This window comes from Sulfitobacter sp. (assembly GCF_039977885.1).
Classification (GTDB): domain Bacteria; phylum Pseudomonadota; class Alphaproteobacteria; order Rhodobacterales; family Rhodobacteraceae; genus Sulfitobacter.
This window is the reverse complement of the sequence record NZ_JBDWCI010000012.1, coordinates 115343-229827: the sequence shown is the minus strand read 5'-3', so window position 1 is coordinate 229827 and position 114485 is coordinate 115343. Positions and strand designations below refer to the sequence as shown.

The 114485-nt window shown below is 58.1% G+C and carries 108 protein-coding genes and 5 tRNA genes (2 of these 113 running past the window's edge); 47 read left to right on the top strand and 66 right to left on the bottom strand.

Annotated elements, in window-relative coordinates; all coding sequences use genetic code 11:
- From ftsA to ABJM03_RS09445, 11 genes are all read right to left on the bottom strand, one after another.
- Nucleotides 1-555 carry the start of a cell division protein FtsA gene (ftsA, locus tag ABJM03_RS09495; RefSeq protein WP_348417145.1) on the bottom strand. Its footprint begins 780 nt before the window's first position, so the window shows 555 of its 1335 coding nt (coding positions 1-555); its start codon is at nucleotides 553-555; its stop codon lies beyond the left edge, outside the window.
- Nucleotides 552-1442, bottom strand: coding sequence for a cell division protein FtsQ/DivIB (locus ABJM03_RS09490; RefSeq protein ID WP_348417144.1), 891 nt, complete (start codon nucleotides 1440-1442; stop codon nucleotides 552-554). The genes ftsA and ABJM03_RS09490 overlap by 4 nt, the downstream gene beginning before the upstream one ends.
- On the bottom strand, nucleotides 1430-2311 hold the full coding sequence (locus ABJM03_RS09485) for a D-alanine--D-alanine ligase (RefSeq protein WP_348417585.1): 882 nt from the start codon (nucleotides 2309-2311) through the stop codon (nucleotides 1430-1432). Before ABJM03_RS09485 ends, ABJM03_RS09490 begins: the two co-directional genes overlap by 13 nt.
- A gap of 156 nt (nucleotides 2312-2467) precedes the next feature.
- A complete protein-coding gene (gene murB / locus ABJM03_RS09480) occupies nucleotides 2468-3385 on the bottom strand; it encodes a UDP-N-acetylmuramate dehydrogenase (protein WP_348417143.1) in 918 nt (305 codons plus the stop codon).
- On the bottom strand, nucleotides 3382-3660 hold the full coding sequence (locus ABJM03_RS09475) for a hypothetical protein (protein WP_348417142.1): 279 nt from the start codon (nucleotides 3658-3660) through the stop codon (nucleotides 3382-3384). The genes murB and ABJM03_RS09475 overlap by 4 nt, the downstream gene beginning before the upstream one ends.
- A gap of 5 nt (nucleotides 3661-3665) precedes the next feature.
- Complete coding sequence (locus ABJM03_RS09470) at nucleotides 3666-3926, bottom strand: DUF2484 family protein (protein WP_348417583.1); 261 nt, start codon at nucleotides 3924-3926, stop codon at nucleotides 3666-3668.
- Nucleotides 3926-4177, bottom strand: coding sequence for a DUF2484 family protein (locus tag ABJM03_RS09465; protein WP_348417141.1), 252 nt, complete (start codon nucleotides 4175-4177; stop codon nucleotides 3926-3928). Before ABJM03_RS09465 ends, ABJM03_RS09470 begins: the two co-directional genes overlap by 1 nt.
- Entirely contained in the window at nucleotides 4174-5589 is a 1416-nt protein-coding gene (gene murC, locus ABJM03_RS09460) for a UDP-N-acetylmuramate--L-alanine ligase (RefSeq protein WP_348417140.1), read from the bottom strand. Before murC ends, ABJM03_RS09465 begins: the two co-directional genes overlap by 4 nt.
- A complete protein-coding gene (locus tag ABJM03_RS09455; RefSeq protein ID WP_348417139.1) occupies nucleotides 5586-6689 on the bottom strand; it encodes a UDP-N-acetylglucosamine--N-acetylmuramyl-(pentapeptide) pyrophosphoryl-undecaprenol N-acetylglucosamine transferase in 1104 nt (367 codons plus the stop codon). The genes murC and ABJM03_RS09455 overlap by 4 nt, the downstream gene beginning before the upstream one ends.
- The gene (locus tag ABJM03_RS09450) at nucleotides 6686-7852 is read right to left on the bottom strand and encodes a putative peptidoglycan glycosyltransferase FtsW (RefSeq protein ID WP_348417138.1); all 1167 of its coding nucleotides are present in this window, start codon (nucleotides 7850-7852) and stop codon (nucleotides 6686-6688) included. The genes ABJM03_RS09455 and ABJM03_RS09450 overlap by 4 nt, the downstream gene beginning before the upstream one ends.
- A gap of 124 nt (nucleotides 7853-7976) precedes the next feature.
- Entirely contained in the window at nucleotides 7977-8501 is a 525-nt protein-coding gene (locus tag ABJM03_RS09445) for a peroxiredoxin-like family protein (RefSeq protein ID WP_348417137.1), read from the bottom strand.
- Between the two features lie 111 nt (nucleotides 8502-8612).
- Here ABJM03_RS09445 and ABJM03_RS09440 point away from each other — a divergent pair, with 111 nt between their 5' ends.
- Nucleotides 8613-9788 carry an NAD(P)/FAD-dependent oxidoreductase gene (locus ABJM03_RS09440; RefSeq protein WP_348417136.1) on the top strand — a complete coding sequence of 392 codons (1176 nt, stop codon included), beginning with the start codon at nucleotides 8613-8615 and terminating at the stop codon, nucleotides 9786-9788.
- Here ABJM03_RS09440 and murD read toward each other — a convergent pair.
- The 9 genes from murD to mraZ form a co-directional block, all read right to left on the bottom strand.
- Complete coding sequence (gene murD, locus ABJM03_RS09435; RefSeq protein ID WP_348417135.1) at nucleotides 9785-11182, bottom strand: UDP-N-acetylmuramoyl-L-alanine--D-glutamate ligase; 1398 nt, start codon at nucleotides 11180-11182, stop codon at nucleotides 9785-9787. The two genes, ABJM03_RS09440 and murD, sit on opposite strands and share 4 nt — an antisense overlap.
- A 30-nt stretch (nucleotides 11183-11212) precedes the next feature.
- Nucleotides 11213-11605 carry an ACT domain-containing protein gene (locus ABJM03_RS09430; protein ID WP_348417134.1) on the bottom strand — a complete coding sequence of 131 codons (393 nt, stop codon included), beginning with the start codon at nucleotides 11603-11605 and terminating at the stop codon, nucleotides 11213-11215.
- The gene (gene mraY / locus ABJM03_RS09425; protein ID WP_348417133.1) at nucleotides 11605-12687 is read right to left on the bottom strand and encodes a phospho-N-acetylmuramoyl-pentapeptide-transferase; all 1083 of its coding nucleotides are present in this window, start codon (nucleotides 12685-12687) and stop codon (nucleotides 11605-11607) included. The genes ABJM03_RS09430 and mraY overlap by 1 nt, the downstream gene beginning before the upstream one ends.
- Nucleotides 12688-12763: 76 nt before the next feature.
- Complete coding sequence (gene murF, locus ABJM03_RS09420) at nucleotides 12764-14191, bottom strand: UDP-N-acetylmuramoyl-tripeptide--D-alanyl-D-alanine ligase (protein WP_348417132.1); 1428 nt, start codon at nucleotides 14189-14191, stop codon at nucleotides 12764-12766.
- On the bottom strand, nucleotides 14188-15672 hold the full coding sequence (locus tag ABJM03_RS09415) for a UDP-N-acetylmuramoyl-L-alanyl-D-glutamate--2,6-diaminopimelate ligase (RefSeq protein ID WP_348417131.1): 1485 nt from the start codon (nucleotides 15670-15672) through the stop codon (nucleotides 14188-14190). The genes murF and ABJM03_RS09415 overlap by 4 nt, the downstream gene beginning before the upstream one ends.
- 14 nt (nucleotides 15673-15686) lie before the next feature.
- On the bottom strand, nucleotides 15687-17480 hold the full coding sequence (locus ABJM03_RS09410; protein ID WP_348417130.1) for a penicillin-binding protein 2: 1794 nt from the start codon (nucleotides 17478-17480) through the stop codon (nucleotides 15687-15689).
- Entirely contained in the window at nucleotides 17477-17827 is a 351-nt protein-coding gene (locus ABJM03_RS09405) for a cell division protein FtsL (RefSeq protein ID WP_348417129.1), read from the bottom strand. The genes ABJM03_RS09410 and ABJM03_RS09405 overlap by 4 nt, the downstream gene beginning before the upstream one ends.
- 1 nt (nucleotide 17828) lies before the next feature.
- A complete protein-coding gene (rsmH, locus tag ABJM03_RS09400; RefSeq protein ID WP_348417128.1) occupies nucleotides 17829-18806 on the bottom strand; it encodes a 16S rRNA (cytosine(1402)-N(4))-methyltransferase RsmH in 978 nt (325 codons plus the stop codon).
- A 6-nt stretch (nucleotides 18807-18812) separates the two neighbouring features.
- The gene (gene mraZ, locus ABJM03_RS09395; RefSeq protein ID WP_348417127.1) at nucleotides 18813-19316 is read right to left on the bottom strand and encodes a division/cell wall cluster transcriptional repressor MraZ; all 504 of its coding nucleotides are present in this window, start codon (nucleotides 19314-19316) and stop codon (nucleotides 18813-18815) included.
- A 727-nt stretch (nucleotides 19317-20043) separates the two neighbouring features.
- Here mraZ and ABJM03_RS09390 point away from each other — a divergent pair.
- A complete protein-coding gene (locus ABJM03_RS09390) occupies nucleotides 20044-20859 on the top strand; it encodes a hypothetical protein (protein ID WP_348417126.1) in 816 nt (271 codons plus the stop codon).
- 6 nt (nucleotides 20860-20865) lie between these two features.
- Here ABJM03_RS09390 and ABJM03_RS09385 read toward each other — a convergent pair whose 3' ends face one another.
- On the bottom strand, nucleotides 20866-21939 hold the full coding sequence (locus tag ABJM03_RS09385) for an Mrp/NBP35 family ATP-binding protein (protein ID WP_348417125.1): 1074 nt from the start codon (nucleotides 21937-21939) through the stop codon (nucleotides 20866-20868).
- A gap of 510 nt (nucleotides 21940-22449) precedes the next feature.
- On the opposite strand from ABJM03_RS09385, the gene ABJM03_RS09380 reads away from it, so the two are divergent.
- Nucleotides 22450-22662, top strand: coding sequence for a DUF1127 domain-containing protein (locus tag ABJM03_RS09380; protein ID WP_348417124.1), 213 nt, complete (start codon nucleotides 22450-22452; stop codon nucleotides 22660-22662).
- 222 nt (nucleotides 22663-22884) lie between these two features.
- On the opposite strand, the gene ABJM03_RS09375 is transcribed toward ABJM03_RS09380, so the two are convergent.
- Nucleotides 22885-25299, bottom strand: a complete 2415-nt coding sequence (locus tag ABJM03_RS09375) for a UvrD-helicase domain-containing protein (protein WP_348417123.1) — start codon at nucleotides 25297-25299, stop codon at nucleotides 22885-22887.
- Nucleotides 25300-25482: 183 nt separating this feature from the next.
- On the opposite strand from ABJM03_RS09375, the gene ABJM03_RS09370 reads away from it, so the two are divergent.
- The 5 genes from ABJM03_RS09370 to ABJM03_RS09350 all read left to right on the top strand — a co-directional run bounded on the left by ABJM03_RS09370 (nucleotide 25483) and on the right by ABJM03_RS09350 (nucleotide 31162).
- A complete protein-coding gene (locus tag ABJM03_RS09370; protein WP_348417122.1) occupies nucleotides 25483-26628 on the top strand; it encodes an alpha-hydroxy acid oxidase in 1146 nt (381 codons plus the stop codon).
- Between the two features lie 205 nt (nucleotides 26629-26833).
- Nucleotides 26834-30277, top strand: a complete 3444-nt coding sequence (locus tag ABJM03_RS09365) for a pyruvate carboxylase (RefSeq protein WP_348417121.1) — start codon at nucleotides 26834-26836, stop codon at nucleotides 30275-30277.
- Nucleotides 30274-30663 (top strand): MAPEG family protein, encoded by a 390-nt coding sequence (locus ABJM03_RS09360; protein ID WP_348417120.1) that lies wholly within the window; start codon nucleotides 30274-30276, stop codon nucleotides 30661-30663. The genes ABJM03_RS09365 and ABJM03_RS09360 overlap by 4 nt, the downstream gene beginning before the upstream one ends.
- A 78-nt stretch (nucleotides 30664-30741) precedes the next feature.
- Nucleotides 30742-30816: transfer RNA gene (locus ABJM03_RS09355), tRNA-Gly, on the top strand.
- Between the two features lie 271 nt (nucleotides 30817-31087).
- Nucleotides 31088-31162, top strand: a tRNA-Gly gene (locus tag ABJM03_RS09350).
- Between the two features lie 213 nt (nucleotides 31163-31375).
- On the opposite strand, the gene comE is transcribed toward ABJM03_RS09350, so the two are convergent.
- From comE to hisD, 4 genes are all read right to left on the bottom strand, one after another.
- Nucleotides 31376-31930 (bottom strand): sulfopyruvate decarboxylase subunit beta, encoded by a 555-nt coding sequence (gene comE, locus ABJM03_RS09345; RefSeq protein ID WP_348417119.1) that lies wholly within the window; start codon nucleotides 31928-31930, stop codon nucleotides 31376-31378.
- Nucleotides 31927-32433: a sulfopyruvate decarboxylase subunit alpha gene (locus ABJM03_RS09340; RefSeq protein ID WP_348417118.1), complete on the bottom strand. Its 507-nt coding sequence runs from the start codon at nucleotides 32431-32433 to the stop codon at nucleotides 31927-31929. The genes comE and ABJM03_RS09340 overlap by 4 nt, the downstream gene beginning before the upstream one ends.
- Nucleotides 32434-32534: 101 nt before the next feature.
- Nucleotides 32535-33290, bottom strand: coding sequence for an SDR family oxidoreductase (locus tag ABJM03_RS09335; RefSeq protein WP_348417117.1), 756 nt, complete (start codon nucleotides 33288-33290; stop codon nucleotides 32535-32537).
- Nucleotides 33283-34590, bottom strand: a complete 1308-nt coding sequence (gene hisD / locus ABJM03_RS09330; protein ID WP_348417116.1) for a histidinol dehydrogenase — start codon at nucleotides 34588-34590, stop codon at nucleotides 33283-33285. Before hisD ends, ABJM03_RS09335 begins: the two co-directional genes overlap by 8 nt.
- 236 nt (nucleotides 34591-34826) lie before the next feature.
- On the opposite strand from hisD, the gene ABJM03_RS09325 reads away from it, so the two are divergent.
- Nucleotides 34827-35861: a LacI family DNA-binding transcriptional regulator gene (locus tag ABJM03_RS09325; RefSeq protein WP_348417115.1), complete on the top strand. Its 1035-nt coding sequence runs from the start codon at nucleotides 34827-34829 to the stop codon at nucleotides 35859-35861.
- Between the two features lie 19 nt (nucleotides 35862-35880).
- A complete protein-coding gene (locus ABJM03_RS09320) occupies nucleotides 35881-37131 on the top strand; it encodes an FAD-dependent oxidoreductase (protein ID WP_348417114.1) in 1251 nt (416 codons plus the stop codon).
- A gap of 40 nt (nucleotides 37132-37171) precedes the next feature.
- Here the strand turns inward: ABJM03_RS09320 and ABJM03_RS09315 are convergent, their stop codons facing one another.
- Complete coding sequence (locus tag ABJM03_RS09315) at nucleotides 37172-37504, bottom strand: hypothetical protein (protein WP_348417113.1); 333 nt, start codon at nucleotides 37502-37504, stop codon at nucleotides 37172-37174.
- Nucleotides 37504-37743: an Lrp/AsnC ligand binding domain-containing protein gene (locus ABJM03_RS09310; protein ID WP_348417112.1), complete on the bottom strand. Its 240-nt coding sequence runs from the start codon at nucleotides 37741-37743 to the stop codon at nucleotides 37504-37506. Before ABJM03_RS09310 ends, ABJM03_RS09315 begins: the two co-directional genes overlap by 1 nt.
- A 128-nt stretch (nucleotides 37744-37871) precedes the next feature.
- Between ABJM03_RS09310 and hisB the strand changes: the two genes are divergently transcribed.
- Nucleotides 37872-38459, top strand: coding sequence for an imidazoleglycerol-phosphate dehydratase HisB (gene hisB, locus ABJM03_RS09305; protein ID WP_348417111.1), 588 nt, complete (start codon nucleotides 37872-37874; stop codon nucleotides 38457-38459).
- A 2-nt stretch (nucleotides 38460-38461) separates the two neighbouring features.
- Complete coding sequence (hisH, locus tag ABJM03_RS09300) at nucleotides 38462-39100, top strand: imidazole glycerol phosphate synthase subunit HisH (protein ID WP_348417110.1); 639 nt, start codon at nucleotides 38462-38464, stop codon at nucleotides 39098-39100.
- A gap of 39 nt (nucleotides 39101-39139) precedes the next feature.
- On the opposite strand, the gene ABJM03_RS09295 is transcribed toward hisH, so the two are convergent.
- Complete coding sequence (locus ABJM03_RS09295) at nucleotides 39140-39523, bottom strand: DUF2147 domain-containing protein (RefSeq protein ID WP_348417109.1); 384 nt, start codon at nucleotides 39521-39523, stop codon at nucleotides 39140-39142.
- A 135-nt stretch (nucleotides 39524-39658) separates the two neighbouring features.
- Between ABJM03_RS09295 and hisA the strand changes: the two genes are divergently transcribed.
- The 3 genes from hisA to ABJM03_RS09280 are packed head-to-tail and all read left to right on the top strand — an operon-like array spanning nucleotide 39659 to nucleotide 41494.
- Complete coding sequence (hisA, locus tag ABJM03_RS09290; RefSeq protein WP_348417108.1) at nucleotides 39659-40378, top strand: 1-(5-phosphoribosyl)-5-[(5-phosphoribosylamino)methylideneamino]imidazole-4-carboxamide isomerase; 720 nt, start codon at nucleotides 39659-39661, stop codon at nucleotides 40376-40378.
- Between the two features lie 46 nt (nucleotides 40379-40424).
- Complete coding sequence (gene hisF / locus ABJM03_RS09285) at nucleotides 40425-41186, top strand: imidazole glycerol phosphate synthase subunit HisF (RefSeq protein ID WP_348417107.1); 762 nt, start codon at nucleotides 40425-40427, stop codon at nucleotides 41184-41186.
- Nucleotides 41183-41494, top strand: a complete 312-nt coding sequence (locus ABJM03_RS09280; RefSeq protein ID WP_348417106.1) for a phosphoribosyl-ATP diphosphatase — start codon at nucleotides 41183-41185, stop codon at nucleotides 41492-41494. Before hisF ends, ABJM03_RS09280 begins: the two co-directional genes overlap by 4 nt.
- 255 nt (nucleotides 41495-41749) lie before the next feature.
- Here ABJM03_RS09280 and ABJM03_RS09275 read toward each other — a convergent pair whose 3' ends face one another.
- Complete coding sequence (locus tag ABJM03_RS09275; RefSeq protein WP_348417105.1) at nucleotides 41750-41944, bottom strand: hypothetical protein; 195 nt, start codon at nucleotides 41942-41944, stop codon at nucleotides 41750-41752.
- Between the two features lie 120 nt (nucleotides 41945-42064).
- Entirely contained in the window at nucleotides 42065-42841 is a 777-nt protein-coding gene (rlmB, locus tag ABJM03_RS09270) for a 23S rRNA (guanosine(2251)-2'-O)-methyltransferase RlmB (RefSeq protein ID WP_348417104.1), read from the bottom strand.
- A gap of 174 nt (nucleotides 42842-43015) precedes the next feature.
- On the opposite strand from rlmB, the gene ABJM03_RS09265 reads away from it, so the two are divergent.
- Nucleotides 43016-43099, top strand: a tRNA-Tyr gene (locus ABJM03_RS09265).
- A gap of 134 nt (nucleotides 43100-43233) precedes the next feature.
- Here ABJM03_RS09265 and ABJM03_RS09260 read toward each other — a convergent pair.
- Together ABJM03_RS09260 and ABJM03_RS09255 are read right to left on the bottom strand one after the other, a co-directional pair.
- A complete protein-coding gene (locus ABJM03_RS09260; protein WP_348417103.1) occupies nucleotides 43234-43800 on the bottom strand; it encodes a hypothetical protein in 567 nt (188 codons plus the stop codon).
- A gap of 162 nt (nucleotides 43801-43962) precedes the next feature.
- Nucleotides 43963-46113 (bottom strand): hypothetical protein, encoded by a 2151-nt coding sequence (locus ABJM03_RS09255; RefSeq protein WP_348417102.1) that lies wholly within the window; start codon nucleotides 46111-46113, stop codon nucleotides 43963-43965.
- A 490-nt stretch (nucleotides 46114-46603) separates the two neighbouring features.
- Between ABJM03_RS09255 and ABJM03_RS09250 the strand changes: the two genes are divergently transcribed.
- Complete coding sequence (locus tag ABJM03_RS09250; RefSeq protein WP_348417101.1) at nucleotides 46604-47608, top strand: hypothetical protein; 1005 nt, start codon at nucleotides 46604-46606, stop codon at nucleotides 47606-47608.
- A 97-nt stretch (nucleotides 47609-47705) separates the two neighbouring features.
- Here ABJM03_RS09250 and ABJM03_RS09245 read toward each other — a convergent pair whose 3' ends face one another.
- Nucleotides 47706-48299 (bottom strand): hypothetical protein, encoded by a 594-nt coding sequence (locus ABJM03_RS09245; protein WP_348417100.1) that lies wholly within the window; start codon nucleotides 48297-48299, stop codon nucleotides 47706-47708.
- Nucleotides 48300-48512: 213 nt separating this feature from the next.
- On the opposite strand from ABJM03_RS09245, the gene ABJM03_RS09240 reads away from it, so the two are divergent.
- The 3 genes from ABJM03_RS09240 (at nucleotide 48513) to ABJM03_RS09230 (ending at nucleotide 55093) form a co-directional block, all read left to right on the top strand.
- The gene (locus ABJM03_RS09240) at nucleotides 48513-49793 is read left to right on the top strand and encodes an O-acetylhomoserine aminocarboxypropyltransferase/cysteine synthase family protein (protein WP_348417099.1); all 1281 of its coding nucleotides are present in this window, start codon (nucleotides 48513-48515) and stop codon (nucleotides 49791-49793) included.
- 147 nt (nucleotides 49794-49940) lie between these two features.
- Entirely contained in the window at nucleotides 49941-52832 is a 2892-nt protein-coding gene (locus ABJM03_RS09235) for a hypothetical protein (protein ID WP_348417098.1), read from the top strand.
- 350 nt (nucleotides 52833-53182) lie between these two features.
- Nucleotides 53183-55093 (top strand): cation:proton antiporter, encoded by a 1911-nt coding sequence (locus tag ABJM03_RS09230; protein WP_348417097.1) that lies wholly within the window; start codon nucleotides 53183-53185, stop codon nucleotides 55091-55093.
- Here ABJM03_RS09230 and cobT read toward each other — a convergent pair.
- Nucleotides 55090-56064 (bottom strand): nicotinate-nucleotide--dimethylbenzimidazole phosphoribosyltransferase, encoded by a 975-nt coding sequence (gene cobT, locus ABJM03_RS09225; RefSeq protein WP_348417582.1) that lies wholly within the window; start codon nucleotides 56062-56064, stop codon nucleotides 55090-55092. The two genes, ABJM03_RS09230 and cobT, sit on opposite strands and share 4 nt — an antisense overlap.
- A gap of 117 nt (nucleotides 56065-56181) precedes the next feature.
- Here cobT and cobS point away from each other — a divergent pair, with 117 nt between their 5' ends.
- A complete protein-coding gene (gene cobS, locus ABJM03_RS09220) occupies nucleotides 56182-56937 on the top strand; it encodes an adenosylcobinamide-GDP ribazoletransferase (protein ID WP_348417096.1) in 756 nt (251 codons plus the stop codon).
- A gap of 57 nt (nucleotides 56938-56994) precedes the next feature.
- Here the strand turns inward: cobS and ABJM03_RS09215 are convergent, their stop codons facing one another.
- From ABJM03_RS09215 to ABJM03_RS09195, 5 genes are all read right to left on the bottom strand, one after another.
- Nucleotides 56995-57507, bottom strand: coding sequence for a CarD family transcriptional regulator (locus ABJM03_RS09215; RefSeq protein ID WP_348417095.1), 513 nt, complete (start codon nucleotides 57505-57507; stop codon nucleotides 56995-56997).
- A 263-nt stretch (nucleotides 57508-57770) separates the two neighbouring features.
- Entirely contained in the window at nucleotides 57771-58106 is a 336-nt protein-coding gene (fdxA, locus tag ABJM03_RS09210) for a ferredoxin FdxA (RefSeq protein ID WP_348417094.1), read from the bottom strand.
- Nucleotides 58107-58160: 54 nt separating this feature from the next.
- A complete protein-coding gene (locus ABJM03_RS09205) occupies nucleotides 58161-58547 on the bottom strand; it encodes an RNA-binding S4 domain-containing protein (RefSeq protein ID WP_348417093.1) in 387 nt (128 codons plus the stop codon).
- Nucleotides 58544-61438 (bottom strand): helicase-related protein, encoded by a 2895-nt coding sequence (locus tag ABJM03_RS09200; protein ID WP_348417092.1) that lies wholly within the window; start codon nucleotides 61436-61438, stop codon nucleotides 58544-58546. The genes ABJM03_RS09205 and ABJM03_RS09200 overlap by 4 nt, the downstream gene beginning before the upstream one ends.
- Nucleotides 61439-61456: 18 nt before the next feature.
- Entirely contained in the window at nucleotides 61457-62020 is a 564-nt protein-coding gene (locus ABJM03_RS09195) for a tetratricopeptide repeat protein (RefSeq protein ID WP_348417091.1), read from the bottom strand.
- 75 nt (nucleotides 62021-62095) lie between these two features.
- On the opposite strand from ABJM03_RS09195, the gene ABJM03_RS09190 reads away from it, so the two are divergent.
- From ABJM03_RS09190 to ABJM03_RS09170, 5 genes are read left to right on the top strand one after another with little or no spacing between them, the layout of a single operon-like run.
- A complete protein-coding gene (locus ABJM03_RS09190) occupies nucleotides 62096-62386 on the top strand; it encodes an SCP2 sterol-binding domain-containing protein (protein ID WP_348417090.1) in 291 nt (96 codons plus the stop codon).
- A 13-nt stretch (nucleotides 62387-62399) separates the two neighbouring features.
- Nucleotides 62400-63347 (top strand): alpha/beta hydrolase, encoded by a 948-nt coding sequence (locus tag ABJM03_RS09185; protein WP_348417089.1) that lies wholly within the window; start codon nucleotides 62400-62402, stop codon nucleotides 63345-63347.
- A 48-nt stretch (nucleotides 63348-63395) separates the two neighbouring features.
- Entirely contained in the window at nucleotides 63396-64421 is a 1026-nt protein-coding gene (locus ABJM03_RS09180; RefSeq protein WP_348417088.1) for a ligase-associated DNA damage response exonuclease, read from the top strand.
- Nucleotides 64418-66016, top strand: coding sequence for an ATP-dependent DNA ligase (locus ABJM03_RS09175; RefSeq protein WP_348417087.1), 1599 nt, complete (start codon nucleotides 64418-64420; stop codon nucleotides 66014-66016). The genes ABJM03_RS09180 and ABJM03_RS09175 overlap by 4 nt, the downstream gene beginning before the upstream one ends.
- A 58-nt stretch (nucleotides 66017-66074) precedes the next feature.
- Nucleotides 66075-67913, top strand: coding sequence for a M3 family oligoendopeptidase (locus tag ABJM03_RS09170; protein ID WP_348417086.1), 1839 nt, complete (start codon nucleotides 66075-66077; stop codon nucleotides 67911-67913).
- A gap of 208 nt (nucleotides 67914-68121) precedes the next feature.
- Here the strand turns inward: ABJM03_RS09170 and rpoH are convergent, their stop codons facing one another.
- Together rpoH and ABJM03_RS09160 are read right to left on the bottom strand one after the other, a co-directional pair.
- The gene (rpoH, locus tag ABJM03_RS09165; protein WP_348417085.1) at nucleotides 68122-69015 is read right to left on the bottom strand and encodes an RNA polymerase sigma factor RpoH; all 894 of its coding nucleotides are present in this window, start codon (nucleotides 69013-69015) and stop codon (nucleotides 68122-68124) included.
- Between the two features lie 138 nt (nucleotides 69016-69153).
- Nucleotides 69154-70188, bottom strand: a complete 1035-nt coding sequence (locus ABJM03_RS09160; protein WP_348417084.1) for an RluA family pseudouridine synthase — start codon at nucleotides 70186-70188, stop codon at nucleotides 69154-69156.
- On the opposite strand from ABJM03_RS09160, the gene ABJM03_RS09155 reads away from it, so the two are divergent.
- On the top strand, nucleotides 70187-70489 hold the full coding sequence (locus ABJM03_RS09155) for a DUF6476 family protein (RefSeq protein ID WP_348417083.1): 303 nt from the start codon (nucleotides 70187-70189) through the stop codon (nucleotides 70487-70489). The genes ABJM03_RS09160 and ABJM03_RS09155 overlap by 2 nt on opposite strands.
- A gap of 101 nt (nucleotides 70490-70590) precedes the next feature.
- Here the strand turns inward: ABJM03_RS09155 and ABJM03_RS09150 are convergent.
- A tRNA-His gene (locus ABJM03_RS09150) sits at nucleotides 70591-70667 on the bottom strand.
- A 191-nt stretch (nucleotides 70668-70858) separates the two neighbouring features.
- Between ABJM03_RS09150 and ABJM03_RS09145 the strand changes: the two genes are divergently transcribed.
- Nucleotides 70859-71059 carry a DUF6324 family protein gene (locus ABJM03_RS09145; protein WP_348417082.1) on the top strand — a complete coding sequence of 67 codons (201 nt, stop codon included), beginning with the start codon at nucleotides 70859-70861 and terminating at the stop codon, nucleotides 71057-71059.
- Here ABJM03_RS09145 and ABJM03_RS09140 read toward each other — a convergent pair.
- Complete coding sequence (locus tag ABJM03_RS09140; RefSeq protein ID WP_348417081.1) at nucleotides 71056-71517, bottom strand: MmcB family DNA repair protein; 462 nt, start codon at nucleotides 71515-71517, stop codon at nucleotides 71056-71058. The genes ABJM03_RS09145 and ABJM03_RS09140 overlap by 4 nt on opposite strands.
- A 106-nt stretch (nucleotides 71518-71623) precedes the next feature.
- Here ABJM03_RS09140 and ABJM03_RS09135 point away from each other — a divergent pair, with 106 nt between their 5' ends.
- Nucleotides 71624-72907: a hypothetical protein gene (locus tag ABJM03_RS09135; RefSeq protein WP_348417080.1), complete on the top strand. Its 1284-nt coding sequence runs from the start codon at nucleotides 71624-71626 to the stop codon at nucleotides 72905-72907.
- Nucleotides 72904-73653, top strand: coding sequence for a hypothetical protein (locus ABJM03_RS09130; protein ID WP_348417079.1), 750 nt, complete (start codon nucleotides 72904-72906; stop codon nucleotides 73651-73653). Before ABJM03_RS09135 ends, ABJM03_RS09130 begins: the two co-directional genes overlap by 4 nt.
- A gap of 237 nt (nucleotides 73654-73890) precedes the next feature.
- Here the strand turns inward: ABJM03_RS09130 and ABJM03_RS09125 are convergent, their stop codons facing one another.
- The 5 genes from ABJM03_RS09125 to ABJM03_RS09105 form a co-directional block, all read right to left on the bottom strand.
- The gene (locus ABJM03_RS09125) at nucleotides 73891-74070 is read right to left on the bottom strand and encodes a hypothetical protein (RefSeq protein ID WP_348417078.1); all 180 of its coding nucleotides are present in this window, start codon (nucleotides 74068-74070) and stop codon (nucleotides 73891-73893) included.
- A 685-nt stretch (nucleotides 74071-74755) separates the two neighbouring features.
- Nucleotides 74756-75241 carry a transcription antitermination factor NusB gene (gene nusB, locus ABJM03_RS09120; protein WP_348417077.1) on the bottom strand — a complete coding sequence of 162 codons (486 nt, stop codon included), beginning with the start codon at nucleotides 75239-75241 and terminating at the stop codon, nucleotides 74756-74758.
- Nucleotides 75238-75789, bottom strand: a complete 552-nt coding sequence (locus tag ABJM03_RS09115; RefSeq protein ID WP_348417076.1) for a 6,7-dimethyl-8-ribityllumazine synthase — start codon at nucleotides 75787-75789, stop codon at nucleotides 75238-75240. Before ABJM03_RS09115 ends, nusB begins: the two co-directional genes overlap by 4 nt.
- 4 nt (nucleotides 75790-75793) lie before the next feature.
- On the bottom strand, nucleotides 75794-76915 hold the full coding sequence (gene ribB, locus ABJM03_RS09110; protein WP_348417075.1) for a 3,4-dihydroxy-2-butanone-4-phosphate synthase: 1122 nt from the start codon (nucleotides 76913-76915) through the stop codon (nucleotides 75794-75796).
- A gap of 75 nt (nucleotides 76916-76990) precedes the next feature.
- On the bottom strand, nucleotides 76991-77581 hold the full coding sequence (locus ABJM03_RS09105) for a riboflavin synthase (RefSeq protein ID WP_348417074.1): 591 nt from the start codon (nucleotides 77579-77581) through the stop codon (nucleotides 76991-76993).
- A gap of 100 nt (nucleotides 77582-77681) precedes the next feature.
- Between ABJM03_RS09105 and ABJM03_RS09100 the strand changes: the two genes are divergently transcribed.
- From ABJM03_RS09100 to ABJM03_RS09090, 3 genes are all read left to right on the top strand, one after another.
- The gene (locus ABJM03_RS09100; RefSeq protein WP_348417073.1) at nucleotides 77682-78974 is read left to right on the top strand and encodes a capsular biosynthesis protein; all 1293 of its coding nucleotides are present in this window, start codon (nucleotides 77682-77684) and stop codon (nucleotides 78972-78974) included.
- Between the two features lie 191 nt (nucleotides 78975-79165).
- The gene (locus ABJM03_RS09095) at nucleotides 79166-80302 is read left to right on the top strand and encodes a polysaccharide biosynthesis/export family protein (protein WP_348417072.1); all 1137 of its coding nucleotides are present in this window, start codon (nucleotides 79166-79168) and stop codon (nucleotides 80300-80302) included.
- Nucleotides 80303-80308: 6 nt separating this feature from the next.
- Nucleotides 80309-82330: a capsular polysaccharide biosynthesis protein gene (locus ABJM03_RS09090; RefSeq protein ID WP_348417071.1), complete on the top strand. Its 2022-nt coding sequence runs from the start codon at nucleotides 80309-80311 to the stop codon at nucleotides 82328-82330.
- 1 nt (nucleotide 82331) lies between these two features.
- On the opposite strand, the gene ribD is transcribed toward ABJM03_RS09090, so the two are convergent.
- The 8 genes from ribD to ABJM03_RS09050 form a co-directional block, all read right to left on the bottom strand.
- Nucleotides 82332-83402, bottom strand: coding sequence for a bifunctional diaminohydroxyphosphoribosylaminopyrimidine deaminase/5-amino-6-(5-phosphoribosylamino)uracil reductase RibD (gene ribD / locus ABJM03_RS09085; RefSeq protein ID WP_348417580.1), 1071 nt, complete (start codon nucleotides 83400-83402; stop codon nucleotides 82332-82334).
- Between the two features lie 14 nt (nucleotides 83403-83416).
- Entirely contained in the window at nucleotides 83417-83884 is a 468-nt protein-coding gene (gene nrdR / locus ABJM03_RS09080) for a transcriptional regulator NrdR (protein ID WP_348417070.1), read from the bottom strand.
- 155 nt (nucleotides 83885-84039) lie between these two features.
- On the bottom strand, nucleotides 84040-84453 hold the full coding sequence (locus tag ABJM03_RS09075; protein ID WP_348417069.1) for a secondary thiamine-phosphate synthase enzyme YjbQ: 414 nt from the start codon (nucleotides 84451-84453) through the stop codon (nucleotides 84040-84042).
- 18 nt (nucleotides 84454-84471) lie between these two features.
- On the bottom strand, nucleotides 84472-84861 hold the full coding sequence (locus ABJM03_RS09070; RefSeq protein ID WP_348417068.1) for a hypothetical protein: 390 nt from the start codon (nucleotides 84859-84861) through the stop codon (nucleotides 84472-84474).
- A 142-nt stretch (nucleotides 84862-85003) separates the two neighbouring features.
- A complete protein-coding gene (rpoD, locus tag ABJM03_RS09065; protein WP_348417067.1) occupies nucleotides 85004-86989 on the bottom strand; it encodes an RNA polymerase sigma factor RpoD in 1986 nt (661 codons plus the stop codon).
- 170 nt (nucleotides 86990-87159) lie between these two features.
- Entirely contained in the window at nucleotides 87160-89169 is a 2010-nt protein-coding gene (gene dnaG / locus ABJM03_RS09060; RefSeq protein ID WP_348417066.1) for a DNA primase, read from the bottom strand.
- Between the two features lie 51 nt (nucleotides 89170-89220).
- Nucleotides 89221-89529 carry a hypothetical protein gene (locus ABJM03_RS09055; protein WP_348417065.1) on the bottom strand — a complete coding sequence of 103 codons (309 nt, stop codon included), beginning with the start codon at nucleotides 89527-89529 and terminating at the stop codon, nucleotides 89221-89223.
- Nucleotides 89530-89718: 189 nt separating this feature from the next.
- The gene (locus tag ABJM03_RS09050; RefSeq protein WP_348417064.1) at nucleotides 89719-90663 is read right to left on the bottom strand and encodes a response regulator; all 945 of its coding nucleotides are present in this window, start codon (nucleotides 90661-90663) and stop codon (nucleotides 89719-89721) included.
- 511 nt (nucleotides 90664-91174) lie between these two features.
- On the opposite strand from ABJM03_RS09050, the gene ABJM03_RS09045 reads away from it, so the two are divergent.
- Nucleotides 91175-92053, top strand: a complete 879-nt coding sequence (locus ABJM03_RS09045; protein WP_348417063.1) for an SGNH/GDSL hydrolase family protein — start codon at nucleotides 91175-91177, stop codon at nucleotides 92051-92053.
- Nucleotides 92054-92064: 11 nt separating this feature from the next.
- Nucleotides 92065-92958, top strand: coding sequence for an SGNH/GDSL hydrolase family protein (locus tag ABJM03_RS09040; RefSeq protein WP_348417062.1), 894 nt, complete (start codon nucleotides 92065-92067; stop codon nucleotides 92956-92958).
- A gap of 103 nt (nucleotides 92959-93061) precedes the next feature.
- On the opposite strand, the gene ABJM03_RS09035 is transcribed toward ABJM03_RS09040, so the two are convergent.
- On the bottom strand, nucleotides 93062-94495 hold the full coding sequence (locus ABJM03_RS09035; protein WP_348417061.1) for a Glu/Leu/Phe/Val dehydrogenase: 1434 nt from the start codon (nucleotides 94493-94495) through the stop codon (nucleotides 93062-93064).
- A 217-nt stretch (nucleotides 94496-94712) separates the two neighbouring features.
- On the opposite strand from ABJM03_RS09035, the gene ABJM03_RS09030 reads away from it, so the two are divergent.
- The 4 genes from ABJM03_RS09030 to ABJM03_RS09015 all read left to right on the top strand — a co-directional run bounded on the left by ABJM03_RS09030 (nucleotide 94713) and on the right by ABJM03_RS09015 (nucleotide 97978).
- The gene (locus ABJM03_RS09030) at nucleotides 94713-95180 is read left to right on the top strand and encodes a YbaK/EbsC family protein (RefSeq protein WP_348417060.1); all 468 of its coding nucleotides are present in this window, start codon (nucleotides 94713-94715) and stop codon (nucleotides 95178-95180) included.
- A gap of 262 nt (nucleotides 95181-95442) precedes the next feature.
- Entirely contained in the window at nucleotides 95443-96864 is a 1422-nt protein-coding gene (locus tag ABJM03_RS09025) for a TadE/TadG family type IV pilus assembly protein (protein ID WP_348417059.1), read from the top strand.
- An 8-nt stretch (nucleotides 96865-96872) separates the two neighbouring features.
- A complete protein-coding gene (locus ABJM03_RS09020) occupies nucleotides 96873-97400 on the top strand; it encodes a pilus assembly protein (RefSeq protein ID WP_348417058.1) in 528 nt (175 codons plus the stop codon).
- A complete protein-coding gene (locus ABJM03_RS09015; RefSeq protein ID WP_348417057.1) occupies nucleotides 97400-97978 on the top strand; it encodes a hypothetical protein in 579 nt (192 codons plus the stop codon). The genes ABJM03_RS09020 and ABJM03_RS09015 overlap by 1 nt, the downstream gene beginning before the upstream one ends.
- 60 nt (nucleotides 97979-98038) lie before the next feature.
- Here ABJM03_RS09015 and ABJM03_RS09010 read toward each other — a convergent pair whose 3' ends face one another.
- The gene (locus ABJM03_RS09010; protein ID WP_348417056.1) at nucleotides 98039-98563 is read right to left on the bottom strand and encodes a hypothetical protein; all 525 of its coding nucleotides are present in this window, start codon (nucleotides 98561-98563) and stop codon (nucleotides 98039-98041) included.
- A gap of 280 nt (nucleotides 98564-98843) precedes the next feature.
- Nucleotides 98844-99425 carry a TetR/AcrR family transcriptional regulator gene (locus tag ABJM03_RS09005; protein ID WP_348417578.1) on the bottom strand — a complete coding sequence of 194 codons (582 nt, stop codon included), beginning with the start codon at nucleotides 99423-99425 and terminating at the stop codon, nucleotides 98844-98846.
- A gap of 98 nt (nucleotides 99426-99523) precedes the next feature.
- Here ABJM03_RS09005 and ABJM03_RS09000 point away from each other — a divergent pair, with 98 nt between their 5' ends.
- The 7 genes from ABJM03_RS09000 (at nucleotide 99524) to ABJM03_RS08970 (ending at nucleotide 106620) form a co-directional block, all read left to right on the top strand.
- On the top strand, nucleotides 99524-99820 hold the full coding sequence (locus tag ABJM03_RS09000; RefSeq protein ID WP_348417055.1) for a hypothetical protein: 297 nt from the start codon (nucleotides 99524-99526) through the stop codon (nucleotides 99818-99820).
- Nucleotides 99821-99898: 78 nt separating this feature from the next.
- A complete protein-coding gene (locus ABJM03_RS08995) occupies nucleotides 99899-101185 on the top strand; it encodes a homoserine dehydrogenase (protein WP_348417054.1) in 1287 nt (428 codons plus the stop codon).
- The gene (gene recJ, locus ABJM03_RS08990; protein WP_348417053.1) at nucleotides 101182-102933 is read left to right on the top strand and encodes a single-stranded-DNA-specific exonuclease RecJ; all 1752 of its coding nucleotides are present in this window, start codon (nucleotides 101182-101184) and stop codon (nucleotides 102931-102933) included. The genes ABJM03_RS08995 and recJ overlap by 4 nt, the downstream gene beginning before the upstream one ends.
- An 80-nt stretch (nucleotides 102934-103013) precedes the next feature.
- A tRNA-Glu gene (locus tag ABJM03_RS08985) sits at nucleotides 103014-103088 on the top strand.
- Nucleotides 103089-103444: 356 nt separating this feature from the next.
- The gene (locus tag ABJM03_RS08980) at nucleotides 103445-104200 is read left to right on the top strand and encodes a sugar transferase (protein ID WP_348417052.1); all 756 of its coding nucleotides are present in this window, start codon (nucleotides 103445-103447) and stop codon (nucleotides 104198-104200) included.
- A gap of 47 nt (nucleotides 104201-104247) precedes the next feature.
- Nucleotides 104248-105180, top strand: a complete 933-nt coding sequence (locus ABJM03_RS08975) for an exopolysaccharide biosynthesis protein (RefSeq protein ID WP_348417051.1) — start codon at nucleotides 104248-104250, stop codon at nucleotides 105178-105180.
- Nucleotides 105181-105324: 144 nt separating this feature from the next.
- Nucleotides 105325-106620 carry a DUF874 domain-containing protein gene (locus ABJM03_RS08970; protein WP_348417050.1) on the top strand — a complete coding sequence of 432 codons (1296 nt, stop codon included), beginning with the start codon at nucleotides 105325-105327 and terminating at the stop codon, nucleotides 106618-106620.
- Here the strand turns inward: ABJM03_RS08970 and ABJM03_RS08965 are convergent.
- Complete coding sequence (locus tag ABJM03_RS08965) at nucleotides 106617-107963, bottom strand: oligosaccharide flippase family protein (RefSeq protein WP_348417049.1); 1347 nt, start codon at nucleotides 107961-107963, stop codon at nucleotides 106617-106619. The two genes, ABJM03_RS08970 and ABJM03_RS08965, sit on opposite strands and share 4 nt — an antisense overlap.
- Nucleotides 107964-108074: 111 nt before the next feature.
- Between ABJM03_RS08965 and ABJM03_RS08960 the strand changes: the two genes are divergently transcribed.
- The gene (locus ABJM03_RS08960) at nucleotides 108075-109271 is read left to right on the top strand and encodes a glycosyltransferase family 4 protein (RefSeq protein WP_348417048.1); all 1197 of its coding nucleotides are present in this window, start codon (nucleotides 108075-108077) and stop codon (nucleotides 109269-109271) included.
- Here ABJM03_RS08960 and ABJM03_RS08955 read toward each other — a convergent pair.
- The 5 genes in view from ABJM03_RS08955 to ABJM03_RS08935 are tightly spaced (each overlapping or abutting the next) and all read right to left on the bottom strand, a layout consistent with a single transcriptional unit that may run on beyond the window.
- Nucleotides 109268-110104 (bottom strand): glycosyltransferase family A protein, encoded by an 837-nt coding sequence (locus ABJM03_RS08955; protein ID WP_348417047.1) that lies wholly within the window; start codon nucleotides 110102-110104, stop codon nucleotides 109268-109270. The two genes, ABJM03_RS08960 and ABJM03_RS08955, sit on opposite strands and share 4 nt — an antisense overlap.
- Nucleotides 110101-112647 (bottom strand): hypothetical protein, encoded by a 2547-nt coding sequence (locus tag ABJM03_RS08950; protein ID WP_348417046.1) that lies wholly within the window; start codon nucleotides 112645-112647, stop codon nucleotides 110101-110103. The genes ABJM03_RS08955 and ABJM03_RS08950 overlap by 4 nt, the downstream gene beginning before the upstream one ends.
- On the bottom strand, nucleotides 112644-113594 hold the full coding sequence (locus tag ABJM03_RS08945) for a hypothetical protein (protein WP_348417045.1): 951 nt from the start codon (nucleotides 113592-113594) through the stop codon (nucleotides 112644-112646). The genes ABJM03_RS08950 and ABJM03_RS08945 overlap by 4 nt, the downstream gene beginning before the upstream one ends.
- Nucleotides 113591-114313 carry a 4'-phosphopantetheinyl transferase superfamily protein gene (locus ABJM03_RS08940; RefSeq protein WP_348417044.1) on the bottom strand — a complete coding sequence of 241 codons (723 nt, stop codon included), beginning with the start codon at nucleotides 114311-114313 and terminating at the stop codon, nucleotides 113591-113593. The genes ABJM03_RS08945 and ABJM03_RS08940 overlap by 4 nt, the downstream gene beginning before the upstream one ends.
- On the bottom strand, nucleotides 114310-114485 hold the final stretch of the coding sequence (locus ABJM03_RS08935) for a MupA/Atu3671 family FMN-dependent luciferase-like monooxygenase (protein WP_348417043.1). It continues 4261 nt past the right edge of the window; only the last 176 of its 4437 coding nucleotides appear in the window; its start codon lies beyond the right edge, outside the window — the gene reads right to left on this strand; its stop codon occupies nucleotides 114310-114312. Before ABJM03_RS08935 ends, ABJM03_RS08940 begins: the two co-directional genes overlap by 4 nt.

Here is a 114485-nt window from a genome sequence, read left to right as displayed (position 1 = left end):
AACACTTAGATCATTGCCAATCTGGCCGCGCGGATCAATCAGGCCACTGCGATGGTCCAGCGCGAAATTCACAGGTTGTGCGTGCAGGACTTCGCGACCCTCACCATATTCCGGCACATCACAGCTACTCAGAACACGGGCAACGTCATCTTCCGAGACAACCTGATCCTCAAGCGATATCTGCGCATCAAGTCCGTAGCTACGCGGATCACCGCCCGCAAAACAGGCGATTACATGGTCAACGCGGATGCCGGCCATTTTCTGCGCGGCCTGCAATGCGGTGCGAATGGCGCGCTCGGTCTCGCCCATGGCGGTGATTTCACCGAAACGAACCCCACGCGAACGGGTCGTGGCCGCGCCGATCACGCGAAAGCCCGATTGCCCCGCCAGCGATCCGATCTCGCCCTCTTCTTCCAGTCGGGCCGTACCATCAAACCGCAGCACAAGCGCTGCAATCTTGGAACTGCCCACATCCAAAATCGCCACCACACCGCGCTGCATCGCCAGCTTGCGCATCTGCCGCATTGTGCGTTGGCTGTTATATAGATCATTCATTTGTTTTGTGCCCTAAACGCTGCCTGTCGGGCCATCCGTTCTTCGGCGGCCTCATTTGTCATTTGCACTGTTGGTCGGCGTGCCAGCCGCATATCGACCCGCGCCACGTCGCGGGTCAGAATATCTTGTGCCCCTTCCAGAGCGATCACGCGTTCAAGCGCGCGCCGCGGTTCTGTTTCGGGCAGTAAAATGCGCTGATCACGGTCCAGAACCACATCCCAGCGCCGCTCTCCGATACGGACCAATCCACGCAAGCGCGACCCAAGCGGGCCTGCTGCATCGATCAGGTCAAGTGCCTCGGCGACATGTTTATCCGCCCCCTTGCCCGCGATCATCGGCAGATCGGGGCGCGCAAAGCGGCTGGTCGCGGCGGCGACATAGATGCCATCCGCATCCACCAGCGCCAGTCCGTCCTCGTTACGCCACAGCGCGACAGCGGTGCGTTGGGTGACATCGATCTGCAGTTTGCCACCCGGACGGATGCGCACAGCCGCTTTTTCCACTGCCGGAATCTCACTGACCAAGCCGCGCATCGCATCCAGATCCAGATCAAAACTGGAGACAGGAAAATCAAGTGGCAGCGCTTCGCGGATATAACTGGCAAGCTCGTCACCCGCCCCGTCGATCGCCATCAGATTGACCATGAATTCGGGGCGTTGCTCGATGCTTGCACGGGCTTCCGACACGGTTTGTGCAATCGCATCGCGGCGTGCATCATCAGCCAGATAAATAGTTCCCGCCGTCAAGGTGATGCAGAATGGAATGCCTGCGCGCAACGCCAACCTGATACCCGGGGTCAGCATCATGCGCTGCATGCGCCATGCCCAACGCGAAGGCGCCGGATCCGCGCGGCCTGTGGTCTGTTTTTTGCGGATCAACGTGCGCATGACGCGTCCTCCACCATCCAATGGCACAACTCGGCAAAGCTCATCCCTGTCGCCTGCGCCTGCTCGGGCGTCAGTGAGGTGCTGGTCATGCCGGGTTGTGTGTTGGTCTCGAGCAGGATCAACCCGTCCGCACCGCGCGCCTCATCCCAGCGGAAATCGGTCCGGCTGACACCGCGGCAGCCCAGAGCCTCATGTGCGCGCACAGCATAAGCCATGCACAGATCGAAAATCTCTTGCGGGACATCTGCGGGCACCACATGGGAGGAGCCGCCCTCTTTGTATTTGGCATCGTAATCATACCATCCGGTCGTGATGATATCGGTCACGGTCAACGCACGGTCGCCGATCACGGATGTCGTAAGCTCACGGCCCGGCGCGAAGGTCTCGACCATCACAGTCTGCGGCATATCCGCGTCCAGCTGCGGCGGGCCGTTGTTTTCATCCGAAACCAGATACACCCCAACAGAGGAGCCTTCGTTGTTGGGTTTGACCACATAGGGTGGTGCCATCACGTGACCGCTGCGCACATCATCTGCTGCGACGAGCACGCTCTCGACCACGGGCAAACCGGCGGCGCGGAAGATGTCTTTGCTGCGCTGTTTGTCCATTGCCACAGCCGAAGCCAGAACGCCCGAATGGGTGTAGGGAATTTGCAGCCACTCAAGCATGCCCTGCACACAACCGTCCTCGCCCCAACGACCGTGCAGGCAATTCAACACAACATCCGGTTTTGCATCCGTCAAAACAGCATAAAGATCGGGGCCTGCATCGACCTCGATCACAGAAGTATATCCGTATTCCCGCAGTGCAGCGGCGCATGCACGCCCCGTATCAAGCGACACCTCACGCTCGGCCGAGGGTCCGCCCATTAATACCGCCACTGTCGGGTGTGTCCTGCTCGACATAACCCAGTGCCTCAATGTCCCAGAGCGTAACGCTCCATTATTATTGTTTTATCAGGGCCTTTTGGCCCATTTTGTCGTTTACAGCCGCTTTTTGCGGTCTGAGCCTCTGCGAAATGGCGATTATGGTTCGCCTATTCGCATAATTTCCCATTCTAGCGTGATACCACTGGAATCGTAAACCTTTTTTCTCACTTCTTCGCCCAATCCTTCAAGATCGGCTGCCGAAGCATCGCCTGTATTGATCAGAAAGTTGGCATGTTTCAGCGACATCTGCGCACCGCCGCGCATGGCCCCCTTCATGCCCGCATCCTCGATGACCTTCCACGCCTTGAGGTCATGCACGTCATCCGCTTTACCGGTCGAGCTGAACCCGGCCGGATTGCGAAAGGTCGACCCTGCGCTGCGGTCCTTGGTGGGTTGGGTTGCGTCGCGTTTTGCCAGTTGATCCTGCATCCGCGCGTGCAGCGCCTCTGCCTCCCCCTTGGGTGGGGTGAAGGTCGCGCTGATGATTACGGTGCCTTCTGGCAGGTCGCTTTGTCGATACCTGAAATTCAGATCTTGCGGTGTGAGGGTGATCAGCTCCCCTGCCCGCGTGACGGCCTGTGCGCTGACAAAATAATCCGCCGTGTATGTGCCATAGCAGCCTGCATTCATGCGCACCGCGCCACCGACACTGCCCGGAATTGTGCGTAAAAAAGTAAGATCAAGCCCCGCATCCGCGGCCTTGCGCGCGACATGCGCATCAAGTGCAGCAGCCCCTGCGATGACGCTATCGCCTGCGACCTCGATCCCGTTGAACCCACGCCCCAAACGGATCACCACAGCGCGCAGCCCGCCATCACGTACGATCAGGTTCGAACCGACCCCCATGGCAAAAACGTTCACGTCAGCAGGCAGATCACGCAAGAAGCTTTGCAAATCCTCAAGGTCAGCGGGCTGGAACAGATAATCAGCCGGACCACCCACACGCAGCCATGTCAGATCGGATAAATCACGCTGCGCCGTTAATTTCCCGCGCGGTACTGGCAATGCGGTCATAGCTTTTCAACCTTACTGTCACGAAAACGGCGTGCGGTACGCCCGATAATCCAGCCTATGCCAAGCGCGCAAACAGCATAAAGCAACGCGGCTGCATGGGCCGTCATCGCCGGCGGTGAAAAGGGCCGCGCCTGAAGCCCCAGCACCATCCAAAGCGTGTTAAGCCCCATGCCGATCACCAGGATCACCAAAAACAGGCGAAAACGCTGGTGAAAGCCAGCATAGCCACAGCCCAGAACCCAGACGGCCAAGCCGACCACCAAAAGATATATCATAGGATTTACTCCGCCGAAGTACTGCGGCCAATCCGGCGCAGCCAACGACCAAAATAGATAACAGGCCAACGCAGCACCGAACATCCTGCTGCAAGGACCAGCAAGCCGATCCAAGGACCGTGCTGGACCACCACATAGCCCACAATCGGAATACCGACAGCGATCAGAATATAGGCGTTCCGCCAATGGTGGTCTTTGCTAGGCGTCATCGCCAGCACATTCGCGGCCACAGCCCAAATGCAAGAAAGAAGCAAAGACAGGCTGATCATTCCGGCACCTCGGGGTATTGGCCGCGCAGGCGCGCCGCGAAATAACGCAACGGGTTGCGGAACATGGACACAAAAGCCGCCAACCCCGCCAAAGCGAACAACCAGCCATGCTGCATCCCGATCATCACCAATAGCACAGGCGCTGCGACCAAAAGCGCGACGCCCGGAACATATTGTTTACGCACAGGCAACACCGCTACCCCCGCAGAGGCAAAGACCCAAGCAAGAGATAGCCAGATCAATGTCACGCAGCCGCCCCTTTCAGGGCCTGCAATGCATCGGGAAGCGCGTTGGCCCAGTTCGAAATTGTGCCCGCGCCAAGGCAGACAACCATATCACCCGGGCGGGCCTGCTCGGACACCAGACGCGCAAGATCATCAGCATTTTCCACACGGCGCGCGTGGCGGTGACCGTGCTGGATCAAGCCTGCAACAAGGCTATCGCGGTCTGCCCCTTCGATCGGGTCTTCGCCAGCGGCATAAACATCGGTGATACCCACAACGTCACAATCGTTAAAACAGGCACAGAATTCATCAAAATGGTGGCTCAGGCGGGAATAGCGGTGCGGTTGATGCACAGCTATCACCCGCCCTTCAGTCGCCTCACGCGCTGCCTTGAGCACGGCGGCAATCTCGACCGGATGGTGGCCATAATCGTCAATGATCGTCACGCCGTCGACTTCGCCTACCTTTGTAAAGCGGCGGTTAACGCCACCAAAGCTGGCCAGTGCCTCACGGATTTCTTCGCCCTTCATGCCCAGATGGCGCGCAACGGCAATCCCGCTTAGCGCGTTGGACACGTTATGGTCGCCCGGCATAGGAAGCTGGCAATCCTTGATCACGATGTCTTCGTTTTGCAGATGCACATCGAAATGCGCAACACCCGCTTTGTAATGCAGCCCGACAGCCCGCACATCAGCCTGCGCATTGAAACCATAGGTAATCACGCGGCGATCGGTAATCTTGCCCACCAATGCCTGCACCTCGGCACTGTCGGTACAGCAGACCGCCACACCGTAAAACGGGATGTTCGACGTGAATTCCAAAAACCCCTGCCGCAGATTTTCAATGGTACCCCAGTGGTCCATATGCTCGGGGTCGATATTGGTCACAACGGCAATCGTGGCCGGAAGGCGGTTGAATGTGCCGTCGCTCTCGTCAGCTTCGACAACCATCCATTCGCCCTCGCCCTTGCGCGCATTCGAGCCGTAAGCGTGGATGATGCCGCCGTTGACAACAGTGGGATCAAACCCGCCCCCATCCAGCAATGCCGCGACCATGGTCGTGGTGGTGGTTTTGCCATGCGTCCCTGCAATGGCCACATTCGATTTCAGGCGCATCAGCTCGGCCAGCATTTCGGCGCGGCGCACGATGGGCACACCGGCAAGGCGCGCAGCATCAAGTTCGGGATTGCCCGGCTTAATCGCAGAGGAGATCACGATGACCTGCGCCCCTTCGATATTTTCGGCGCGCTGCCCTTCGAAAACCTTGGCACCCAGTTCGGAAAGGCGCTCCGTTATAGGGGTGGATTTAAGGTCCGAGCCTTGCACCTGATAGCCGTGGTTCAGCAGCACTTCGGCGATACCGGACATGCCAATGCCACCAATCCCGACGAAATGGATCGCACCGACATCGCCGGGCAGTTTTGTCGCAGCATTCATGCTAATGCCTCCTTATTCGCAATTTCTACAACTAGATCGGCCAATGCCTCGGCCGCCTCGGGTTTGCCAAGCGCCAGCGCACTATTGGCCATTTTCAATGCCGCATCACTATCGGACAGAACCATCTGGATATATTCGGTGAGCGTTTCAATTGTTGCCGCACCTTCGGTGATCAACACCGCCGATTGTGCTTCGACCATGCCGCGTGCATTTGCGGATTGGTGATCGCCTGCCGCTGCCGCAAAGGGGATCAGGATCGCAGGCCGGCCAATGACGGTCAGATCCGCAATTGAAGATGCGCCCGAACGGCTAATGACCAGCTGCGCCTCGGACATGCGGCGCGGCACATCATGGAAAAACGGCTGCACATCCGCGTTGATGCCATGCTCTGCGTAATACTCCGACACGCGCGTGCCGTCCTCATCCCGCGCTTGATGGCTGACGCGGATATTGCGCAACATGTCCATCGGCAGCGCCGCTATGGCGGGCGGGATCACATCGCTGAGGATACGCGCGCCCTGAGAGCCACCCATCACCAGCAAATCCATCGGGTAATCACCCGGCGCGATATAGCCCGCACCTGCCCGTTCAAGCACCGAAGCGCGCACAGGATTGCCCACATGCAACCCTTCCACATCATCGGGCAATGTCGTGGGCCATGTACCACAAGCGACGGCATCGACCCGCGTGGCAAAAACCTCGTTCACGCGACCCAGCACGCCGTTTTGCTCGTGGATCATGCGCGGCAGACGCAACATGCACGCAGCACCAAGCGCCGGAATAGAAGGATAACCGCCAAACCCCACCACAACAGCAGGTTTATCACGCATCATGCCAAATGCCGCCCGCAGGGTGCCCCCCAGAATGCGGAAAGGGACCAACGCTTTGGCCAACAGGCCACCACGGGCGAAGGTCGCGCTGGAGATCTCTTCGATCTCGACTGCCTCGGGAAAACCCGAAGTATAGCGCGCGCCGCGGGCATCTGTGCTGAGCTTAACACGCCAGCCGCGGGACAACATGACTTCGGCCAATGCCTGAGCGGGGAACATATGCCCGCCGGTGCCGCCAGCCGCGATCACCAGAAGCGGTGGGCGGCTCATTGGCGGCCTCGCGCCAGCAGTGCGCTGATCTCACCTTGAGGGCGTGACCGTGTGAAGGCCAATAACATGCCAAGGGCAATACCCGAGGCGATTACGGAAGAGCCACCGTAGCTCACGAAGGGCAGTGTCATGCCTTTGGCTGGCAGCAGACGCACGGCGACGCCCATGTTGATCATCGCCTGTACGCCGAACATGCAGGCAAGGCCGGTTCCGGCCAGACGGATGAACGGATCGCGTTCGCGCACCAACCGCGTGAGCGAACGCACAACGATACAAGCGTAAAGCGCGATAATGCACAACACCAACACCAGCCCGTATTCTTCGGCGGCAACAGCGATAATGAAATCCGTATGCGCATCGGGCAGCGACCATTTCACTTCCCCCTCGCCCACACCCACGCCAAACAACCCGCCCTCACGGATCGCATTGGCCGCATAGCCAAGCTGGGTTGTCGGGTCGATATCCACGCTCATGAAACCATCGATGCGACGGGCGAAATGCTCGGAACTGGAATAGGCGACCGACCCTGCCACTGCGACCATGACCGCCATACCCACCAGTAAAATCATCGGCGCGCCTGCTACGAAATACATCACGCCCCAGCCGAACAACACCAGACAGGCCTGACCGAAGTCGGGCTGCAATGCCAGCATCAGCACAATCGTCAGACACAGCCCAAAGGACCACGCCTTGCCGGGAGGGCCGTTGATCTCAAGGTTGGCGGCCATCATCCATGCCGCGACAACAACAAAACCCGGCTTGAGGAACTCGGACGGCTGCACAGAGGCAAACCCCATCGAGTACCAGCGCACAGCGCCTTTGCCGAAATCGGTACCAAAAAACGGCAACATCATCAGCGAAAAGAAGGAAATCGAAAATCCGACAACTGCCAGACGGCGCACCACAGTGGGTGTCATCATCGATGTCAGCATCATCGCAATCATGGCCAAACCGCCAAAAAACGCTTGACGCTGAACATAATGGAAAGGCTGAAAGCCGTTCTTTTCCGCAAGCGGCGGAGAGGCCGCAAGACCCAGAAGCAATCCCATGCCAAAGAGCATCAGGATGCAGGAGAGCGCCCATTTATCGAGCGTCCGCCACCATTTGGGGAGAATAGGTTCGCCTTCCCGCATCGGGACTGCGCCATAAACCATTTCTGTCATGGGTATGTGCCTTACACTGCCTGTCATGCCCCCTTTGCGGAGGTCTGTTGGTAGTATAACGGCAAATTACCCGCGCGGCTAGAGTCTTTGCACCCTTTTGCGCCGCGCGGGGTTTAATCTCCTATCAGGAGCTGTGCGTACCCCGGATGGGGTAGTCGTTCGAGCGGATGAATTTGATACCTCCTGCAACCCCGTCAAGTTCGGGCCGTGCAAAGGGCGCGTTCGAGACATCAATGATCTGAATCTTGCCATCGCCGTTCACCACAAACATTGCGGGTTCGGCAAAGGGCCGGTCGGTTTCCTCGGGGCTGCGCGGATCCGAAATATAGACGCCGAGTGTTTTCATCTGCGCAGGCGTCAGACCATAACCAATGGTGATGTCCAGATTTTTCTCATCGGCCATTTTCTGCGCTTTTTCCTTTGGATCACCCGACACGGCCACCACGTCGACGCCCTGCTCGTTAAAGGCGGCCTCGACCTCTTGCAGCTTGGACAGGTAGGTTTTGCAAATAGGACAATGCAATCCGCGATAGACAACGACCAGTTGCCAATCATAATCGCCGCGCGGTGCGCCAAGGGTGATTGTGCTGCCGTCCAGCGCCTCAACATTTGTTTTCGGGAATGTGCTCGCTGCTGCTAGTGCAGTCATGATCGTCTCCTTTTTTATCGTTTCAATGTGTCAACACAGCGCCCCGCGTGTTTGTTCCAGAGACGGAGCAATGACTTGACCTGTGCGGCCCCATCGGGCACCTGCACAGGCATGCAATTTGATACCCTCATCATCGGCGCAGGGGCCGCAGGCCTGATGTGCGCAGCCCATGCAGAGGGCCGGACCCTATTGGTGGATCACGCAAAAGCACCGGGCGAAAAAATTCGCATCTCTGGTGGAGGGCGGTGCAATTTCACCAACCTCTATACAGATGCGCAGGCCTTTATCTGCAACAATCCCCATTTCGCCAAATCGGCACTGGCGCGCTATACGCAATGGGATTTCATCGCGTTGGTCGAAGCCCACGGCATCGCATGGCATGAAAAAACGCTGGGCCAGCTGTTTTGTGACAATAGCGCCAAAGACATCGTTGCCATGCTGGTCGGCATGCTAAAATCGCAGGACGTGGATTTGCGATTGCAAAGCAACATCAGCGACATTGCCTATGACGGCAATGGCTACACCGCCACCCTTCACAGTGGCGGGCAAAGCCATCCACTGCGCGCCCGCCGCCTCGTTGTGGCCACCGGCGGCAAATCCATTCCCAAAATGGGGGCCACCGGCTTTGCCTATGATGTAGCCGCGCAATTTGGCGTGCCCGTCACCGAAATCCGGCCCGCCTTGGTGCCCTTTACATTTGAAGGGGGGCGTTTTGCCGAAATCTCGGGCGTGGCTGTCCCCGCGCGGGTGCAGGCAGACGGGCCAGCCTTCGAAGAGGCGCTGTTGTTCACCCACCGCGGGCTGTCGGGGCCTGCCATCTTGCAAGCCTCCTCTTATTGGCGCGAGGGCATGCCGATCACTGTGGACATTGCCCCTGCGGGGATGCTCGACGCTTTGCGCCAGCAGCGCCAAGAAGCAGGCCGCCGCAATTTCACCACCGAACTGGCCCGCCATATGCCCGCGCGTCTGGTTGAGCATCTGGCAGGGGTCTTTGATCTGTCAGGCAACCTTGCGGATTGGTCCGACAAGCGACTGCAAGCCTTTATCGACAACCTCGCGGCTTGGGAGCTCACCCCCGGCGGCACAGAAGGCTACCGCACCGCCGAGGTCACGCGCGGCGGCATTGACACCGATGCGCTGAGCGCGCGCAGCATGGCCGTCAAGGCACAGCCCTCGCTCTATTTCATCGGAGAAGCGGTAGATGTGACCGGCTGGCTGGGCGGCTATAATTTTCAGTGGGCGTGGTCCTCTGCCATGGCTGCGGCGCAGGATTTGAACGCGGGTTAGTCCAAATGCGCGCGCACCAATGATACGAAATCATCGCCACGTTTCTCAAAACTGTCATATTGATCAAAGCTGGCCGCCGCAGGGGCAAGCAGAACCACATCACCGGCTTCCGCTTCGGCAATCGCACGGCTGACGGCCGTGGCCATCGTGGTGCAAACCTCGGACTCGACATTCAACTGCATGGCAAAATTGGCAGCCTCACGCCCGATAACATAGGCTTTGCGCACGGTGTCACCTGCACTGGCAAGCCCGTCCAACCCGCCTTCTTTTTCCAGACCACCACAAATCCAGCGGATGTTCTTAAAGGCCGCAAGCGCCTTGGCGGCGGAATCCACATTGGTGGCTTTACTGTCGTTCACAAAACGCACGCCGTCTTTCTCACCGATGGTCTGGCTGCGGTGCGGCAGGCCGCCAAAACTGTGAAACGCGGCTTCGATCACGCGGGGCGGGATGCCAAGCGCACGGCACGCGGCATAAGCGCTGCACGCGTTTTGATGGTTATGCGCTCCCGGCAGGCCCGCCACGTCACGCAGATCAATGGAGGCCGCCTGTTTGCCATTGCGGTACTCGCTCAGGAACCCTTTGCGCGCAAAGACGTTCCAGCCCGGGCCACCCAGCTTGCCTGCGACACTCACGCGGATCACGCGGTCATCCACGGGGCCTTCGCTCAACTGCCCCGCAAGGAACAGACCTTCGGCTTCATCCACGCCAATCACTGCGCGGTCTGGCCCACCCTCGGAAAACAGCCGCCGCTTGGCCGCGAAATAGCCTCCCATGCCCGCGTGGCGGTCCAGATGGTCGGGGCTAAGGTTGGTGAAAACGGCCACATCCGGTGTCAGGTTGCGCGCAAGATCGGTTTGGTAGCTCGACAGCTCCAACACAACAACGCCGCCGTTGCAGGCAGCCTCGATATCCAGCACGCCGCGCCCGATGTTGCCCGCCAGCTGGCTATTGCGGCCTGCGTGCTCAAGAATGTGGTGGATCAATGCCGAAGTCGTGGATTTGCCGTTGGATCCTGTGACGGCCACCACACGTGGCGCGATCTCGAAACCGTTCCATTCAGAGGTGGCAAAGCTTTGGAAGAACAGGCCGATGTCATTGTCCACCGGCACGCCTGCGCGCAGAGCCGCTGCGACGACGGGGTTCGGGGTCGGATAGAGATGCGGAATACCCGGGCTGACGATCAGCCGCGCGATGTCTTCAAACGCTCCCTGTTTGCCCAGCTCGATGCAGTCGAAATCCTCCATCTCGGCTGCCGCACGCGCAACAGGGTTATCATCCCAGCAGATGGGCACTGCCCCCCCTGCCCGCAAAGCACGCGCCGCCGACAGGCCAGAACGGCCCAATCCCAAAACCGCGACCCGCAGCCCCTTCATGCCCTGAACTGGTATCATCTCTTTATCCTAACTTTAGGTGTCTCGACGTTAAGTGTCACTGGCCAAGGCCAGCAAAGCCTCAACCGCCCGCGCTGCATCATCTGCGGGTACAAAGGCGTGATCGTGGTGAAGCCCTGCAACCATGTTACACGCGATGCCCACCTGTGCGAGAGCCGCGGCAACAGCGGCCGTGAGCCCTACGCCATCCAATGCGGAATGCACCGTCAGTGTGATCCGCTGCATCGGCATATCGCTTCGCAAACCATGGGCCAGCGCCACCGCATCACTGAGGATCAGCGACAGGCCTTCCTCTTCGCGAAAGCTGGCGATTGCGTCGGGCAACAACCCCGCCGGTCCGGTGCAGAAATGGTAGATCACAGGGTCCAGCACGGGGGCCATCCCTGCAATCATCGCGCGCGTCTCTTTGACCGGCGCACCCATTAGCGCACCTTCAGCGTGGCCAGACCGATCAGTGCAAGGATGAGCGAGATAATCCAGAAGCGGATCACGATCTGCGGCTCGGCCCAGCCTTTTTTCTCATAGTGGTGGTGGATTGGTGCCATCAGAAACACACGTTTGCCGGTGCGTTTGAAATAGAGCACCTGAATGATCACGCTGAGCGCCTCAACCACAAACAGACCGCCAACAATGCCCAGCACCAGCTCGTGTTTGGTCGCAACGGCAATCGCCCCCAAAGCACCACCCAAGGCAAGTGAACCGGTGTCGCCCATAAACACAGCTGCTGGGGGTGCGTTATACCACAAAAAGCCAAGGCCCCCGCCAAAGATACCGGCGGTAAAGATCAACAATTCGCCCGTGCCGGGAACATAATGCACATCTAGATATTCGGTGAAATCCACGCGGCCTACCGCATAGGCAATCACGCCCAAGGTGCCTGCCGCAATCATCACCGGCATAATCGCCAAGCCGTCAAGCCCATCGGTAAGGTTCACAGCATTGGCTGCGCCCACAATTACGATCATCGCGAAGGGGACAAACAGAAAACCCAAATTGATCAGCACATCTTTGAAAACCGGCAGCGCCAATTGGTTTTGCAGGCTCTCGGGATGGTATTGCGCGGCCCAAAACCCTGCGATTCCCGCAATCAAAAAGCCCAGCAGAAGCCGGATCTTTGACGAAACACCCGCCACGTTCTGCTTGCTCACCTTGGCGTAATCATCCGCAAAACCGATGGCAGCAAAGCTCATCGTGACAAAAAGCACCATCCAGATGAACGCGTTATCCAGACGCGCCCAAAGCAGCGTCGAAGTGAGCAGCGCGCCCACAATCAGCAAACCACCCATCGTAGGTGTGCCCGCCTTGGCAAAATGCCCTTCGGGGCCATCGTCACGGATTGGTTGGCCTTTGCCTTGGGTGCGGCGCAGCATATTGATCAGCGGCTTGCCAAACAGGAACCCGAAAATCAGCGCCGTCAGGAACGCGCCCCCCGCCCTGAAGGTAATGTAGCGGAAAAGGTTAAAGAAATCGCCGCCATCAGACAGGAGGGTCAACCAATAGAGCATACATCGTCCTTACAATCTTAATCGCGACAGCCCCACATCTTGTAGCTTGGCTTGCCGCAGCCCCCTCATCGGGGTGTCACATATCTGTTACCGGATGGCCCATTTTGCGGATGGCGTCAACGACCGTGCCTAATTTCATGCTCAACGAGCCCTTTGCCAGCACCACATCGCCTGCATCAATACGCCCGCGCAGGCCTTCGCACATTTCCTCGGCGCTTTCACACCAGTCGCCGCGCTGTTGGTCGGGCAGCAGGTCATAAAGCGCCCGCATCATCGGGCCCACGCAATGGATCACATCAAGCTGTTTGGTCGCCTCCAGATGAGCAATGCCTGCGTGCAGGGCGATCGCATCCGCCCCGAGCTCTTTCATATCACCCAAAAATGCAATGCGGCGACCTTTGCGGATACTGCCCACGCCATCTGTGGGCTGCGCACCCGCCAAGACTTCCAGCGCCGCAGCGACCGACGTCGGGTTGGCATTATAGCTGTCATCAATCAACGACAAACGCTGCTGCGCCTCAACCGGGTCTAGCTGGATCACTTCGCGCAGGCCGCGCCCCTTATAAGGTGTCCAACTGCCCAGAACCGTTACCGCCTGCCCCAGATCGGCCCCAATGGCTTTGACAATCGCCAAAGCCCCCAGCGCGTTCATGGCAAAATGCCGCCCCGGCGTGGCAAGTTTGAACAGCAAAGGTTCATCATCGACCTCGGCCTGCACCACGGTTGTATCGCCCTGAATGCTCAGTTCCTTGAGCTTCCAGTCAAAGCCATGTTCGCCAAAGGCGATGCCATGTAGACGCTTGTCATGGGTTTTCGCTGCAAGAATAGCAGAGGTTTCCACATCCGCGTTATAGACCGCAGGCGCGCCGATCGGCAGGCTGTCAAAGATGTTCGCCTTCTCCAAAGCGATGCCTGTGATATCCTTGAACGCCTCCAGATGCGCGGCGGCCACGGTGGTGATCATCGCCGCATCCGGTTTTGCCAGCATCGTCAGCGGCAGGATTTCTCCGGGGTGGTTCATGCCCATCTCGATGATGGCATACTCCGTATCCGCAGGCATGCGCGCCAAGGTCAGCGGCACACCCCAGTGGTTGTTATAGCTGGCCACGGAGGCATGGGTGCGCCCTTGGGGGGACAGCATCGCCAGCAGCATTTCCTTGGTCGAGGTCTTACCGACAGAGCCGGTGATGCCGATCACTTTGGCCTGTGTGCGTGCGCGCGCAGCTGCCCCCAGAGCCTCTAACCCTTTGAGCACATCCTCCACAATCAACAGCGGCGCATCTTCGGCCACACCCTCGGGCACGCGCGAGACAAGCGCGGCCCCGGCGCCAGCGGCCAAAGCATTTGCGACAAAATCATGCCCGTCACGGGCGGCTTGCAGCGCGACAAACAGATCGCCCTGCGCAATCGTGCGCGTGTCGATCGAGACACCGTTCACAGACCAATCGCCCTGCGCGCGCCCTCCTGTGGCCTTTGCGGCCTCGCTTGCTGTCCAAAGCGTCATGTCAGCCTCCCGTCCAAGGCAGCCACGGCCACGCTTGCTTGTTCTACATCATCAAAGGGCAGCACATCGTCGCCGATGGTCTGGCCGGTCTCATGTCCCTTGCCCGCGATCAACAGCGCATCACCGGGGCCAAGCACGTCCACCCCGCGCAAGATCGCCTCGGCGCGGTCGCCGACCTCGGTGGCCCCTGTGCAGCCCTCCAGAACCGCCGCACGAATGCTTGCCGGATCCTCAGAGCGCGGATTGTCATCGGTGACAAACACCACATCGGCATTGGCGCTGGCCGCCTTGCCCATCAAAGGGCGTTTGGCGCGGTCGCGATCTCCGCCTGCGCCAATAATGGCCACCAGACGCCCCATTACATGCGGCCGCATTGCCGCCAAGGCAGTGGCAACAGCATCCGGCGTATGGGCATAATCAACAAACACTGCCGCGCCGTTATCGCGCGTTGCGGCCAGCTGCATGCGGCCACGCACCGTGCCCAAATGAGGCAGCGTGTCAAAGACATCCGCAGGCTCTGCTCCGCAGGCAATCACAAGGCCTGCCGCAAGCATGACGTTATCGGCCTGAAACCCGCCAATAAGCTCAAGCCGCTTCTGATAGGCTTTGCCCTGCCATTCAAAACGCAAATCCTGCCCCGTCGCGTCAAAGCGCTGACCGATGAGATGGAGATCCCCGCCATCCCGGCCCACCGTAATCACCTTGCACCCGCGCGCGCGGGCTATCGCGGCCATATCAACGCCTTTGGGATCATCAATATTGATAACGGCAGTGCCCTCTTCGGGCAGCACACGGGCAAATAAGCCCGCCTTGGCGTCAAAATAGGCATCAAATGTTTCGTGATAGTCCAAGTGGTCTTGGGTGAAATTGGTGAACCCCGCCGCGCGCAGCGTCACCCCATCAAGGCGGCGCTGATCGAGCCCGTGGCTAGAGGCTTCCATGGCGGCGTGGGTTATGCCGTTTGCAGCCGCCTCTGACAGTGTTCGGTGCAGGGTAATGGGCTCAGGCGTGGTGTGGGCCAGTGGGGCTGCCCATGCGCCTTCAACCCCAGTGGTGCCAAGGTTCACGGCAGAGAGCCCCATCTCGATCCAGATTTGGCGTACAAAGGTGCTTACCGAGGTTTTGCCATTGGTGCCGGTCACGGCAATCATGGTCTCGGGCTGTGCGCCGAACCACAATGCGGCTGTGCGCGCCAATGCCTCACGCGGAGCGTCTGTGATGATCAGAGCGGCCCCTGCCTGGCGGATCGCATCGCCCGCAATCTGCGCGCCTTGAGCATCCGTCAGCACCGCAATCGCGCCTTTCTCAAGCGCCATGGGCACGAATTCTGCGCCATGCACCGCGCTGCCGGGCATCGCGGCAAACAAGGTGCCGTTGCGCACGCGGCGGCTATCTACCTCGAGACCCGAGATTTCGGCATTTTCATTCCCGACGGCCATGAGCCCCAGTGAATTAAGTGAGGTGCTCTTTGACACGGACATCAGGGACCCTAAAGCTAGTTGCTGCTGGTGAGCGTTATACCAGCGACCTGAGCGGGTTCAATGGCCGGACGCATTCCCAACAACGGTGCCACCCGACGTACCATTTCTGCTGCAATCGGCACTGCCGTCCAGCCCGCTGTGCGCCGCGGTTTACCGCTGGAGGTTTCGATTGGTTCATCCAGTGTCACCACCAGAACGTAGCGCGGATTGTCGGCCGGAAACATCGAGGCAAAGGTCGTGATTGTTTTGTCTTTGTAATAACCGCCACGCGGCTTTGGCTTATCGGCTGTGCCGGTCTTGCCTGCCACGAAATACCCCGGGACCTCTGCAAAGCTGGCAGTGCCGTCTTCACCCACAACCACATCGCGCAACATGCGCCGTGAAGCGGCCGCTACATCCTCACGCATGACGCGTGTGCCCTCCTGAGGGCCCGATTGCTTTAGCAATGTCGGTTTGATCGCGCGGCCGCCATTGGCGATGGCCGAGTAAGCTGCCGCCAGATGCATTGCAGTGGTCGAAATACCGTGACCGTATGAGATCGTAACAGCCGACAAATCCGTATAACGCGATGGCACCAACGGCGTGCTGCCCGAAGCTTCAATGATTTCAAATGGCGATTTGTCGAACAACCCCAATGAACGCAGGAACTCTTGCTGGCGTTCTTTCCCGATCATCAGCGCAAGACGGCCGGTGCCACGGTTCGAGGATTTCTCGATGATCTGGCTCACTGAAATCGTGCCGTAGTTGTGGTTTTTGAATTCACCAATGCGGTGCCCGCCGACTTTCATCGGGCCTGCGGTGTCGATCATCGTGTTGGGATTGACCAATCCAAGCTCCATTGCCTGAGCGGCGGCGAAAATCTTGAACGTCGAGCCAAGCTCATAGACGCCTTGCACAGAACGGTTAAACAGCGGGCTGTCAGAAGCATCGCCCTCGATCGCGGGGCGCGGGCGGTTGTTGGGATCAAAACTGGGCAAAGAGGCCACGCTGACGATCTCGCCGGTATGCACATCCATCAGGATCGAGGTCGCGCCCTTGGCGTTCATCAGCTTCATGCCGCCCTCAAGCACCCGCTCGGCAGCGGCCTGCACGCTCAAATCAAGACTTAGCTCAAGCGGCTTTCCGGCATTGGCAGGGTCGCGCAAATAGTCGTCAAAGTATTTCTCGGCACCGGCCACGCCGATCACTTCGGCTGCGCGCACGCCTTCACGGCCAAAACTGGCACCGCCCATGATATGCGCGGCCAGTTTTCCGTTGGGATACAAACGCATATCACGTGGTGCAAACAACAGCCCCGGATCGCCGATGTCATGCACGGCCTGCACTTGTTCGGGGCTGATTTTCTTTTTCACCCACAAGAATTTGCGCTTGCCGGTAAAGTCTTTGATCAGCCGCTCTTCGTCCAGATCGGGGAAAATCTTGGCCAGCTCGCGTGCGGCCCCTTCCCGGTCGATCATATGCGGTGGCTGGGCATATAGCGCATGTGTATCCAGATTGGTCGCCAGAATACGACCTTCACGATCGACAATATCGGCACGGGTGTTGGCGATGATCGAACCGGGTGCATGGGCGCGCGGCTCAACAGGGTCGGAAACCGCCAGCAGCCCCATACGCGCCCCGACAACCGCAAAAGCACAGAAAAAGAACACGCCCAGCACCAACAGTCGGCCCTCGGCACGATTGCGATCCTGGTCGCGCATCTGTTCGTGACGGATGCGGCGGTTCTGGTTCTCGATCGCGTCAGGGTTTTCACCCTTTGCGCGGGCCTCAAGGATGCGCGCCAGGGGGCGCAGGGGCGTGCGGATCATAACCCTTCCTTTGCTTTAAAGGTCGAAACATCGACAGGATTGGTAATGGGCAGGATGTCGGGCAGCGGATATTGGACTTCATCCACCTGACCGAATTGATCAGGGTGCAACGGCAAAAGCTGCAGACGCTCGAAATTCAGCTCGGCCAGATCGCGCAAGCGGTCAGGGCGGTTCTGATAGGCCCACTCTGCGCGCAAAATCGCCAAACGCCCGTGGGCCTCACGGATTTCCGCGTGCAATTTGTCAGTCTGTCCAAGGGCGGCCTGGGTCGCATAGTTTTCGCGGTAAGCCCAAAAAGCCAGACCGATCACACCCAAAGCAGTCAATACATAAATCACTGATTTCATGTTACTTCCCCCTCATCATCGGCATCCCGATGGCCTTTGCCTCAATCGCGCCCGCCGGTGCGTCCGTGCGCGTGGCCACGCGCAGCTTGGCGCTGCGGCTGCGCGGGTTTTCTTCCAGCTCTTGTTCGTCCGGCCCGAGGGCCTTGCGCGATTTCATGGTAAATTGCGGCGCGGCCTGTACCATCTCGGGCGCAAAGCGGTTGGCATTGCCCCCTGCCCCTGCGCGGGCTGTCAGAAAGCGTTTGACCATACGGTCCTCGACAGAGTGAAACGTCACCACCGCAAGCTGACCACCGGGTTTCAGCGCGCGCTCGGCCGCCATCAAACCGCCCCACAACTCTCCGTATTCGTCGTTCACCGCGATGCGCAGCGCCTGAAAGGTGCGGGTGGCAGGGTGGCTTTGGTTCGGCTTGGGGCGCGGCAGGCAGCTTTCCACCAGCTTTGCCAATTCAAGCGTGCGGGTGATTGGCGCATCAGCGCGGGCCAGCACAATCTTTTTGGCGATACGGCGGCTGGCGCGCTCCTCCCCGTACAGAAAGATGATATTGGCCAGTTCCTCTTCGGAGGCCTCATTCACCAGATCAGCGGCAGACGGGCCATCTTGCGACATGCGCATATCAAGCGGCCCGTCCCGCATGAACGAAAAGCCACGTTCAGCCAAATCCAGCTGCATGGAAGAGACACCAAGATCAAGCACGACCCCGTCAAGGCCGGTGGCATACTCATCCATTTTCGAGAACACACCGTGCTGCATCACAATCCGGTCGCCGTACTCCCCGGCCCAAGGCTGTGCCATCTCATGGGCCAGTGGATCACGGTCAACGGCGATAACCTGTGCCGCCCCCGCATCCAGCAACCCGCGCGTATAGCCGCCTGCCCCGAATGTCCCGTCCAGCCAGACACCTTCAACAGGGTCTACAGCCTTGAGAATGGCACGCAGCAGGACAGGAATGTGGGGGGAAGTCTCGGTGGCAGCCATGACGTGTTAGCCTCCCAGTGGTCCATCAAGGAATTGCATCGGATCAAAATCCTCTGGCAACTCGTCAAGCCATGCTTCCTGCTTGGCGCGCTCCTGCGTGTCGTAAGTTTCAGGCTGCCAAATCTGGAAGGTATCGCCCATCCCGATAAAGAAGGCCTCTTTGTCCAGATCAATCTTCTTGCGCAGCTTGGCAGGCAGAACCAGACGCCCGGTTTCATCGACAGTCGTGGGAAACGACTGCCCGTGAAACAGGGCTTGCAACATCTTACGCTCCATCGAGCCGCGTGGCAGCGCGTCGATCTTGTCGTCTACTTCTTCAATGGCGGTCATTGTATAGCATTCAAGAAAGCTGCGGCGGTGATCACCGTATACGATCACCAACTCGGGCGTTTCGCCGGACTTCCAGTTCGGGTCACCCGCCTCCAACACACGCCGAAAAGAGGCTGGTATGGATACCCGCCCCTTCGTGTCGACCTTGTTGTGGCTTTCGCCTCTGAACCTGCGGCTCACTACGTTTGTCCCTTTTGCGGTGCCGACATCCCTGCCGAACCCCTGAAATTAAAAAGGGCGGATTGATCTGCTGCCACTGATCAACCCGCCGCTTTAGTCCCGCCTTGCGGGAAAGTCCGACTGCGCGCGCCACCTGGGGGGATGTCTGCTCGCCCGCGCGCCGGATCTCATTGTCTGATGAAAATCGAGGCCTGTATGAAACCTGCTAGAGTTTTTATTATTTGGGGTCGTTTGGTGCCCCTGTGTCTCGCTCTCATCCGATAAAGAAGGGATGCCATGGGAATTCATGGGCGTCTACATTTTTTTTCAAAAAAACTCACCGAAGATGGTTTTGAACAGGTGTGAAAAACAGAAGATATCCGGAAATTCATCGAAATATTAGCACAAATAGGCACCGCTTAAATCTCCAGCACAACATATAGTTAGAAAATCGGAATGCGCAAATTTCCCACAATTTCCCATAAAAATTAGCCCACAGATTTATCCACAGGCCGTATTCATGTTTCGTTCCGAGATAAACAAGCGATTCTGCAGAAACGCTCTCCGAATCCCGACGCGAACCCGCAAGATTCGCCCGCGATTTCCATATGCGCCCATCTATTCCCACGGAACGTCCCATGGTTTCCCATGGGATAACAGACCACCGCATGTGACCCATTTTGAGCACACCCGCCTAGCAACTGCACCAATGGCTTGATTAGCAACAGCCTCAAAAGCTATTAACTCTATGCAGCTCCAATTGCCCCAAGAAGAAAACAGGTCATCAGTGATTACAGCGCGCAACCTCTTACAAACCGCGGTCGGCCTTTTGACAAAAAGCCCGCTGACCACAGTTACAGTCGTCGCGCCCGCGCTTGTCCTTATGTGCGGGGTGAGCCTGATAACCGCGACAATCGCACCCGGTCTTTTGCAGATCGGACCGGGAAGCACCAACATTACGACATTCTCCGAAGGCGTTACCCCGCTGGCTTTGGTGCTTGGATTTGCGCTCAGCTATGCGCTCATGGCGATCTTGTGGCACAGACATACCCTGTGCGGGCGCTGCACCACGAAACCTCTCGGGTTGCGCATTATTGCCGGCTATCTTTGGCGCGTGGTGGCACTGGCCCTGATCCAGCTTGCGGCGAGCCTTACCATGGTCATACCGCTGATGATCCTGCACGAGGCAGGAAATTCCCATGCGACCCCGCCCTCCACTGCCTCGATGCTACTGACGACATTCATATCGCAGACAGTGATATTGTGGCTTTTGCTACGGCTGAGCCTAATCCTGCCCGCGGCAGCCCTTGGGGCGTCAATGCCAATGACGACCAGCTGGAAGCACACCAAACAGATCGCCCGCGCCCTTTGGGGAGTGGCGGCCGCACTGGCGCTGCTCAACACCTGCTTTACCGCGCTGGCCACGATGCTTACTCTCGGGCCCTCGGCTCAGGCAATGGTATTTGAGCTGCCCGTCTATGTGATCGAAGGGCTGCTGATCTTTAGCGTTTTGACAACGCTGTATTCCCGCCTTGTCCCGAGCGACATAGCCGAGACGGCCTAGACGCCCCTAGGCCATCCCGCCTTTAATCAGACCTTCCGCGATCCGCGCATAAGCCTGTGCCATAGGGCCATCACCCGCTGCAATAGGCGTACCGCCATCTCCGGCCAGTCGAGTTTCGAGATCAATAGGCAATGCGCCAAGCAGCGGCACATCCAACTTCGCCGCCTCCGCCGCAACGCCGCCTTGGCCGAATATCTGGTGCTCTGCCCCGCAATCAGGACAAACAAAGAGGGACATATTCTCGATCAACCCTAAAACGGGTGTCTTGAGCGTTGCAAACATATCCAACGCCTTGCGCGCATCAATCAAGGCAACATCCTGCGGCGTGCTGACCACAATCGTGCCGGTCAGTTCGGACTTAGTGCAGAGGGTCAGCTGTACATCCCCTGTGCCAGGTGGCAAATCGACCAACAGCACGTCAAGCTCACCCCACTCCACCTGCCCCAGCATCTGCTGCAGCGCGCCCATCAGCATGGGACCACGCCAGACAACTGCCTTACCTTCTTCCATCATGAACCCGATAGACATCAACGTGACGCCGTGCGCTTGCAGCGGGATGATCGTCTTACCATCAGGGCTGGCGGGTTTTTTGTTTACGCCCATCATCCGGGGAATACTGGGACCGTAAATATCAGCATCCAACAACCCGACCTTGCGGCCCTGTTTGGCCAGTGCCACGGCGAGATTGGTGCTAACTGTGGATTTCCCCACCCCGCCTTTGCCCGAACCGATCGCGATGATACGTTTGACGCCGCTCGGCTTTGTCGGGCCATCTTGCGGTTTGGGGTGTCCACCTATCTTGAGGCTCGGTGGTGCCGCAGGCTTGGCCGCCGGACCGTGCGCAGTAAGCGCAACTGTGGCCTGCGTTACCCCGTCAATCTCCATAACTACTTTTTCAGCTGCATCCCGCAACGGAGCCATGGCATGGGCCACCTCCGCCGACGGCGCTTCGATCACGAAACGGACAACCGCCCCCTCAATCGTGAGCGCCCGCATCAGATCGTGCGCAATAAGCGAACGCCCGTCCGGCAGTTTTACCCGCTCCAGCGCAGCAATTACATCATGTTTAGTTACGGACATAACACTCTCCCTCGTTATCCCTGACATCGCAGATTGCACAGAAACCGCAAGCCATCGGCCCAAACCAATACCATCCACCGCATTCAGGGGTGTCTGCATAAAAATTATGCAAACAGCCACATATGCGAATGCTGCATGGCAGCAATGCATAGAAAGTAATTGTGCATCCGCAGTATGACAGCGTAAACACATTCTTATGAAAGCAATCCTCCCGATGGTTTTCTTGAATAACTAAGGCGCTCCATCCTCCTCCCGGAGTAGTCTTTATTTTAGGCGGCGACATCTTCCTCCTCCCTGATGTCGTCGCCCTTTTTTTATCCAACACACCTCTGAATAATGCGGCCTGCGAATGCGGCAACGCAAATTACGATTTGCGAACATCAGCTTACGCAACTCCTCGCATATGCAGAAAATGCATAGCCGCATTGCAGCATTCAGACTTGTGCCACGGGCCAAACCGCTTAAATATCATTCACAACAAGACGCAAATGAATATGAGAAGAGAGCAAAATGGCTTTTTACACAGATACCGCAACAGCCGCACAACCACGCCGCACCGCAGCATTTTTTGATGCAATCGCTCTGAAGCTGCGCAAGAACAAAGTGTACCGCACAACCCTCAACGAGCTGTACACACTGACAGCACGCGACATGAACGATCTCGGCATCAGCCGCGCAGATTTCCGTCGCCTGTCCCGTGAAGCGGCCGATCAGGTTACATAATTCCGAATTGTTTGCGGGGATGTCCTCCCACAGAACCGCAGACAAATCAGCGTACAGGCAGAGTCTCACCTCCCTGATGACCCCTTACGCTAAAAGCTGCATCTTTCCCTCCTCCCATTCGGAAGGGTGCACTTAAAAGAGCGGCGGTCCCCTCCTCCCAGGGTGCCGCCGTTTCCTTTTCCGGTGTAAATTCAGACAAACAGCAAGCTGCCTGATTGAACCCTAGAAGGGCACGTCATCTGCTGCGGTCAAAAACCGCGCGACGACTTTCTTATCGCCCGCCTTTTCAAAAGCAACTTCCAGCTTGTCACCCTCAATCCCGATGATGGCACCGTAGCCGAATTTTTGATGAAACACCCGCTCCCCCATGGCAAAGCTGCTGGTGGCAGTCATGTCGATGGTCATGTTTTTGGATTCGGCAGGTTGGCTCATCCCGCGAGTGCCACTGCGCGCCTGTAGGCGCCGCCAGCCAGGTGAGTTATAGACATTCGCCTCTGCCGCGGCTTCATGCAGCGTGCTTTTCGGCATCGCGGCCCCGAATGTCCCGCCATAAAGCCCAGGTGCCGTGAGCACATCCACATGAGCCTCAGGCAGCTCATCAATAAACCGGGATGGCATGGCGTTCTGCCATTGGCCAAACACCTGCCGGTTGGCGACAAAAGAGATCGTGCAAATCTGTTCGGCCCGCGTGATCCCCACATATGCAAGCCGGCGTTCTTCTTCGAGCCCCTTGAGCCCACTTTCATCCATAGAGCGCTGTGAGGGAAACAACCCGTCCTCCCAGCCCGGCAAGAACACAACGGGGAATTCCAGCCCCTTGGCCGCGTGCAGGGTCATAACGCTGACCTTTTCGCCCTCGCCCTCTTGCTCGTTGTCCATAATCAGACTGACGTGCTCAAGAAACCCTTGAAGGTTTTCGAACTGGTTCAAAGCCTTAACCAGCTCCTTGATATTCTCCAGCCGCCCTGCCGCTTCGGGCGTTTTGTCGTTTTGCCAATGGCCGGTATAGCCGCTTTCGTCCAGAATGATCTCGGCCAGCTCAACATGGCTCATCTCTGGCGGCTCAAACTCCATGGCAATGGGGCCGCCATCGTCGAGCACACTGTCATCCGCCACTTTTTCAATGCGGGGGCCGTGCAACTTGGAGCTCCAGCGCTCAAGCCCGTCCACAAGCAGCCGCAGCTGGGTAGCACCCTTGCCACCGATCCCGCCCTCGGCCAGCAAAATGCGTGCGCCCTCGACCAGATTGGTGCCGTGTTGCTGTGCCGTTGCGCGGATTTTGCGCTGCGCCACATCGCCAAGGCCACGTTTTGGCGTGTTCACGATGCGCTCGAACGCCAGATCATCGTCAGGCGATGTTACGACCCGGAAATACGCCATGGCATCGCGAATCTCGAGCCGCTCGTAAAAGCGCGGTCCGCCGATGACGCGGTATGGCAGACCAATGGTCAAAAAGCGGTCCTCGAACGCGCGCATCTGGTGGCTTGCCCGCACAAGAATCGCCATCTGGTCCAGCCCGAATGGAGCAAGACCGCGCGTGCCGCGCTGCATGGATTCGATTTCATCTCCGATCCAGCGCGCCTCTTCCTCGCCATCCCAATGGCCGATCAGACGCAGCTTCTCGCCCTCTTTCGCATCCGTCCAAAGCGTCTTCCCCAGTCGCCCTTCGTTTGCGGCAATCACCCCGCCTGCTGCTGCCAAAATATGTGGCGTCGAGCGATAATTCTGCTCAAGCCGGACAACGTGGCTACCCGGGAAATCCTTCTCGAACCGCAGGATATTGCCCACTTCGGCACCCCGCCAGCCATAAATCGACTGATCATCATCCCCCACACAGCAGATATTCTTATGCCCCGCCGCCAGCAGGCGCAGCCACATGTATTGGGCAACGTTGGTATCCTGATATTCGTCTACAAGGATATATTTGAACCAGCGCTGGTACTGCGTCAGCACGTCTTCATGGGTCTGAAAGATCGTGACCATATGCAGCAGCAGATCGCCAAAATCAGTCGCATTCAGTTCTTTGAGACGCTTTTGATATGCGGCGTAGATCTCTACACCTTTATGATTATAGGCCCCTGCATCCGCTGCCGGTATCTTGTCGGGCGTCAACGCACGGTTCTTCCAATCATCAATGATTCCCGCCAGCATCCGTGCGGGCCAACGTTTGTCATCAACGCCTTCAGCAACAATCAATTGCTTAAGCAGGCGTAGCTGATCATCGGTATCCAGAATCGTAAAGTTCGATTTTAACCCGACCAGCTCTGCATGGCGGCGCAGCAGTTTTACGCAAATCGCGTGAAAGGTCCCCAGCCAACGCATGCCGTCCGCAGAATGCCCCAGCATACTTCCCACACGATTTTTCATCTCGCGCGCGGCCTTGTTGGTAAAGGTCACGGCCAGCACTTCGTTCGGACGGGCGCGCCCCGTATTGAGCAGATGCACAATCCGCGCGGTCAGTGCGCGGGTCTTGCCCGTGCCAGCCCCGGCAAGCATCAGCACAGGGCCATCCAATGTCTCAACCGCTTCGCGCTGTGCGGGGTTCAGCCCGTCCAGATAGGGCTGCGGGCGCGCTGCCATGGCACGGGCGGAAAGCGATGCGCCCTCAAAGGCGGCATTTTCGTCAAAATCATTCATGGCAGAAAAATTAGCGCAATCCACAGAGAAACAAAAGGGACGTTCGCACAATGTTCCCACCAACGGCGTATTTTATCGTCCTCCGGTGCTGCATGTTCTTCACTCGCGCTGCACTGCGCCCCATTCGCACCGGCAAAGACGAACCTATCTTTACTTTGCCAGCCCATTTGATAGCCGTTTTTCATGGATTTACATGCAAAATACCCCGCCCTGTCCGACCTGCGCCGCCGTGCCGCGCGGCGCATTCCGAAATTCGTTTGGGAATATCTGGACAGTGGCACGGGCGGGGAAGCAACCAAAGCACGCAACCGTGCAGCGCTTGACCGTGTCGGCATGATGCCCTCGGTCCTGCATGGCGAATTCGAGCCTGATCTTTCCACGGTGTTTTTGGGACAAAAAATGCCCCTGCCCTTCGGAATCGCCCCGATCGGCATGTCAGGGCTGATGTGGCCCGACGCCGAAGGCCATTTGGCCCGTGCCGGTACCCGCCTCGACATCCCCTACTCTATATCTACTGTCGCCACCCAAAGCCCCGAAGACATCGCGCCCCATCTGGGCCCCCACGCATGGTTCCAGATGTACCCGCCCCGCGATCTGGATATCCGCCGCGATATGCTGGACCGTGCAAGGGCCGCCGGGTTTCGAACACTGGTCCTGACTGTGGATGTCCCCGTAGCAAGCAGGCGCGAGCGGCAAGTGCGTTCAGGGCTGACCAACCCGCCAAAACTGACTCCGCGCCTGATGGCGCAGGTGGCGCTATGTCCGTCTTGGGCCATGGGCATGGCAAAACGCGGCATGCCGCATATGCGCGGCCTTGATAAATACGCCAATGTAGCCACAGACGGGCTCTCGCCCACGGCGCATGTGGGCTATCTGCTACGCACAGCCCCCGATTGGGACTATGTCAGCTGGCTGCGGGACGAATGGAAAGGCAATTTCATCGTAAAGGGCGTGATGCGCAGCGCCGACGCCACGCGGTTGGAGCAGCTGGGCGTAGATGCGATCTGGGTATCCAATCACGCAGGGCGCCAATTTGACGGCGCACCGGCCACGATCGAAGTACTACCCGAACTGCGCACCGCCACCAAGCTGCCGCTGATTTTCGACAGCGGGATCGAAGGCGGGTTGGACATCTTGCGGGCGCTCGCGCTGGGGGCTGATTTTATCATGTTGGGCCGTGCATTTCATTATGCTTTGGGCGCGCTGGGGCCAAAGGGCATCGACCATCTGGTTGACATTCTGGCCAAAGATATGACGTCCAACATGGGGCAAATCGGTGCGCGCGATCTGGCGGATTTACCTGCTACACTCCAGCTAAGCCCCCATTGATGCCTGTGCCGCTTCGCACGCACCCCAATTCGCCAATCGCTGCGAAAGACAGCAGCGGCTGCTCGGGCCCTACAGAACGCCAATAAAACGCCGCGTAATTGGGCTTTTGCACAAAATTTGCGCACCTACCCAATAACCCGCATTGCAGGATAACCCCGCTACGCTTACAAAACGGCAGTCCTGCCAAATTGCAAAGGCCCAAACTATGACTGACTTCAAGAAGATCCTTATTGCCAACCGCGGCGAAATCGCCATCCGCATCATGCGCGCCGCGAATGAAATGGGCAAAAAGACGGTTGCCGTCTTTGCTGAGGAGGACAAGCTGGGCCTGCACCGTTTCAAGGCTGATGAAGCCTATCGCATTGGCAAAGACCTTGGACCCGTTGCCGCCTATCTGAGCATTGACGAGATGATCCGCGTGGCCAAAGCCAGCGGCGCGGATGCCATCCACCCGGGCTATGGTCTGCTGTCGGAAAACCCCGATTTTGTGGACGCTTGCGCGCAGAACGGCATTACCTTTATCGGCCCCAAAGCCGAAACCATGCGCGCCCTCGGTGACAAGGCCAGCGCGCGCCGCGTCGCAGTTGAAGCAGGCGTGCCCGTCATCCCCGCCACCGGCGTGCTGGGCGATGACATGGAGGCGATCAAGAAAGAGGCCGCCGAGGTCGGCTATCCTTTCATGCTCAAGGCGTCATGGGGCGGCGGCGGGCGCGGGATGCGCCCGATCTACTCCGAGGACGAGCTGGAAGAGAAAATTCGCGAAGGCCGCCGCGAGGCAGAAGCCGCCTTTGGCAACGGCGAAGGCTATCTGGAAAAGATGATCCTCAAGGCGCGCCACGTCGAGGTGCAAATTCTGGGCGACAACCACGGCGACATCTATCACCTGTACGAGCGCGACTGCTCGGTCCAGCGCCGCAACCAGAAAGTGGTCGAGCGCGCACCAGCACCTTACCTGACCGAAGAGCAACGCGCCCATGTGTGTGAACTGGGTCGCAAGATCTGCTCCCACGTAAACTATGAATGTGCCGGTACGGTCGAATTCCTGATGGATATGGAATCCGAGGAGTTCTACTTTATCGAGGTAAACCCCCGCGTTCAGGTTGAGCATACCGTGACCGAAGAGGTCACAGGCATCGACATCGTGCGTGCGCAAATCCTGATCGCCGAAGGCAAAACCATCGCCGAGGCCACAGGCAAAGCCCGTCAGGAAGACATCGTGCTCACCGGTCACGCGCTGCAAACGCGGATCACCACAGAAGATCCGCAAAACAACTTCATCCCCGACTATGGCCGCCTGACCGCCTATCGCTCTGCCACAGGCATGGGCATTCGTTTGGACGGTGGCACGGCCTATGCGGGCGGTGTGATCACCCGCTATTACGACAGCCTGCTGACCAAAGTGACAGCAAAGGCCCCAACCCCGGAGATGGCGATTGCACGGATGGACCGTGCATTGCGCGAATTCCGTATTCGCGGCGTGTCCACCAACATCGCCTTTGTTGAGAACCTGCTCAAGCACCCGACGTTCCTCGATAATACTTACCACACGAAATTTATCGACGAGACGCCCGAGCTGTTCACCTTCAAGGCGCGTAAGGACCGCGGCACCAAGGTGCTGACCTATATTGCGGACATCTCTGTCAACGGTCACCCTGAGACAAAAGACAAGCCCCTGCCCGCCCATGCCACCCGTGCCCCCCGCGCGCCAGAGTGCCGCGCAGAGCCGATGATGGGCACGCGCAATCTGCTGGAGCAAAAAGGCCCGCAAGCCGTTGCCGATTGGATGGGACAGCAGCGCCAGCTGTTGATCACCGACACCACCATGCGCGATGGCCACCAGAGCCTGTTGGCCACACGTATGCGCAGCCATGACATGATCAAAGTGGCCCCTGCCTATGCCGCCAACCTGCCCAGCCTGTTCTCGGTTGAATGCTGGGGCGGTGCGACATTTGATGTGGCTTACCGCTTCTTGCAGGAATGCCCGTGGCAGCGCCTGCGCGACATCCGTGAGAAGATGCCAAATGTCATGACGCAAATGCTGCTGCGCGCGTCCAATGGCGTGGGTTACACCAACTACCCTGACAATGTGGTGCAGCATTTTGTGAAAACCGCTGCCAGCTCGGGCGTGGATGTGTTCCGCGTCTTCGACAGCCTGAACTGGGTCGAAAACATGCGCGTCGCCATGGACGCTGTGATCGAATCCGGCAAAGTCTGTGAAGGCACAATCTGCTACACCGGCGATATCTTTGACCCTGACCGCGCGAAATACGATCTCAAGTATTATGTCGCCATGGGTAAAGAGCTGAAGGCCGCCGGTGCCCATGTACTGGGTCTCAAGGATATGGCCGGCCTGCTGAAACCCGCGCAAGCGCGTCAACTGGTACGGACGCTGAAGTCCGAAGTTGGCCTGCCGATCCATTTCCACACCCATGACACCGCTGGCATCGCCACGGCGACAATCCTTGCCGCCTCTGAGGCGGGCGTGGATGCGGTTGATTGCGCTATGGATGCGTTTTCGGGCAACACATCGCAGGCCACGCTTGGCTCGGTCGTAGAGGCACTGCGCCACACAGATCGCGACACAGGTCTGGATATGAGCGCTGTGCGCGAAATCTCCGACTATTGGGAAGAGGTCCGCCACCAATACGCCGCGTTTGAGACGGGCATGCAGGCCCCCTCCTCCGAGGTTTACCTGCATGAAATGCCCGGTGGGCAATTCACCAACCTCAAGGCCCAAGCCTCCAGCCTTGGTCTGGATGACCGTTGGCCCGAGGTTGCGCGCACCTATAGCGATGTGAACAAGATGTTCGGCGATATCGTCAAAGTGACGCCATCCTCCAAAGTAGTCGGTGACATGGCGCTGATGATGGTTTCCCAAGGGCTGACACGGGCACAGGTCGAAGACCCCGGAACGGATGTCTCCTTCCCTGACAGTGTCGTGGACATGATGCGCGGCAATTTGGGCCAGCCTCCCGGTGGCTTCCCTGCAGGTATCGTCGACAAAGTCCTGAAAGGTGAAAAACCCAACACAGAGCGCCCCGGTGCCCACCTTGAGCCTGTCGATCTTGAAGCGGTACGCGCCGAGCTGGCGACAAAATTCGACACTGAGATCGACGATGAGGACCTCTGCGGTTATCTGATGTACCCAAAAGTCTACACCGACTATATGGACCGTCACGAGACCTACGGCCCTGTGCGCACCCTGCCCACGCCGACGTTCTTTTACGGGATGGAGCCCAGCGACGAGATCTCTGCCGAAATCGACCCCGGCAAGACGTTGGAAATCCGCCTGCAAGCCATCGGTGAGACCACGGAAGACGGCGACGTCAAAGTGTTCTTTGAGCTGAACGGCCAACCGCGTGTGATCCGCGTGCCAAACCGTCTGGTCAAAGCCACCACCGCACAGCGCCCCAAAGCCGAAGCTGGCAATGCTAATCACATCGGTGCGCCAATGCCTGGTGTTGTGGCCTCTGTGGGGGCCGTCGTGGGACAAGCCGTGAAATCCGGTGATCTGCTGCTGACCATCGAGGCGATGAAGATGGAAACCGGCCTGCACGCCGAACGTGACGCGGTGGTTAAAGCCGTGCATGTGATCCCCGGCGGCCAGATCGACGCCAAAGATCTGCTGGTAGAACTGGAAGACGAATGATGCTTTCCATCACGCCTATTTATGCGGGCGTGATGGCCCTCATCCTGATCACGTTGAGCGCGCTTGTCGTGCGCCAGCGTGTGATTGCCCACAAAGCCGGCGACCTTGCTGATGAGGTCGCCTTAAACAAATCCATACGCGTTCAGGCCAATTTCATCGAATATGTCCCACTGGCTTTGATCCTGATGCTCTGCGCAGAGCTTCAGGGCGCGCCAGCGGCTGCGGTCCATGCCATGGGGGTCACTTTGGTGGTTGCCCGCCTCGCCCATGCCGTTGGCATGTCCCGCACACCCCAGGTGAGCCTCTTGCGGGGTGCCGGCTTTTTACTGACTTCCGCGCTGCTGGTTTTCTCTGCGCTGGCCGTCATTGGCCACGCTCTGAGCTGATTTAACTTTTTTCGAAATAGGGCATTTTAACTCTTGCGGCGACAAGCCCAGAGAGCTAAATCACCCCTACTAACGGATGCGGGCGTAGCTCAGGGGTAGAGCATAACCTTGCCAAGGTTAGGGTCGGGCGTTCGAATCGCCTCGCCCGCTCCAGTTAGCCCTTCCAATACCCCGGAGGGAAATCGATCAAGGGTCACCTTCGGGTGGCCCTTTCGTCGTTTTGGGAATGTCGCAAGATTACACATACTTCCAAGAAAAAGCTCAACCGCGACCAACCTCTCTCCAAACAGATACCTACCATCAGAATAGCCGCTGATGATCGCAGCAAGGGCCGTTTCCCAAAGAGTAACTTTCTGCAGCTGCCCTGCCGAAAAGCGCTTGCAGCCATCCGCGCAGAGGGCTAAATCCTCCCTTACTAACGGATGCGGGCGTAGCTCAGGGGTAGAGCATAACCTTGCCAAGGTTAGGGTCGGGCGTTCGAATCGCCTCGCCCGCTCCAGTTGGACCTTCCAATACCCCGGAAGGAAACGATCAAGGGTCACCTTCGGGTGGCCCTTTCGTCGTTTTGGCCCGTCGCACTAATTCCCCAATGCGCGCTGCGAGACATATCAAACTCCTCCCCCTGCACGCAGCACCAAACGAAACCGCCGCGCAGCTCTTGCAAGAGATACGCGGCGGATCATGTAGCACAGGCCAACTGCTTATATCCGGATCAGGAGGCAACGGCTTTCATAAACCGGTCGCGGATCACCACGGGGTCCATCGTAATAACCGGCAGCTTGATTTTGCCGCTGTCGCATTTCGCTACAATCACGGTCATCTTTTTGCTGGCAATCGCCTGCTCAAGAACCTCGCGCGTCTCCTCTCCACGGCAGACCAGCACATTCTCACAGCCACAGGCCTCAGCCACTTTTTCAAGCTTGGTCTTCTTGCCCGCATAGGTCGGTTGATCGCCCGTAGAGCCATAAGAGCCGTTGTCGATGATCAGTAGAATGTAGTTATCCGCGACATTGTTGGCGATGGTCGGCAGCGTGCCAAGGTTGGTCAAAACCGAGCCATCCCCATCAATGGAAATGACCGTCTTGGGCTGAGACAGCGCAAGGCCAAGCCCAATAGAAGAGGACAGCCCCATGGTGCCAAGCATATAGAAATTCGTCGGTTGATCGTCGATCATATGCAGCTCTTGGCTTGGCAGACCAATATTACAGACAACCAGTTGGTCACGAAGAACAGGCGCGATGTCGCGTAGGATTTCTGAACGTATCATTGGTCTCCGTAGCCTCCCCAGAAGTTGGCATCGGTCAGGATTGCGACCGGTTTATTGCACATAAAGGTGTATTTCAGGATCGCATCCAGCTCTTGCACATCCGACTGGTGGTGAAAGTGGTAGGTCGGCACGTTCATCTCGGCCAGCAGCGCCTTTGTGTGGATCGCCATCTCGACCTGACAGGCTACAGGCTCGCGCAGCTCACCACGGTAGCTAATCAGCATAGGCAGCGGCATCCGGTAGTATTGGATCAGCGTCGCCAAGGTGTTGATTGTAACGCCAATGGCCGTGTTCTGCATGATGATCGCAGGGCGCTTGCCCCCCATAAACGCCCCTGCGCACAGGCCCATACCCTCATCTTCCTTATTGGAAGGGATGTGAAAAATCTCGTCGCGCGCGTCGATTTCGTCGATCACACCGGCCAGCTGCTTGCAGGGCACGGTGGTGACAAAAGAAATATCGTTGGCGACAAGATCATCGGTGATCTTCTTGTCGATGTTCATTTTATGAAACCTTTCTTTAGGAGATTACTTTGAACGGGATTGCTGCGGATCAGGTCCCTTGGGGCCGCTACGCCCCTCATAGCCAAGATGGGCCAAAGCACTCATTTCGCGCTAAACCCGCCGTCGACCATCAGCACCTGCCCCGTGACATAGGCGCTTGCCTGCGAGCATAAAAACAGCAACGGGCCGTCCAGGTCCTCGGCCCTGCCATTGCGCCCGATGCAGGTTTGGGCAGCATTTTGCGCGACGCGGGCAGAATCGTCAAAAACTGAGGCAGTCAGCTCAGTGGAGAAAAAACCCGGACCGATGGCATTTGCTGTGATCCCGTCTTTGGACCAGGCTTCAGCCATCGCGCGGGTTAGCTGGGCGATGGCTCCTTTGCTCGCGCCGTAAGCGATCCCCTCCGGGAAGGCCCGTGCGGTTTGCAACGAGGCGAAATTCACAATCCGGCCCCATCCCTTGGCGCGCATGGCAGGCACCAACGCCTGTGATAAAAAGAAAGGGGCCGACAGGTTGAGTGCAAACGTCTGGTCCCATGCATCTGTCGTGACATCGTCGGCTGCTTGCCGCGTGTTTATACCGGCACAATGCACAATTATATCGGGCGCACCAAAGGGCGCATTTATCCGCCCCACCAAATCCGCCATGCTTTCACGGTCGGCCACATCGCCCACCACCCCGGCGCCACCTGTCTGTTCGCAAAGCGTATCGAGCAGCGCGCGACGCCGCGCCACGCCGACAACCTGTGCCCCCGCCGCCGCCAAGGTGACTGCACCACGACGGCCCAGCCCACTACTTGCCCCTGTCACACAAGCCACGCGCCCCGTCAGATCAAACATGGCAGAGGGATCAGCCATGTGAAGACAGGTCGAATTCTTCATCTGGGAAATATTTGGCCAGCCGCACATCGGCCGATCGGGCGTGCCCCTCCATCCCTTCAAGGCGGCTGATGCGCGCGGTCGCTTCGGCCACATCTTTTGAGCCTTCGCGGGTAGAGCGCTGCCATGTAACGATTTTCATATATTTATGTACCGATAGGCCACCGGTATATCCCGCAGCCCCCGAAGTTGGCAGCACGTGGTTGGTCCCCGTCGCCTTATCGCCATAAGAAACCGTGGTCTCTTCGCCCAAGAAAAGCGAGCCATAACAGGTCAACCGGTCCAGCCACCATTCCAGATCATCAGCCTGCACTGTCAGATGCTCTGGCGCATAGTCATCCGAACAGGCCGCCATTTCTTCGCGGTCCGCACACAGGATGACTTCGGCATAATCGCGCCACGCCGCATGGGCGTTGTCGCGGTTGGCTTGTGGCAAGTCCTCGATCAAGGCCGGAACCATTTCCATCACCTTTTCTGCCAGTGAGCGGTCATCTGTTATCAACCATACAGGTGAATTATAGCCATGCTCAGCCTGCGAAACCAGATCAACAGCCACAATATGCGCATCCGCCGTATTATCCGCAATAATCAGGCTGTCTGTCGGGCCGGCGATCATATCAATGCCCACACGACCAAACAGGATACGCTTGGCCTCGGCCACGAACTGATTACCCGGCCCCACAAGGATATTCGCCTTGGGCAGGCCGAACAGGCCAAATGTCATGGCCGCAATGCCCTGCACACCGCCCATCGCCATAATTTTATCTGCGCCACATAAATGCGCCGCATAGACAATCGCAGGGGCCACCCCCACACCCGCACGCGGCGGGGAGCATGCGGTGATGTGCCCACAGCCCGCCACTTTGGCGGTGGTGACGGTCATAATCGCACTGGCCACGTGGCTGTAGCGCCCTCCGGGCACGTAACACCCCGCCGCATCCACAGGGATCGCTTTTTGACCGGCAATAAACCCCGGCACGACCTCGATCTCGACATCGGAAACTGTCGTTTTCTGCGCCTCGGCAAAGCGCTTCACGTTCGCATGGGCAAACCGGATATCCGCCTTGAGCTTGTCGGGAACCTGCGCGCAGGCCGCCTGAATTTCAGCGTCGCTTAGCAGGACACTTCCCTCATAGCCGTCAAATTTCGCGGCGTATTCGAGAGCTTTGGCATCCCCGCCCTCTTCGATTTCCGCCAAAATGGCCTGCACAATTTCATGAGTTTCGTTCGCATCCGATGATGCGGTAAGACGCGCCTTTTTGAGGTATTCCATTGTCATACTCGGATCCTAATCTGATGCCGCAGGAGCACCGCCCCACATAAGATAACACAGCTATACGCTGCCCATCCGCGATCAGGCGCAGCGAAGCCAAAGCAATTGCCTGATGGATATGTAAGCGCTTACACAAATCAAATGCAAGCGCTTACACAAATTGCGACAAAGCACTCGCCCAAGCCCATAGTTTCGGGTAGTTTTTTATCAACGTGCAGATCAACCAAAGGTGGCCCCCAGCCATGCGCAGCAGCAGATCCACTCCCACTCTTGATGATGTCGCAAAGAAGGCGGGTGTTTCCACTGCGACAGTATCGCGCTGCATCAACACACCCGAACGCGTGGTCGAGGCCACGCGAAAACGCGTAAACCGCGCCATTGACAGCCTTGGCTATACCCCCAATTTCGGGGCCCGCGTCATGGCAGCCAAACGCACATTCACCATCGGTGCCATTATCCCGACAATGGAAAACGCTATTTTCGCCCGCGGCCTTCAAGCCTTTCAGGAAGAGCTGCACAACAGTGGTTACACGCTTTTGGTTTCCAGCTCGGCCTACGACCCCAAGATCGAGGAAGAACAGATAAAGGCGCTGATTTCACGCGGTGCCGATGGGCTGTTGCTGATCGGGTATGACCGCGCGCCCGCGATCTACCGATATCTGGAACGGCAGGCGGCCCCTGCGTTGATTGCCTGGGCCTATGCCCCGAACAACCCGCTGCCTGCCATCGGCTTTGACAACCGCGCGGCCATGATCCGGTTATTTGATAAAGTATGGGAAATGGGCCATCGCCGTATCGCTGTGATCTCGGCCAATGTGCTGGGCAATGACCGTGCCGCCGAACGACTGGAAGGCATCCGTGACGCCCTGCTGGCACGTGGGCTCCCGCCGGAGACCATTCGCGTGATCGAAACGCCATACGGCTTTGACACCGGCGAGACCGCCATGCGTGAGCTGATGTCAACAGATGTTACGCCCACGCTGGTCATGTGCGGCAATGATGTACTGGCTGCCGGCGCGATGCGTGGCGCGCGTGCGCTGGGGCTGGATGTGCCACGGGATGTCTCGATCACGGGTTTTGACGATATCGAACTGGCCCAAGTCCTGCACCCGCCGCTGACGACAATGCATGTCCCCCACCGCGAAATGGGCCGGCGCGCTGCCGCCATGCTGATCGCGCTGGTAGAAGGCACTGCTCCGCAACCTGCTGTAGACCTGCCTGTCACTCTGCAAATGCGCGATTCATTAGCGCCACCGCGTGCGAACTGCCCCCCCTAGCCCTGCCTGAGGAGTACAAATGCATATATTGGTCGCCGGTGCAGGCATCGTAGGAATATCAACCGCAATCTGGTTGCAACGCGCAGGGCATAGCGTGACCGTAGTGGACCGCGCAGGGCCCGCCGCCGGGACCAGTTACGGCAACGCGGGGGTGCTGGCCTCAGGTGCCGTTTTGCCGGTCACCACGCCCGGCATTTTAGCGAAAGCCCCTGCGATGCTGTTGGACCGCGACGCGCCACTGTTTTTGCGTTGGTCCTACCTGCCGCGACTGCTCCCCTTTCTGCGCCGCTATTTGTCACATGCTACAGACGCCCAAGTGGATCATTATGCCGGTGCCATGTCTGCGCTGCTGTACGATAGTGTCGCGCAGCATCAGGCGCTCGCCGCCGACACGCCCGCGGCCCGCTTCATCAGCACCGAAGATTATTGTTTCGGCTACGCCACCCCCGCCGATTTCAAGGCAGACGCCTATGGCTGGGAAAAGCGGGAGGCGCATAATGTGAAATTCGAAGTGGTAAGCGGTAGCGACTTCGCCGCCTATGATCCGATCTTTGGCGAGGCTTTTTCAACCGTTGTGCGCTGCAAGAACCACGGCCGGATCAATGATCCGGGGGCCTATGTGCGCGCCTTGGCCGATCACTTTGTCTCTGAGGGCGGGACGCTGCAAATCACGCCGATCACCGACATTGAAATGCAAGACGGCGTAATTCGCGCGCTGATTACCCCAGACGGAGCCTTGCGGGCAGATAAAATCGTTCTGGCTATGGGCCCATGGTCAAAGAAGATTGCCCACAAACTGGGTATCAAAGTCCCGTTTGAAAGCGAGCGTGGCTATCATATCGAACTGGTTGCGCCCAGCGCGATGCCACGCGCGCCGATGATGGTCGCCTCAGGAAAATTTGTGCTGACCCCGATGGAAGGCCGCCTGCGCGCCGCCGGCTTGGTCGAATTTGGCGGGCTTAAGGCGCCTGCCTCTCGTGCACCGCTGTATATGCTGCGCCGACAATTGCACAGGCTGCTGCCGGATCTGGAATATGATCGAATGGATGAATGGATGGGCCACCGCCCTGCCCCTGCGGACAGTCTTCCGCTTATCGGGGCCAATGATCCGCAAGGGCGCAGTTACAGCGCGTTCGGCCATCAGCATATCGGATTAACCGGCGGCCCCAAGACAGGCCGGTTGTTGGCCGAAACAATTTCGGGGCACGCACCGAATATGGACCTCAGCCCCTTTGATCCGGCAAGATATACCCGAACCGTAAAACCCTGAGATGGAGTGGGCATGATGCCCCTCATCACCCCGCAAAATTTCAGTTGATCGGAAACCGCCGCAGGCAAAGCGGCGCATGGCGCTGGTAATCCATCAGTGTCTCGTCGACATCGCGGCGATCACGCATCGCCAACATGGCGCGCTTTTTCTCGGTCCAGCTGCCGCCTACATGGCGCTCGAGAATCAGGATCGAAATGCCAAGCAGCACATCCTTTTCATCGTCCCCCATCAATCCCGCACCATTCAGCGTCACGCCCGTATAGGCCATCATATTGGCACAGCGGAGCGCGGATGCTTCCTCGCCCTCATAGACACGCTGGGCCGCAGAAACAGGCGTTGCCGCCAACAAAGCAATCAATAAAAGCCCGCGCATCAAAACACCTTGAATGTCATAGTGGTCAAAGAACGCTCGATGCCGTCGATATCAAGCAGGTTGTCATTGATATAGACGCCCACATCCGCACCTTCGGGCACATAGACCTTCATCATCAGGTCAAAATCGCCTGAGGTGGAATAAAGCTCCGAGTGTATCTCACGCAGCGCAATTGCCTCGGCAACACGGTAAGCGGTGCCGGGACGGCAGCGGATTTGGATAAAGACACAGGTGCTCATGGCGCAGCTCCAGATAACAGGTTGCCCTACGGTCGCACGAAGCCTGCCTTGCCACAATCCCTGATCCCCTCTTGGCCTGCGGCACGGCGCTGCTATAAGGACACAACTTCGTCAACGGAAGGCTCCCCATGCGCCGCGCCCAAATTACACGCACAACCGCCGAAACCGATATCAACGTCGAGATCAATCTCGACGGTACCGGCATCTATGACAACAAAACCGGCGTGGGGTTCTTTGACCACATGCTAGACCAGCTATCGCGCCATGCGCTGATTGACATGACCGTGCGCTGCACCGGTGACCTGCACATTGATGACCACCACACCGTCGAAGATGTGGGCATCGCGCTGGGTCAGGCATTGACCCAAGCGATGGGCGATAAACGCGGTATCGTGCGTTATGGCGCGTGCCTGTTGCCGATGGATGACGCGCTGGTGCGTGCCGCACTTGACCTGTCCGCGCGACCCTATCTTGTGTGGAATGTCGAACTGCCGACCGCGCAGATCGGCACTTTTGACACCGAGTTGGTGCGCGAGTTCTTTCAGGCATTTGCGACCCACGGCGGCATCACCTTGCACGTGGACCAACTGCACGGCCTCAACAGCCACCACATTGCCGAAGCGGCATTCAAAGCCGTGGCACGCGCCCTGCGCGACGCGCTGGAACAGGACCCGCGCAAAAGCGACGCGATCCCTTCGACCAAAGGCATGCTTTGACAATGCTTACAGCGATTATTGATTACGAAAGCGGCAATCTACACTCGGCACATAAGGCGTTCGAGCGTATGGCCCGTGAAAGCAACGCTGGCGAGGTCATCGTGACCGCCGATGCCGATGTTGTGGCCCGTGCAGACCGCATTGTGCTGCCCGGTGACGGCGCGTTTCCCGCCTGTATGGCTGCCCTTAAGGGCACAGGTGGTCTGTTTGATGCGATGGTCGAGGCCGTCGAGGTCAAAGGCCGCCCCTTCCTTGGCATTTGTGTGGGCATGCAGTTGATGGCCACATGGGGCCGTGAATATGAAGACACCCGAGGCCTTGATTGGGTTGGTGGCGAAGTGACCCGCATTATCCCTGCGGATCCTGCGCTTAAGGTGCCGCACATGGGCTGGAACAATCTGGTGATTGATACGCCCCACGCCTTATTCGACGGTATTACGACCGGCGATCACACATATTTCGTGCACAGCTATCACATGGCCGTCACCGATCCCGCGCAACGTCTGGCCCATGTGGATTACGCAGGCGACGTCACGGCCATCATCGGGCGCGACAATATGATCGGCATGCAATTCCACCCCGAGAAAAGCCAGACAACGGGCCTGCGCATGATCTCGAACTTCCTCAACTGGAAACCATAACGCACCTGCGCCCCTCCCCGGGCGCAGATGCAATCGGCTTTAGTTCACGCGGCTCCACGTCTGCTTTTTGCAGATCGGGCCGACACAGCCTGACACTTGCAACGAATTGCCGGACAGCGCCATTTTCGACTTGAAGGTCTTGCCCGTGGACGGCTGCCAGATTTTGCCGGATTTATATGCGCCGCCCCCTGCGGGCGTCATATCCCAAACGATCTTTTTGCCGATGTTTTCGGATTTATATTCGCCCGACCCGTTAAAGGTGCGCGCGATAGTACCACACAGCTTCGCGCCGCAGGTGGTCATCTTTACATGGGCATAGGCGCCATCATCCACTTGGGTCTTCCACGTCCCTGCAACCGGATCGGCCCATACCGCCCCCGCAAAGGCAATCGCAGCAACCGCTGCTGTAAAAATCATTTTCATATTGGTTCCTCCCTAGAACTGCGTCCCAGCATGGCGCAGCGCAACGCCTTGTGGCAAGCATTCCGTAGGGTCGCGTTGCACCCTGCGCATATCCGTGTAAAACCGCGCCTAAGCACATGCAAAGGACAGCACACCATGATCCTCTACCCCGCGATTGACCTTAAAGACGGACAGGCCGTGCGCCTTGTACATGGCGACATGGAGCGCTCAACGGTCTTCAACGACAACCCCGCCGCCCAAGCGCAGGAATTTGTGGATGCGGGCTGCACATGGCTGCATCTGGTTGATCTGAATGGCGCATTTGCAGGTGAGCCGGTGAACGCCGCCCCTGTTGAAGCGATCCTCAAACAGTGCAAAGTCCCCGCGCAGCTTGGCGGTGGCATCCGCGACATGGCCACGATCGAGGCATGGCTGGACAAAGGCCTCGCCCGCGTGATCCTTGGCACCGTTGCCGTGGAAAACCCCGATCTGGTGCGCGAAGCCGCGCGCTCCTTCCCGAACCAAGTGGCCGTCGGCATCGATGCCCGCAATGGCCGCGTGGCCACAAAAGGCTGGGCCGAGGAAACCGACGTGATGGTTACCGACCTTGCCAAATCCTTTGAAGACGCAGGCGTTGCCGCGATCATCTACACCGACATCATGCGCGATGGCGCGATGGGTGGGCCCAACATCGACGCCACCGCCGATCTGGCCCGCGCCGTGAGCATCCCCGTAATTGCCTCGGGTGGTGTGTCCTCACTGGCCGATCTGCAAGCCCTCAAAGCCACAGGCGTGATTGAGGGCGCAATCTCGGGCCGCGCGCTCTATGATGGCGCGATTGATCTGGCGCAAGCCCTGGATGCGCTGCGCGACTGATCCTGCTTTGCTTGTCCCACCTTCCTCACCACGATAGAGAACTCCCATGCTCAAAACCCGCATCATCCCCTGCTTAGATGTCGCCGATGGCCGCGTGGTCAAAGGCGTGAATTTCGTTGGTCTGCGTGACGCGGGCGACCCTGTGGATGCGGCCATCGCCTATGATGCTGCCGGCGCGGACGAGCTGTGCTTTCTGGATATCCACGCCACCCATGAAAACCGCGGCACCATGTTTGATCTGGTGCGCCGCACAGCCGAGCATTGCTACATCCCGCTCACCGTGGGGGGCGGCGTACGGACCGTCGCGGATGTGCGCGCCCTGCTGCTGGCGGGGGCGGATAAGGTCAGCTTCAACTCGGCGGCTGTGGCCAACCCCGATGTGGTGGCCGAAGCCGCCGATCACTTTGGCAGCCAATGCATCGTTGCCGCGATCGACGCCAAAACAGTCGCCCCGGGAAAGTGGGAGATTTTCACCCATGGCGGGCGCAAACCCACAGGCATTGATGCGGTCGAATTTGCCATCACCATGATGGAAAAAGGCGCAGGTGAAATTCTGCTCACCTCCATGGACCGTGACGGCACCAAACAAGGGTTCAACCTGCCCCTGACCCGTGCCATATCTGACGCGGTGAGCATGCCTGTCATCGCTTCGGGCGGTGTGGGCAATCTGGACCACCTCGTGGACGGCGTGACCAAAGGCGGTGCATCCGCCGTGCTGGCCGCCTCCATCTTCCATTTTGGCGAATATACGGTGCAACAAGCCAAACAATATATGGCAGACGCCGGCATCCCGATGAGGCTCACATGACGACCACGCTTGACGATCTTTACGCCACGATTCTCACCCGTAAATCCGCCGATCCAACCTCAAGCTGGACTGCGCAGCTCTTGGCCAAAGGGCCCGAGAAATGCGCAGAGAAATTCGGTGAAGAGGCCGTCGAGGCCATCATTGAAGCCGTGCGCGATGACAAAGCGGCGCTGACGTCAGAGGCAGCAGACGTGCTCTATCACCTGCTGGTCATGCTGGCTGCGCGCGATGTGCCATTGGAAGATGTGATGGCAACGCTCCAGGCGCGGCAGTCCCAATCCGGCATTGCCGAAAAGAGCAGCCGCTAACCCCACGATAGCGCCCTGAAGCCCAAGTTGTTTCGGGCATACGCCCGAGCCCCCGCCCCACATTGCAGACAGAAAAAAACCTTCCGGACCAGCCGGAAGGTTATAAAGTGGGGAACAGGGACAAAATGCGGGGCGGTTGTTCCAAACCATCCCCTCTGTTTAACGAGATAGGTATGATTGCCGCCCGTTAAAGGCCCCATGCGAAATCAACCGCCACGCCGCCTATGCTACGGCGAAAACACGCGCAAAGTCGGTTCAGTCAAAGATATCCTCAACCAGATCAAAGGCTTCTTCGGCGAATTTACGAAACAGGCTTTTGCGTTTTTTACCGCGCTTTTTAGGCTTTGGCGGGGCTGCTTTGGGCAGTTTGCGTATTTGTGCACCGGCTTGGTGACTGACTGCGGGGTTGCGCGGTGCAGGATCGACTGGCAGCGCCTTGAGGCTGCTCAACGGCGCGCCGCATGCCCCACAGGTTAACGTGTGGTGACCTGCCCCCATAGACAGCACAGCGCGCGTTCCGCAGTGACAACAAGTGGCAATTTTATTCGGCGTGGCGATGGCGTGTCCCCCTTATGCGTGGTCCTTTGTAGCATATAGGGCGATTGCGGCCGCATTTGAGACGTTAAGCGATCCAAATGCACCGCCCGCGTCAATCCGTACCAGCGCATCCACTGTTTCGCGGGTTTTCTCACGCAGGCCTGGCCCCTCGGCCCCCAGCACCAGCGCCACAGCACGGTCCTTTTTGCCAGCAACCGCTGTTTCAATGGTCATCTCGGCCTCGCCATCCAGACCCAACACAAGATAGCCCATGCCTTGTAGCTCGCGGATACCGTCCGCCAGATTGCGGATGCGCAGATACGGCTGCCGCTCCAGCGCACCGGAGGCCGTCTTGGCCAATGCCCCTGTCTCGGGCGCGGAGTGATGGCGCGTGCCAATGACCGCCGAGGCGCCCAGCACCTCGGCCGAGCGCAGGATCGCGCCCACGTTATGCGGGTCCGTCACACGGTCGAGCATGATCACACGTGGTGCCGCATCGCCAATGCATACATCCGCCATACGGCCCCAATCCAGCGGCTTGACCTCTAGCACGGCACCCTGATGCACCGACCCCTGATCAATTGGCGGGCGGAATTTGCGCGGATCGACAACCTCGGGCGTGATGCCAGCAGCACTTACCGCATCTTCGAGCTTGGCCAGCGCGTTCGGCGTGACCATCAGCGTCAGCTTCACCCGCGTAGGGTTCATCAGCGCATCGCGGACCGCATGCAGACCGAACAACCAAAGCGTTTCTCGCGCCTCGGCTTTTTTGCCCTGCTCTTTTTCGACAACCCACTTAGGTTTCTTCATAACGGCCCCCTGAAATCGCGCGCATGTCCCCCTCTATCCCTTTGTCACGGGTAGGCCAAGCCTCCCCTGTAATGCCCCATTGGTCCCACAGGAAAGAAGCACATAGAAAACATCACACTTCCGCCAATTTTATGGTTGACCCCCCCCAGACCCACAGGTAATCACCGCGTCAGTGGGCGACAGGCCGCAAGGTGTGGCAGGGGACTGTAACTCCCTCGCGGAGACGCACGCCTGGTTCGATTCCAGGGTCGCCCACCACTTACCACCATAAAATCACAGCTGCCCCAGCCGTATGAAACAGGCGCAGATCGCCTGTGAATTTGGTGGAGCCATACAGGCAACCGACCTTCCCCTCCCACCTTGCCGAGCAGGGCAGCCAGCGCCTGTAATCGTCAGAGTTTCACAAGCTGATCACCGGCATTCACCGTCCCGTCCTGCACGATTTTGCACAGCACTCCGCGCAAGCGGTAGGGGCGGTTCTCGCGTTTGTTGATCCAACGCAGGCTGTCATTCCCGTACCTGTCGCGCCACTTTACGCAAGCCGTGTTGAATTTATCGCTCACTTCGATCACCGCCGACCCTGCCCGCAATTGCGTCCCAACAGGCAGGTTCTCGGCGCTCAAATCCATGTCCACAACAAAGGGATCACCGGGATGAGGCGTATGAGACCGATCACGCCAGCACAGGTCCATAATCCGCTTTTGCAGGATCGAGATCTGTATCCTTGGGTCCGGCGCGCCATCGGGCAAAATGAGCCATGGCTTTTTCGTCCATCGCTCCCCTATGATTCCCTGCGCGACAGTCAGCTCCAATGTATCAGGAAATTCCCGCAGCCCGTAATCAGGTCGAAAACACAGCTGTTCGATCACCGCGTTGGTTTTGGGGGCCGCGAGGATTGCCTCTAATGCGGCCTCACATTCGGCCAAGGACGCATGGTTCGGGTTTTCGTGCTGTGACATCGGCTTTTGCCCCTGAATTCAAAACGGCGGATTCTGTCGTGTTCGACGATCCATAACACGATAGCATCGATAGAAAAGACACCACATTATCAACACCCGAAAACGAAAAAGGCCCCTGCCCCTTTTTGAGGGGCAGGGGCCGTTAGATGGAAGAAGGTACGGTTAAACGACCAGTTCTTCCTCTTCTTCGTCTACTACGTTGATTTCCGCTTTGAGCTGGTCATCGGCGACCGGCTGCAAGACCGGGATGCCTTCGATGTATTGAACATCGTATTGGCCGCCTTTGCCATCATCCTCGAACTCTTCATCACCGGGAGTGACATAGGTCAGATCATCAACAGCGCCGGAACCTACGAGGTTCACCTGCAGGGTAGAAACGTTGTCCACGTCGATGCCAACTTCTTCCTGGCTGTTGTCACCCGAGGCAGGAATAGCAACCGAGGAAATCAGACCACCGTCGACGTCAAACAGGTCGATCGTGCCGCCCTCTTCTTCGATATCGAGCAGGTTCAGGCTGACCACAGTGGAAGGTGTGTCAAAGGCGAAGGTCAATGTGCCGCCATGAGCTTCGTCATCCGGATCCGAGCTGTCGTTGTCTTCCGAGATAATCAGCGCGTTGCCGCGATCATCAAAGCCCAGATCGTGGTCGCCGCCCGTCGGGTTATCGGTGTCAAAGATCATCGCATCGTTTTCCGTGCTGTCATCTTCGCCCGAGCGCTGAGCCGAGATTGTCACGCCGTCAAACTGATCGCTGACCACATCGCCCGCGTTCAATTCTTCAAAGTCGACAACAACGGTTTCGCCAGCGCCTGTGGACGCACCTTCGGTGGTTTGGGTCACAGACAGGTTGTCAAAAGAGACCTGCTCATCTGATGCCGTGAGGTCAGACACGATGCGAAACTGCACATCGCCGTTCACGTCATCCAGAACACCGCCCGAGTAGGTCAGCGTGCTGCTGTCTGATGTGATCTCGTTACCGGTTTCAGAACCAACCAACGCAGTCTTGTCTGCATTGACGACAAAGCTGTCCAGCGTCTGCCACTCACCGTCATCGGTGCGCACCTGCAGGGTCAGCTCATCCGCGTTACTGCCTGATGCCTCGAATTTGCTGGCGTCTGCTACACGGGCGTCGATGCTGAATGTCACATCGCCCTCCGCCTCAACAGCCGAGGTTTTCAGCGTGCCTTCATTGCGGCTGTTTGTGAACAGCTGGTCGTCATGCACCTTCCAGCCGCCGTCTCTCTCGATTGCATCGCTATCATCCGCAGCACTGACATCATCAAAATCCTCAACAAGCAGCGTTGTTTCGACCGCTGTCTCTGCCGCGACTTCTTCCGAAGCTGTTACAGAAACGTTGTCCAGTTTGATATATTCGTTCGACGCCGTCAGATCCGACACAAAGCGGAATTGCACGGTTTCCTCTGCAGTATCCAGAATACCACCCTCATAAGTGATATTGCTGGCAGAGTTACCAAAAGTCTGACCTGTTTCAGAGCCGACGATCGCGGTGCCCGCATCATTGACCTGAAATTCGTCCAGCAGAACCCAGCCCTGACCGTCAATGCTCACTTCGACGCGCAGGCTGTCTGCGGCGTTGCCTGAGTTCTCGAACAGGCGCGTGTCATGCACATTGGCATCAAAGTTCAGCGTAACAGGACCATCTGTGGCAACAGATTTCAACAAAAGCTCACCTTCGTTGTGGCTGTTGGTAACCAGCTTGTTCCAGTCGGCCCGCCAACCGGTATCACCTTCCACGATGGAGGACTCTTCGGCGCGTTCAATATCGTTGAAGTTGTCAAACAGCACTTCTTTGGACACCAGCACCGGATCGGCATCAGGTGTATCATGCGCCGTCAGAACCTGACCGTTCTCGCCATCGCTGTTTACCACGGTGGTAAAGCTCGAGATGTCCAGATCGGAGATCTTCAGCGGACCGTTGTCAGAGAAAAGTGTAAAGTTGGCTTGCACGACTTCACCTTGCGTGGAGCTTGCTTCGGTGCCGAACTGGATACCCACATCGAACTGGTCGGACACCTGCGCGCCGTTTGCCAATGTATCGACGCCGTTAACAGCCGCCTGCACGCCAGTCACAGGCGAGAAGATCGAGCCGGTGTTGGCTTCGGGGAAGAAATTCAGGCTGTCGAGCGTGCTGTCGTCTGACAGGTTGAAGAACACCCCATCCAGATCAACTGGCATCGTCGGATCGGCAGATGCGACAATGATAAACAATGTGCCGGTGTCTGTTTCGGAGACGGTGACAATGGTTTGCGGTTCGCAGCCCAAAGTGACCGAAGTGGAGATCGTGCCAGTCATATCTGTGAATTCCCAATCATTTCAGAAGTGATGCAAGGTTCTACACATAAATCGATTAACGCGCCGAGGGGAATTCCCAACTATGCCACACCATAGCCACAATCGCCTTATTTTAGCCTTATTATATCAGATATTGATCCAGTTTTGTTTCCAGAGACAAAACAGTTAACCTGATATTAACCAATTGTTTCAGCGCTTTTTGACGAAATCAGGCCAAATTTCGAATCGTTACCGCATGAATGCGCCGCCGGATGAATTCCATCACAGGTCGAAATGATGGCAAATTAATCCCCCTGTACGGGAATTTCTATCAGAGGGTATTCACCTCCCAGCCGATCCTGGCAGCCAAGATGCCGTCATCATGGTTCAGATGCCACGCCCCCCATCGCATCAGGGTCTATCCCAAATGGTTTCTTTCAAAACGGCACCTGCGGATTATACTGCGGTCAAATGGCGATCTGTGCGAAACAGGCGCTGATGAGGATACAGTATGGCAGCCACTCCCGAACAACCGCAAAATTTCAACGTCGTCATTGTCGGGCAGCAAGGACGTCTGTCCTTTGAGGCCGTAATCTTTGTCGCCTCATTGCGTGCCATGAGCCCGAATTTCAAAGGTCGTATTTTTGTAGCCGAACCTCAGGCCGGCCCCTTATGGGACAAAGACCCCGCCATCCGCAGCCAGCCCATTCGCGATGTATTAGAAGAAATGGGCGCGGAAATCCTGCCCTTCGAAAGCCGCCACTTTGGCCAGACCTATCCCCACGGCAACAAGATCGAACTGCTGCACGCCCTCCCCAAAGGAGAGCCCTTTGTTTTCTTTGACACCGATACGCTTATCACCGGCGATCTGGCCTCGGTTCCATTCGACTTTGACCGCCCCACCGCATCGCTGCGCCGCGAAGGGACATGGCCCCAGCCCCAGCTTTATGGTCCCGGCTACGCAGGACTGTGGAAGTCGCTCTATGACAAATTCGGGCTGGAGTTTGAAAGCTCGCTCGATCTGAGCCAGCCTGATGAGTATTGGCAGCGGTATCTATATTTTAACGCAGGTTTTTTCTTTTACAAATGCCCCCATGCGTTCGGCGATCTGTTCCTGGAGTATGCGCTGGCCATTCGCGACACCCCGCCGGTCGAACTTTGCGCGCAAGTGTTTGACCCATGGCTTGATCAAGTGGCGCTGCCGCTGGTCATTCATGCCTTGGGCGGCGGGCGCAACACCCTGCCCGACGGGTTGCTGGACGGCGCGATTAGTTGCCACTACCGTTTTTTACCCCTGCTGTACGCCCGCGAAAGCGATCACGCCGTGGCCGTGTTGGAACAGGTCACAACCCCCAATAAGATCAAGAAAGTACTCAAAGCCTACGACCCGATCAAGCGCATGATCTATCAAGGGCGCGGTGCCAAAGCCCGCGCGCTGTTTGACCGCAACAACCTGCCCCGCAAAGAACAGGCCCTGCGCAACCAGCTCAAGAAAAACGGGTATTGGATGCGTTAACCCCACCCTACAAAGACAAAAAAGGCCAGCGTAATGCTGGCCTTCTTCGTTTCAGATCAAAGACAAGGCCGGATAACGCCCCTGCCTTGCCTGTGACTTATGCTTCCGGCTTTTCAAGCAGCGTGTAGGTCGCCACAAAGGCATCCGCCGCCTGCCCGCGGGCGATGTGGCCCTGCGCGTTCCGCTTGGAGCGTGCACCGACCGACTTTTTGATCACGCGGCCGATTTGCTGGTTCAGCGACACACGCGCGCGTTTTACTTTTGCTTCACCTTCGCTGGCCTCGACACCTAAAGCGGCTTCGTACTGCTCTTTGAATTTCTTATCCTTGCCGGCTTCAGAAACCACGGTAAGGATAAAGTTTTCATCAAATTTACCGGCTTTATCCAGTTTGATCGCCAATGCGACAACCTGATCAATCACCTGGCGTTTCGCGGCCAGACGCAGGGCCAAAGGCTCATCCGCGCCGCCGGTTTCGATCACATGGGTCTCGACCAGCTTTTGCATGTAATGGGTCATGTTCATGCCGGCGGCTTTCGCCTGTGCATCCATGAATTTACGGACCGGCAGCTCCAGTGTGAATGTCACTGTGGAGGCTTTCTCGATTTTTTCGAGCTTGCGGGCGCGGCCGTTTTCTTTTTTCCCTGCCTTTACGGCTTTGGTTTGGTTTTTTGTTTTTTCAATCTGTGCCATTTCTGGACTCCTGCTTGACGACATACTTGTTGTGTATGCGATACCGCCCCACATGTCAACATACATTGCATGTATGTGCAGCCCGTGACCAACAGGCAACACCCTCACTCAGCCCCCCCTTTGCCACGCAGGCTAGGGCTACGGCCGCAAAGCTTTCCTTGTCCGGTAATATGCAATCCCGTACCTCTTTGCATATCATCAGGAGGAGAAACCATGACACACGGCTTTGACACGTTACAAATCCATGCAGGTGCCCGACCCGATCCGGCAACCGGCGCACGCCAGACACCAATCTATCAAACAACGGCCTATGTGTTCCGCGATGCGGATCACGCTGCGGCCCTGTTCAATCTGCAAGAGGTCGGATTTATCTATTCGCGCCTGACCAATCCCACTGTGGCGGTACTACAGGAACGCATTGCGACACTTGAGGGTGGCGTGGGCGCAGTATGCTGTTCATCAGGTCACGCGGCCCAGATCATGGCTCTTTTCCCGCTGATGACACCGGGCAAGAATATCGTCGCCTCAACCCGTCTGTATGGCGGAACCGTGACCCAGTTCAGCCACACGATCAAACGATTTGGCTGGGAATGCAAATTTGTCGATTTTGATGATCTTGATGCAGTCAAGGCTGCAATTGACGACGACACCCGTGCGGTGTTCGGCGAGGCGATTGCCAACCCCGGTGGCTATATCATGGATGTGCGCGCGATTGCAGATATTGCGGACGCCGCGCAAGTCCCGCTGATCATCGACAATACAACCGCAACCCCCTACCTGTGCCGCCCGATTGATCTAGGTGCAACGCTTGTTGTGCATTCCACAACCAAATACCTGACCGGCAACGGCACTGTGACCGGCGGCTGCGTTGTAGACAGCGGCAGGTTTGACTGGTCCGCCTCGGATAAGTTCCCGTCCCTCAGCGCCCCCGAACCGGCCTATCACGGCCTCAAATTCCATGAGACCTTTGGCAATCTGGCCTATACGTTCCACGGCATCGCCATCGGCCTGCGTGATCTGGGCATGACCATGAACCCCCAAGCCGCGCATTACACGCTTATGGGCACCGAAACATTAAGCCTGCGCATGGAGCGCCACGTCGCCAACGCCCAAAAAATCGCGGCTTGGCTGGAAGCAGATGACCGCATTGACTATGTCACCTATGCCGGTTTGCCGTCGTCCCCCTATTTCGAGCGCAGTAAAGAGGTCTGCCCCAAAGGCGCAGGCGGCTTGTTCACCTTCGCCGTGAAGGGCGGCTATGACGCTTGCGTCAAGCTGGTCAATGCGCTCGAGGTCTTTAGCCATGTGGCAAACCTTGGCGATACCCGCTCGCTGATCATCCATTCGGCATCGACCACCCACCGCCAGCTGACCCCCGAGCAGCAGGAAGCCGCCGGTGCTGGTGCCAATGTCGTGCGGGTCTCCATCGGGACAGAAGACCCCGATGATCTGATCGCCGATCTGGACCAGGCTCTTCGACAGGCAACAACCTAGGCCCACGGCGCGCGCCTGCACATATTGGCGCGCGCATTGGCTATTTCCCCACCATGGGACGCTTTTCCCGAACCCGCACTTGCGGTATTCTGCCCGCAAGGATGATAGGAAGTTGTTGGTTTAGAGGACACATGGTAAAGGCAATATATGAAGCCTAATTTTGCACTTTCACTGTCTTTTGACGGAATTACACTGCTCCATCGCGCTGCTGGCGGCTGGCGCGAGGTTGGCGATGTCTCAATCACTTCTGATGATCTGGCAGGTGAGCTGGCCGTCCTGCGCAAAACCGCCGCGAGCCTTGAGCCCGGCGGCGTGCGCTCCAAACTGGTCATCCCCTCAAGCCAGATAAAATATCTTAGCCTCACCACACCGGGGTTATCTGATGCGGCGCGCCGCAAAGAAGCCGAGCGCGCACTGGACGGGGCAACCCCCTATGAAGTCGCCGATCTGGCGTATGATATTTCGGTCGACGGACCGCTGACCCATGTTGCCGCCGTCGCCCGCGAGACATTGGCCGAGGCCGAAGCCTTTGCTAATGAGCATCGCTTTCACCCCGTCAGTTTTGTCGCCATTCCCGAAGAATCTCCCTTTCTGGGTGAACCGTTCTTTGGTCCAACCGAAGGGGCTGCGGAATTGCTTGGCCCCTCTGACACGGTGGAACCCGATGGTATTGCTGTTGTCGTTGTCGGCGCTGTACGTCCCGAAGATACCGTAAAACCAGCCACTGAGCCGGACACAGCAGACGCGCCTGCGCCATCGGATGCAGTTGAAAAAGATTCCGCTGATACAGCGCCTGTGAAGGACAGCGACACCCCGACCAAGGCCCCCTCCCCTGATAAGGGTGCAGCAGACAAGGCCCTCCCTGATGACGCCGCCCCAAGCGAGAGTGTTGAGACACCTGCGACAGATAGCGAGCCTGCCAAGACCAAGGAAGGCACCGCCACGCCGGCGGTACCCGCGGAAACAACTCCTGCGCCTGCGCCTGTGCAAAAAACTACTCCGGCAGAAGAAAAACCCGATCCACAGCCAGAGCTTGATCTGACTTCAGCCGCAGAAAAACCCACAACAGCCAAACCAGCAGAGCCGCAAAAAGCCGCGCCTACGGACAATGAACCACTCCCCCCTGAGCCTGCGAAACCGGCTTTGAAGACCAAGGATGCAGAACAGGCTCCGGCAGATATGGCTCCGGCAGAAACTGCACCTCCCAAAACCGGCGCTGCCGCCCCGACGCCCGAACAAGACCACGTTGTCACGCCTTTGGCTGCCGCTGCGATCGCGGCGGTGCCGAAAGCACCCGCCGCGCCAAAGCTGACAACCACCGGTTTTGCCACCCGCCGCGCCGCGCCTGCCACACCGTCCAAACCATTGGGCGGGGCGCAGCGTCCTGCTGCGGCCCCTGCAATACAGACAAGCGGCGGGACGGCGGCAGCTGTGTTGCAACCCGACAGCAGCTCGCTCACTCAAGCGCCGCCTGCCAGCCAAAAACCCGCAAGTGCCGCACCGGCAAAAGCAGGTTTTTTCAGCCGCCGCAAACCGCGCAAAAAGGCTGCCGCGCCAATACCGGCAGCAACGGCAAAAGTCCCCCCCGCCGGCACCGAAGCCGACCGGATGACCGTCTTTGGGGCCCGCGCCTCGGACGTGCGGGGTAAACCGCGCTTCCTTGGTTTGATCCTGACCGTAATCTTGTTGGTATTTCTGGCAGGTGTCGCCGCTTGGGCCGCTGTTTTCCTTGATGACGGCATTGCCGGATTGATGAAAAAGGACGCGCCGCGCGCAACCGCCTCCGCCCCCGAGAACCAGATCACGCCCGAGATCATTCGTGCACCGGACGGTATCGCACAAACCTCTGACGAAAAGGATTCGGGCGTTGCACTTGCAGCGCTTGATCCGGTTCTTTCTGCCGAACAGGCGGAGGCCGTCGCTGTCCTAAATGATCCGCGACCCGAACCCGTGCGGCCTGTTATCACCGAAGCCGAAGCTGCCGCGCGCTATGCGGTCACCGGCATCTGGCCCCTCTCCCCCCAAGCGCCGCTGACTGATCCCAGCAAGGACCCACCCCCTGCCTATCTCAGCAGCATTGATGCGCGCACCGGTGCCACAGATGCCATTGCACTCCCCTCTCCGAATGTTTTTGACACAGACACGCCCATTGCCGTTGCCGCGGTCACCTCACCGCCACCGTTCGGGCAGCCTGGGAACGTCGATGCGGCAGGGCTCCTCATTCCCACACCAGAGGGTATCGTTGCCCCGGGTGGATACACGCTGATCGCGGCCCGCCCGCCCCTCAAGCCGCCTGCCAAGGCGTTGGGCGAAGCCCAAGCCGCTCCCCAAGTAAATCCGGTGCTTGCCGCTCTGGCCAGCGCGCGCCCGAAATATCGCCCCCTTGGCCTTGCCGAGCGCACCGAACGTGCCGCCCTTGGCGGAGTAAGCCGGATTGAGCTTGCAGCCTTCCGCCCCTCGTTGCGCCCACAAGCGCTCCAGGATCGTATCCTGAAAGAAGAGGCCGCCCGCCAAGAGGCTGCACGCCAAGCGGCCGAGGCCGAGCAAGCCCGCATTGCAGCTGCCGCTCAGGCCTCCGCCGTTGCGGCGCTCAACGTACGGCAAGCGACACAGGCTGCCGTCGCAGCCCCCGCCTTGCAAAATGCGACACGGCTTGCAGCGGCACGCTCGCTCCGGCCCGATACCCGTCCGCGCAATTTTGCCCGCATCGTGAAACGGGCCCAGCGCGCGAAACCGGCAGAAACGCGGGTTGCCTCCGCCGCAAGCGTCGCGCCTCGCACCGTCGCGCCCTCGCTGCCGTCGCAGGCATCCGTGACGCGCAGTGCCACCGTGAAAAACGCCATCAACCTTCGCAAGGTGAACCTGATCGGTGTCTACGGCAAACCCGCCAGCCGCCGCGCGCTGGTGCGCCTGTCCAATGGCCGCTACCAGAAGGTGAAGGTCGGTGATCGGATCGACGGCGGCCGCGTCGCAGCCATCGACGCCTCCGAGTTGCGTTATGTGAAATCCGGACGCAATGTCGTTTTGCGGATGCCGTAGATCGCCCGACGACCTCTTTACAGACGCCCCAAGATCCGAAGCATGAAACAATGCTCTTACTGAGCCAGTGATTTCAAAATCATCATGCTCCGCTTGCCTTTGAACATTCTGCCAATTTTGCGCATCTTGACGCCACTTGGCCCAAAATAGTCGGCCAGCGCGCCATAACAGGGGATGCAGAGCCTCTGTAGCGGGTCTATTATAAAATCTGACCCGCCTTTAACCCGCTGATTCACGCAACGCGCCTGCAGTTTTGCCCGCAGCCTGCCTGTATAGCCTGATTGCGATGGACCAATTCAAGCGCGACGGCCCATCGCCCACACAACCCACTGCGCCACCGAAGGACCGATATGGAAGGCTTTTTGTTTCAGGCCACGATTTACCTTGCCGCCGCTGTGATTGCTGTGCCCATTGCTGCACGGCTTGGGCTTGGCTCGGTTCTGGGATATCTCGCGGCAGGCATTCTGATCGGACCCGTTTTCGGCTTGGTTGGCTCCGAAACAAAGGACCTGCAACATTTCGCCGAATTCGGCGTCGTCATGATGCTGTTCCTGATCGGGCTCGAGCTTGAGCCTAAGGCCTTATGGAACATGCGGCATAAGTTGCTGGGGTTGGGCGGCTTACAGATCGTGCTAAGTACGCTTGCGCTAATGGGAATTGCCATGGCCTATGATCAGCCGTGGGGCGTCGCATTGGCCATCGGTTTGACGCTGTCTCTCAGCTCAACGGCGATTGTGTTGCAAACACTGTCCGAAAAAGGATTGATGAAAACAGCAGGGGGCAGGTCGATCTTTTCGGTGTTGTTGGCGCAGGATATTGCGGTCATCCCTATGCTGGCATTCCTGCCGCTTATTGCTGCGACATTACCGATTGCCACTGTCGCTCCGGATGGTTCAATCAACATTGCAACCGAAGAAGCAACCGCTCACAGCACCTCCCACGGGACGGCCCCCGTCGACGCGGCCATTACTTTTGTGGACGGCCTACCGGCATGGGGCATCACCCTTTTGACGATCGGGGCGATTGCGGGCATCATCATTACCGGCGTTTTCTTTACCCGTCCTGTTTTCCGCTACATCCATCTGGCCAAGCTGCGCGAAATGTACACAGCCCTTGCGCTACTCATTGTCGTGGGCATCTCGGCCACGATGTCCCTTGTTGGTCTTTCTCCTGCGTTGGGCGCATTTTTGGCCGGTGTGGTGCTGGCCAGTTCGGAATTCCGCCACGAGCTCGAGACCGACCTCGAGCCATTCAAAGGGCTGCTGCTGGGCCTGTTCTTTATCACCGTCGGCGCGGGCATCAATTTCGAGCTTCTGGCCTCGGATTTCGTGATCATCCTGGGCATGGCCCTGTTGGTAATCCTGGTCAAAGGCATCATCCTTTTTGTGCTGGGCCGGATGTTCAAGCTGCGTGGCCGTGATCAATGGCTGTTTGCCCTTGGATTGGCGCAGGCCGGCGAGTTCGGCTTTGTCCTTGTGAGCTTTTCCGTCGCCACAGGTGTTCTCCCCGACGGTATCGCAGAAACACTCTTGCTGGTGATCGCCCTGACCATGCTGATCACCCCGCTGCTGTTCATCATTCACGACATCATCTCAAAGCGCAGCAAGGAAAACGCGTTTGCCCAACCGGATGATGATATCGACGATGACGGCACAGTTATCATCGCGGGGATCGGACGCTTCGGGCAGATCGTGAACCGGCTTGTGCAGGCCTCAGGGTTTGAAACAGTTGTATTGGATCACAACCCTGAAACCATCGCCGTCATGCGCCGCTTCGGGTTCAAGGCGTTTCTCGGGGATCCGACCCGCGCAGATGTATTACGCAAGGCCGGCCTTGCGGATGCGCGCGTATTGGTCGTCGCGCTTGACGATCGTAAATCCGCCCGTGCATTGGTCGCCTATGCCCGCGCCCAGCGACCTGATCTGCATATCGTGGCGCGCGCCCATGACCGTGAAGATGTGTATTGGCTATATCAAGCAGGTGCCAATGACATCGTGCGCGAGATGTTCGACAGCTCCCTGCGCGCAGGGCGCTACGTGCTCGAGAACCTTGGCCTTACAGAATATGAAGCCGCCGAAGCGCAGCGTATCTTTTACCACCATGACCGCATGTCGGTGAACGAGCTGGCAAAGCTGTGGCGTCCCGGTGTGCCGGCTTCGCATAACGCCGAATATGTGGCCCGTGCAAAAGAGCTGGAAAAAGACCTCGAGACGGCATTTCTAAACCGTATCGAAGAGGAAGAGGCGAAAAAGCAGGCCTAGGCGTCTGTCACGCCAGCCTCGGCAAAGGTGGCCATGCCGCTGTGGCACTCCAGTGCCGCACGCAGGATCGGGATGGCCAATGCCCCACCTGATGCCTCTCCCAGACGCAGGCCCAATGACAGCAGCGGTGGCTTTTCCAGCCCCTCCAGCAGGCGGCCATGCGCGCCCTCGGCACTCAGATGCCCTGCGATGCAGTGATCCAGCGCCCCCTCAGCCGTATGTGCCAGGCAGGCCGCCGCAGCACAGCAGATAAACCCGTCCAGGATCACAGGGATACGCAAGCTGCGTGTGCGGGCAATTGCGCCCGCCATCGCGGCAATCTCGCGCCCGCCCAAACGGCGCAGGGTCTCGACCCCGTCGCCCTGCCCTTTGTGCAAGGCTAGCCCCTCTGCCACCACCCGTGTCTTGTTGGTCAGCCCCGCATCATCAACACCGGTGCCACGGCCAGTCCAATCGCCCGCCTCACCGCCCAACAAGGCCGCAGCCAAGGCAGCAGCCGGGGTTGTGTTGCCAATGCCCATTTCCCCCACAACAAGCAGATCAGCATCTATACGCACCGCGTCCCATCCCGCAGCAAGCGCAGCCGTCACTTCGGCCTCTGACATGGCAGGCGCTTGGGTGAAATCTTGGGTTGGGCTGTCTAACTGCAGGGGATGCACGTCCAGATCGGCCCCCGCATTGCGCGCCAACTGGTTGATCGCCGCACCGCCATGCTGAAAATTCAGCACCATCTGTTCGGTCACCTCTGGCGGAAAAGCCGAGACCCCTTGCGCCGCTACACCGTGGTTTCCCGCGAATACGATGATCTGGGGCGCGGTAATCCGTGGTCGCGCATCTGCGCGCCAGCTGGCGTACCATTGGGCAATATCTTCGAGCCGCCCCAGCGCCGCCGGAGGTTTGGTCAACTGCCCATTGCGCTCGGCCGCCCCCACACGGGCATCTTCATCGGCCACAGGCAATTCGGCAAGCATGGCGCGAAAGCCGTTCAGATCATTAAACTCAGCCATACCGAAAACCCTCATTGCCAGACGCTTGCAGCCTGTTTACCCAATGAGGCACATCTCACAAGCATAGAAAGAGGCACCTGCATGGAAAAAAGCGACCCGCTGCGCCAGCTGATGCTGGCTGCTGTGCTTCTGACGCGCTTGCCCCTGCCAGCGCTACCGGACGCCGCCTTTGCCGCTGGTCCGCGCGCGGTTTGGGCCTACCCCATCGTCGGCTTGGGCGTTGGGCTGGTGGGGGCCTTGGCTGGGCAGATCGCGCTGGCCCTTGGGCTGCCTACGCTGGCGGCCAGTGTGTTGGCCCTTGCGGCGATGATGCTGCTCACCGGCGCGATGCATGAGGACGGGCTGGCGGATGTCTGTGATGGCTTTTGGGGCGGGTTTACCCCTGACCGGAGGCTAGAGATCATGCGCGACAGCCAGATTGGCACCTATGGTGTGCTCGCGCTGATGACCGTGACGGCACTGCGCATCAGCGCGCTGTTGGTCCTGCTTGAGGGACATTGGGCCGCCCTACCCGCCGCAGCGGCGCTGTCGCGCGGGATGATGCCTGCGCTGATGTCCGCGCTGCCCCCAGCACGGCGTGACGGGCTGTCACAAAGCGTGGGCAAGCCTTCGCGCAGAGTTGCCCTGCTCGCAATCAGTATCGGCGTGGTTGTTGCCCTTGTGACGCTAGGGCTGATCGGCCTCATCGCATTTGGCGCTGCTGCGCTTGTCACGATAGGCATGGCAGCCTTGGCCAAGGCCAATATCGGCGGCCAAACAGGTGACGTGTTGGGGGCCACCCAACAACTCAGCGAGGCAGCAATCCTGCTCAGCACTGCCGCCCTGCTGGGCGCATAAAAAAACCGCGCCTGACAGGATCAGACGCGGTTTCAATTCTTGTTAGCTCAGAGCTGCTTAGGCAGCAACGCGGCTTTCCAGCACATCGCCCACCTGCTTGGCCGCGGCCAGCTCATCACCGCCCGACACAGCCGCAACTTCGCGGGTCAGACGCTCCAGCGCTGCTTCATAAAGCTGGCGCTCGGAATAGGATTGCTCACGCTGATCATCTGTGCGGTGCAGATCGCGCACAACCTCGGCGATGGCGATCAGATCACCGGAGTTGATTTTTTGCTCATATTCCTGTGCGCGGCGGGACCACATGGCGCGCTTGACCTTGGCCTTACCTTTGAGCGTCTTCATGGCGTGGTTGATCACGTCAGGAGAGCTGAGCGCGCGCATACCGATTTCGGTCGCTTTATGGGTTGGCACGCGCAGGGTCATCTTGTCCTTCTCGAAGGAGATGACAAACAGCTCCAACGTAATGCCCGCTACTTCCTGCTCTTCGACCGATACGATCTGCCCAACGCCATGGGCAGGGTAGACAACAAATTCATTCGGGCGAAAATCCAGCTTCTTAGACTTGCTCATACTCTTCATACTCCTTGAGGGGCGCGGCCGATCAAGGCCACGCGCAAACACGCAAATGCAAACAGGCCTTGGCCCGCGCAAATTGCGTGAAAAATTGAATGGTCAGATGCGCCGTGGCAGCGTGGCAGCATATAGGGTGAAACAGATTATCATTAACACCATCATATCACAAAAACGGCCCTCCTGAAAGGGCCGCCATATCTCAATGCAATAAGGTCAAGGCGGCAATACCACCGCTTGCACCCGAATCGGTTTGAAGCGGCTTAACCGCCCTCGCCGGGGGCCTCGGAGAACAGCTTGATCTTGTCAGGCTTGCCATCCATTTCAGCGGCTTCTGGCAACTGGTCTTTTTTGGTGACGATAACGGGCCACAGCTCGGCGTACTTGCGGTTGAACTCAACCCATTTCTCCATATCCGCATCCGTATCGGGGCGGATCGCATCAGCAGGGCATTCAGGCTCGCAAACGCCGCAATCAATGCATTCGTCAGGGTGGATCACAAGCATGTTCTCCCCCTCATAAAAACAATCCACCGGACAGACTTCGACACAGTCGGTGTACTTACAGGCGATACAGGCGTCATTTACGATATAGGTCATGGGAAACAGTCTCTGTCAGGATGGCTTGTAGCGTAGCTAAATCAGCAGCGAGGATCATTCAAGGTGGCGCGCCTTAGAAAGATCAAGCACGCGTCGGTCACGCTTGGTCGGGCGCCCTTTTCCCTCAAATGCGGGGTTATGCGGGATTTTATCCTTGGCTGTGCGGACCGGCGGGGCCAGATCCGTGTATAGGGCCTGTGCTTCGGGGGCTGGACCGCGCCGCGTGCCGCAGGCCTCAATGCGGATAACCCGCACGTGATCATCTTTGGAAAAGGTCAGGACATCACCGATGGTGATAGTTGTACTGCGTTTGGAGGCAGGTGTGCCGTTGATGCGCACTGCCCCGCCCGCGACTATAGCCGCCGCGAGCGTGCGTGTTTTATAGAAACGGGCGAACCACAGCCATTTGTCCAGCCGCAGCTTTTCCGCAGCGCTGTTCACTTGTCGGATTTAAGGCCCATCAGAGCCGCAGCAAACGGGTTGTCGGGGTCAATCTGCTTTTCCTTCTTGGGCGGACGCGCCGAGAAGTTCTGCGATTTCTTGCCCTTGTCGTTGTCGCGCTGGCCCTTTTTGCCGCGCGGATTGGGCTTGCCCTTACCCTTCGGACGCTCATTGCCACCCGCAGGCTGGCGGCGAGGTGCCCGTGCCCATGTGAAGGTGTAGAAAGTCTCGAGGTCGGGGCTTGCGATGCCAGCATCCGGCGCCGTGCCTTGAGCCACTTCTGTCTCGGACACTTGCGGAATGGCCGCGGGCACTTCGCCGTCGGTCGTAGGTTCGGCCGCGATGGGTGCAGTGCCTTCGTCGATGATCTTATCGACCCCTTCAGGCACATCTGCAGGCTTTGCCACTTCTGGCTCTGCGATGATGCCGCCGGCAGGGGCTGCGTTGGCGTCCATGACGGGGATATTGTCACCCGCCTCTTTGGCGGCTTCGGGCATTACTTCGGTGACGGCTTTCACCTTCACGCGTTCGCCTTTTTCGGCCTTATAGCCCAGACCCTGCATCAGATCCGAAAACTGCTCGAGCGTGGTGCCAGAGATCGACAGCATATCCGCCTTGGCCTCAAACCCGCCGCGCGAATCTTCAGAACGCAGCATGTCTGCAAGACGCTCCAACATATCAATACGGATCGCGCGCGTGCCTGCGTTGCGGTAGCCAGACATAGTGTCGGCCCCTGCGGGCGCGCCTGTCTCGACCGGAATCGTCACCAGACCAGGGGGCGGCGATTCGGGGAATTCAGCAAGGCCTTTGGTCAGCGACCACAGCACCAGACGCAAGCGCGTTGGCGCAGGTTTAAGCAACAGTGGCATGAAGATCGTGAACTGGCCAAAGCGGATACCATGCTTGCGCAATGCGCCACGGTCGTCTTGCTCAAGTGCTTTGACCTCTTCGGCCACTTGCGCACGCGGCAACACGCCAAAATTCTCGACCATCCGGAAGGCAAACCCACGCGCAAGACCGGTGAGTGTTTCGTCTTTTTGCATTGCGATAAGCGGCTCGAACAGGCTGGCCACCTTGCGGTCAATAAAGTGCTGCAATCGGCGCTGTACCTTTTGGGCAACCTCTGGACCTGCAACATCATCAACAAAAACATCGACTTGCGGCTTTAGCCCGTCTGAGCCCGCCACAAGTTTGCCAACGGCAGCAGAGCCCCACATCAGGCCGCCCTGTTCGGTAAAGTCGATCTCTGTATCCGGCGCGTTATAAAAACGGTCAGCGCGCAGATGGAACTGCGGTGCCAAGGCTTGCAGCGCCGCCGTCTTGATCGTTTTCGTTTCAGCCGTGCCAGCGCCCTTGTCTGCGCGGAAACGGAAACCGTCCAGCTTGCCTACAAATTCGCCTTCTACGGTTACTTCACCGGTCTCGTTTACTTCGGCCACCATGGCTTCCTTCTGTCCTAGCCGGCGCAGCAATACAGATGTGCGCCGGTCTACAAATTTTTCTGTCAAACGCGCATGAAGCGCATCCGATAAGCGATCTTCTACGACACGCGCCTCGTTCCGCCAATGGGTTTCGTCATTTGTCCAACCTTTGCGTTGGGTGACGTATGTCCATGTGCGAATAAACGCCAGTCGTTTGCTCAACGCATCAATGTCCCCATCGGTTCGATCAATACGTTTGATTTGTCGCGCGAGCCAATCATTCGGCAGGCTGCCGCGTTGATGCAAATGGTTAAAAATGATCTCGAGCAGATTAGCATGCTCTGCATGGCTGATCCCGCGGAAATCGGGAATGCGGCAGACATCCCACAGCAGTTTGACCGAAGCCCCATCCGTACAGCGCGCCGCAACCTCTGCGTCATCGCCCAAAACCTTGAGCGCGCGCAGATCATCTGCTTCGCGGGCCTTGATCAGACGCTCATGGTCCGGCCCCTCCTCCAGCGTCATAATCAACCGGTCGATGCTGCCGAACTGCAAATGCGGGTTACGCCAGTTTATCTTGTCCTGGGGGGTAAAGCGGTGATCCATAATCGCCCGCGCCACGCCATCATCCAGCGGGCGCACGTCACCTGTCACACCAAAGGTGCCGTTTTTCATGCCGCGCCCTGCCCGCCCCGCAATCTGGGCAAGCTCATTCGGCGCAAGCGGCCTCATGCGCCGCCCGTCAAATTTGCTGAGACTGGAAAACGCCACATGGTCCACATCAAGGTTAAGCCCCATACCAATGGCATCTGTCGCCACCAGATAGTCGACCTCACCGTTTTGATACATCTCGACCTGCGCATTGCGCGTGCGCGGGCTAAGCGCCCCCATGACCACAGCGGCTCCGCCCTTTTGGCGGCGGATCAGCTCGGCAATTGCATAGACGTTTTCGACCGAGAACCCGACGATGGCACTGCGCGGGCGCATGCGACTGATCTTTTTCTGCCCCGCATAGGTCAGCTCTGACATCCGCTCCCGTTGTACGAATTGCGCATCGGGAACCAATGCCGCGATGGTGGCGCGCAATGTGTCGCTGCCCATGAACAATGTCTCATGCAGGCCACGAGCGCGCAGCAGGCGGTCGGTAAAGACATGCCCGCGCTCTGGGTCCGCGCATAGCTGGATTTCATCCACCGCGACGAAATCAGCCCCCATGCCTTCGGGCATCGCCTCGACGGTACAGACCCAATATTGCGTGCGCAGCGGCACGATCCGCTCTTCGCCCGTGACCAATGCCACCACAGAGGGGCCGCGCGCCGCAACGATGCGGTCATAAACCTCACGTGCAAGCAGACGCAGCGGCAGGCCGATAATGCCCGTCCGGTGCCCCAACATGCGCTCAATCGCGTAGGTCGTCTTGCCGGTATTGGTGGGACCCAAAACCGCCACAACCCTGCCTTGCGTAGTCACCGCATATTCCTAACTGAGTTAAAGAGTTCGCCCGATACCGTCGGACTTGAGCTGTTCAAGCGCCTTTTCGGCATTTTCGTGATGAGGGTTAAGCGCCAGCACACGGCGGTACAATTCCGCCGCAGACCGGTTATTGCCCAGTTCTTGCAACATCACCGCAAGACCAAAGATAGCATTGAAATTTTGAGGGTTCAGCGCCAATGCCGCTTCGAGGTCGTCCAAGGCAGGACCATATAGTTCGGCGCGGAAATACGCAGTGGCGCGCGCATGATAACCTTCGGCAAAAGCAGGCGCATGATCAATGAGCGCGGTAAAATGCTCGATTGCTGTCGGAAAGTCCTCGACCGCCATCGCTTCGCGGCCGCGCTTGAGCAGCAGGTCCATCGCCGCCGAGCCCGATCGCCCCCATTCGCGCAAAATATCCCGCTCAGCCGCACGCGCCTGATCCGGGGGCGCTGTGCGCAGGGTTTCCATCAAAGCATCCAGGCGCTCTTGCGTCTGCGCGCTGGCAGGACTGCAAAGCAACACAACAACACCAAGTGCCGTAACGGTATGTTTGAGGTTGACGATAAGTCTGAGCATAACAACAGTGAATGTAACAGGTGCGCGCGCGATTTCCAGTCGGGTCAGTACCCATTTGCCAAAAAAGGGCTAAATATGAGCGATGTGATTAACGAAGCTGTGAAACTGCTGTCCGAGAAACTGGACGGAACCGAAGTCGGCGGCACCGTCAAATTCGACATTGAAGGCGAAGGCAGTGTGATGGTCGATGACGCAGGCGCGCGCGCAGGCGACGAAGACGCCGATGTGACACTTAGTGCAGATGCCGAAACATTCGCCGGCATCATGAGCGGCGACATCAACCCCACGTCGGCCTTCATGAGCGGCGGATTAAAGGTTGACGGTGACATGGGTATGGCCATGAAGCTGGCCTCTGCACTGGCATAACCTGACCAGACATATGTCCCTCACGCCCGCGCCTCTTTATACAGACATCCACCCCGGGCCAGACCCGTCAGCGGCCTATTGGATAGAGACCTCTGACGCCAAAAGGATCCGGCTGGGTGTCTGGAACCCCCATGGCGCGCGCGGCACGGTGCTGATCTTTCCCGGTCGCACCGAATACGTCGAAAAATACGGGGTCGTGGCGGCTGGATTCGCCAGCCGCGGCCTCGCCTCTATCGCCATCGACTGGCGCGGACAGGGGATCGCCGACCGCCTGCTTGATGACCCGTTGACCGGTCACGTAGAACGTTTTTCGGATTATCAGAAAGATGTGGCTTCGCTGATGCGTGCAGCGCGCAGCCTCAATTTGCCGCGGCCCTACTTCCTTGTCGCACACTCCATGGGAGGTGCCATCGGCCTGCGCGCGGTAATCGAAGGGCTGGGCGTGCAAGCGGCCGTGTTCACCGGCCCGATGTGGGGCATCAATATATCTCCGCTGCTGCGCCTGCCCGCCCGCATCCTCAGCACCATGATGCCAAAAATCAATCAGGGGCACCGCTTGCCTCCGGGTAGCACAAACACGCCCTATGTTCTCGCCGAACCCTTCGAGGACAACGTGCTCACAACGGACCCGGAGATGTTTGCCATGATGCACGATCAACTCATCGCGCACCCCGAAATGAAATTGGGCGGCCCCAGCTATGTCTGGCTGCGCGAAGCGCTGGCCGAAACGGCGCATCTGGCAGAACGTGCCGCGCCCAAGCTGCCCTGCCTGACCTATGTCGGCACAAATGAACGCATCGTCGACGTGCCACGCATCCATGAGCGCATGGCAAGCTGGAAGGGTGGCGAGCTGCGCGTCATTGAGCGAGGCGAGCATGAGATCCTAATGGAAAGACCGGAAATACGCATACCAGCCTTCGACGAGATTACAGCGCTGTTTCTGAACACCACCACCGGTTAAATCCCCCTCAAAACTGGCACCGCAGCCATTTCCGCCTAGCTTAGGCGCATGAGCCATGAACCCGCCCTGACATTTACCCCCGAAGGCATTTACTGCCCTGCGGGAGATTTCTACATTGACCCATGGCGCCGCGTGGATCGCGCGCTGATCACCCATGGACACTCGGATCACGCGCGCTGGGGGATGGGGCGCTATCTGGCCACGCATGATGCCCTGCCCGTGATACGGCACCGTCTAGGTGACATTGACGCCGAGGGAATTGCCTATGGCGAACAACGCCAGATCGGCGGGGCAACAGTATCCTTCCACCCTGCGGGTCACGTCCCCGGTTCTGCGCAAATTAGGATAGAGGTCCGAGGCGAGGTCTGGGTCGCCTCGGGAGACTACAAAATCATAGACGACGGGCTCAGCACCCCCTTCGAACCACTGCGCTGCCACCACTTTATCACCGAAAGCACCTTTGGCTTACCTGTCTTCAAATGGCAGCCCCAAGATGTTGTCGCAGCCGAAATAAACGGCTGGTGGCAGGGCTGTGTAGAAGAGGGAAAGACGGCTATGCTGGGGGCCTATTCGTTGGGAAAGGCCCAGCGACTTTTGTCGATGCTGGATCCTGCGATTGGCCCAATCCTGTGCCATAAGGCGATCGAGAACACCAACCAAGTGATGCGCGACCAAGGCATCACATTGCCCCATACCATTCTGGCCGATAAGGACGTCAACGGCAAAACCCACCCCGGCGCAATGGTGCTCGCGCCGCCTTCTGCCCTTGGCTCTGCGTGGGCCAAAAAATTCGGCCCACAAGAAAGCGGCTTTGCCTCTGGCTGGATGGCTATGCGCGGCGTCCGCAGACGTCGCGGCGGCGATCGCGGCTTTGTCATCTCGGATCACGCGGACTGGGACGGGCTGCTGTCAGCAGTCAAACAAACAGGTGCCGAAAATATATATGTAACACATGGTTACACCGATATCTTCGCGCGATACCTGAATGATTGCGGCTGGAACGCCGAAGTCGTGCCAACGCAATTCGAAGGAGAGAACCTCGACACATCGGACGAAAGCGAGGTCGCCTCATGAAAGCATTTGCCGCCCTCTTTAACGCCATCGATCAAAGCACCAAAACCTCAATCAAGATCAACGCATTGGCAGATTATTTTAAAGTAGCAGACGATGTAGACAAACTTTGGACTGCGGCCCTGTTTTCGGGTCGTCGCCCCAAGCGTGCAGTCACGACGACACGCCTTCGTGCGTGGGGTGCCGAAGCGGCGGGCATCCCGCCTTGGTTGTTTGAGGAATGCTACCCCGTGGTCGGCGATCTGGCCGAGACAATCGCACTGGTCCTGCCTGCCACCCCCACGACCGACAATCGCCCTCTGTCGCAATGGATCACCGATTTGCGCGCAACCTATGCTGCTGACGAGGAGGCAAAAAAAGCATTTGTGCTGGACGCCTGGTCACGCCTTGGCGGGACCGAGAGGTTCGTATTCAACAAGCTCATCACAGGTGGCATGCGCGTCGGGGTGAGCCAAAAACTGATGACGCGCGCCCTGTCTCACGCCACAGGGCGAGACGAGGCCGAACTGGCCCACCGCCTGATGGGCAACTGGCACCCCGATGACACCACATGGCACGCGCTGATCGAAGCAGAGGATGCCAGCGCCGATGCCTCACGCCCCTATCCTTTCTACCTTGCCTACGGGCTTGAAGACGGCCCCGAGGCACTGGAAGACCTCGACAACTGGCGCGCCGAATGGAAGTGGGACGGCATCCGCGGACAGTTGATCCTGCGCGCCGGATCGCATTTCGTCTGGTCACGCGGCGAAGAACTGATGACCGACCGCTTCCCCGAGCTGGCCCGCGCGGTCGATTACCTCCCGGACGGCACGGTTCTGGACGGAGAGCTTTTGGTTTGGCAGCCTGACGCCGATCACCCCTCAAGCTTTAACACGCTGCAACCTCGCATCGGGCGCAAAACTGTGCCGAAGAAAATGCTGACCGAGGCCCCCGTGGTTTTGCACGCCTATGATCTTCTGGAACTTCATGGTCAAGATATCCGCGCCCAGCCCTTTGCCGAGCGCCGCGCGCTGTTGGAGCAAACCTGCGCCGCTCTGCCGCCCGATGCCCCGGTTCGCCTATCCCCTCAACTGCCGTTCACTGATTGTAACGACCTGAACCAATACCGCGACAACGCCCGCGAAGCCCACGCCGAGGGGCTGATGCTCAAACGCGCAGACAGCCCCTATCTCGCGGGGCGTAAAAAGGGTGACTGGTGGAAATGGAAGCTCGCACCGCTCACCATCGACGCCGTGATGATATATGCGCAATCGGGATCGGGCCGCCGCGCCAACCTGTTCACAGATTATACCTTTGCCGTGCGCAACGGCGATGATCTGGTCCCCTTCACCAAAGCCTATTCTGGCCTGACGGACAAAGAATTCCGCCAGATCACCGCATGGGTGCGCAAAAACACGATTCAACGCTTTGGTCCTGTGCGTCAGGTCACGCCGGAACTTGTGTTCGAAATCGCATTTGAGGGCATTCAGGCCTCTCCGCGCCATAAATCAGGCATCGCTCTGCGCTTTCCGCGTATGCTGCGTTGGCGGCGTGATAAACCTGCGGCCGAGGCAAATACATTGGATGATCTCAACGAGATGCTGCGCATTTACGGCTAGCGACTTGCCCCACGCGCATCAGACGCCTACCTATGCGGTAACGTACAAAGGATACCACATGTTTCACCTGTCCCCCGTCTCCCCGTTCCCCCAACTGCACCGCGATGCAAATGCCAGCGGTGCCGATGCGCCCTTTGGCGATTTGCCCGAATGGAACCTTGATGATCTCTACACCGGTGAAGATGCGCCCGAACTAAAGCGTGACCTCGACTGGCTTGAACAAGCCTGCGCCAGCTTTGCCACCGATTACGAAGGCAAACTGTCGACACTGGATGCTCAAGGACTGCTTGACTGCGTGCTGCGCAACGAAAAAATCAACCAGATCGCAGGGCGCATCATGTCCTATGCCGGCCTGCGCTACTACCAGCTGACCACCGATGCCGGCCGCGCCAAATTCATGTCCGACGTGCAGGAGAAAATCACGAACTTCACCACCCCGCTGGTCTTCTTCACGCTTGAGCTCAATACACTGGAGGACGACCACCTCGACGGGCTGCTGGCACGCAATGCCGATCTGTCACGCTACAAACCCATCTTCGACCGTATCCGCGCGATGAAGCCCTACCAGCTTAGCGACGAGATGGAGAAATTCCTGCATGATCTGGGCGTTGTCGGCGACGCATGGGAACGCCTGTTTGATGAAACCATCGCTGGCCTCAAGTTTGACGTGAATGGTGAAACACTGGGCATTGAAGGCACGCTCAACCTGCTAACCGATCCCGACCGCGACACCCGCGAAGCAGGTGCCCGCGAGTTGGCAGATGTCTTTGGCGAAAACATCAAAACTTTCGCCCGTGTGCACAACACGCAAGCCAAGGAAAAAGAAATTCTGGACCGATGGCGCGGTATGGAAACGGCCCAAACCGGCCGCCACCTGTCCAATCAGGTCGAACCCGAAGTCGTCGAAGCCCTACGCAACGCAGTTGTTCAGGCCTATCCCAAACTGTCGCACCGTTATTACGCCTTGAAAAAGAAATGGCTCGGCCTCGATACAATGCAGGTCTGGGACCGCAATGCGCCCCTGCCTATGGAAGACCCCAAATCCGTCGACTGGCCTCAGGCTGAAAAGATGGTGATGGACGCCTATACCGCATTTGACCCACGCATGGGCGAACTGGCCAAACCGTTCTTTACCAATGGCTGGATTGACGCAGGCGTGAAACCCGGCAAAGCGCCAGGTGCTTTTGCCCACCCTACCGTCACCGACGTGCACCCTTACGTAATGCTGAACTACCTCGGCAAACCACGCGACGTGATGACCCTCGCCCATGAGCTGGGCCACGGTGTGCATCAAGTGCTGGCCGCAGGCCAAGGCGAAATGCTCTCCTCCACGCCCCTCACCCTCGCAGAGACCGCCTCGGTCTTTGGCGAAATGCTGACCTTCCGCAAAATGCTGGACGGTGCAAAAACCACCTCCGAACGCCGCATCCTTCTGGCCGGCAAGGTCGAGGATATGATCAACACCGTCGTGCGCCAAATCGCATTCTACGACTTCGAGTGCAAATTACATGCAGCGCGCCGTGGCGGAGAACTGACACCAGACGATATCAACGCCCTATGGATGTCCGTTCAGGCCGAAAGCCTCGGGCCGGAATTTGAGTTCATGGACGGGTATGAAACATTCTGGGCCTATATCCCGCACTTCATCCACTCCCCCTTCTACGTCTACGCCTATGCCTTTGGCGACGGCCTCGTAAACGCGCTCTATGCGGTCTACGAGGAAGGCAAACCCGGTTTTGAGGATAAATACTTCGACATGCTAAAAGCAGGCGGCTCCAAACACCACAAAGAGCTCCTGGCCCCCTTCGGCCTTGATGCTTCTGATCCTGCCTTCTGGGACAAAGGCCTCAGCATGATCTCAGGCTTCATCGACGAACTCGAAGCCATGGAGGAGTAACCCTCCGCAGAAAATGCGCAAGCGGGCGCCCCCTGTCAGGTCGCCCGTTTGCATTCATCAACACCCCCGCCGCCCTATTTTCTCTAGCCAAAAATACTCCGGGGGAGTCTTTGCCTTAAGGCAAAGACGGGGGCTGGCCCCCTTCGCCAATGAAAATAGCCGCCCCGTATACGGAGCGGCTCTGATACTTACCGGCATAATCTAATTGCTACGCGGCAGGCATGCCCTTTTCCTCTGCAAGCTCACGCATACGTTTTTGCAGCTTCTCGAATGCACGTACTTCGATCTGGCGAATACGTTCGCGGCTGACGTCATATTGCCCGCTCAGGTCTTCCAGCGTCACTGTCTCGTCAGACAGCCGCCGTTGCATCAGAATATCCTTCTCACGGTCATTCAGAACATCCATTGCCTCGGCCAGCATCTCGCGGCGGGTCTCAAGCTCGTCGCGCGCTTCATAGTCGCCCGCTTGATCCGCATCTTCATCCTCAAGCCAGTCCTGCCATTGCATGGTCCCCTCGCCTTCAGAACCGACCGTCGCGTTGAGCGAAGCATCCCCGCCCGACATCCGCCGGTTCATCGAGATAACCTCGGCTTCCGTCACGCCCAACTGGGTCGCAATGGTTTTCACATTCTCCGGCCGCAGATCACCCTCTTCCAGCGCACCAATCTTACTTTTGGCTTTGCGCAGATTGAAAAACAGCTTTTTCTGGCCCGAAGTCGTGCCAAGTTTCACCAAAGACCACGAGCGTAGGATATATTCCTGAATGCTCGCGCGGATCCACCACATCGCATAGGTCGCCAGACGAAAGCCCTTTTCGGGGTCAAACCGTTTGACCGCTTGCATCAGCCCGACATTTGCTTCCGAAATGACTTCGGCTTGCGGCAGGCCATACCCGCGGTAGCCCATGGCGATTTTTGCTGCCAACCGCAGGTGCGAAGTTACCATCCGGTGCGCAGCAGCGGTGTCTTCCTTCTCAACCCATGCCTTAGCAAGCATGTATTCTTCTTCAGGTTCCAACAACGGGAATTTGCGGATTTCCTGCATATAGCGATTCAAACCGCCTTCCGGCGTCGGTGCCGGTAGATTTGCATAATTTGCCATCGGTGTCGTCCTTTCCCTGACGCCCTATGTAACAGGGCTTAACATCAATATGGGGTCGCTTTTCTATACTACAAGTAAACTCGGTGCTGTTTTGTTCACGTTAAAACAACAATAGTTACCGAAACGTGACCGCGCCGGTTAAGCGCGGGCCGGTTCCAGCAACTCCAGAAGACCTGCCATATCCTCAGGCAACGGCGCTTCAAAACGGATCGCCTCACCGCTTATCGGATGCTCGAACCCCAAAACCGCCGCGTGCAGCGCTTGTCGTGGAAATGCCTTGATCGCATCTGCAACCGGTTCGGCCAATGCGGTCCGCGCCAGCTTGCGCTTGCCGCCGTAGGTCGCGTCGCCTACCAGCCCGTGGCCTGCATGCGCCATATGCACACGGATCTGGTGGGTACGCCCCGTCTCGAGCCAGCACTCCATCAACGCAATTACCGGCGGCGTGCCAAAGCGCGCCACTGTGCGAGCACGTGTCACCGCATGGCGGCCACCGTGAAACAAGACCGCCTGTCGCTGGCGGTCATGTTTGTGCCTCGCCAGCTGCGTGGTCATCTTGAGGATGTTTCCGGTTTCGAAATTCGCCCCCTTCACGCCGCGCAGGCGCGGATCATTGGCATCAGGCACACCGTAGACAATGCAACGGTAATACCGCTCGACCGAGTGCGCCTCGAATTGTTTGGCCAACCCGTGATGCGCCGCATCGGATTTTGCCACAACCAACAGGCCCGATGTGTCCTTATCAATACGGTGCACAATACCGGGGCGCTTCATGCCGCCCACCCCCGACAGATCATCGCCACAATGCGCCAGCAGCGCATTCACCAACGTCCCCGACGGCGATCCCGGTGCCGGATGCACCACCATACCCGCAGGTTTGTTGATCACAATCAGGTCTGCATCCTCATATATCACCTCCAGCGGGATATCTTCGGGCAGGATATGGCTGTCCTCGGCCTCTTCCACATCGATGTCGATTCGCGCCCCCTCGCCGGCCACGGCACGCGGATCGCGCTGGACCTGCGCATCCACCATGACCGCGCCACTTTCAATCAAGCGGGCCAGCCGCGTGCGCGACAGCGCGGCATCTGCTGGCACATCGCGCGCAAGCGCCTTATCAAGGCGCGGTGGCGGGGTTTCGCCCAAGATGAATGTAATACGGCGGTGCGACATGGATGAACTTTCCGAACTACCCGAACAGGAAGAACCGGCCAATCTACGCTTTTTGCGCAGGATGGTCACCGTCCTGACGACTGTGATGATTGTGGGCGTCCTAGTCGTTATTGGTTTGCTTGTCACGCGTCTGAGCAGTGAGAGCCCAATATTGCCAAGCGAAATTGCGCTACCCGATGGCGCAAAGCCTGTGGCCTTCACCCAAGCAGCTGACTGGTATGCAATTGTGACCGATGCGAATGAAATTTTGATCTTTGACCGCTTTACCGGCGCGTTACAACAAACCGTCACTGTCGAATGACCGCCCGTGACGGATCTGGTAAAGCAAGCGCCGAGGCGGAAAAGGTGTTTCACAACACCTTGCCTCTACCGCTTTCAATAATTCTGTGAATTTGTTGAAAGTGGTACCGGAGGATGGTTTCGAACCAACTACCTCGTGGACCACAACCACGCGCTCTAACCGATTGAGCTACTCCGGCACTGAGGGTGGTCATAATCTCGGCAAAGCGGGACGTCAACGCCCGTTGTGACAAAATATGCCCCCGATCGCATATTCACCTGCGCGGTAGCTTCCATCGACCATACTGCCTTGACCGCTTTGCCATATCCACTTGCCTTTCAAACGCCGCAGCGGTAGCGATACGCACCTTGAAACACGAAGGATACGGTCATGGGCATTAACGACGAACGCGATATTGAAGCCGACCTGTCGATCGCGCCAACCGATCTGGGTATGGTCCGGCTTTTTGTTGAAGGCGCTGGCGTAGAAATTCCAATGGATTTCACCCCTGACGAAGCCGAAGAAATTGCCGAAGAGATCGTCGCCGCCGCCAAAGCCGCGGCCCTGATGGCCAGCAAAAAGAAACGCTAACCCCAATCAGGGTGCATGTCGGGATCGCGCAGCCTTTGCAGGCGCTGTGCGGCCGTTGTTGCAAATTTCTGGATCACAACCTTGCGGCGCGCCGCCGCCAGCTTTGTCTCTGGCCCCATGCGGATGATTTCTGCCTGATAGGAATCGGCGATGATCAATCCCTGATCATCCGGCAATAACTCTGTCGGGAAATGTTCATCCACAGCGAAAAAGAACCGGTCTGCCCATTCCAGATAGCCCTGCCACTTGCTGTCAGAGGTGAAATCGCTGCGGCATGATTTACATTCCACCACCCAAATTTCGCCCTTTGGCCCCAGCGCCATCACATCCACCCGCAATCCACGCGCAGGCACCAGTTCTTCGATACAAGCGAAACCGTGGCTGGCCAGATGACGTGAAACGCCCCGCTGCAAAAGCTGGCCCGGCTGAAGCGGCGGAAATGGGATTGTCTGGTTCATACGCGCATATATGAACATAACGTGAACAATTAACAAGTCCCTAACCCTACCTTGGCCTTTTGCCTTCGGCCACCTATCTTGTCAGCAGATATTCAAGGATGCATCTATGAGCGACCTCAAAGACTCCTCTGCCCGCGCCCGCGGCGTGAGCTATGCCCAAGAGCTGGAGGGCCATCTTGGCTGGCTGGATACATTCTCGGGAACGGCGCTGGGTGTACTGGCAGTGGCTTCGGGCATCTATACCTATCTTGGGGTCTCGTCGTTGCTTGATGACAATGGCGCGATGTCCGCCTTTGCAGCGATCGCCTATTCCGTAGCGGTATCTGTCGGGATTTTTGTTTTCTGGTCCTATATGCTACGCCTGTTCCCCGCCGTACGCGGCGCACGGGCGCGGGTCGGACTGATGGGGGCAATGGCGCTGGGGTCCGTCGCGATCATCGCCATGTCGAGCTGGCTCAATGCGGCCGCCCTTGCCGGATCAGCCGCCGTAGAACAGCATCTGGCCGAAACCGTGCAAGATTATCAGGTATCACTTGAGCGCGCGCATGAAGTAGCCCTTTCTGCCCAAGGGCTAGAGCGCGACGTTGCCCGCGTTCGCCAATCTTTTGAAGACCTCAGCGAGCAGGAAGCGACGGGCAACCTGTCGGGCCTTGCAGGCAGGGGCGCAGTTTTCCGTGTACTCCGCCAGAAATCCAGCGAACTTGCCGGGCTGGAGGCGCAAATCGCCTCTCAAACGCCATTGGTCGAAGGTGCCTTTGCCGAAGGCAACGCCATCCTTAGCCGGATGCGTGCCCTCACCGTAGAGCCGGGACCCGTCGAGGCACGCTCGGTCGAGTTTTCCGAACAGGCCGTGCGCCTTGCCGGTCTGATTACGCAAATCCGCCAGCTCTCGGTCGCGTCACTGGTGGAACGCGCCGCACAGGATCTTTCGGCTTCGGTCGTGCTGCCCGAACTCGATGCCCCTTCCGAAGCGACACGCAATGATCAATCTGCCACGATTACTTCGGTGCTCGAAGTGCTGGCCCAACGCGCGCAAACACTGGCCCGTGCTGCGCAGGCAGTTCAAGCCATGCCCGCCCCACCCGAAACAACCTATACGCCTATTTCTTCGGCCGACGCGGTGATCCTCTATGCCGGCAATTTCATTCCCTCATGGGCCGGTGCGATTGCAATTGATCTGCTGCCTGCTGTCTTGGTCTTCATCCTCGCGATCACCCAAAGCGCCATTCGCATGGGCCGTGAGGGGACCTCGGTCGAAGACAGGCTGACACTGGCCGAGTTACGTGCCGCGGTTGCCGTGATGAAAGAAATGGATACAGCTATGAAAGCCGATGTGACGGCTCAACCGCTCGTCCACCCGCCACTAAACAACAAGACAGCCGCCGAATGAGCCAGAGCGCAAAACCGAACCGTCCCCCCGTAGGCCGCGTTCTGATGGGCGTATTGGTGTTCCAGCTGTTTCTTGCGGGGTTCTTGTTTGTAGGTGATTTGCAAAACGGATTTTCACTGCCCGGTTTTGCCCCGAAATCCCCGGCATTGACCGAACCGGTCAGACCCGGCGACCAGACGCGTCGTTTCGACCCTGATCGCGCGGTGCCCGGCAGCCGTGAACCCCTGCCCGAACGATTGACTCTCACAGCTCTGGCGGGCGGCGAGGCGATTTTGTTGGAAGGGACAATCGCCAACGGGGATGCGGCACGCATCTTGCGTCAGATCAATGAAATGAACACAGCCCCGACCCGCGCGATCCTGAATTCGCCCGGCGGCTCGGTTCAGGATGCGCTGGAGTTGGGGCGCGCGCTGCGCCTTAAGGGGATGGATACGGAAATGCGTAGCGATGACATCTGCTATTCCGCCTGCCCCTATCTGCTGGCCGCAGGTACAAGCCGCAGAGTGCCCGAGGATGCATTTGTTGGCGTGCACCAGCATTATTTCGGGGAAAGCACCTTGCTGCCCGCCTTTGCCGCTGTCGAGGACATCCAGCGCGGTCAGGGGTTGGTCATGCGCTATCTCGACCAGATGGGGATTGACCCGTTGGTGATGCAGCACGCGTTGGTCACTCCGCCGGACGAAATCTATGTTTTGCTACCCGAAGAACTGGAACTGTATAAATTTATCGACGCCAGCGAAGGGTAGCCCCCTTGCCCCCAGACCCTTCACGCCCTACCTAAGTCTGGTGGCGGGTTCTGCCCTGCGCGACTGACGTTACATTCCAGTGGCCTTAAGCAAATCCGAGGGAGCTGGCTCTGTTTTAGCCCTGGTTAATTTAACTGGCACCCACCTGTATATACAGGTCCTCGGGAATACAACCGACCCGGCAACGGCGGTCCCGCCACACTTCCGACCCAAGGCGAATGCGCAGATTTTTCGCGCTCAGCGCACGCGCAATGCTGTACCGAACAGGCGCTGCATTTCCTCACGGGTGACATTACCGCCTGCCCTCGAACCCGAGGCAGCAGTACTTTCACCAGAGGTCCGGCAGTTTGGGCGAACAGGTTCGGCGACACGCTCCACTTTGGGCGCATCACCATCATCCGCTCGCCGAGACATCATAAACAAGATTATACGAACAAAAAACAAACCACCGAACCCCTGTCATCTCGGGCACGACCTGTGCCGTCGATTAACTACCATAGATGGCGTTCGACACCCTCGATGCAACCGTTTTGATTACCGGTCCGAGTTTTCTATTTGACGCCTGCCGTCTGCTTAGATGGCAGACCGAGGCACGACGTTTTGCACCGCAGAATAACAACGCTATCTTCACCGCTTAAAATTCAATAGGTTAACAAAATCGTGAGCGACATATGCGCACCATCGAACAACCATGCCGGTAAGATATCACCATAGATGCGGTGGCCTGTATAGTTGCAAATGCGCACCACTCAACATTTGGTTGTGATTGCCATGAAAGCTTCAGATTCCGACAAAATTCCAAATAGGCTGGATCTATCTAATTACTCAATATTATCAATACAGTGGAACCTCAGCCCTTCTTGGCACGGCCTTCCCCAGTGTTCATTCCGAAAAACGAGAAGCGATGCAGAGAACAACCCGAAGGATGTCAACGCCACCATCGGCACTGCGCAACATGTGCATGAGCGCACCAAATCAATTAACAAAACATTAAATCGACGACAAAAGTGAAGACCAACCACCGCACATACAAAAACACCCCCGAAATCGGGAGTGTTTCATGCAAAATACAATTGGGAAAAGCGGCACGCGCCGCTATGGCTTAAAAGTCTTCAGGCCGCGCGTCATGCGCCATATGGTCAAGCACAGCATTCACAAACCGCGCTTCCTTCCCGTCAGGGAAAAACGCAGACGCCAGATCAAGATATTCGGCAATCACGACCTTCGGTGGCGTGGCGGCATCTTGGAACTCGGCCCCTGCAGCGCGAAACAACGCCCGCATGGTAGGGTCGATCCGTCCGATGGGCCATTTGGCCACCAGCGCGCGATCGGTCATCTGGTCGATCGCAGCCTGATGCGTCACCGCGTCCTCGAGAACGCGGGTAAAATGCGCTTCGTCACCTTCCAGCATCTCATCGCCATCCAGCACATCACCGAAACGGTGATCAAGGAACTCTAGCCGGACCTTGTCGACGGACAGGTTCGAATGCTCCATCTGGAACAAGGCCTGCACTGCATAAAGCCGCGCCGCCGAGCGCATCTTACGCTTCATATTGCCAGTCATATTATCGGTGCGCGAGGCAGTCATGCGGTGGTGTTTCCGTCCATATCGCCGGCCATCAATGTGTCCTCGCCGCGTGGCTTGAACCCGATGCCTGTGGGTGTAGAGGTCCACTTACGACCCAGCGCGATCAGATGCAAGGCCGCCAGCGCCGCTCCGCCGCCCTTATTCTGCCCCTCAGGGTCCGCGCGCACGTCCGCCTGCGCCTTATTTTCAACTGTAAGGATACCATTCCCGATGCACAGCCCTTGCAGGCCCAACAATTGCAGCGCGCGGCTGCTGTCGTTGCACACGGTCTCGTAATGGGTTGTCTCGCCGCGGATCACACAACCCAAGGCAACGTAGCCATCAAAATTGCTGCGCCTGTCCGAAATGCCAATAGCGGTCGGAATTTCCAACGCGCCGGGCATTTCAACCACATCATAGGTGGCCCCTGCTTCTTCCAGGGCCACCTTGGCACCGGTCAACAACCCGGCAGCGATATCGCTGTAATAGGGGGATACGACGATCAGCACTTTTACGGGTTTGTCGAATTCGGGTGCCGGCAAAACGGTATGCTCTTCGATAGCGGCCATGATGCTATTCCTTTGTAATCGGGCGCGTGCCCACAATTTTCAGAGCGTAGGCTTCAAGCCCTGTATATTTCGTTTGCGGATTATCCGTCAGCAAAATCAGCTCATGCACGCCAAGCGAGGCAAGGATCTGTGACCCAAGCCCCGTGCGTTTGATGGTGCGCGGTGTCTCGTCATCGCCTTCCAATGCCAATTTCGGATTTGGCTCGCGCAGCAGCAAAACCGCGCCGCGCCCCTCTTCTTCGATCAACTGCATGGCATGGGGCAGCACATCCGGCGCGCCCGGCCCAAGGCCCAGCACGTCTTGCAACGGGTTGAGCGCATGGGTCCGCATAAGCACAGGCGCGCCATCACTGATGTCACCTTTGCTGAGCAGCACATGGTCCGTGCCGGTGATCTGATCCTCAAACACGCGCATGCGCCAATCGCCGCCATGTGCCGAGGTCACGGTGCGGTCGTCGCGCTGCACCAGCATGTTGTCGTGTTTGTTGCGGTAAGCGATCAGGTCACTGATAGTGCCAATCTTCAATTTATGCTCTGCCGCGATTTTCACCAGATCGGGCAGCCGCGCCATTGTGCCATCTGCCAGCATGATCTCGCAGATCACCGCTGCGGGCGCTTTGCCTGCCAGTCGGCTGATATCTACAGACGCCTCTGTATGGCCCGCGCGGACCAGCACACCACCGTCACGGGCGCGCAGCGGGAAAACATGGCCGGGCGTTGCGATATCGGCAGCCCCGTTGTCGTCATCAATGGCAACAGCCACCGTCAGCGCACGGTCGCCCGCCGAGATACCGGTCGTCACCCCTTCGCGGGCTTCGATACTGACGGTAAAGGCTGTCTCGTGACGCGAAGAGTTATTGGTCGCCATCATCGGCAGCTCAAGCGTATCGACACGCTCCTGTGTCATGGGCAGGCAAATCAGGCCGCGGCCATGGGTCGCCATAAAGTTGATTGCTGCAGCATCCGCATGTTCGGCGGCGATGATGAAATCACCTTCATTCTCACGGTCTTCATGATCGACAAGAATATACATCTCACCCGCTTTACAGGCGGCGATCACCTCCTCAATGGGGGAAATCGCAGCGGCAAGCTCTGCCTCCACCGGGCCAGGTGTCTCAAAACTCATGATGTGCTCCGTCTTCTATCGCATTCGGGCCTACCCCAGCACAGCAGCCTTGACCAGTGCCTACGGCGCGGACTGTCACCGCGTCATATCGGCAAGCCGCGCCACATAACGTGCCAATGTGTCGATTTCGAGGTTCACACGGTCCCCCACGCCCACGTCGCCCCAAGTGGTGGCAACCTTGGTATGTGGGATAAAGTTGATACCAAACTCGCAATGATCCACTTCATTCACAGTCAGCGAAGTCCCGTTGAGCGCGACCGATCCCTTGGGCGCGATGAATTTGGCCAAAGCCTCTGGCGCGCGCAGGGTCACACGGGTGCTGTCGCCTTCTTCAAGGATCGCGACAACCTCTGCCACACCATCCACATGCCCCGAGACGATATGACCGCCCAGCTCGTCCCCGACCTTCAGGGCCCGCTCAAGGTTCACGCGGCGTCCCACGACCCAATCCCCGAGGTTGGTCATGTCTACTGTTTCACGGCTGATTTGCACTTCGTACCAGTCCGGCCCAAGGCCCACGACTGTCAGGCATACACCATCACTGGCAATAGATGCCCCCATGTCGATCCCCGACGTGTCATAGGTGCATTTGATGCGCGCGCGCAGATCCCCTTCCTGATGAAGTGTCGCTATGGTACCGATATCGGTAATTATCCCCGTAAACATCGTCGTCCTTTCGCGTAAACCGGCCTGTATAACGCAAAGCCATATTTTCGTCAGAGTTCTGAGACTATTAAAGCCGAAGAGCAACCAAAGAAAGATCAACATGACCGCGCACGCCCCCGACAAACGGGTATTTTTGTTTCTGCAAGGGCCGCATGGGCCCTTCTTTAACCGTCTGGGCAAAATGCTCAGAACGGCAGGGACAGACGTCTGGCGTGTGGGGTTTAATGCGGGCGACCGTGCATTCTGGTTCCATCCGCGCAGCTATATCCCCTACCGCGGCACATCCGACGAATGGCCCGCGACCTTTGCCGCACTACTTGAAGAAAAAGGTGTCACTGACATTGTATTATACGGTGACACACGCCCGATCCACGCCACCGCCGTAGAGCGGGCCCGCGCGCGCGGCCTCACCATCCACGTCTTTGAGGAAGGTTATATGCGGCCCTATTGGGTCACCTATGAGCGTGGCGGCACCAATGGCAATTCGCGGCTGATGGATATGAGCATCCAACAGATGCAAAAGGCGCTTGCGAAATCCGACATGGAAGCGCCCCTGCCCCCCGGCCATTGGGGCGACATGCGCCAACATGTCTTTTACGGCGCGCTGTATCATTGGTTTGTGATGTTCCGGAACGGCGATTACCGCAATTTCCGCCCGCACCGCGACCTGACCGTGACAAAAGAATTCCAACTGTATCTAAAGCGGCTATTGCTGATGCCGGTACAGGCAATCGAGCGGCGATTGGCCACGCTGCGCGTTCGTCTGGGCGGCTTCCCCTATCATCTGGCGCTGCTGCAACTCGAACATGACAGCTCGTTCCAGAAACATTCGCCTTTCAACACCATGTCGGATTTTCTGGAGCTGGTAATCGACGGCTTTGCCAAAGGCGCGCCAAAGCACCACCACCTTGTGGTCAAAGCGCACCCGCTGGAGGATGGCCGCGTGCCTGTCCGCCACGAGATCAAACGACTGGCCAGCCTGCATGGTGTATCGGACCGCGTTCATTTTGTTCGCGGCGGCAAGCTGGCGCAGCTTCTCAATGATGCGCGTACTGCTGTGTCCGTGAATTCCACCGCAGGCCAGCAGGTGCTGTGGCGCGGCATCCCCCTCAAAGTCTTCGGTCGCGCAGTTTACGCCAAACCTGAATTTGTATCGGACCAACCGTTGGCAGAATTCTTCAACGCCCCATCGCGCCCCGACAATCTCGCCTATAAGGACTTCCGCCGCTTTTTGTTGGAGACAAGCCAACTGCCCGGAGGATTCTATTCCGCACGCGGGCGCACACAATTGATGCGGCAGGTCGTGGATATGATGCTGGCCCCTGAAGATCCCTATGATGCGCTGGAATCCGGCACTGCTGCACCACGGCAACAATTGCGTCTGGTGAACTAACTGCCACAACCCCTTGTGGCAAAAGCCAAACACCGCGCGCAATCGCGGCAGCAAAGCCACACCTTGCCGCCCTCACCCGCCTAAATTCTCTGACCCGAGTAGATTTTTGTGAAAACCTTCGATACGCTCGTCGGGAATACGTCGAATTAATCGGCGATCAGAGGCAGAAAATAGGTCGAGGAGACCGGGCAGTGAAAACCCTTAGCATTCGGTGGGCGCGTCCCATCGCCGTCATTGCGGCATGTTCCGTTCTGGCATCTTGCGGATTGCCGCAGGTGGGACCAAACAAACGTCAAATCTTTTCCGGCTCTGTCCAGCGCGAAGGTGATGCCTTTGTCGTGGCAGTCAACGACCGTGTAAGCCGCGCCACCGCTGTGACACCGGCGCTTGGCTTTTCGGAGTCGTTCAAGAACGCGGCCACTCTGGGCTCTGACACCATCAGCCCCGGCGACGTCTTGGGCATCACGATCTACGAAAACGTTGATGACAGCCTCTTGGGCACCGAAGGCGCTCCTGCCACCCTCGAAGAAGTACAAGTCGACGGGGCCGGGTTTATTTTCATCCCCTATGCAGGCCGAATCAAGGCAGCGGGCAATTCGCCGGAAGCGATCCGTCGCATCATCACCAACAAACTGGCCGACCAAACCCCTGATCCACAGGTCGAGGTCCGCCGCGCCCCGGGCGACGGCACAACCGTGTCGCTGGTGGGTGCTGTCGGAGCGCAAGGCGTCTATCCGATTGAACGGCCCACACGGTCGCTGGCCACCATGCTTGCCCGCTCTGGCGGCATCACTATCGAACCGGGCATCGCACAGGTCACTGTGATCCGCGGTCAACAGCGTGGCAAAATCTGGTTTGAAGACCTCTACCGCCACCCGGAACTCGACATTGCCCTGCGCGGTGGGGACAAGATCCTTGTCGAACAGGATTCGCGTGCCTTTACCGCCCTTGGCGCAACCGGTTCGCAGGCTCGTGTGCCCTTCGAGACGCAGAATCTTTCGGCAATTGAAGCGATCGCCCAAGTCGGTGGCCTGCTTTCAGCCGCGGCCGATCCGACCGGCGTCTTTATCTTGCGCAATGAACCCCAAGTCGTGGCCGAACAGGTCTTGGGCCGCAACGATCTGGAAGGCGCACAGCGGCTTGTTTATGTGCTCAACCTGACAGAGCCGAACGGCATGTTTATGGCCCGTGATTTTGTCGTCCGCGATGGCGATACACTTTACGTGACCGAAGCCCCCTTCACCCAATGGACCAAGGTTATCAGCGCGATCACCGGCACCGCCTCTTCAGTGTCTGGCCTGACCTCGCTGGCCGACACACTCCCGTAAGCCCTGATGCGCCTCGGGCCTGAAACCTACGATACCACAGCCGCCGGTTCCTCCAAGGATCGGCGGCTTTTTGTCTATAACGGCGGCTTCCTGACCCAAGGACGCATCCGGCGCATTCTGCAGTTATCTGGCTATTCAATCCACATCGGCCTGCCCTCGCAGGAGGGCGATGGCGTGGCGGTCTGGGGCAACTCACCCACCGCCCACCGCGGCGAAGGCGTGGCCGAGCGCCGCGATGCCCCTGTTGTACGCATCGAAGACGCGCCTTTACGCTCGCTGTTTCCCGGACGTGAGGGTGAGCCGCCTCTGGGACTGGTCGTAGATCACCGTGCAGTGCATTTTGACCCCTCCCGCCCTTCGGACCTTGAAGTATTGCTGGCCACCCACCCCTTGGATGATACCGCCTTACTAAATCGCGCGCGCGCCTGTGCTGCCCGCATAGCCGAGGCACATCTAAGCAAATATGCCGCAATCCCGCTTGAGCCCCCCGCGCTCACGCCGGGTTATGTGGTGGTGATTGACCAGACCGAAGGCGACGCCTCGGTGACGGCCTCGGGCGCTGATCGCGCACGGTTCCTCGAAATGCTCTATTACGCGCAAGAAGAACACCCGGGCGCGCGTATCCTGATCAAAACCCATCCAGAAACCGCCACAGGCCACCGCAAAGGTTATTTTCGCGATAGCGACCTTAACGAGCGTATCTCCTTTTTCAGCGTCCCCATAAGTCCATATCATCTGTTCGAGGGTGCGTTGGCGGTCTACACCGTGTCTTCCGGTCTGGGGTTCGAGGCAATTTTTGCAGGTCACAAACCCCGCGTTTTCGGCCAACCCTTCTATGCCGGCTGGGGGCTGACGACCGACGCTTTCGAGGTTCAGCGCCGCCAGCGCCGCCTGACCCGAGCGCAACTTTTTGCCGCCGCCATGATCCTTTATCCGAAATGGTATGACCCCTACCGTGACAAATTGTGCCAGATCGAAACCGTGATCGACACGCTTGAGGCGCAGGCGCGCAGTTGGCGCGAAGACCGCCACGGCTGGGCTGCTGCATGTATGAGCCTGTGGAAGCGGTCGCATTTGCAGAAATTCTATGGCCAATACAAGCCTATGGTTTTCAACGACGCGCCGCTGGATATCTCGGACCGACCCCAAATGGTATGGGCTTCCCAAGCCGACCAGAACGCGCAGATCACCCGCACCGAAGACGGCTTTCTACGCTCGCGCGGGCTGGGGGCCGCATTGGTGCTGCCGCTATCACTCGTGACCGATGATTTGGGTATCTATTACGATCCTGCCAGCGCCTCCAGGCTCGAAAACCTGATCGCACAAAGGGCGAAGCTGCGAGATGATCAACACGACCGCGCCGCGCAGCTGATCAAAACACTGACGCAGGCAGGGTTAAGTAAATATAACACCGGTGCCCCGCCCCAAACCCTGCCCGAGGGGCACCGCATATTAGTCGTCGGTCAGGTCGGCGATGATGCCTCGGTCCGTCTTGGCACTACGAATGTAGACAGCAACCAACGGCTTCTCGATGCTGTGCGCGCCGCGCATCCAGATGCAGTCATCCTGTTCAAGCCCCATCCGGATGTTGAGGCCGGGCTGCGCAGTGGCGCGCTTACCGATCCGTCAAAAGCAGATATGATCATAAGCCGCACGGACCCTGCCGCGTTGCTGGCGCAGGTGCATGAGGTTCATACGATGACGTCTCTGATGGGGTTTGAGGCGCTGCTGCGCGGCGTGCCCGTCACCACCTACGGTGCACCGTTTTATGCAGGTTGGGGGCTCACCACAGACCGCTCGGACGTGCCGCCGCGCCGTCGGGCCACCCCGCCCCTCGAGGGGCTCGTCCATGCCACATTGATCGACTATCCGCGCTACTTTGACCCGAAGACCCAAACCCCCTGCCCCGTTGAGGTCGCGGCAGAGCGGTTGGCTGCAGGCGACCTGCCCGCCCCAAGCAAGGCCAATCGTCTGCTGTCAAAGCTGCAGGGGATCTTTGCCAGCAAAGCGCATCTGTGGCGAAAGTAACCTAGCGCCGCGTCCAAATGTGCATCACATCCGGCCCAACGGCCTGCGTACTGTGCAAGGCATAGCGCTGTGCTGCCGCCAGCCGCGCAAGCCCCATCGCCCCAAGCGCAGGCAGCCCTTCCGCACCAATGACCACCCCCGCCGTGAATCCGATAAGCCGGTCCACCAGATCCGCCTGAAGCAAGCTCGCCGCGACAGCAGAGCCCCCCTCACTAAATATCCGCGTTAGCCCATGCGCCCCCAATTGCTGCAACACGTCACTCATATCCAACTGCCCGCCTCGCACGGCACAGGGCAACAGGGTCGCACCAATGCCCTGCCATGCCGATATCGCCTCCTTGGACGCATCCGCACCGTGGCACAGCAACAGCGGCACATCCCGCGTCGTCTGGGCCAGCTTACCAGTCATGGGAATATCCAACCGCCGCGAAAGCACGATCCGCGCAGGTTGGCGTGCCACGCCCATGTCACGCACTGTCAGGGAAGGATCATCAGCCCGTGCCGTGCCGCCCCCCACCATCACCGCATCATGGCGGCTGCGCATTGCGTGGACCATGCGCCGCGCGGGCGCATCCGTGATCCACTGGCTTTCCCCTGTAGCGGTCGCGGTGCGGCCGTCAAACGAGCTGGCAAGTTTCAGGGTCACCATCGGTCGGCCCTCTTCGACCCGCCGGAGAAAGCCCTCGTGGTCCGTGCGGGCCTCTTGCCCACAGACGCCGGTCTCGACCTTGATGCCCGCCGCGCGCAGCATGTCGAAACCGCGGCCCGCCACGCGTTCATCGCTGTCGCCCAAGGCGACAACAACCCGACTAACCCCCGCATCAATCAACGCCTGCGCGCAGGGAGGCGTCTGACCATGATGGGAACAAGGCTCCAGCGTGACAAAAACATCCGCGCCACGTGCCGCTGCGCCCGCCTGTGCCAATGCTTGTGGTTCAGCGTGCGGGCGCCCCGAAGGCGCAGTCCAACCGCGCCCTACAATCCGTCCGTCGCGCACAACCACACAGCCCACCGCAGGGTTAGGCCATGTGGTACCTTGCCCGCGCCGCCCCAGCGACAGCGCGAGCTTCATATAGCGTTGATCGCTCAACTGTCACTCGGTGTATCGGGGCGCAGTTCCTGAACGAATTTGTCGAAATCATCGGCCGCCTGGAAATTTTTATACACGCTGGCAAAGCGCACATAGGCCACGGTATCGATCCGCGCCAAGGCTTCCATGACGATCTCGCCTATTTGCTGCGAACCAATATCCGTCTCGCCCATGCTTTCCAGCCTGCGCACAATGCCGCTGATCATCTGGTCGATCCGCTCGGGCTCGACAGGGCGTTTTTGCATTGAGATGCGGATAGAGCGTTCGAGCTTGTCCCGATCAAAATCTTCGCGCTTGCCAGAGCTTTTTATAACCACCAGATCGCGCAGCTGGACGCGTTCATAGGTCGTGAAACGCCCGCCGCAGGCGGGACAAAAACGCCTACGGCGGATGGATACATGATCCTCCGCTGGCCGGCTGTCTTTAACTTGAGTGTCGATATTTCCGCAAAACGGGCAGCGCATTGGCCTGTCCCCTTGTTCCTGATCTGCCTGATAGTGTGGGATCACCGCCCCACTTATCCACAGGTATAGGGCACCCCCAACATTTTGGGTAGTGCAATTTTGCACCCCAAGATGATGGGGCAGCAGCGAAACCAACTGCGGCCTATGCTCAGTCGTTAGTCCGCCCGAAAATGTGCCGCAATTTTACGGACATGCGGGGCGTCGCGGTGTTCGAACAAATAAATCCCCTGCCATGTCCCCAAGCGTAACGCGCCATGCTGCACCGGTATGGACAGGCTGACCGGCAGCATCGCTGCCTTGATATGCGCCGGCATGTCGTCGGGGCCTTCGTAGGTGTGTCGCAGATACGCCATCTGTGGCGTGTCCGAGCGCGGCACAAGCCGTTCAAAATAGGCCTGCATGTCGCTTTGCACCTCGGGGTCGGCATTTTCCTGAATCAGCAGCGAACATGAGGTGTGCTGAACCAGAAGGGTCAAAATGCCGTCCCCATGCGGCACCCATCCGGCAATCTGGCGGGTGATCTCATACAGCCCTGCCCCATGTGTCGGGCAGGTAAATGTCGTCTGCATAGATTTCTCTATCCTTGGTTAGCCAGGCACACGAAGAGTATTCCGGCAGAAATCCAACCCTTCGTCCACCCTCCGGTTCGCACCGTCCAGTCGGATGCCGAATTGCTTACTCCGCCCCCCTTCCGAGATGGTGCCTTTCGGGCTAAGCGAAATCAGATATTCCCGCTGTCCTCGTTTTGCGTTCCCGACAACATACATACGCTGATTAAAACTAGCCCCCAACACCCGCTGCGCGTATTCTGCGGAAGCGCACCAATGACTTTGCGGAGTACGATCGGGAATGCCGCTCACCGTCCAGCTGTTGGCGTTGACCGGCCTGACGTGCATGCCATTGGTTGAACGAAATTCCTTGGCGTGCGCAGGAAGAGCCACAAGGGCTGCAAGAGCAAAAACGACGGCTTTCATCATATCATCCTCTGTTATCTGGACTACGATGTGGCCCGCGCAGCGGAATTTGCAAATTTAACCTATACAAATCGGGGCCACATTTCCGTGATCGCCTTTGATAGCAATGCACGAAACCGTGGCCCCGAAATAACTTTTTCTACTTTTACTGATCCAGGAAGGACCGTAGCTTGCGGCTCCTGCTCGGGTGCTTGAGCTTGCGCAATGCCTTTGCTTCGATCTGACGAATACGTTCACGCGTAACGCTGAACTGCTGACCTACTTCTTCGAGCGTATGGTCCGTGTTCATGCCGATACCGAAACGCATCCGCAACACCCGCTCCTCGCGCGGGGTGAGGCTTGCCAGCACTCGCGTTGTGGTTTCTTTGAGGTTTTCCTGAATGGCGCTGTCCAATGGCAGAACAGCATTCTTGTCCTCGATGAAATCGCCCAGCTGGCTGTCTTCCTCGTCGCCGATTGGCGTCTCAAGGCTGATCGGCTCCTTGGCGATTTTCATCACCTTGCGAACTTTCTCCAGCGGCATCTGCAGCTTTTCTGCCAATTCTTCCGGCGTAGGTTCGCGGCCGATTTCATGCAGCATTTGGCGACCAGTACGCACCAGCTTGTTGATCGTTTCGATCATGTGCACCGGAATACGGATTGTCCGCGCCTGATCCGCGATCGAGCGTGTAATCGCCTGACGGATCCACCATGTGGCGTAGGTCGAGAACTTATATCCGCGACGGTATTCGAATTTATCCACCGCCTTCATCAGGCCGATGTTGCCTTCCTGAATAAGGTCAAGGAATTGCAGGCCACGGTTGGTGTATTTCTTGGCGATCGAAATAACCAAACGCAGGTTCGCTTCGACCATTTCTTTCTTGGCCTGACGGGCTTCTTTTTCGCCTTTTTGAACCTGCTGCACAATGCGGCGGAATTCCGAGATATCGAGACCGACGTATTGTCCCACTTGCGCCATATCGGCACGCAGCTCTTCCACCTTGTCCGAAGAGCGTTCAATGAACATCTGCCAGCCGCGACCGGCTTTGCCCGCCATCCGCTCCATCCAGTTCGGGTCAAGCTCGTACCCGCGATAGGCGTCGACAAATTCCTTGCGGTTGATGCGCGCCTGATCCGCGAGCTTTACCATCGCGCTGTCGATTTGCATGATACGGCGGTTAATGCCGTAAAGCTGGTCGATCAACGCTTCGATACGGTTGTTGTGCAGGTGCAGGTCATTGACCAGCAACACAATTTCCGACCGCAGCTTTTGATAAGCGGCTTCGTTCTTGGCGTTGAACGATCCATCTTCATTCAGCGTGGCCGAAATACGGTTGTCTTGCATCTGGCTCAGCTTGACGTAGTGATCCGCGATCACATCCAGCGACTCAAGCACTTGCGGCTTGAGCGCCGCTTCCATCGCGGCCAGCGACATATTGGCCTGATCGTCTTCGTCGTCGTCATCGTCGTCAACGCTGATCGGGTTGCCATCCGCATCGAGTTCCTGCTTACCCTCGGACTTCGCCTCGGGGGCCGCGCCACCTACGGCGGGAACCACAGGAGTGGTTTCTTCTTCGTCGCCCATTGCGGTGCCGAATGTCGCCTCAAGGTCAATCACATCCCGCAGCAGAATGTCCTCGGACAAAAGTTCGTCACGCCAGATGGTGATCGCCTGAAAAGTCAGCGGGCTTTCACATAGCCCTGCGATCATCGTATTGCGGCCAGCCTCGATGCGCTTGGCAATTGCGATCTCGCCCTCACGGCTCAGCAGTTCAACACTGCCCATCTCGCGTAGGTACATGCGGACAGGGTCGTCCGTACGGTCCAGTTTTTCAGAGGTGCCCGAACCCAGCGTAATTTCTTTGGGACCATCGGTCGTGGCAATATCCGTGCCACCCTTCTCTTCTTCCTCGGCCTCTTCATCTTCGATGATGTTGATGCCCATCTCGGACAACATCGACATCACGTCTTCGATCTGCTCGGAAGATACCTGATCTGGCGGTAGAACCGTGTTCAGCTGATCGTAGGTAATATAGCCCTTTTCACGAGCCTCACCGATCATCTTTTTGACGGCTGCCTGGCTCATATCCAGCGAGTGACCGCTGTCTTGGTCGTCACGTTTGGTATCTTCGTTGGTGTCTTTAGCAGCCATCAAGAGTTCCCCTGTTTCCCTACGCGAATCACCCTTAAAGCGATTCGTTTTTCGAATCATGCGGGGTTTGAGATGATTCTTAAACCCGCATCCTTATTTTTCCGCTAATTACGGAGATTTGGTTACCAGCGCGCCACAAATGCCGCTTGGTTTCTCACCTTTGAAAAGCTTCAAGAGCTCTTCTTGCCGCCCTTAGAAAAATCAATCTGGTCAAACATGTTGCGGCTTTTGGCTACCTGTTCACGATCAAGCCGCGCCCCGTTATCCGCGATAACATATTCCGCCTTATCCTCTTGGCCAACGCGAAGTGCCTGATCAGCAGCCCGCGCGGCCTCTGCCAGACGCCACGTCAGCCCTTCATCTGCTTCGCCACCCAGATCATCTGCGGCATCTTGCATTTCATCCATCAATCCACGTGCCGCCGCCAGCTTAGTCAGTTCCTCAGAAACGGTCATCGAAGCCATCTCTGTATCATCGGGCCTGCGAATACAGGGTGTGATAGCCACATGGCGTTGCGACATCAGGTTTTCAAGGGCGTAGGGACCTAATGAATCCTCAATCCGGCTGCGTAAAACATGCGCCCCCTCATGCGCGTGCCTGAGCACCAGATTGCGCAACTCCGCGTGGTCACCGCCGCGGCATGGCATATTCTCGAGACCGGTCTCAAACGGCTCGACCACGTCGGGGCAGTTGATGCAAACCGCAAGGATCACAGCCTCGCGCAGGTGGTCTACTGCCGCGGCGTCCCCTGCGGTGGCCAATACTGACGATTTTGCCCCCGCCGACGGTCCCTGAGGAGCTTTATTGCCCCAAGGTTGCCCCCCCCAGGCCTTACGCTTTTGCCCGCCATTACCAGCAGAAGCATTACCGCCCGAGGGCTTCCCGCCGCCTTTATTCCCGCGAAACAGCTCCCATCGCAGATCCTTGATCGCTTGGCCGTAATGGCTGCGAATACTCGGGTCTTTGATCAGCATAATCTTTTCGCGCAGGGATTTATCCAACGCCGCCTTGCGTTCGGGGCTGTCGAAATTCTTACCTTCTGTCTCACGACCCCAGAGCAGCTGCACCATGGGCAATGCCCCGTCCACCAATGCCTGCACTGCCGCGGCTCCACTGGATTTCAACAGATCGTCTGGGTCTTGCCCCTCGGGCATCATGGCAAAGCGCAGCGACCGCCCCGCCTCCAACAACGGCAGCGCCAAATCAATCAGGCGCAACGCTGCGCGCTGGCCTGCGGCATCGCCATCCAGCGTGATGATCGGCTCATCCGAGATACGCCACAGCATCATCAGCTGGTTTTCGGTGATCGCCGTGCCAAGCGGTGCCACCGACGCACCAAAGCCTGCCTCGGATAGGGCAATCACATCCATATAGCCCTCGGCCACCAACAACGGCTGGCCCTTCCCCGCCGCCACACGGGCATCTTTGACGTTGTAGAGGCTGCGCCCTTTGTCAAACAACTCAGTCTCGGGGGAGTTGAGGTATTTCGCCTTATCGTCAGGGTCCATGGCACGCCCGCCAAAGGCAATCGCACGGCCGCGCGCATCGCGGATCGGATACATGATGCGTCCGCGAAAGGTATCGTATGGCTTTCCGCTTTTGCTGGATGGCTTGGCCAAGCCCGCCCCGAGGATCAGCTCGTCGGGGATGTCCTTGCCCTTGAGCGCATCCCAAAGCCCCTGCCAGCTATCGGGAGCAAAGCCGATCTCCCAACGATCGCAAACACTTGCAGAAAGCCCGCGCCGGTCAAGGTAATCCCGCGCCGCCTGTGCGCCACCGGTACGGAGTTGCAGGCGGAACCATTTGACCGCCAGCTCCATCACATCCGCAAGCTCGGTGCGCTTATCCGCTTTTTGCTGCGCCTTAGGATCACGGGCAGGCATAGGCATGCCTGCCTCCCGCGCAAGGATTTCCACCGCCTCCATGAAATCGACATTCTCGGTCTCACGCACGAAGGAGATCGCATCCCCCTTGGCCTGACAGCCAAAGCAATAATAGAAACCCTTGCGGTCATCGACGTGGAAGCTGGCGGATTTTTCCTGATGGAACGGGCACGGAGCCCACATGTCGCCCTTACCCTGATTGGACTTGCGCGCATCCCACGTGACTTTGCGGCCCACAACCTGTGAAAGGCTGGAGCGGGTGCGAAGCTCATCAAGAAAACCGGGTGGGAGACTCATGCCTTTTAATATCGGAGGCGAGCAGTCAGAGTCCAGAGAGCGGAGCCGCGCTTATTGTGACAGACACAGCTCGGTCCACGCCGCCTTCAGGTCCGCAGACTTCACTTCGGAGCGTTTCATCTGGTAAATCCACGGGGTGACCAGCGGGATCACAGCGTTATAATTCTCGGGCCATTCAGGTGCCGTTTCGGCCACATGCCCGGCCACGTCACGCTCCCCCACGCGGGCGATACGTGCCGCCTGCACAGCAGCAACCACATCGGCTTGATACCCGCAATCTTCGGCCTTCGTCGTCTGGGCCAGCGCAGGTGTAGCAAAAGCAGCGGATAGCGCGGCGAGGATACTCAAGGTGCGAAACATAACACTCTCCAAAACAGCAGATTTAACACAGACTATCCGCACAGAGCGACGCCTTCCAGTGTTAACGCTGAATTGCGGCCAACTGTTCCCCGCCTCGGGCGAAATATCACAAACTGCGAAACGACAGCTACCCGTCCGGTCCAAGAACCCCGCCTTGGACAATATTGATCAGACGGCCCAGTGAAAGCTTCAGCTCACGGCCATCTTCATTTGAACACGCCTGTCCATTTGCAATTTAGCCCGTTCAAACGTCCGGCGTACCCTTTGCGTTTTGCTCAGATACGGGCGGTGAGGTCGTCCCATCGTGATGGTGAGCGGGCTGGAAAAGCTATCACCGTTCGATGGCTTGAACTGGCTAAATATCGCCTCGATCTTCGCTTCGACCTCTAACCAATCATCCACAAGCTGGTTGTTCGAGATACACATAAAAGCGCCCGATCCGAAATACGCATTCAACAACCGTGTATTCGCAGCAACCTTCGCGATCGCGTCGGACATTGCGGCAATCATAAGCAACGCCTCACGGCCGGGGAGCTCGTCATGATATACATCAAAATTATCAATTTTCAGCGCAAAAACCGAAGTTTCAGCAACCCGCTGCTGAGCAAGCTGGGACAGGTAGTTGCCCAGTGAAAAAGGGTCCGTATGCTGGCTGAGGTCATTGATCACCACAGGTTCATCCAGATCGAAATCATGCATACCAAAGGGGCCGGGTAGCGTGTCGACCAACGACTGATAAGTGAAGACCTTGCAATCTTCGCCCATCATCCGCTTTGCAATCTGGGTTCGGGCTCCGATACTCGAAATCGCGAAAGGCTTGGTGATGTAGTCATTCGCCCCCGCCGAGAAAGCGCTTTCTATGGAGTCTGTATCGGAACGCGCCGTCAGCATGATAATCGGCGTTCTACGGTAGGAAGGTATTTGTCGAATTTTCGCGCACACCTCGATACCGCTCATTTCGGGCATTTCAACATCAAGGATCAACAGGTCAAACGGGTCCTCGGAAACGCGCAGCAAGCCTAGCGCAGCTTGGCCAGATGCCACTGTTGTGACATCCACATGCCCTTCTTGCCGTAAAACCGTCGAGACCAAATCCAATACGATAGGGTCGTCATCAACCACCAAAAACTTCATATTTCTATGCTCCCGTCGTTGCTCTCCTTGCGCTAGCGGCAAAGGAATTTATACCGATATTAAGCCTAATGTTGCTTAAAATATGTTGTTTGTGTGAAGCTGTTGCCCTCTTTCTTAACGTGGCGTCGCAACCTCATATTCCCCGCCTGCTACGTCCCGCAGCTGCGCCACTTGGCAGCACGGGATCTGTTACACACGCATTTCGTGCAAGCGATTAAAATAACCTGCAAATTTTACCGAACCGCCCTCTGCGCACAGCCTGATCTGCCCAGCGATCATTGACACAATGCGCCGGGATCAAACTCAATTCCCGCACCGGCAAAGAACCGCTCAAACCGCAAGAATGGCATCGCAAACCTATGCCGCCCAGCGCAACACAGGGGTCAAAACCCTCCCCACGGCTCCGCCTACCCCATGCGCGGCGGCCTTCGCATAAATCACGGGAAGTCACATATGCTTTATGCTTTGCAGTTTTCCTTTTCATAGACGTCCAGCCTGCCACAAATGAAGCATGCGCCCAAATACAGTTCTTTTCAGCCTCGCCGCCTTCACCCTTATTTCCTGTGCGCCTGCACCGGATAGGACAAATGCGCCCGATAACACTCAGCCACAAGGCAACATCAGTCCACTGAGCGAGATCCTCGTGCTGGGCGACAGCCAGATTTCCTTTGGCGCAGGTGATGCCTATCGACGTTTCTTTGCCAACCTCGATACAAATTGCCCTTCTCTCGGACTTGACCGTGCGCCCGCCAGTACGGCCGCCGTGGGGGTCCGCTCATCGTCACTGCAAAACTGGACCGCTACCGATGGCCCCGCGCGCGGCGTAATTTGCGACGTGGACTCGAAATATGGCGTAAACGCCGGCGCATATGGCGTCACCTCGCCACAGCGCAGCTATGTCCAGATCGGCAAAGACCCCGCCTACCCCTTCTGCCAGCCGGACAAAAGCCCGCTACAGGCTGTCTTTGACGCTCCCGACTATGATCCCGATCTGGTTGTTTTGGCCTTTCTTGGTAATTCGTTTCAACGCTGGCAATCGGCCGATAATACCCGCGTAGACTGGCAAGCTGCCCGCGCCTTGATCCCCGACGACAAGGCTTGTGTGGTTATGTCAACGATTCCGGCCTTCAAGCCCGAGGATAACCGCCTCAGTCTCGTGGCCCAGACCAATCTGGGTAACGCCGTACGGGCAGACGGGCGCTGTGCCTTTGTCGCGGGGCTCACCCCCGAAACTCTGGAGGAGTTTGAAGGCAATAAAACCCACTTCCGCCTGCGCGAGGACGGAACCGTCCGCGACCCACGCCACCCTTCCGAAGCCTCTGCTGCCCGTTTCACACAACTACAAACACCAGCCCTATGTGCGGCCGTTGGCCGTGCGGTACTACAATGAAAGGCCCCACTATGCGCCATGCTCTCGCTTTTGCCCTTACGCTTGCCTGCGCCGCTCCGGCTTGGGCGGCCGAGCCTTTCACCTCACCCGATATCCTGATCCTTGGCGATAGCCAGATCCCCTTTGGCACCGGTCCGGTCTTCCTCGACTTTTTCAAGAACCTCGAAACCCGCTGCAATGCCTCGCCCGCGCAAAAGGCACAGCTGTCACAACTCGACACCCAGAAAACGGCTGTCATCGGCGTGCGCTCCTCATCGCTGCATTCGTGGACTGCGCGCAGTGGCAAGGCCAAGGGGGCCATTTGTGACGTTGATCCAAAGTGGAAGGTGAACGCCGGCACTTTTGGCACCATCAATACCACCGGGAACAAATACGCCCAAATCGGCCGCGGGCGCCCGTATCAGTTCTGTAAGAAAGACCATTCAGCCTTTGAGGCAATGTTCGCACCGGGCTATTATGCCCCTAAATTGCTGTTCATGTCCTTTCTAGGCAATTCCACAAGCCGCTGGAGCGGTAGCCGACAATTGGCGCTGCAAGATGTAAAGAACATGCTGTCACAGGTCCCCCAAGGCACACCTTGTGTCTTTATGACAACCCTGCCGTCCTATTCCGGCAAGGTGACGGCCAAACGGCTCAAGGCGCAGGAAAACATCAGATGGGCTTTTAAAAAGGCCGGTAAATCCTGCACCTTTATCGAAGGGGCCAACCAACAGACCATCGCAGCCAACCAAGGCAACCGGAACCACTTTCGCCGGACCAAAGCCGGCAAAGTCAAAGATATCTACCACCCCAACGAACGCGCGGCGCGCAAATTCTTTTCGATTGAAATGAAAAGCATCTGCAAGGCCGTGTTCAAAGAGCTACCTAAAACAGCTCCGACACACCGCCCAACAGTGACACGTTAGAGCATTCTGCGGGACGGCTGGTGGGACGTCGTCACAGACGCGTGCCACCTGCCGCCCAGTTAAGGAGCCGGCCTAGATCTCAAACGGCCTTACACCTTAGGGGTCAAAGCCCTTTCGAGTGATAGCTCGACGCAACCTTGCCGATCGCCACCAGATAAGCGGCTGTGCGCAGATCGGTTACATCATCACGGCCATGCCAAACCTCTGCCATAGACTCGTATGCAATGCGCATCGTGTCATCCAGACCTGAACGCACCAGCTCCAACTCACCCGCGCCGCGCAGGTATTTGGATTTGAAATCAGGGTTCAGCGTCCAATTGATCGAGGTATCGCGGCTGATCCGCTCCAATTCGTCGACGATAAGCTGGTGCCGGCTTTCTTCCTGCCGCCGCCCCATCCGGCCAAAGCGGATGTGGCTCAGGTTTTTGACCCACTCAAAATAACTCACCGTTACACCACCGGCGTTGGCATACATGTCGGGAATGATAACCACCCCCTTGTCCCGCAGGATCGCATCCGCCCCCGCGGTGACAGGACCATTCGCAGCCTCGACAATCAGCTTGGCCTTCACACCGTCCGCATTATCAAGATTGATCACACCTTCCAGCGCCGCAGGGATCAGAATGTCGCAATCATTCTCCAGCATCGCAGTGCCATCTTCGACAAATGTGCCCCCCGCAAAGCCTTTAGGCGTCCCTTCGGCCAGGATATGCTGTTTGAGGGCTTCGATATCAATGCCCTCGCTGTTCCAGATTGCCCCGTTATACTCAATCACGCCAACCACCGGCGCGCCGTCTTCCTCGCTCAGGAACTTGGCCGCGTGATAGCCCACATTCCCCAAGCCCTGCACAATCACCCGCTTGCCATCCAGAGTGCCGCTCAGCCCTGCTTTTTTGATGCCCTCATCATCGCGGAAGAACGCGCGCAGCGCATATTGCACGCCGCGGCCTGTGGCCTCGGTCCGGCCATGAATGCCGCCTGCATTGATCGGCTTGCCCGTGACACAGGCCGCGCCATTGATGTCGGTTGTGTGCATGCGCTTGTACTGATCCGCGATCCACGCCATCTCCCGCTCACCGGTCCCCATATCAGGCGCAGGCACGTTCTGAGACGGGTTGATCAGATCGCGTTTAATCAGCTCATAGGCAAAACGACGGGTGATCAGCTCCATCTCGTGTTCGTCCCATGCTTTGGGATCCACGCATAGCCCGCCCTTAGAGCCCCCAAACGGTGCCTCCACCAATGCGCATTTATACGTCATCAAAGCCGCCAGCGCCTCTACCTCATTCTGGTTCACCCCCAAAGAGAAGCGGATGCCCCCCTTCACGGGTTCCATATGCTCAGAATGTACCGAGCGGTAGCCGGTGAACGTATGGATGTCCCCGCGCAGGCGGACGCCAAAGCGCACAGTATATGTCGCGTTACACACGCGGATTTTCTCGACAAGCCCGGGCTTGAGATCCATCAGATCAACCGCGCGGTTGAACATCAAGTCTACGCTTTCGCGAAAGCTGGGCTCGTTTTTTGAGGTACTCATGAATAGGGCCTTTTATACGTTGAGTTTGGCAATGTCTGAAATGCAAAGGGAATCCTGCATCCTATAAGCACACTAAAACTCCCCCATCCAAGTTGCCACATTATTAATCAGTTTAAGAACAATTCGATTTCCAAGCTTTCATAGGCCCAGCACATCTGCACTCTTGACCTCTGGGGTCTGGTTTGCCTCCTTGCTCCAAGGCAGATTGGAGACAGAAATGGGCAAAAGTGTAAACCGCGTTAAAGCAGCCGCAACCGCCGCCGGGCTGGAGATTGAGCTCATCACCCTTCCCGTCAGCGCACGCACTGCGGCCGAGGCCGCAGATGGGCTTGATTGTAATGTGGGACAGATTGCCAAATCCTTACTGTTTGAAGGTGCCGAGAGCGGCGCGCTCAAACTTATTCTGGTCAGCGGTGCCCATGCGCTGGACCTGACCCATGCGCCGAAGCTGTTTGGCGAAGCGCTGGTGCGCGCTGATCCAAAACGCGTACGCAGCGAGACCGGCTTTGCCATCGGTGGCGTGGCTCCTATCGGGCATCTGTGCGAGATTGAGACATTCATGGACGCTGCTTTGATGCAATATGATTGTATTTGGGGGGCCGGCGGTGCGCCTGAAACGGTATTTGCCATCGCACCAGCGCAATTGCTCGGCGTGACGGGTGCGACCCTTTTCGATAATGGCTAAGCTCCCCCTGCCTTCGGGTCTGGGCAAATCTGTGATGCGACTCACCTCCGCGGCACATGGCAACAACAACCTGCAATCGCGCCACTGTTCACACCATAGAAACACTAAAGGCGATCAGCCAACATTATGCCTAAAATGCCTTTAAAATATGACATTTAGGCGTTTTTCTGCCCAATTTTAGCCATCTTTCCAGCGCATAAACTTCGGCGATATAGCCATCAGTCTGTCATTTTGCAGATCGGGGCAGGAAAGGTAAAAAACGATGTCAAAACTATTTTCGACGACGTCCATCCCAACGATATCGGGACGAGCGGGCTTGCCGGTCCTAAACCGGTTTGCCCGCGATGAAGACGGCGCTATTCTTATTGCGTCGCTGTTCATGCTTGCAGGCATGATCTTGCTTGGCGGCATTTATTTCGACATGCAGCAGAACGAACTGGAACGCGTACGCATCCAGAATACCGCCGACCGCGCGGTTCTGGCCGCGGCCGATCTGGACCAGACAATGTCACCCGAAGCCGTTGTTCAGGACTACTTCACCAAAGCCGGCCTGCCAGAGCACGCCAATGCGATCACTGTTGACGAAGGCCTCAACTATCGCACTGTTTCAGTGGATGCAGACACACAGACGATCACACGCTTCATGCATCTGCTCGGGATCGACGCTCTACCCCTGCGGAGTTTTGCCGAGGCGGAAGAGCGCGTCAACAACGTCGAAATCTCGATGGTGCTCGATATCTCCGGCTCAATGGGCGAAGGCACCAAAATGGCTGAGCTTCGCGATGCGGCGCGGACATTTGTTGACGCTGTCATCAATGAATCAACCGAGGATCTCGTATCGGTTTCGATCGTCCCCTACTCCGAACATGTGAGCGCGGGCCCCGAAATCATGAGCCACCTCAATGTCGATTGGAACAACTCGTACAGCCACTGCATCGAGTTCAGCGAGAGCGACTTTGACAGCACCACCATCAACGCGACAGAACGTTTTGATCAGGTACAACACTTCTATTGGGGCACGACCAGCTATAACAATCTGAGCAACCCCGTCTGCCCGACCGGCACCTATGAAGATATTGTCGCCTTCAGTCAGGATACGACTGCTCTTAAGAACAAGATCAGCCAGCTTGTGCCACGCGGCAGTACGTCGATCTTTGCTGGGATGAAATGGGCCGCGGCCCTTCTCGACCCTGAATTCCAGCCGATTACTCAGGAGCTGGTTGCCGATGGCGATGCGGATGGGGCCTTTGTTACCCGCCCCGCAGCCTTTGATGACCGTGAAACACTGAAAACCGTGATCCTGATGACCGACGGTCAGAACCACTATTCCTATCGGATCGACGACCAATACTATGCCAACGATAGCCACGCACTGCATTGGAGCCGCTATAACCTTGACTGGTATCTCTACCGCTATGTTTCCAGCCGTTACCATGATCAGTTCAAGTATCTGAAATACTACCCCGACTATGGCGACACCCTGCTGGACAGCATCTGCGATGCCGCCAAAGACAAAAACATCGTTGTCTGGTCTATCGGATTTGAAGTTTCGGACCGCGGCGCAGACGTCATGGAATCTTGTGCTTCTTCGCCCAGCCACTTCTTCCGGGTTGAAGGTGTGGAAATCAAAGACGCGTTCACTGCAATTGCACGCCAAATCAACCAGCTGAGGCTCACACAATGATTAGCTTTATGAAAGATAAACTGAGCCGCTTTCGCAAAGCGCAAGACGGCTCGGCGATGACGATCGAGTTTGTCATCCTGTTGCCCTTGCTCTTTTACTTCTTCATCTTCGGTGTTGAGTTGAGCGTCTATTCGATCCGCCAAATGAAGCTTGACCGCGGTCTTGAAGTGTCTACCCGTGAAATCCGCCTGAACACCGGCGTCACCTTCACCCATGACGACATCAAAACAATGGTCTGCGCGAACTCGGGCGGGATCACCGATTGCGAAGACAACCTTGTTCTGGAAATGGAACCGGTGGACATGCGTGAATTCCGTGGCCTCACCACCACCAGCACCTGCGTCGATCAGGCCGCTGATGTGAACCCCGAACGTGGTTGGTCCGTTGGTCAACAACACGAAGTCATGATCCTGCGCGCCTGCTATACTTTCTTCCCCGGTTTTAGCGGTGTCGGTCTTGGCCTCGAGCTTGCCAAAAACTCGGAAGGTAAGGCCATGATGGCTTCAATTTCCACCTTCGTTCAGGAGCCGCAATAATGTCTGTACGTAACAAACTTACCGCCATAAAACGCAAATTTTCCCGCGACGAAGAAGGCGGGCTTGCGATCGAAGCCATCATCATGCTTCCCTTGATGTTCTTCGTTGTAATGTCGATGTTCACGCTCTTTGATGCATTTCGCCAATACACCATGCACCAAAAGGCGGCTTATACGCTCAGCGACATGATCTCCCGCGAGACTGTGCCACTGGATTCAAGCTATCTCACCGGGGCCCACGCGTTGTTCGATGACATGACACGCAACCCGCAAGAAAGCAGCATCCGCGTCTCGGTCGTTCGCTATGATGAAAACAACGACATCTTCAAGCTGGACTGGTCCCAGACACAAGGCTATTCGACGCCGCTCTCGAACCAGGACGTTCGCAACTGGGGCGACAGGTTACCGGTGCTGGTGCACAATGAACGGATCCTCGTCGTTGAAACATTCGCTAACTACGCTCCGCCATTCGAAACGGGCCTGGGTTCGCGTGAAATTGAAAACTTCATTTTCACCCGTCCTCGTTACTCCCCACAAATCCTGTGGGACGATGACGAAGGAAGCTTCGCAGATAGCTAAAACAAAAAACCCCGCGTGGCACTGCCACGCGGGGTTTTCTTTGACCTTAGATTTGATTGGTTACAGACCCATTTCGCGTTTGGCCCGGATGGCCGCAATGATCTCGGACATGAATTTTGTCTGGCTGGCCGAGGTCATACCCCCGATGCCAATGCGCCGCCCAAAACGCCACCACAGACCCGGCCGCCATTCGTTCGGAGCCTTATTGGTGGTGCGCAGCAAAAATCCGTTAGAGGGTTTGAAGGCAAGGAACCCGCGATCCATCCCGTCGATGTCTTCGATCAACGCGATCACAGTGCCATCACCATCGCGCAGCTCTGTTTCGGTCAACTCGATCCGCGTACTGGTCGCGCGACGCATCTTTTCGCCCAGCCAAAGCGTTGCAACCCCCAGCGCCAGCAAGAACAGCCGCCAATGGAAAGCAGGCGATTGCACCACGGCAATATAGATCAGCATTACCCCCATGATAAGCAACGACCCCATGCCAAGAATCCGCCGGCCCTGAGATGCCTGCACAACAGCAAGAACTTCATTCGGGTCGGTTTCAATCTGCGGCTGCTCGTCGGAAAACTCTGAGGGGGTCATAGGGGCACTCCTTTTTTACGACCCCTAACGGGACAAACATAAACGGGCAAGCCTCAGCCGCCCTGCGCGCCCCTCTGGTGCAATGCTGAAAAAGGAAAACGCGAGGCAAGAGCATCACATCCGCGTTATGTCCGGCGACCGCACGCTGGCGCGTTTCAGTTCGGAGGGAGCCGCGTATAGGCAGACCCTGACAGCATCCGGCTTGTGCTGGTTTTCGGCCCGCCGCTTGACGAAGCTCTCACAAAGAGCTCAACAGCGGCACCTTCATCAAACCGCCCTATTAGGTCACAGCGCGGCGCACCATCTCCCAATATTGCGCCGTGATTTCGTCAAGCGACAGCCGGCCGCCTTCGCGAAACCACGTATTCACCCCTGTCAGCATCGCAATGATGGCAAGCGTTGCGATTTTCGTATCCGCCACATTGAACACACCCGCGACCGCTCCGTCGTGCAGGATCGCCTGCAACCTGTCTTCATATTCGCGGCGAAGCATTTCGATGCGCGCAAAATTCTCGGGCGTCAGATTGCGCAGCTCCATATAGGCGATGAATACGGCATCAGGCCGCGCGTGGTGAAAATGGATGTGAAAGGCAACAAACCTTTGCAAACGCTCCTGTGCGGGCAGGCCTGCCTCATCACAAAAAGCCGCCAGAAGGTCTGTCATATGGCCTTCCATCAGGTCAAACAGCAGCGATTGCTTGTCAGGCGTATAGGTATAAAGCGCACCCGCCTGCACCCCGACTTCGGCCGCAATCGCACGCATCGAGACCGCCGCATAGCCTCCCTTGGCAAACAACCGCAGCGCAGCCTCGCGCACCTTTGGGCCTGTGATATCCGAATGTGATCCTGTCGTACGCGCCATAACAGGATTATCTGAACGCACGTTCAAAAAGTAAACCCCGCCGATGCCGCTGCAATCTTCTTGCACAGACACCATTCCATAGTGCAAAGCTTGGTGCCATGACACGCTCGCTTTCCCCAGTGGTCCTTTTGACCAGCTTCGCCCTCACGGGAGCCTGCACGCAGTTCCCCGAGCTTGACGCGCGGATCACCCCCGAACTTGAGGCAGCGCAATATCCCAAACTGATCCCTCTCGCGCCAGTTTTAGCCGCAGCACAGGAACAGCGTGTCGAACCAGCGCAAGAAAATGCACAAATTGATGGCCGCATCGCCGCCCTGCGCGCACGGGCGGCAGCCCTGCGCGCATCCGTTCTGAGCGGAGCCGAACGCCTGCGTCTTGAACAAGGGTTAAGATAACACAGCTTTGCTGCGTTGCACGACCCACCCGATCACGCTACATCGGCGCCAAGCGCAATTAGTCAAAGGAACGCCCCCATGTCAGAACCTCTTCGCCTCGGTATTGCAGGCTTGGGCACGGTTGGCGCCGGTGTGGTGCAAATCTTACGCAAACAGGCCGAATTGCTGGAACGCCGCACGGGCCGCAAACTGGTCATCACAGCCGTTTCTGCGCGCAGCAAAGGCAAAGATCGCGGCGTGAACCTGTCTTCCTACGCGTGGGAAGATGATCCGGTTGCCTTGGCCAAGCGGGATGATGTGGATGTCTTTGTCGAACTAATGGGCGGTGAAGACGGCCCCGCCAAGGCCGCAACCGAAGCAGCCCTTGCCCTTGGCAAAGATGTAATCACCGCCAATAAGGCCATGTTGGCCATGCACGGTCAGGCCCTGGCCGAAGCGGCAGAGGCGCAGGGATGCGTCATTAAATACGAAGCGGCAGTCGCGGGCGGCATTCCCGTCGTCAAATCCTTGGGCGAAGGCCTTGCCGGGAATGAAATCACCCGCGTCATGGGGGTTATGAACGGATCGTGCAACTATATCCTGACGCGAATGGAAGACGCCGGCCTGCCTTATGCGGATGTTTTTGCCGAAGCGGACGGGCTTGGCTATCTCGAAGCGGACCCGCAGCTTGACGTTGGGGGGATTGATGCGGCGCATAAACTTGCGATCCTTTCCTCACTGGCCTTCGGCTGCCAAGTCAACTTTGACGGGATCGAGCTGGAAGGCATCGAGCGCGTCTCGATCGAGGATATCCGCGCCGCGGCCGACATGGGCTATAAGATCAAACTGCTGGGTGTGGCCCAGATGACGGGTCGCGGGTTGGAGCAACGCATGCAGCCATGCCTCGTGCCCGACACCTCACCACTGGGCCAGTTGCAAGGTGGCACCAATATGATCGTGCTTGAGGGCGATGCCGTAGGCCAGATCGTGCTACGCGGTGCAGGTGCAGGTGCAGGCCCCACAGCCAGTGCCGTTTTATCAGACATCTGTGACATTGCGCGCGGCTACCGCAGTCCGGTCTTTGGCCAGCCTGCCGCCACCCTGACCAAAGCGCCCTCCGCACTCAGCCAGCGCCCCGCCGCCTATTATTTGCGCATGTCGCTCAAGGATAAACCGGGTGCCTTGGCAAAAGTCGCCGCCGTCCTTGGCGAAGCGGGCGTCAGCGTCAATCGGATGCGTCAATACGGACATGAAGCAGGCAGTGCGCCGGTGCTTATCGTTACCCATAAAACAACCCGCGCCGACATTGATTGCGCGCTTGCAGCCTTCGCAGGGACGTCCGTCGTCTCCGGCGATCCCGTCGCGCTGAGAATCGAGGAAGTGTGAACCAGCCCGCAGCCTTTCTGGGCGTTGAACGCTCGCTGAGCGGGCGGCGCTGGGTTGGGCCGGGCATTGACGTTGTGCGCGCTTCCGAGGCGCTGCACCAACAAACCGGCCTGCCGATGGCGGTGTGCCAGGTTCTCGCGCGCCGCGGCGTAGAGCCAACTGAAGCGGAGGCATTTCTGGCACCTGCCCTGCGCGATCTTCTGCCTGATCCGCGCTCCTTGCGTGATATGGAAACAGCCGCCGCGCGCTTTCTTCAAGCCGTTAAATCCCGCCAGCGCATCGCCATTTTTGCAGATTATGACGTGGATGGCGGCAGCTCTGCCGCGCTGTTGCTGGTCTGGCTGCGCGAGATGGGGCAACAAGCCACGCTATATGTGCCCGACCGCATTGACGAAGGATACGGCCCCAATGACGAGGCCATGTCCGCGCTTGCTGCAAATCATGACCTGATCATCTGCGTTGACTGCGGTACGCTTTCGCATGGCCCCATCGCGGCGGCAAAAGGCGCGGATGTCGTGGTGCTGGATCACCACCTTGGCGGAGAAACCCTGCCCGAATGTCTGGCTGTGGTGAACCCCAACCGGCAGGATGAAGACGGCGCACTCGCCCATCTTTGCGCCGCCGGCGTTGTCTTTTTAATGCTGGTCGAAGCAGGCAGACAAATGCGCGAAGCCGGTGCCAAAGGCCCCGACCTGATGGCCATGCTTGATCTGGTTGCCTTGGCCACTGTTGCCGATGTGGCGCCGCTGGTGGGGGTGAACCGCGCTTTTGTGCGTCAGGGGCTCAAGGTCATGGGGCGGCGCGACCGCGTAGGGCTTTCTGCCCTGTCGGATGTGGCCCGCATGGATACTGCACCGGCCGCCTATCACCTTGGCTTCATGCTTGGTCCGCGGATCAACGCAGGCGGGCGCGTTGGCAAGGCCGATCTGGGGGCGCGCCTGTTGGCAACCGATGACCCTCACGAAGCCGCCGCCTTGTCCGAACGGCTTGATGCGCTCAACACGGAACGTCGCGATGTCGAGAACGCCGTACGGGCACAAGCCCTCGCCCAGGCCGAAGAACGCGGCACCGATGGCGCACTGGTCTGGGCCGCCGGTCAGGGATGGCACCCCGGTGTTGTCGGTATCGTCGCCGCCCGCCTGAAAGAAGCCACCGGCCGGCCGGCCGTGGTGATCGGGCTCGAAGGTGGCATTGGCAAAGGGTCGGGGCGCTCTGTCAGCGGCATAGATCTGGGTGCAAGCATTCAAAAACTGGCGATGCAGGGCGTATTGATTAAAGGCGGTGGTCACAAAATGGCCGCGGGTCTTACCGTTCAGGAAGAACAGCTGGAAGAAGCCATGGCCGCGCTTACCGCGCAGCTTGAAAAACAGGGCGCGCATCTGCTTGGCCCCTCGGATCTGCGCCTCGACGGGATGCTGATGCCGGGCGCTGCTACGATAGATCTAGCCGAAACACTAGAATCAGCAGGCCCTTTCGGTGCCGGTGCTGCTGCGCCCCGCTATGCATTTGCCGACATGCGAATTTTTTCTGCCCGCCGCGTGGGCGAAACTCACCTCAAAGTGAGCTTTGGCGACGGATTGGGCCCGCGCCTCGACGCAATCTGTTTTGGTGCGTTTGATTCCCAACTGGGCCCCGCCCTCGAAAACCACGGCGGCGCGCGTTTTCACCTTGCCGGACGCCTTGACATCAACACATGGCAGGGCCGTCAAAGCGTGCAATTGCGTCTGGAAGACGCTTCTCGCGCTTAACTTAAAAAAAAGCATCTCAATCTGCACATTTCGACTTGCGCCCCCATCGGCGATTGCCTAAAGAAGCGCTCAAGAAGTGTGGCCCGTTCGTCTATCGGTTAGGACGTCAGGTTTTCAACCTGAAAAGAGGGGTTCGACTCCCCTACGGGCTGCCACCTTCTTACCTCCCCAAATCAATATGTTATTTGAAAATCGAGCCCTTGAGCTCCCTTTGCGCAGGCGCACATCACATGAAACAGTTTGTTTCTAAAATTCCCCCTGAAATGTGTCTAAAATCTGTTATCTAAACGGCATCGGTTGGGCGGGGTATTTGTTTGCCTTCCGAATAGGATTACTGCGGATGCTTACAGGCTCTCTGCATAACAAAAGACGACGACCACAAGACGATGTCGGCCCTGCTGCTGCCACTGCGGGAACAGACAGCGCCAACACTAAGGTCAAACGACAGGCTGCACCGAACGGATCGCTGTAGTTGCACATACGATGAGACAACCCTGGGGGGGGTCGGACTATGAAAAAGTTTAACGCTGATCAGCTGGGTTACGGCCTGTCCCGGCTTTCGGCAACGGTGCCGGCGGCGCCGGTCGTTGACGTGCACCAAAAGCTGGCGCGCGCAGCTAACCTGTCTTTTGATGCAGAAGCAGCCGCAACAAAGCCGACGCTCTACCGCAATGGCGGCAAACGTTTGATGGAAACTGTCTTCATCCTGCTTAGCCTGCCTTTCTTTCTTCCCGTTGTAGCGCTTTGTGCAATTGCGCTGTGGATTGAGGGGGGTAACCCTTTCTACCGTCAGGTTCGACTGGGCAAGGATGGTCAACGTTTCTCGATTCTCAAACTGCGCACAATGGTGCGGGATGCAGACAAGGTGTTGAATTCTTACCTGCGGTCAAACCCCGAGCTGCGCCGTGAATGGGACGAAAAGCAAAAACTGATCAACGATCCGCGTGTAACGCGTGTGGGCGCAATCTTGCGCGCGACCTCGCTGGACGAGCTTCCGCAGCTGTGGAATGTGCTGACCGGCGACATGAGCCTGATCGGCCCGCGCCCGATGATGCCTGAGCAGCTTCCGATGTATGGCAATGCCGGACACTACTTTGCCATACGACCAGGCATTACCGGCCTGTGGCAGGTCTCTGCGCGCAACGAAAACCGCTTTTCTTTCCGCAACGAAGTAGATGCGAAATATAACAGAAGCCTTTCGCTTTTTAGTGACATTATCATCATGTTTAAAACTGTTGGCGTAATGCTGCGCCGGACAGGCCATTGATCTGCTGCGAACTTTGATCACCACCTAACCTGCGCTATGATCTGTGCATGTTCAAAACCCGAAAGCCTGACCCGATGAAGGACACATATGCATCCTCGACTGCCCGGATAGTTGCAAGCCGCAGTGACCGCATGCTGCCTGCACAAGGCAGCTTTACCCGTCCGCGCCGTTTTGCCTCTGTTACGGACGGGTTTGAAGGCGATGCAAACCTCGATCACATGCCCCCGGAAGTGATCGAATCCCGCGTAGATGAAACTTCGCGCTCCCCCCGCGATCTGTGGGGGGTGTTGCATGAACAGGCACCGGGCAAGGACCAACACATCATGGCGGGCAGTGCCGCCGAAGAAGAATTCCGCGCAACGGATGTGTCCCGCGCATTCGACATCTTGCGCACACGCCTGCGCCAGACCGTCAAACAACATGGCTGGGTCAACATCGGCGTAGCCTCACCGACAACGGGCTGCGGCACTACCTTTACAACCGCCAACCTCGCGGCAAGCCTATCGCGCGTGCCCTCCTCGCGCACAGTGGTGATGGATTTCAACATGCGTAATCCCGGTCTGGCAAAAATGCTCGATATGGACCCGCGCCAGTCCGGCGATCTGCGCGACTTTCTTGCTGGTGATGTCGCCATCAGCGACTATCTTGTGCGTGCGACCGATACGCTTGCACTTGGACTGGGGGCGACCCCCCAAACAAACGCTGCCGAAATCATGCAAGATCCCGCCACCGCGGCAAGCCTTGCAGAAATGCGTGCGGCCCTGCGGCCCGATATTGTGCTTTATGACATGCCGCCCCTGCTAAGCCATGATGATACCTCGGCCTTCCTGCCGCAGCTTGACGGCGTGCTATTGGTATCGGACGGCACCCAGACGATGGCGAAACATATCGCGGAATGTGAACGCATACTGGACGGTCAAGTGCCCCTGTTGGGCGTTATCCTCAACCGTGCCCGCGCCTCTAGCATTGAGCGATTCTAAGCCAGCAGAAACAAGCTGCTTTGCACATGTGAGCGCCACGTCATATAATCGCCTGAATTTAGCAATAACGACATTCAAAAGGTTGCCGTAATGGGCGGCGGCTCCGGCTTTCGGAGCCTTTAGACAGGTTCAAGTGAGACAGATATGGGTCCGATCTATACATGGCAGGATTTCCTGGACATGATTTGGCGGCGGCTGGGTGTGATTTCGTTTGTGATCGTACTTGGCTGCATCGCTTCGCTTTATTGGGCGACGACATATGTGCATCTGTACCAATCCTCCGAAGTCATTCAGGTCGAGCAACCCAAGATCAACGATGATCTGGCTCGCTCCACCGTCGAGGGCTCTTCTGCGCGCCGGTTGCAATTGATCCAGCAACAGTTGATGGCACGTGCCAGCCTGCAATCCATCATCGACAAATATGACCTCTACAACAATCTTACCGCACTGAAACCGAGCGAAAAAGTACAACTGCTGCGTCAGGCGGTCACGATCAACGGCGTTGCCGCTGCGCGCGAAGGCTTTGCTGATGATGGTACGATTTCGGTGCTGACCATTACCGCCCAGATGGAAGAGGCGCAGCTGGCCCGCGATGTCGCCCATGAATTTGCCGAACAGACCCGCAACCTGATGGCAGCCCAACGGCGTGAGCAAACCGAAACGACATTGGCCTTTTTCCAACGGCAGGAGCAGGCCGTTCTCGACAATATCACCGCCCTCGAGGCCGAGCGTGAAACCTACCGCATCGACAATGATCTGACCGTCGAAGGCGGGGTCGAGTTCCGCCTGTCCGAAGTGGCCCAGCTTAATGAGGCGATCCTCAACATCGACCGTGAAATCATCACAACCCAACTGGCCCGCACCCAGATCGACCGTTCCTCCCGCGCGACAACTGTTGCACGCGAAGAACGCGAACTGGATGCGCAACTGCAAACCCTGACCGAACAGCGCACGCTGTTGGACCAGCGCCGCACGGCCTTGCAATCCACCATCCAAAGCTCTCCCGAAACCGAGCGTGCTTTGACCGACTTTGACCGCCGCATGGACCAACTGCAAACACAGCTTGAAATCATCGCGACCCGTCGTAACGATGCCGAAGTGGGCTTCAATCTCGAAGTCGGCGCACAGGGCGAGCGGCTGACCACGATCGAGGAAGCGCAAATTCCCGACTACCCGATCACCATGAGCAAGAAAAAGCGCGCCATCATGGGCGGCTTTGCTGCTACGATCCTTGCCTTTCTCATAGCATTTTTGCTGGAACTACGCCGCCCCGTTATCCGCTCGGCCCGCCAGATGGAACGGGAAACCGGTGTTACCCCTGTGATCTCGATCCCCGAACTGGAACCCAAATATCAAAGCTCGAAATGGCGTGCAGCGCGTGAAAAACGCCGTGCGGCAGGCAAGGCAGGCCGTGCCGCACGACTGGCGCGCAGCACTTAGGTCAGTGTGACCAACGCCGCAATCGCATCGCGGTGCACCCAGATTGCCAGCGCGCCGAACGCCCCTGCGCCAATGGTAAAAATCACATCATGACGCAGATCCCATGCGTCGTGCGCGCGCGCTAGCCAGATGATCACCGGATGCGTCAATGTCTGTGCAAGACCGATGCCAACAACCGCGCCGATGACGCCATACAGGCTTACCCCTACGACAAGCAGCAATATTTGCAAGACTGCGCGCGTGGCCGACACCACAAAGAAGCGCCGCGAATCTCCGGCGGCCAAGGCGGCCTGATCATAGCTCATTCCGATCACTTGCGGGATCAGGGCCACTGACAACAGCGTGACAATCGCGCCTCCTTGGGCATAGCGCGGATCATATAGCACCCCCACCAGCCACGGCCCCGCGAACGCCATCACGATCAACAATATCAATGTCACCCCGCTCAGGCCAAAGCGTAGCTTCGCAATCTTTCGCGTTTCATGTTTTGCATCGCGGTAGACGGGTATCATGACCTTTCCGGTCACACTGCTCCCCAATTGCAGGGCAAACGCGCCGAGGAAAAAGGCGATATTATAAATACCAAGGCTGTCGAGGCTCAGGAATTTACCCAATACAGCCCGATCCCCTTGTGAGGCAAAGAACCAGAAGGCTGTGCTTAGAAATATCCACTTTCCAAAACCGACCAGCTCGCGCACGGCTGCGGGCTCCCACCGGAAACGGTTTGATGGGCCAGGCAGGAACACACTGGTAAGCACCAGCTTGGCCAGTGGCGTCACCACCCCGCCAACCACCAGCGCCAGTACCGATTGGAGCCACCACGCCAGCAAGATCATCACCACAATCCCGATCACCTGTGCTGCGAGATCCAGTACCGTCAGCCGCCCCATCAACAAATGCCGCTGTGCCGTTTCGATCCGCGTGGGGTTAAACCCTGTAATCACCAACGCAAGCGCCGCAATCGGAAGATAGGTTGCCAGCTCGGGCGCGTCATAGAAGCCCGCCAACGGCAAGGCCAATGCGCAGGCTATGACAAACAGGCAAAAACCACGCAGCACCTGAATGCTCCATGCGGTGTTCAGAAAATCGGGATCATCGCCCCGTTTGCTTTGTGCGATGGAGGGGGAAATCCCCACATCCGAAAACAACATCAGCCCCAGCGTCACCAAGCCGACCAACGCCATCAGGCCGAAGGCCTCAGGGAAAAGCAGTCGCGTCAAAATCAGGTTCGATCCCAACCGCAATGCCTGAGACCCGCCATACCCCAGCAAAATCCACGAGGTGCTGCGCATCACCCGCGCCATCAGGCGCCCACCGCGCAACTGTTGCAAAAGACCACCCATTTGCCGTATTCATCCCTCGTTTTACTGCTACAATATTGCTAACGTTCCCCTGCTGCATGCGCCAGTAGCCTGCACCTGCGCTGGCAAAAGTGAGACACGAAGGACGCACCAATGCACGTCGCCTATATCCTCAACAGCTACCCCCAGCCCAGCCACAGCTTTATCCGCCGCGAAATCCGCGCACTCGAAGCGCAGGGCCACACGGTGACGCGGCTGGCCATGCGCGCAGGCGATGCCCCGCTGGTTGATACCCAAGACGTCGAGGAAGCTGCTGCCACAACTTACGTGCTGCGCGCGGGTGCGCTGACCTTGCTAATGGCCGTAGTCAGATCGTTCCTCGCGGAGCCTGCCCGTTTTCTTAGCGCTCTGCGCCTTGCTGTATCCTGTGGGCGGCGTTCGGAGGTCGGGTTAATCAAACACCTGATCTATCTGGTAGAGGCCGCATATGTTACGCAATATTGCACCGCGGCACACGCCACCCATGCCCATGCCCATTTCGGCACCAACGCCGCAACGGTTGCAATGCTCAGCGCGGCCTTGGGCGGACCCGCCTACAGCTTTACCGTGCACGGCCCCGAAGAATATGATGCCCCCCGCGCCCTGTCGCTTGGCGAAAAAGTCGCGCGTTCCAAATTCACCGTGGCCATCACCAGCTTTGGCCGCAGCCAGCTCAGCCGCTGGGCCGGCCCCGACCACTGGGATAAGATCAAGGTGGTGCATTGCGGCATTGACCCTGCCCGCTTTCCCGAACCGCTGCCGATGCCGGACGGCCCGCCCCGCTTTGTCGCCATTGGCCGGTTTGTTGAACAAAAAGGTCAATTGCTTGCCATCGACGCCATGGCTGATCTGGTCCGCTCCGAGCCCCAAGCCCATCTGACCCTGATCGGTGACGGCGAATTGCGCAACGCGATCGAGAACCGCATCGTCGAGCATGATCTGACAAACAACATCACCCTCACCGGTTGGGTAGATGAGGCACGCATTCTGTCAGAACTGCAAGCCGCCCATGCACTGTTGATGCCCAGTTTTGCCGAAGGTCTGCCAATGGTAATCATGGAGGCCATGGCCGCAGGGCGTCTTGTCATCGCCACCTATATCGCCGGCACGCCAGAGCTGGTTGTGCCTGAGCAAACCGGCTGGATGGTTCCGGCGGGCGATGCCACAGCCCTTGCAGATGCAATGCGCGCATTGGCAACCACCGCGCCAGAAACCCGTACGCGAATGGCACAAACCGCCCGCGCCCGCGTGTTGGCGCGTCATGACGCGCAGGTCGAAGCCGCTAAAATCGCAGCGCATATCGCGGCTTAACGCCCCCGCGCCCAGCGGCCCTGTGGTTTATGGGGCAAACGGACCGCAATCGCGACCCATGCAAATGCAGCAAAGCCCATAGGATCGCCCAGCGCGCGCCGCCAAAGGGGCGGCGCATCGACAGGATAGGGATCGTGGTTTTTCCAAAGCGCGGGATAGCGTTCTTGTACTTCGGCCACGCCGATATCCTGACGGCGCCGCACCCGTATCAACGCCGCAGCCCCTTCGATCATGGGCCAGCGGTAGGTCGCAGGCACGCGGTGGCGCTCGGACGGGGTAAAGCTGAGCCGTACAAACGTATCATCCGAAATGATATCGGGGAATTCACCCCAGCGTTCACGCCCCTCGCGGTTCACCGCAAACACGCCGAACCCCGGCACACCGTGGGTGCAAAACGGCAATGACGCCCAAAAACGCGTATAAACCCGTGTAAACGTACTGCCCGTGGCCACAACCACCGGCCCGCCACTGGCATAGCGCGGCCCCTGTGCATCCAGTACCGCTGCCAGTTGTGACATTAGCGGTGGCGTCACTACAACATCCGCATCCACATATATGCGCCCGCCATGAACGGCCGCGTAATCACCGGCATTTAGCGCGCCCATTTTGCCGCCCTGCGCGATATCCAGCACCTTTAGCGGCCAGCCCTTGGTGGCAAACCTGTCCGTAAAACTGCGTGCGACCTGTACCGTGGCATCGGTACAGCCATTGGCCATCACGATCACCTCGACGTCTGCTCCCGTAGGATCACTCGACAACAGCGCCTCGAGGCAGGGCTCGATATAGCCGACCTCGTTATGGGCGGGGATCAAAATGCTGCATGGAATGCTCATCGGCCTGCCACCAGCGCATCCCATCGCGGATTGCTGTCATTCAAATAACGCAAAGCGCCCCAGCTACCCCATTTCGTCGGCACATAGATATCCGCATAAGCGTTGAAAAGCGTGCCACCCGCCGCTGACCAAGCCTCGAGCAAGGCAGTATAAAGCGCGCCCATCTCAGGCGTGTAGTTGAAATGTTGGAAGAAGGCCGTCAGCTGTTCGTCATCGACCTGCGCGCCAATCCCCACAATATGGCTCCCGCCTTCATACATAATCAGCTCAAGCCCCGCGTCTTTCGCCACCTGAGCATGATAAGGCCAGACACGATTACCCAGATCCTCTACTGTGTCCGCATCCAGCCCCGTCACTGACCCATCACGCAGTTCTTGGCCCACCAGCGCGCTGGCGTAGTCATATTGCGTAGCTTCCAATGCCTGCTGTCGCTTAGCGCCGGTCAGGCCTTGCTCTGTCACGGCATCATTGGCGCGTGCGAGGCTCTCATCCAGCCATTCGTGCATCTGATCGCGCCGCGCTTCAAGCCCGAGGATACCGCCAAAATAACCGGTGACCGCATAGGCATCGAACGCCTCTTTGGGCGCTGGCGCGCCCTCTGCAATGACCAGCGGCGCGTTAAGGATATTTTCCTCCAACCCAAGCCACCCGGTCTGGCTCGAGATAACATTGACCAATCTTCCTTCGCTGCCCTCAAAAGCATCCGCCCAGATACGCGCCACTTCTGCGGCGCGCAGAGCGTAGTATTGCGTGCCTACATCAGCTTGCTTCCACCGCTCTTGTGCCTGCGCATCAGCCCACCGGGTCTGGGCAAACTGGAAATTCCACATCTCGTTCGAATATTCCACATAGGCGGTCAATGAAGGATCAAGCCCCTTTTGCACGGCCAGTGCGAAGGCACGCACATAGGCATCATCAGCCAGATGCGGCATGTTCACCCAGATATTTTTGCCCGTCTCATTGGCCAGCGTCAGCATCACCTCCAGCGGCACACCATGATTGGTCCAGCTCGCATCGCTGACCTTTGGTCGTGCATCCCATTGCGATTGTTCCGAGTTGTTGGTCTCCATCCAGTCCATCATCCGCAAGGTGTCGAAGGCTTCAAGCCGCGCGATCCAGTCGGGGTTGAACAGCTCTCCCGCCTCATACAGCGCAAGCCTGTCCTCTCGCACGACCGTGATATTGCGCACAGGATTGGCCGTATTTGTCCGCTGAATGCGCAGCTCCACACTGCCCGGGCCCGGGGTGTAATCAAACCGCACCTCCCCTCGCCCATAGCGGATGTTTGTCGCACGGCCCAGCGGCTCCACCACGCCTGCACCGTCAAAGCGCAGCACATAGCGCCCCTCCAGCGACGGGGCCGCTGCCTCTGGTAAATCGGTCAGGATCAGCGTGCCAACAGAGCCTGCGGATCGCGGCAGGCTACGCAGCCATCCCTGCGCATCAATATGGCCATCCGCCACCAGCTGATCATACTCGATCCCGCCAAACCTGCCGGGCAAATGCCCGATCCAAGGGCGCGCGGTTTTCATCACGTCAAGAAAGGGCTGTTGCGCAGCCCAATCCGTAATCGGAGCCAAGCCTACTGCAATTGCCCCTTTCGGGGTGGCCCGTGGCTTGGCAGCGGCAGCTTGCGGCGCAGCTGTTACGTCAACGTCCCCCCCCTGCGGCGCAGGAGGCGGCGCACGGCTACCTACGGGAGCGGTCGTGGTTTGCCCGACAGGGGCGGGCGCAATCTCGCCACGCTGATAGGCCTCGACCGCTTCACGCGCCACCCGCTGCATCGCAGCAGCCATAGCGGCATCCGGCCCGTCAAAACCCTGGCCAAAGCGGTCTTTGACATTATGCGGCAATCCCTCGGGGCTGGCCCCTGTGATCACCGCATATTGCACCATAGACACAAAGTAATGACCCTTTGCATTAAGGTGGATGTCATCGTCAAACACCTGCGCAATGTCATCCAGCCCGGGCACCTGCCCCGCCTGCACTGCATCATCCAAACGTGCCAACGCCTGTCCGGCGGGGATCAGCCCGATCCGCTCTTCTGCCTCTGGCACACCGGCGCGCAAAGCATCTGCGATCCCCTCCCATAGCGGCAGATCGTTCTCCAGACGCTCACGCCACGGCGTATCGGCCTGCGCATCAAATTCTACAGCTACGCCTGTCCCGCTGTTCAGGCTGTGCCATGTTTCTTGAATGAACACCCGTGCATCCACCTGCCCGCTCAGCGCCAATCCGGCAAAGGCTTGGGCGTAAACTTCGGTCTCGCTCCATTTCAGGTGATTGGCCAGCGGGATCGCTTCGGTCAGGATCAGATCAGTTGTCGTACCTTGGGGAAGCAGCGTACGCGCATCAACGCCTTGTGCCTCGCTCGAATGTTCCCAATTGTATTTTAGGGGCGCACCATTGATGATTTGTTCCTGCACGCTCACCTTGTTGCTGGTCGCACCCAATGCTGCGTCCAGCATATCCGGCCCGGTGGTGCCAAACAGGCTGTGCCCCACCATAACAACGGCAAAGATCGTGCTGGCCAGATCGCTCATGCGCTTACTCCGCTAAAGGGTGTGGCGCGCACCACTTCCCAGACAATTTTCTGTAACAGCGCCCCCGCATTGGCGTCCGGTGCCACGGCCGCTGTGCCGTCCGCGCGCGTCAACGCCAGCGGTAGCCCTGTCGGGTCACGTTGGTAAAGCGTGGCGTAATGGGTCAGCGCAATCAGATAGTTCCCGATATCACCAAGATGAATAGTATCCAGCGCACCCTCTGGCGTGCGCGCCATCAATGCGTCGCGGCTAGCAAGGTTGCCAATTCCCCCTGCATCCTCCAACGCACGCCCCACCGATGCCATGACCTGCCCGCCCGGAATGATGTAGATCGGCGCACCGATGTCCAAGGCCGCAGGCAGCACCACGCGGTCAAGCCACAGCTCGTCAAAATCGGCGTCGATCCGGTCATACCATCCCGCCCGATCATCGGTATTGTGCCATGTCTCATAAAGATAAAGCCGTACATCCGGCCTCGCGTCGCGTGCCAACCTTGCCCAATTGGCAAGATATTTCGCGCTATCATGATATTTGATTGCATCACGCAGCTCGACCATTTCAGTCATGACCAGCGCATCAAAATCCCCGGCCGCCAACGCCTCTTGGGCAGGCAGAAATCTGGAATGTGCGTTTTCTTCCTCAAAGCCGTTTACCGGCACATCCGGTTCAAAATGGCTGCGCAAATTCGCACCCCAGCCAAGCTGGCTGGCATAGTCGTGGCCCGCTCCTGCAAGCTGTGCCAACATGGCAGGCATATCGCGCCCCACCAGCGAGTGCCCCAGATGATATACATTCATCGGCCCATCAGGTGCTGGCAACCCGCCCGCATACAGACCACGCGCCTGCCGCAGTTGCGCCATTTGCCAGCCCGCGCGCAGCGCAAGTGCGCCGCCGACCGCAACCAGCGCCGCCGAGCCCGTTCGCAACACCCCGCGCCGAGAAATCATCCGGTTTTGTCTCCTCTGTCCTGCATCAGTTGTGCCACATCCCCATGGCCCAATGCCACCGCAGTGACCAGCAACCCCGCTGCATGAGCATAATTCCCCGCAAGCGTGGCACCGGCAGCAATCTCGCCCTGCGGCATCACAAAGGTCGCCGTAAACTGACTGTTGGCTCTATCGATATCGACCCGCATCCCGTCATAACCAAATAGCTGTTGGGTCAACGGATATTGCGCCTTATAGGCGGCTTCCTTGATCGAAAAAATCAGCTTGGCCATGAGGCCCCGATCGCGGGTAGGCTGGACGCCCAGCCATGCCTGTTCAGAGACCGAGCATACCTGCCCCACCAAAAGCGGGTCCAGTGGTTCAGCATCTTCGAGGTCGACACCAATCCCCGCCCAGTCACGACTGTAGCCTAAAACTGCGACACAGGCCTTATCCGTATGAGAGATACTGCCAGTCACTCCCGCCGGCCAAACAGGCGCACGGTCAGGGCCCATGGGCACAGGACGGGGCGGTAAGGCCAGCTCGACCATCCCGGCACGGGCAGCAGAGCGGCCTGCGTGAAACTCGGCCACACGCCGTGGCACTGCGTTTTGCACCGCCCTCTGCTCTACGGGATCAACCGCGCCAGGCACATCCCTCGGATCGCGCGCCACGACGGCCAAACCTTGCGGCAAAACCGACGCTGTTAACGCCTGAACAAGGGCGGGCGTGCAAGTCACGTATTCGCCTTGGTCCGGCCTGCTCGCATGGCACGGCGTTTCGAGATGGTCGCGGCCTTGCTTGGCGCATCATGCTCCACGACAGGTTCCGCAGCTTTGGTGCTGCCCTTGTCCAAATGCGCCGCCAACCCTTCAAGGGTCGGGAAGCGGAAGATATCCGTGATCCCCAGTT

Coding starts and splice junctions, on each gene's coding strand:
- ABJM03_RS09490 (WP_348417144.1), bottom strand. CDS start 1,442: ATGCGCACGTTGATCCGCAAAAAACAGACCACAGGCCGCGCGGATCCG.
- ABJM03_RS09485 (WP_348417585.1), bottom strand. CDS start 2,311: ATGGGCGGACCCTCGGCCGAGCGTGAGGTGTCGCTTGATACGGGGCGT.
- murB (WP_348417143.1), bottom strand. CDS start 3,385: ATGACCGCATTGCCAGTACCGCGCGGGAAATTAACGGCGCAGCGTGAT.
- ABJM03_RS09475 (WP_348417142.1), bottom strand. CDS start 3,660: ATGATATATCTTTTGGTGGTCGGCTTGGCCGTCTGGGTTCTGGGCTGT.
- murC (WP_348417140.1), bottom strand. CDS start 5,589: ATGAATGCTGCGACAAAACTGCCCGGCGATGTCGGTGCGATCCATTTC.
- ABJM03_RS09455 (WP_348417139.1), bottom strand. CDS start 6,689: ATGAGCCGCCCACCGCTTCTGGTGATCGCGGCTGGCGGCACCGGCGGG.
- ABJM03_RS09450 (WP_348417138.1), bottom strand. CDS start 7,852: ATGACAGAAATGGTTTATGGCGCAGTCCCGATGCGGGAAGGCGAACCT.
- ABJM03_RS09445 (WP_348417137.1), bottom strand. CDS start 8,501: ATGACTGCACTAGCAGCAGCGAGCACATTCCCGAAAACAAATGTTGAG.
- ABJM03_RS09440 (WP_348417136.1), top strand. CDS start 8,613: ATGCAATTTGATACCCTCATCATCGGCGCAGGGGCCGCAGGCCTGATG.
- murD (WP_348417135.1), bottom strand. CDS start 11,182: ATGATACCAGTTCAGGGCATGAAGGGGCTGCGGGTCGCGGTTTTGGGA.
- ABJM03_RS09430 (WP_348417134.1), bottom strand. CDS start 11,605: ATGGGTGCGCCGGTCAAAGAGACGCGCGCGATGATTGCAGGGATGGCC.
- mraY (WP_348417133.1), bottom strand. CDS start 12,687: ATGCTCTATTGGTTGACCCTCCTGTCTGATGGCGGCGATTTCTTTAAC.
- murF (WP_348417132.1), bottom strand. CDS start 14,191: ATGACGCTTTGGACAGCAAGCGAGGCCGCAAAGGCCACAGGAGGGCGC.
- ABJM03_RS09415 (WP_348417131.1), bottom strand. CDS start 15,672: ATGTCCGTGTCAAAGAGCACCTCACTTAATTCACTGGGGCTCATGGCC.
- ABJM03_RS09410 (WP_348417130.1), bottom strand. CDS start 17,480: ATGATCCGCACGCCCCTGCGCCCCCTGGCGCGCATCCTTGAGGCCCGC.
- ABJM03_RS09405 (WP_348417129.1), bottom strand. CDS start 17,827: ATGAAATCAGTGATTTATGTATTGACTGCTTTGGGTGTGATCGGTCTG.
- rsmH (WP_348417128.1), bottom strand. CDS start 18,806: ATGGCTGCCACCGAGACTTCCCCCCACATTCCTGTCCTGCTGCGTGCC.
- ABJM03_RS09390 (WP_348417126.1), top strand. CDS start 20,044: ATGCAGCTCCAATTGCCCCAAGAAGAAAACAGGTCATCAGTGATTACA.
- ABJM03_RS09385 (WP_348417125.1), bottom strand. CDS start 21,939: ATGTCCGTAACTAAACATGATGTAATTGCTGCGCTGGAGCGGGTAAAA.
- ABJM03_RS09380 (WP_348417124.1), top strand. CDS start 22,450: ATGGCTTTTTACACAGATACCGCAACAGCCGCACAACCACGCCGCACC.
- ABJM03_RS09375 (WP_348417123.1), bottom strand. CDS start 25,299: ATGAATGATTTTGACGAAAATGCCGCCTTTGAGGGCGCATCGCTTTCC.
- ABJM03_RS09370 (WP_348417122.1), top strand. CDS start 25,483: ATGGATTTACATGCAAAATACCCCGCCCTGTCCGACCTGCGCCGCCGT.
- ABJM03_RS09365 (WP_348417121.1), top strand. CDS start 26,834: ATGACTGACTTCAAGAAGATCCTTATTGCCAACCGCGGCGAAATCGCC.
- ABJM03_RS09360 (WP_348417120.1), top strand. CDS start 30,274: ATGATGCTTTCCATCACGCCTATTTATGCGGGCGTGATGGCCCTCATC.
- comE (WP_348417119.1), bottom strand. CDS start 31,930: ATGATACGTTCAGAAATCCTACGCGACATCGCGCCTGTTCTTCGTGAC.
- ABJM03_RS09340 (WP_348417118.1), bottom strand. CDS start 32,433: ATGAACATCGACAAGAAGATCACCGATGATCTTGTCGCCAACGATATT.
- ABJM03_RS09335 (WP_348417117.1), bottom strand. CDS start 33,290: ATGGCTGATCCCTCTGCCATGTTTGATCTGACGGGGCGCGTGGCTTGT.
- hisD (WP_348417116.1), bottom strand. CDS start 34,590: ATGACAATGGAATACCTCAAAAAGGCGCGTCTTACCGCATCATCGGAT.
- ABJM03_RS09325 (WP_348417115.1), top strand. CDS start 34,827: ATGCGCAGCAGCAGATCCACTCCCACTCTTGATGATGTCGCAAAGAAG.
- ABJM03_RS09320 (WP_348417114.1), top strand. CDS start 35,881: ATGCATATATTGGTCGCCGGTGCAGGCATCGTAGGAATATCAACCGCA.
- ABJM03_RS09315 (WP_348417113.1), bottom strand. CDS start 37,504: ATGCGCGGGCTTTTATTGATTGCTTTGTTGGCGGCAACGCCTGTTTCT.
- ABJM03_RS09310 (WP_348417112.1), bottom strand. CDS start 37,743: ATGAGCACCTGTGTCTTTATCCAAATCCGCTGCCGTCCCGGCACCGCT.
- hisB (WP_348417111.1), top strand. CDS start 37,872: ATGCGCCGCGCCCAAATTACACGCACAACCGCCGAAACCGATATCAAC.
- hisH (WP_348417110.1), top strand. CDS start 38,462: ATGCTTACAGCGATTATTGATTACGAAAGCGGCAATCTACACTCGGCA.
- ABJM03_RS09295 (WP_348417109.1), bottom strand. CDS start 39,523: ATGAAAATGATTTTTACAGCAGCGGTTGCTGCGATTGCCTTTGCGGGG.
- hisA (WP_348417108.1), top strand. CDS start 39,659: ATGATCCTCTACCCCGCGATTGACCTTAAAGACGGACAGGCCGTGCGC.
- hisF (WP_348417107.1), top strand. CDS start 40,425: ATGCTCAAAACCCGCATCATCCCCTGCTTAGATGTCGCCGATGGCCGC.
- ABJM03_RS09280 (WP_348417106.1), top strand. CDS start 41,183: ATGACGACCACGCTTGACGATCTTTACGCCACGATTCTCACCCGTAAA.
- rlmB (WP_348417104.1), bottom strand. CDS start 42,841: ATGAAGAAACCTAAGTGGGTTGTCGAAAAAGAGCAGGGCAAAAAAGCC.
- ABJM03_RS09260 (WP_348417103.1), bottom strand. CDS start 43,800: ATGTCACAGCACGAAAACCCGAACCATGCGTCCTTGGCCGAATGTGAG.
- ABJM03_RS09255 (WP_348417102.1), bottom strand. CDS start 46,113: ATGACTGGCACGATCTCCACTTCGGTCACTTTGGGCTGCGAACCGCAA.
- ABJM03_RS09250 (WP_348417101.1), top strand. CDS start 46,604: ATGGCAGCCACTCCCGAACAACCGCAAAATTTCAACGTCGTCATTGTC.
- ABJM03_RS09245 (WP_348417100.1), bottom strand. CDS start 48,299: ATGGCACAGATTGAAAAAACAAAAAACCAAACCAAAGCCGTAAAGGCA.
- ABJM03_RS09240 (WP_348417099.1), top strand. CDS start 48,513: ATGACACACGGCTTTGACACGTTACAAATCCATGCAGGTGCCCGACCC.
- ABJM03_RS09235 (WP_348417098.1), top strand. CDS start 49,941: ATGAAGCCTAATTTTGCACTTTCACTGTCTTTTGACGGAATTACACTG.
- ABJM03_RS09230 (WP_348417097.1), top strand. CDS start 53,183: ATGGAAGGCTTTTTGTTTCAGGCCACGATTTACCTTGCCGCCGCTGTG.
- cobT (WP_348417582.1), bottom strand. CDS start 56,064: ATGCTTGCCGAATTGCCTGTGGCCGATGAAGATGCCCGTGTGGGGGCG.
- cobS (WP_348417096.1), top strand. CDS start 56,182: ATGGAAAAAAGCGACCCGCTGCGCCAGCTGATGCTGGCTGCTGTGCTT.
- ABJM03_RS09215 (WP_348417095.1), bottom strand. CDS start 57,507: ATGAGCAAGTCTAAGAAGCTGGATTTTCGCCCGAATGAATTTGTTGTC.
- fdxA (WP_348417094.1), bottom strand. CDS start 58,106: ATGACCTATATCGTAAATGACGCCTGTATCGCCTGTAAGTACACCGAC.
- ABJM03_RS09195 (WP_348417091.1), bottom strand. CDS start 62,020: ATGCTCAGACTTATCGTCAACCTCAAACATACCGTTACGGCACTTGGT.
- ABJM03_RS09190 (WP_348417090.1), top strand. CDS start 62,096: ATGAGCGATGTGATTAACGAAGCTGTGAAACTGCTGTCCGAGAAACTG.
- ABJM03_RS09185 (WP_348417089.1), top strand. CDS start 62,400: ATGTCCCTCACGCCCGCGCCTCTTTATACAGACATCCACCCCGGGCCA.
- ABJM03_RS09180 (WP_348417088.1), top strand. CDS start 63,396: ATGAGCCATGAACCCGCCCTGACATTTACCCCCGAAGGCATTTACTGC.
- ABJM03_RS09175 (WP_348417087.1), top strand. CDS start 64,418: ATGAAAGCATTTGCCGCCCTCTTTAACGCCATCGATCAAAGCACCAAA.
- ABJM03_RS09170 (WP_348417086.1), top strand. CDS start 66,075: ATGTTTCACCTGTCCCCCGTCTCCCCGTTCCCCCAACTGCACCGCGAT.
- rpoH (WP_348417085.1), bottom strand. CDS start 69,015: ATGGCAAATTATGCAAATCTACCGGCACCGACGCCGGAAGGCGGTTTG.
- ABJM03_RS09155 (WP_348417083.1), top strand. CDS start 70,187: ATGGATGAACTTTCCGAACTACCCGAACAGGAAGAACCGGCCAATCTA.
- ABJM03_RS09160 (WP_348417084.1), bottom strand. CDS start 70,188: ATGTCGCACCGCCGTATTACATTCATCTTGGGCGAAACCCCGCCACCG.
- ABJM03_RS09145 (WP_348417082.1), top strand. CDS start 70,859: ATGGGCATTAACGACGAACGCGATATTGAAGCCGACCTGTCGATCGCG.
- ABJM03_RS09140 (WP_348417081.1), bottom strand. CDS start 71,517: ATGAACCAGACAATCCCATTTCCGCCGCTTCAGCCGGGCCAGCTTTTG.
- ABJM03_RS09135 (WP_348417080.1), top strand. CDS start 71,624: ATGAGCGACCTCAAAGACTCCTCTGCCCGCGCCCGCGGCGTGAGCTAT.
- ABJM03_RS09130 (WP_348417079.1), top strand. CDS start 72,904: ATGAGCCAGAGCGCAAAACCGAACCGTCCCCCCGTAGGCCGCGTTCTG.
- ABJM03_RS09125 (WP_348417078.1), bottom strand. CDS start 74,070: ATGATGTCTCGGCGAGCGGATGATGGTGATGCGCCCAAAGTGGAGCGT.
- nusB (WP_348417077.1), bottom strand. CDS start 75,241: ATGACTGCCTCGCGCACCGATAATATGACTGGCAATATGAAGCGTAAG.
- ABJM03_RS09115 (WP_348417076.1), bottom strand. CDS start 75,789: ATGGCCGCTATCGAAGAGCATACCGTTTTGCCGGCACCCGAATTCGAC.
- ribB (WP_348417075.1), bottom strand. CDS start 76,915: ATGAGTTTTGAGACACCTGGCCCGGTGGAGGCAGAGCTTGCCGCTGCG.
- ABJM03_RS09105 (WP_348417074.1), bottom strand. CDS start 77,581: ATGTTTACGGGGATAATTACCGATATCGGTACCATAGCGACACTTCAT.
- ABJM03_RS09100 (WP_348417073.1), top strand. CDS start 77,682: ATGACCGCGCACGCCCCCGACAAACGGGTATTTTTGTTTCTGCAAGGG.
- ABJM03_RS09090 (WP_348417071.1), top strand. CDS start 80,309: ATGCGCCTCGGGCCTGAAACCTACGATACCACAGCCGCCGGTTCCTCC.
- ribD (WP_348417580.1), bottom strand. CDS start 83,402: ATGAAGCTCGCGCTGTCGCTGGGGCGGCGCGGGCAAGGTACCACATGG.
- nrdR (WP_348417070.1), bottom strand. CDS start 83,884: ATGCGCTGCCCGTTTTGCGGAAATATCGACACTCAAGTTAAAGACAGC.
- ABJM03_RS09075 (WP_348417069.1), bottom strand. CDS start 84,453: ATGCAGACGACATTTACCTGCCCGACACATGGGGCAGGGCTGTATGAG.
- ABJM03_RS09070 (WP_348417068.1), bottom strand. CDS start 84,861: ATGATGAAAGCCGTCGTTTTTGCTCTTGCAGCCCTTGTGGCTCTTCCT.
- rpoD (WP_348417067.1), bottom strand. CDS start 86,989: ATGGCTGCTAAAGACACCAACGAAGATACCAAACGTGACGACCAAGAC.
- dnaG (WP_348417066.1), bottom strand. CDS start 89,169: ATGAGTCTCCCACCCGGTTTTCTTGATGAGCTTCGCACCCGCTCCAGC.
- ABJM03_RS09055 (WP_348417065.1), bottom strand. CDS start 89,529: ATGTTTCGCACCTTGAGTATCCTCGCCGCGCTATCCGCTGCTTTTGCT.
- ABJM03_RS09050 (WP_348417064.1), bottom strand. CDS start 90,663: ATGAAGTTTTTGGTGGTTGATGACGACCCTATCGTATTGGATTTGGTC.
- ABJM03_RS09045 (WP_348417063.1), top strand. CDS start 91,175: ATGCGCCCAAATACAGTTCTTTTCAGCCTCGCCGCCTTCACCCTTATT.
- ABJM03_RS09040 (WP_348417062.1), top strand. CDS start 92,065: ATGCGCCATGCTCTCGCTTTTGCCCTTACGCTTGCCTGCGCCGCTCCG.
- ABJM03_RS09035 (WP_348417061.1), bottom strand. CDS start 94,495: ATGAGTACCTCAAAAAACGAGCCCAGCTTTCGCGAAAGCGTAGACTTG.
- ABJM03_RS09030 (WP_348417060.1), top strand. CDS start 94,713: ATGGGCAAAAGTGTAAACCGCGTTAAAGCAGCCGCAACCGCCGCCGGG.
- ABJM03_RS09025 (WP_348417059.1), top strand. CDS start 95,443: ATGTCAAAACTATTTTCGACGACGTCCATCCCAACGATATCGGGACGA.
- ABJM03_RS09020 (WP_348417058.1), top strand. CDS start 96,873: ATGAAAGATAAACTGAGCCGCTTTCGCAAAGCGCAAGACGGCTCGGCG.
- ABJM03_RS09015 (WP_348417057.1), top strand. CDS start 97,400: ATGTCTGTACGTAACAAACTTACCGCCATAAAACGCAAATTTTCCCGC.
- ABJM03_RS09010 (WP_348417056.1), bottom strand. CDS start 98,563: ATGACCCCCTCAGAGTTTTCCGACGAGCAGCCGCAGATTGAAACCGAC.
- ABJM03_RS09005 (WP_348417578.1), bottom strand. CDS start 99,425: ATGGCGCGTACGACAGGATCACATTCGGATATCACAGGCCCAAAGGTG.
- ABJM03_RS09000 (WP_348417055.1), top strand. CDS start 99,524: ATGACACGCTCGCTTTCCCCAGTGGTCCTTTTGACCAGCTTCGCCCTC.
- ABJM03_RS08995 (WP_348417054.1), top strand. CDS start 99,899: ATGTCAGAACCTCTTCGCCTCGGTATTGCAGGCTTGGGCACGGTTGGC.
- ABJM03_RS08980 (WP_348417052.1), top strand. CDS start 103,445: ATGAAAAAGTTTAACGCTGATCAGCTGGGTTACGGCCTGTCCCGGCTT.
- ABJM03_RS08975 (WP_348417051.1), top strand. CDS start 104,248: ATGTTCAAAACCCGAAAGCCTGACCCGATGAAGGACACATATGCATCC.
- ABJM03_RS08970 (WP_348417050.1), top strand. CDS start 105,325: ATGGGTCCGATCTATACATGGCAGGATTTCCTGGACATGATTTGGCGG.
- ABJM03_RS08965 (WP_348417049.1), bottom strand. CDS start 107,963: ATGGGTGGTCTTTTGCAACAGTTGCGCGGTGGGCGCCTGATGGCGCGG.
- ABJM03_RS08960 (WP_348417048.1), top strand. CDS start 108,075: ATGCACGTCGCCTATATCCTCAACAGCTACCCCCAGCCCAGCCACAGC.
- ABJM03_RS08955 (WP_348417047.1), bottom strand. CDS start 110,104: ATGAGCATTCCATGCAGCATTTTGATCCCCGCCCATAACGAGGTCGGC.
- ABJM03_RS08950 (WP_348417046.1), bottom strand. CDS start 112,647: ATGAGCGATCTGGCCAGCACGATCTTTGCCGTTGTTATGGTGGGGCAC.
- ABJM03_RS08945 (WP_348417045.1), bottom strand. CDS start 113,594: ATGATTTCTCGGCGCGGGGTGTTGCGAACGGGCTCGGCGGCGCTGGTT.